This is a genomic window from Terribacillus jepli, assembly GCF_047228925.1.
Classification (GTDB): Bacteria; Bacillota; Bacilli; order Bacillales; family Amphibacillaceae; genus Terribacillus.
Window position 1 is genome coordinate 1 of record NZ_JBFEGH010000001.1, and the last position, 115,343, is coordinate 115,343.

Annotated in this window: 105 protein-coding genes, 3 tRNA genes, 1 rRNA gene, 1 other RNA gene, 1 pseudogene and 2 other annotated features (1 of these 113 running past the window's edge); of the genes and pseudogenes, 58 read left to right on the plus strand and 53 right to left on the minus strand. The window is 45.5% G+C overall.

Annotated features, from left to right (window positions below; genetic code table 11):
- The 8 genes from AB1K91_RS00005 to tadA all read right to left on the minus strand — a co-directional run.
- Positions 1 to 62, minus strand: a 16S ribosomal RNA gene (locus AB1K91_RS00005); the annotation flags it as partial.
- A 236-nt stretch (positions 63 to 298) separates the two neighbouring features.
- Positions 299 to 559 (minus strand): pro-sigmaK processing inhibitor BofA family protein, encoded by a 261-nt coding sequence (locus AB1K91_RS00010; RefSeq protein WP_413087296.1) that lies wholly within the window; start codon positions 557 to 559, stop codon positions 299 to 301.
- Between the two features lie 74 nt (positions 560 to 633).
- The gene (locus AB1K91_RS00015) at positions 634 to 849 is read right to left on the minus strand and encodes a YaaL family protein (protein WP_413087297.1); all 216 of its coding nucleotides are present in this window, start codon (positions 847 to 849) and stop codon (positions 634 to 636) included.
- A 13-nt stretch (positions 850 to 862) separates the two neighbouring features.
- Complete coding sequence (gene recR, locus AB1K91_RS00020) at positions 863 to 1,459, minus strand: recombination mediator RecR (protein ID WP_413087298.1); 597 nt, start codon at positions 1,457 to 1,459, stop codon at positions 863 to 865.
- 15 nt (positions 1,460 to 1,474) lie between these two features.
- Positions 1,475 to 1,792 (minus strand): YbaB/EbfC family nucleoid-associated protein, encoded by a 318-nt coding sequence (locus AB1K91_RS00025; RefSeq protein WP_095222150.1) that lies wholly within the window; start codon positions 1,790 to 1,792, stop codon positions 1,475 to 1,477.
- Positions 1,793 to 1,816: 24 nt separating this feature from the next.
- Positions 1,817 to 3,493, minus strand: coding sequence for a DNA polymerase III subunit gamma/tau (gene dnaX, locus AB1K91_RS00030; protein WP_413087299.1), 1,677 nt, complete (start codon positions 3,491 to 3,493; stop codon positions 1,817 to 1,819).
- Positions 3,494 to 3,612: 119 nt separating this feature from the next.
- Positions 3,613 to 3,878, minus strand: an RNA gene (gene ffs, locus AB1K91_RS00035) — signal recognition particle sRNA large type.
- 68 nt (positions 3,879 to 3,946) lie between these two features.
- Complete coding sequence (tadA, locus tag AB1K91_RS00040) at positions 3,947 to 4,426, minus strand: tRNA adenosine(34) deaminase TadA (RefSeq protein WP_413087300.1); 480 nt, start codon at positions 4,424 to 4,426, stop codon at positions 3,947 to 3,949.
- 99 nt (positions 4,427 to 4,525) lie between these two features.
- Between tadA and AB1K91_RS00045 the strand changes: the two genes are divergently transcribed.
- Both AB1K91_RS00045 and AB1K91_RS00050 read left to right on the plus strand, forming a co-directional pair.
- The gene (locus AB1K91_RS00045) at positions 4,526 to 5,050 is read left to right on the plus strand and encodes a cysteine hydrolase family protein (protein ID WP_413087301.1); all 525 of its coding nucleotides are present in this window, start codon (positions 4,526 to 4,528) and stop codon (positions 5,048 to 5,050) included.
- A gap of 60 nt (positions 5,051 to 5,110) precedes the next feature.
- Complete coding sequence (locus tag AB1K91_RS00050; protein ID WP_413087302.1) at positions 5,111 to 6,397, plus strand: glycoside hydrolase family 18 protein; 1,287 nt, start codon at positions 5,111 to 5,113, stop codon at positions 6,395 to 6,397.
- A gap of 25 nt (positions 6,398 to 6,422) precedes the next feature.
- Here the strand turns inward: AB1K91_RS00050 and AB1K91_RS00055 are convergent, their stop codons facing one another.
- From AB1K91_RS00055 to aldA, 4 genes are all read right to left on the minus strand, one after another.
- On the minus strand, positions 6,423 to 7,142 hold the full coding sequence (locus tag AB1K91_RS00055; protein WP_413087303.1) for a DUF3891 family protein: 720 nt from the start codon (positions 7,140 to 7,142) through the stop codon (positions 6,423 to 6,425).
- A 55-nt stretch (positions 7,143 to 7,197) separates the two neighbouring features.
- A complete protein-coding gene (locus AB1K91_RS00060) occupies positions 7,198 to 7,710 on the minus strand; it encodes a type 1 glutamine amidotransferase domain-containing protein (protein ID WP_413087304.1) in 513 nt (170 codons plus the stop codon).
- Positions 7,711 to 7,777: 67 nt separating this feature from the next.
- Positions 7,778 to 9,481: an acetate--CoA ligase gene (gene acsA / locus AB1K91_RS00065; protein ID WP_413087305.1), complete on the minus strand. Its 1,704-nt coding sequence runs from the start codon at positions 9,479 to 9,481 to the stop codon at positions 7,778 to 7,780.
- A gap of 172 nt (positions 9,482 to 9,653) precedes the next feature.
- Positions 9,654 to 11,096, minus strand: coding sequence for an aldehyde dehydrogenase (gene aldA, locus AB1K91_RS00070; RefSeq protein ID WP_413087306.1), 1,443 nt, complete (start codon positions 11,094 to 11,096; stop codon positions 9,654 to 9,656).
- A 242-nt stretch (positions 11,097 to 11,338) separates the two neighbouring features.
- Here aldA and AB1K91_RS00075 point away from each other — a divergent pair, with 242 nt between their 5' ends.
- The gene (locus tag AB1K91_RS00075; protein ID WP_413087307.1) at positions 11,339 to 11,530 is read left to right on the plus strand and encodes a CsbD family protein; all 192 of its coding nucleotides are present in this window, start codon (positions 11,339 to 11,341) and stop codon (positions 11,528 to 11,530) included.
- A 163-nt stretch (positions 11,531 to 11,693) separates the two neighbouring features.
- On the opposite strand, the gene AB1K91_RS00080 is transcribed toward AB1K91_RS00075, so the two are convergent.
- On the minus strand, positions 11,694 to 12,449 hold the full coding sequence (locus AB1K91_RS00080) for an N-acetylmuramoyl-L-alanine amidase (protein WP_413087308.1): 756 nt from the start codon (positions 12,447 to 12,449) through the stop codon (positions 11,694 to 11,696).
- A 194-nt stretch (positions 12,450 to 12,643) separates the two neighbouring features.
- Here AB1K91_RS00080 and AB1K91_RS00085 point away from each other — a divergent pair, with 194 nt between their 5' ends.
- From AB1K91_RS00085 to AB1K91_RS00095, 3 genes are read left to right on the plus strand one after another with little or no spacing between them, the layout of a single operon-like run.
- Entirely contained in the window at positions 12,644 to 14,122 is a 1,479-nt protein-coding gene (locus tag AB1K91_RS00085; protein ID WP_413087309.1) for a spore germination protein, read from the plus strand.
- A 15-nt stretch (positions 14,123 to 14,137) separates the two neighbouring features.
- Positions 14,138 to 15,226: a GerAB/ArcD/ProY family transporter gene (locus AB1K91_RS00090; protein ID WP_413087310.1), complete on the plus strand. Its 1,089-nt coding sequence runs from the start codon at positions 14,138 to 14,140 to the stop codon at positions 15,224 to 15,226.
- On the plus strand, positions 15,223 to 16,467 hold the full coding sequence (locus AB1K91_RS00095) for a Ger(x)C family spore germination protein (RefSeq protein ID WP_413087311.1): 1,245 nt from the start codon (positions 15,223 to 15,225) through the stop codon (positions 16,465 to 16,467). Before AB1K91_RS00090 ends, AB1K91_RS00095 begins: the two co-directional genes overlap by 4 nt.
- 207 nt (positions 16,468 to 16,674) lie before the next feature.
- On the opposite strand, the gene AB1K91_RS00100 is transcribed toward AB1K91_RS00095, so the two are convergent.
- A tRNA-Arg gene (locus tag AB1K91_RS00100) sits at positions 16,675 to 16,747 on the minus strand.
- A gap of 151 nt (positions 16,748 to 16,898) precedes the next feature.
- Here AB1K91_RS00100 and AB1K91_RS00105 point away from each other — a divergent pair.
- Both AB1K91_RS00105 and AB1K91_RS00110 read left to right on the plus strand, forming a co-directional pair.
- Entirely contained in the window at positions 16,899 to 17,540 is a 642-nt protein-coding gene (locus tag AB1K91_RS00105) for a deoxynucleoside kinase (protein WP_413087312.1), read from the plus strand.
- Positions 17,537 to 18,220: a deoxynucleoside kinase gene (locus AB1K91_RS00110; protein ID WP_413087313.1), complete on the plus strand. Its 684-nt coding sequence runs from the start codon at positions 17,537 to 17,539 to the stop codon at positions 18,218 to 18,220. Before AB1K91_RS00105 ends, AB1K91_RS00110 begins: the two co-directional genes overlap by 4 nt.
- Before the next feature lie 26 nt (positions 18,221 to 18,246).
- Here AB1K91_RS00110 and proC (AB1K91_RS00115) read toward each other — a convergent pair whose 3' ends face one another.
- The 10 genes from proC (AB1K91_RS00115) to guaB all read right to left on the minus strand — a co-directional run bounded on the left by proC (AB1K91_RS00115) (position 18,247) and on the right by guaB (position 28,827).
- Complete coding sequence (gene proC / locus AB1K91_RS00115; protein WP_413087314.1) at positions 18,247 to 19,068, minus strand: pyrroline-5-carboxylate reductase; 822 nt, start codon at positions 19,066 to 19,068, stop codon at positions 18,247 to 18,249.
- A 145-nt stretch (positions 19,069 to 19,213) separates the two neighbouring features.
- A tRNA-Ser gene (locus tag AB1K91_RS00120) sits at positions 19,214 to 19,306 on the minus strand.
- A 58-nt stretch (positions 19,307 to 19,364) separates the two neighbouring features.
- A tRNA-Ser gene (locus AB1K91_RS00125) sits at positions 19,365 to 19,460 on the minus strand.
- Positions 19,461 to 19,520: 60 nt separating this feature from the next.
- Complete coding sequence (gene serS, locus AB1K91_RS00130) at positions 19,521 to 20,795, minus strand: serine--tRNA ligase (RefSeq protein ID WP_413087315.1); 1,275 nt, start codon at positions 20,793 to 20,795, stop codon at positions 19,521 to 19,523.
- Between the two features lie 48 nt (positions 20,796 to 20,843).
- Positions 20,844 to 21,045, minus strand: a binding site (T-box leader).
- Between the two features lie 261 nt (positions 21,046 to 21,306).
- Complete coding sequence (locus AB1K91_RS00135) at positions 21,307 to 22,635, minus strand: serine hydrolase (protein ID WP_413087316.1); 1,329 nt, start codon at positions 22,633 to 22,635, stop codon at positions 21,307 to 21,309.
- A 107-nt stretch (positions 22,636 to 22,742) separates the two neighbouring features.
- Positions 22,743 to 23,423, minus strand: a complete 681-nt coding sequence (locus AB1K91_RS00140) for a uracil-DNA glycosylase (RefSeq protein ID WP_413087317.1) — start codon at positions 23,421 to 23,423, stop codon at positions 22,743 to 22,745.
- An 87-nt stretch (positions 23,424 to 23,510) separates the two neighbouring features.
- Complete coding sequence (locus AB1K91_RS00145; RefSeq protein ID WP_413087318.1) at positions 23,511 to 25,607, minus strand: TRAP transporter permease; 2,097 nt, start codon at positions 25,605 to 25,607, stop codon at positions 23,511 to 23,513.
- Positions 25,604 to 26,116, minus strand: a complete 513-nt coding sequence (locus AB1K91_RS00150; protein ID WP_413087319.1) for a DUF1850 domain-containing protein — start codon at positions 26,114 to 26,116, stop codon at positions 25,604 to 25,606. The genes AB1K91_RS00145 and AB1K91_RS00150 overlap by 4 nt, the downstream gene beginning before the upstream one ends.
- Positions 26,117 to 26,183: 67 nt before the next feature.
- The gene (locus AB1K91_RS00155; RefSeq protein WP_413087320.1) at positions 26,184 to 27,188 is read right to left on the minus strand and encodes a TAXI family TRAP transporter solute-binding subunit; all 1,005 of its coding nucleotides are present in this window, start codon (positions 27,186 to 27,188) and stop codon (positions 26,184 to 26,186) included.
- 163 nt (positions 27,189 to 27,351) lie between these two features.
- Positions 27,352 to 28,827 carry an IMP dehydrogenase gene (gene guaB / locus AB1K91_RS00160; protein ID WP_413087321.1) on the minus strand — a complete coding sequence of 492 codons (1,476 nt, stop codon included), beginning with the start codon at positions 28,825 to 28,827 and terminating at the stop codon, positions 27,352 to 27,354.
- A gap of 135 nt (positions 28,828 to 28,962) precedes the next feature.
- On the opposite strand from guaB, the gene AB1K91_RS00165 reads away from it, so the two are divergent.
- Positions 28,963 to 29,919: a YaaC family protein gene (locus tag AB1K91_RS00165; RefSeq protein ID WP_413087322.1), complete on the plus strand. Its 957-nt coding sequence runs from the start codon at positions 28,963 to 28,965 to the stop codon at positions 29,917 to 29,919.
- A gap of 10 nt (positions 29,920 to 29,929) precedes the next feature.
- On the opposite strand, the gene AB1K91_RS00170 is transcribed toward AB1K91_RS00165, so the two are convergent.
- The 8 genes from AB1K91_RS00170 to dnaA all read right to left on the minus strand — a co-directional run bounded on the left by AB1K91_RS00170 (position 29,930) and on the right by dnaA (position 40,040).
- A complete protein-coding gene (locus AB1K91_RS00170) occupies positions 29,930 to 31,003 on the minus strand; it encodes an HD-GYP domain-containing protein (RefSeq protein ID WP_413087323.1) in 1,074 nt (357 codons plus the stop codon).
- A 74-nt stretch (positions 31,004 to 31,077) separates the two neighbouring features.
- The gene (gyrA, locus tag AB1K91_RS00175; RefSeq protein ID WP_413087324.1) at positions 31,078 to 33,594 is read right to left on the minus strand and encodes a DNA gyrase subunit A; all 2,517 of its coding nucleotides are present in this window, start codon (positions 33,592 to 33,594) and stop codon (positions 31,078 to 31,080) included.
- A gap of 39 nt (positions 33,595 to 33,633) precedes the next feature.
- Complete coding sequence (gyrB, locus tag AB1K91_RS00180) at positions 33,634 to 35,562, minus strand: DNA topoisomerase (ATP-hydrolyzing) subunit B (RefSeq protein ID WP_413087325.1); 1,929 nt, start codon at positions 35,560 to 35,562, stop codon at positions 33,634 to 33,636.
- An 18-nt stretch (positions 35,563 to 35,580) separates the two neighbouring features.
- Positions 35,581 to 35,826, minus strand: coding sequence for an extracellular matrix regulator RemB (gene remB / locus AB1K91_RS00185; RefSeq protein ID WP_413087326.1), 246 nt, complete (start codon positions 35,824 to 35,826; stop codon positions 35,581 to 35,583).
- The gene (gene recF / locus AB1K91_RS00190; protein ID WP_413087327.1) at positions 35,826 to 36,950 is read right to left on the minus strand and encodes a DNA replication/repair protein RecF; all 1,125 of its coding nucleotides are present in this window, start codon (positions 36,948 to 36,950) and stop codon (positions 35,826 to 35,828) included. Before recF ends, remB begins: the two co-directional genes overlap by 1 nt.
- A 31-nt stretch (positions 36,951 to 36,981) precedes the next feature.
- Positions 36,982 to 37,203, minus strand: a complete 222-nt coding sequence (gene yaaA / locus AB1K91_RS00195; RefSeq protein ID WP_413087328.1) for a S4 domain-containing protein YaaA — start codon at positions 37,201 to 37,203, stop codon at positions 36,982 to 36,984.
- Between the two features lie 157 nt (positions 37,204 to 37,360).
- Positions 37,361 to 38,503, minus strand: coding sequence for a DNA polymerase III subunit beta (dnaN, locus tag AB1K91_RS00200; protein WP_413087329.1), 1,143 nt, complete (start codon positions 38,501 to 38,503; stop codon positions 37,361 to 37,363).
- A gap of 187 nt (positions 38,504 to 38,690) precedes the next feature.
- The gene (dnaA, locus tag AB1K91_RS00205) at positions 38,691 to 40,040 is read right to left on the minus strand and encodes a chromosomal replication initiator protein DnaA (protein ID WP_413087330.1); all 1,350 of its coding nucleotides are present in this window, start codon (positions 40,038 to 40,040) and stop codon (positions 38,691 to 38,693) included.
- Positions 40,041 to 40,647: 607 nt separating this feature from the next.
- Between dnaA and rpmH the strand changes: the two genes are divergently transcribed.
- From rpmH to AB1K91_RS00255, 10 genes are all read left to right on the plus strand, one after another.
- On the plus strand, positions 40,648 to 40,782 hold the full coding sequence (gene rpmH / locus AB1K91_RS00210) for a 50S ribosomal protein L34 (RefSeq protein ID WP_093726343.1): 135 nt from the start codon (positions 40,648 to 40,650) through the stop codon (positions 40,780 to 40,782).
- Between the two features lie 188 nt (positions 40,783 to 40,970).
- Complete coding sequence (gene rnpA, locus AB1K91_RS00215) at positions 40,971 to 41,342, plus strand: ribonuclease P protein component (RefSeq protein ID WP_413087331.1); 372 nt, start codon at positions 40,971 to 40,973, stop codon at positions 41,340 to 41,342.
- Positions 41,343 to 41,379: 37 nt separating this feature from the next.
- Entirely contained in the window at positions 41,380 to 42,156 is a 777-nt protein-coding gene (spoIIIJ, locus tag AB1K91_RS00220; RefSeq protein WP_413087766.1) for a YidC family membrane integrase SpoIIIJ, read from the plus strand.
- Positions 42,156 to 42,797: an RNA-binding cell elongation regulator Jag/EloR gene (gene jag, locus AB1K91_RS00225; RefSeq protein ID WP_413087332.1), complete on the plus strand. Its 642-nt coding sequence runs from the start codon at positions 42,156 to 42,158 to the stop codon at positions 42,795 to 42,797. The genes spoIIIJ and jag overlap by 1 nt, the downstream gene beginning before the upstream one ends.
- Positions 42,798 to 42,989: 192 nt before the next feature.
- Positions 42,990 to 44,366 carry a tRNA uridine-5-carboxymethylaminomethyl(34) synthesis GTPase MnmE gene (mnmE, locus tag AB1K91_RS00230; RefSeq protein WP_413087333.1) on the plus strand — a complete coding sequence of 459 codons (1,377 nt, stop codon included), beginning with the start codon at positions 42,990 to 42,992 and terminating at the stop codon, positions 44,364 to 44,366.
- A gap of 18 nt (positions 44,367 to 44,384) precedes the next feature.
- Complete coding sequence (mnmG, locus tag AB1K91_RS00235) at positions 44,385 to 46,271, plus strand: tRNA uridine-5-carboxymethylaminomethyl(34) synthesis enzyme MnmG (protein WP_413087334.1); 1,887 nt, start codon at positions 44,385 to 44,387, stop codon at positions 46,269 to 46,271.
- Positions 46,272 to 46,292: 21 nt separating this feature from the next.
- Positions 46,293 to 47,009 (plus strand): 16S rRNA (guanine(527)-N(7))-methyltransferase RsmG, encoded by a 717-nt coding sequence (gene rsmG, locus AB1K91_RS00240; RefSeq protein WP_413087335.1) that lies wholly within the window; start codon positions 46,293 to 46,295, stop codon positions 47,007 to 47,009.
- 219 nt (positions 47,010 to 47,228) lie between these two features.
- Positions 47,229 to 48,080, plus strand: a complete 852-nt coding sequence (gene noc, locus AB1K91_RS00245; protein WP_413087336.1) for a nucleoid occlusion protein — start codon at positions 47,229 to 47,231, stop codon at positions 48,078 to 48,080.
- Between the two features lie 146 nt (positions 48,081 to 48,226).
- Entirely contained in the window at positions 48,227 to 49,009 is a 783-nt protein-coding gene (locus tag AB1K91_RS00250; RefSeq protein ID WP_038562607.1) for a ParA family protein, read from the plus strand.
- Positions 48,981 to 49,820: a ParB/RepB/Spo0J family partition protein gene (locus AB1K91_RS00255; protein WP_413087337.1), complete on the plus strand. Its 840-nt coding sequence runs from the start codon at positions 48,981 to 48,983 to the stop codon at positions 49,818 to 49,820. The genes AB1K91_RS00250 and AB1K91_RS00255 overlap by 29 nt, the downstream gene beginning before the upstream one ends.
- A 57-nt stretch (positions 49,821 to 49,877) precedes the next feature.
- On the opposite strand, the gene yyaC is transcribed toward AB1K91_RS00255, so the two are convergent.
- On the minus strand, positions 49,878 to 50,471 hold the full coding sequence (gene yyaC, locus AB1K91_RS00260; protein WP_413087338.1) for a spore protease YyaC: 594 nt from the start codon (positions 50,469 to 50,471) through the stop codon (positions 49,878 to 49,880).
- A gap of 86 nt (positions 50,472 to 50,557) precedes the next feature.
- Between yyaC and AB1K91_RS00265 the strand changes: the two genes are divergently transcribed.
- The 8 genes from AB1K91_RS00265 (at position 50,558) to AB1K91_RS00300 (ending at position 57,041) form a co-directional block, all read left to right on the plus strand.
- Positions 50,558 to 51,577: a YkvI family membrane protein gene (locus AB1K91_RS00265; protein ID WP_413087339.1), complete on the plus strand. Its 1,020-nt coding sequence runs from the start codon at positions 50,558 to 50,560 to the stop codon at positions 51,575 to 51,577.
- A 50-nt stretch (positions 51,578 to 51,627) separates the two neighbouring features.
- Complete coding sequence (locus tag AB1K91_RS00270) at positions 51,628 to 52,548, plus strand: mechanosensitive ion channel family protein (protein WP_413087340.1); 921 nt, start codon at positions 51,628 to 51,630, stop codon at positions 52,546 to 52,548.
- Complete coding sequence (locus AB1K91_RS00275; protein ID WP_093726332.1) at positions 52,541 to 52,747, plus strand: DUF951 domain-containing protein; 207 nt, start codon at positions 52,541 to 52,543, stop codon at positions 52,745 to 52,747. The genes AB1K91_RS00270 and AB1K91_RS00275 overlap by 8 nt, the downstream gene beginning before the upstream one ends.
- A gap of 329 nt (positions 52,748 to 53,076) precedes the next feature.
- Entirely contained in the window at positions 53,077 to 54,177 is a 1,101-nt protein-coding gene (gene ychF, locus AB1K91_RS00280) for a redox-regulated ATPase YchF (protein ID WP_413087341.1), read from the plus strand.
- 154 nt (positions 54,178 to 54,331) lie between these two features.
- Complete coding sequence (gene rpsF, locus AB1K91_RS00285; RefSeq protein WP_366248355.1) at positions 54,332 to 54,622, plus strand: 30S ribosomal protein S6; 291 nt, start codon at positions 54,332 to 54,334, stop codon at positions 54,620 to 54,622.
- A gap of 12 nt (positions 54,623 to 54,634) precedes the next feature.
- Positions 54,635 to 55,132 (plus strand): single-stranded DNA-binding protein, encoded by a 498-nt coding sequence (ssb, locus tag AB1K91_RS00290; RefSeq protein WP_413087342.1) that lies wholly within the window; start codon positions 54,635 to 54,637, stop codon positions 55,130 to 55,132.
- Positions 55,133 to 55,152: 20 nt separating this feature from the next.
- A complete protein-coding gene (rpsR, locus tag AB1K91_RS00295; RefSeq protein WP_413087343.1) occupies positions 55,153 to 55,383 on the plus strand; it encodes a 30S ribosomal protein S18 in 231 nt (76 codons plus the stop codon).
- Between the two features lie 227 nt (positions 55,384 to 55,610).
- Positions 55,611 to 57,041 (plus strand): MDR family MFS transporter, encoded by a 1,431-nt coding sequence (locus AB1K91_RS00300; protein ID WP_413087344.1) that lies wholly within the window; start codon positions 55,611 to 55,613, stop codon positions 57,039 to 57,041.
- 27 nt (positions 57,042 to 57,068) lie between these two features.
- On the opposite strand, the gene AB1K91_RS00305 is transcribed toward AB1K91_RS00300, so the two are convergent.
- Positions 57,069 to 57,788: an NAD-dependent protein deacylase gene (locus tag AB1K91_RS00305; protein ID WP_413087345.1), complete on the minus strand. Its 720-nt coding sequence runs from the start codon at positions 57,786 to 57,788 to the stop codon at positions 57,069 to 57,071.
- A 164-nt stretch (positions 57,789 to 57,952) separates the two neighbouring features.
- Positions 57,953 to 58,186: a binding site (T-box leader), on the plus strand.
- A gap of 84 nt (positions 58,187 to 58,270) precedes the next feature.
- Here AB1K91_RS00305 and AB1K91_RS00310 point away from each other — a divergent pair.
- Both AB1K91_RS00310 and serA read left to right on the plus strand, forming a co-directional pair.
- Entirely contained in the window at positions 58,271 to 59,428 is a 1,158-nt protein-coding gene (locus tag AB1K91_RS00310; RefSeq protein ID WP_413087346.1) for a pyridoxal-phosphate-dependent aminotransferase family protein, read from the plus strand.
- A gap of 1 nt (position 59,429) precedes the next feature.
- The gene (gene serA, locus AB1K91_RS00315) at positions 59,430 to 61,013 is read left to right on the plus strand and encodes a phosphoglycerate dehydrogenase (RefSeq protein ID WP_413087347.1); all 1,584 of its coding nucleotides are present in this window, start codon (positions 59,430 to 59,432) and stop codon (positions 61,011 to 61,013) included.
- Positions 61,014 to 61,047: 34 nt separating this feature from the next.
- Here serA and AB1K91_RS00320 read toward each other — a convergent pair whose 3' ends face one another.
- Together AB1K91_RS00320 and AB1K91_RS00325 are read right to left on the minus strand one after the other, a co-directional pair.
- Positions 61,048 to 62,364: an APC family permease gene (locus tag AB1K91_RS00320; protein ID WP_413087348.1), complete on the minus strand. Its 1,317-nt coding sequence runs from the start codon at positions 62,362 to 62,364 to the stop codon at positions 61,048 to 61,050.
- A gap of 208 nt (positions 62,365 to 62,572) precedes the next feature.
- Entirely contained in the window at positions 62,573 to 63,388 is an 816-nt protein-coding gene (locus AB1K91_RS00325) for a histidinol-phosphatase (RefSeq protein ID WP_413087349.1), read from the minus strand.
- Positions 63,389 to 64,130: 742 nt separating this feature from the next.
- Between AB1K91_RS00325 and AB1K91_RS00330 the strand changes: the two genes are divergently transcribed.
- The 13 genes from AB1K91_RS00330 to AB1K91_RS00390 all read left to right on the plus strand — a co-directional run bounded on the left by AB1K91_RS00330 (position 64,131) and on the right by AB1K91_RS00390 (position 80,651).
- Complete coding sequence (locus tag AB1K91_RS00330; RefSeq protein ID WP_413087350.1) at positions 64,131 to 65,069, plus strand: YybS family protein; 939 nt, start codon at positions 64,131 to 64,133, stop codon at positions 65,067 to 65,069.
- Between the two features lie 36 nt (positions 65,070 to 65,105).
- Positions 65,106 to 67,076 carry a DHH family phosphoesterase gene (locus AB1K91_RS00335; protein ID WP_413087351.1) on the plus strand — a complete coding sequence of 657 codons (1,971 nt, stop codon included), beginning with the start codon at positions 65,106 to 65,108 and terminating at the stop codon, positions 67,074 to 67,076.
- Entirely contained in the window at positions 67,073 to 67,519 is a 447-nt protein-coding gene (rplI, locus tag AB1K91_RS00340; protein ID WP_413087352.1) for a 50S ribosomal protein L9, read from the plus strand. The genes AB1K91_RS00335 and rplI overlap by 4 nt, the downstream gene beginning before the upstream one ends.
- A 103-nt stretch (positions 67,520 to 67,622) precedes the next feature.
- Positions 67,623 to 68,987 carry a replicative DNA helicase gene (gene dnaB, locus AB1K91_RS00345; RefSeq protein ID WP_093726319.1) on the plus strand — a complete coding sequence of 455 codons (1,365 nt, stop codon included), beginning with the start codon at positions 67,623 to 67,625 and terminating at the stop codon, positions 68,985 to 68,987.
- A 152-nt stretch (positions 68,988 to 69,139) separates the two neighbouring features.
- Positions 69,140 to 70,429 (plus strand): adenylosuccinate synthase, encoded by a 1,290-nt coding sequence (locus AB1K91_RS00350; protein ID WP_413087353.1) that lies wholly within the window; start codon positions 69,140 to 69,142, stop codon positions 70,427 to 70,429.
- A gap of 179 nt (positions 70,430 to 70,608) precedes the next feature.
- Complete coding sequence (gene yycF, locus AB1K91_RS00355) at positions 70,609 to 71,313, plus strand: response regulator YycF (protein ID WP_093726317.1); 705 nt, start codon at positions 70,609 to 70,611, stop codon at positions 71,311 to 71,313.
- A 5-nt stretch (positions 71,314 to 71,318) separates the two neighbouring features.
- Positions 71,319 to 73,166 carry a cell wall metabolism sensor histidine kinase WalK gene (gene walK, locus AB1K91_RS00360; protein ID WP_413087354.1) on the plus strand — a complete coding sequence of 616 codons (1,848 nt, stop codon included), beginning with the start codon at positions 71,319 to 71,321 and terminating at the stop codon, positions 73,164 to 73,166.
- Positions 73,163 to 74,455 (plus strand): YycH family regulatory protein, encoded by a 1,293-nt coding sequence (locus tag AB1K91_RS00365; RefSeq protein WP_413087355.1) that lies wholly within the window; start codon positions 73,163 to 73,165, stop codon positions 74,453 to 74,455. The genes walK and AB1K91_RS00365 overlap by 4 nt, the downstream gene beginning before the upstream one ends.
- Complete coding sequence (locus tag AB1K91_RS00370; RefSeq protein ID WP_413087356.1) at positions 74,455 to 75,306, plus strand: two-component system regulatory protein YycI; 852 nt, start codon at positions 74,455 to 74,457, stop codon at positions 75,304 to 75,306. Before AB1K91_RS00365 ends, AB1K91_RS00370 begins: the two co-directional genes overlap by 1 nt.
- A 13-nt stretch (positions 75,307 to 75,319) precedes the next feature.
- Positions 75,320 to 76,117: an MBL fold metallo-hydrolase gene (locus AB1K91_RS00375; protein WP_413087357.1), complete on the plus strand. Its 798-nt coding sequence runs from the start codon at positions 75,320 to 75,322 to the stop codon at positions 76,115 to 76,117.
- A gap of 56 nt (positions 76,118 to 76,173) precedes the next feature.
- Entirely contained in the window at positions 76,174 to 77,379 is a 1,206-nt protein-coding gene (locus AB1K91_RS00380) for a S1C family serine protease (RefSeq protein WP_413087358.1), read from the plus strand.
- Positions 77,380 to 77,747: 368 nt separating this feature from the next.
- Positions 77,748 to 80,072, plus strand: coding sequence for a YhgE/Pip family protein (locus AB1K91_RS00385; protein WP_413087359.1), 2,325 nt, complete (start codon positions 77,748 to 77,750; stop codon positions 80,070 to 80,072).
- Between the two features lie 21 nt (positions 80,073 to 80,093).
- The gene (locus AB1K91_RS00390) at positions 80,094 to 80,651 is read left to right on the plus strand and encodes a TetR/AcrR family transcriptional regulator (protein WP_413087360.1); all 558 of its coding nucleotides are present in this window, start codon (positions 80,094 to 80,096) and stop codon (positions 80,649 to 80,651) included.
- A gap of 148 nt (positions 80,652 to 80,799) precedes the next feature.
- On the opposite strand, the gene AB1K91_RS00395 is transcribed toward AB1K91_RS00390, so the two are convergent.
- Positions 80,800 to 80,949 carry a PAS domain-containing protein gene (locus AB1K91_RS00395; RefSeq protein WP_413087361.1) on the minus strand — a complete coding sequence of 50 codons (150 nt, stop codon included), beginning with the start codon at positions 80,947 to 80,949 and terminating at the stop codon, positions 80,800 to 80,802.
- Between the two features lie 211 nt (positions 80,950 to 81,160).
- Here AB1K91_RS00395 and manA point away from each other — a divergent pair, with 211 nt between their 5' ends.
- The 3 genes from manA to AB1K91_RS00410 all read left to right on the plus strand — a co-directional run bounded on the left by manA (position 81,161) and on the right by AB1K91_RS00410 (position 84,644).
- Positions 81,161 to 82,114 (plus strand): mannose-6-phosphate isomerase, class I, encoded by a 954-nt coding sequence (gene manA / locus AB1K91_RS00400; protein ID WP_413087362.1) that lies wholly within the window; start codon positions 81,161 to 81,163, stop codon positions 82,112 to 82,114.
- A gap of 131 nt (positions 82,115 to 82,245) precedes the next feature.
- Complete coding sequence (locus tag AB1K91_RS00405; protein WP_489686325.1) at positions 82,246 to 84,270, plus strand: penicillin-binding transpeptidase domain-containing protein; 2,025 nt, start codon at positions 82,246 to 82,248, stop codon at positions 84,268 to 84,270.
- Positions 84,271 to 84,377: 107 nt separating this feature from the next.
- Entirely contained in the window at positions 84,378 to 84,644 is a 267-nt protein-coding gene (locus AB1K91_RS00410) for a DUF4190 domain-containing protein (RefSeq protein ID WP_413087363.1), read from the plus strand.
- Between the two features lie 15 nt (positions 84,645 to 84,659).
- On the opposite strand, the gene AB1K91_RS00415 is transcribed toward AB1K91_RS00410, so the two are convergent.
- Both AB1K91_RS00415 and AB1K91_RS00420 read right to left on the minus strand, forming a co-directional pair.
- Positions 84,660 to 86,144, minus strand: a complete 1,485-nt coding sequence (locus AB1K91_RS00415) for an amino acid permease (RefSeq protein ID WP_413087768.1) — start codon at positions 86,142 to 86,144, stop codon at positions 84,660 to 84,662.
- 292 nt (positions 86,145 to 86,436) lie between these two features.
- Entirely contained in the window at positions 86,437 to 87,846 is a 1,410-nt protein-coding gene (locus AB1K91_RS00420) for an amidase family protein (RefSeq protein ID WP_413087364.1), read from the minus strand.
- 146 nt (positions 87,847 to 87,992) lie between these two features.
- Here AB1K91_RS00420 and AB1K91_RS00425 point away from each other — a divergent pair, with 146 nt between their 5' ends.
- Positions 87,993 to 88,433, plus strand: coding sequence for a hypothetical protein (locus AB1K91_RS00425; protein WP_413087365.1), 441 nt, complete (start codon positions 87,993 to 87,995; stop codon positions 88,431 to 88,433).
- Positions 88,420 to 89,781, plus strand: coding sequence for an amino acid permease (locus AB1K91_RS00430; RefSeq protein ID WP_413087366.1), 1,362 nt, complete (start codon positions 88,420 to 88,422; stop codon positions 89,779 to 89,781). The genes AB1K91_RS00425 and AB1K91_RS00430 overlap by 14 nt, the downstream gene beginning before the upstream one ends.
- Before the next feature lie 36 nt (positions 89,782 to 89,817).
- Here AB1K91_RS00430 and AB1K91_RS00435 read toward each other — a convergent pair whose 3' ends face one another.
- Together AB1K91_RS00435 and AB1K91_RS00440 are read right to left on the minus strand one after the other, a co-directional pair.
- The gene (locus AB1K91_RS00435; RefSeq protein ID WP_413087367.1) at positions 89,818 to 90,495 is read right to left on the minus strand and encodes an ABC transporter ATP-binding protein; all 678 of its coding nucleotides are present in this window, start codon (positions 90,493 to 90,495) and stop codon (positions 89,818 to 89,820) included.
- Positions 90,496 to 90,510: 15 nt separating this feature from the next.
- Positions 90,511 to 91,989 carry an ABC transporter permease gene (locus AB1K91_RS00440; RefSeq protein ID WP_413087368.1) on the minus strand — a complete coding sequence of 493 codons (1,479 nt, stop codon included), beginning with the start codon at positions 91,987 to 91,989 and terminating at the stop codon, positions 90,511 to 90,513.
- A 204-nt stretch (positions 91,990 to 92,193) separates the two neighbouring features.
- On the opposite strand from AB1K91_RS00440, the gene AB1K91_RS00445 reads away from it, so the two are divergent.
- On the plus strand, positions 92,194 to 92,871 hold the full coding sequence (locus AB1K91_RS00445) for a response regulator transcription factor (protein WP_413087369.1): 678 nt from the start codon (positions 92,194 to 92,196) through the stop codon (positions 92,869 to 92,871).
- A 14-nt stretch (positions 92,872 to 92,885) separates the two neighbouring features.
- Complete coding sequence (locus AB1K91_RS00450; protein ID WP_413087370.1) at positions 92,886 to 94,298, plus strand: sensor histidine kinase; 1,413 nt, start codon at positions 92,886 to 92,888, stop codon at positions 94,296 to 94,298.
- A 22-nt stretch (positions 94,299 to 94,320) separates the two neighbouring features.
- On the opposite strand, the gene AB1K91_RS00455 is transcribed toward AB1K91_RS00450, so the two are convergent.
- From AB1K91_RS00455 to AB1K91_RS00465, 3 genes are all read right to left on the minus strand, one after another.
- Positions 94,321 to 96,744, minus strand: a complete 2,424-nt coding sequence (locus AB1K91_RS00455; protein WP_413087770.1) for an immune inhibitor A domain-containing protein — start codon at positions 96,742 to 96,744, stop codon at positions 94,321 to 94,323.
- 466 nt (positions 96,745 to 97,210) lie between these two features.
- Positions 97,211 to 97,672, minus strand: coding sequence for an 8-oxo-dGTP diphosphatase (locus tag AB1K91_RS00460; RefSeq protein WP_413087371.1), 462 nt, complete (start codon positions 97,670 to 97,672; stop codon positions 97,211 to 97,213).
- Position 97,673: 1 nt separating this feature from the next.
- Positions 97,674 to 98,033, minus strand: a complete 360-nt coding sequence (locus AB1K91_RS00465) for a Lin0512 family protein (protein WP_413087372.1) — start codon at positions 98,031 to 98,033, stop codon at positions 97,674 to 97,676.
- A 112-nt stretch (positions 98,034 to 98,145) separates the two neighbouring features.
- On the opposite strand from AB1K91_RS00465, the gene AB1K91_RS00470 reads away from it, so the two are divergent.
- Complete coding sequence (locus tag AB1K91_RS00470; protein WP_413087373.1) at positions 98,146 to 98,598, plus strand: NUDIX hydrolase; 453 nt, start codon at positions 98,146 to 98,148, stop codon at positions 98,596 to 98,598.
- A 40-nt stretch (positions 98,599 to 98,638) separates the two neighbouring features.
- Here AB1K91_RS00470 and AB1K91_RS00475 read toward each other — a convergent pair whose 3' ends face one another.
- The 3 genes from AB1K91_RS00475 to AB1K91_RS00485 all read right to left on the minus strand — a co-directional run bounded on the left by AB1K91_RS00475 (position 98,639) and on the right by AB1K91_RS00485 (position 100,276).
- Complete coding sequence (locus tag AB1K91_RS00475; RefSeq protein WP_413087374.1) at positions 98,639 to 98,809, minus strand: hypothetical protein; 171 nt, start codon at positions 98,807 to 98,809, stop codon at positions 98,639 to 98,641.
- A 114-nt stretch (positions 98,810 to 98,923) separates the two neighbouring features.
- Positions 98,924 to 99,202 carry a hypothetical protein gene (locus AB1K91_RS00480; protein ID WP_413087375.1) on the minus strand — a complete coding sequence of 93 codons (279 nt, stop codon included), beginning with the start codon at positions 99,200 to 99,202 and terminating at the stop codon, positions 98,924 to 98,926.
- Positions 99,203 to 99,262: 60 nt separating this feature from the next.
- Positions 99,263 to 100,276: a LacI family DNA-binding transcriptional regulator gene (locus tag AB1K91_RS00485; protein WP_413087376.1), complete on the minus strand. Its 1,014-nt coding sequence runs from the start codon at positions 100,274 to 100,276 to the stop codon at positions 99,263 to 99,265.
- A gap of 179 nt (positions 100,277 to 100,455) precedes the next feature.
- On the opposite strand from AB1K91_RS00485, the gene AB1K91_RS00490 reads away from it, so the two are divergent.
- Positions 100,456 to 101,781 carry a 6-phospho-beta-glucosidase gene (locus AB1K91_RS00490; RefSeq protein ID WP_413087377.1) on the plus strand — a complete coding sequence of 442 codons (1,326 nt, stop codon included), beginning with the start codon at positions 100,456 to 100,458 and terminating at the stop codon, positions 101,779 to 101,781.
- A gap of 46 nt (positions 101,782 to 101,827) precedes the next feature.
- On the opposite strand, the gene AB1K91_RS00495 is transcribed toward AB1K91_RS00490, so the two are convergent.
- Positions 101,828 to 102,808: a LacI family DNA-binding transcriptional regulator gene (locus AB1K91_RS00495; protein WP_413087378.1), complete on the minus strand. Its 981-nt coding sequence runs from the start codon at positions 102,806 to 102,808 to the stop codon at positions 101,828 to 101,830.
- Between the two features lie 109 nt (positions 102,809 to 102,917).
- Here AB1K91_RS00495 and AB1K91_RS00500 point away from each other — a divergent pair, with 109 nt between their 5' ends.
- Positions 102,918 to 103,745 carry an HAD-IIB family hydrolase gene (locus AB1K91_RS00500; RefSeq protein ID WP_413087379.1) on the plus strand — a complete coding sequence of 276 codons (828 nt, stop codon included), beginning with the start codon at positions 102,918 to 102,920 and terminating at the stop codon, positions 103,743 to 103,745.
- A 138-nt stretch (positions 103,746 to 103,883) separates the two neighbouring features.
- Here the strand turns inward: AB1K91_RS00500 and AB1K91_RS00505 are convergent, their stop codons facing one another.
- On the minus strand, positions 103,884 to 104,057 hold the full coding sequence (locus tag AB1K91_RS00505; RefSeq protein ID WP_413087380.1) for a hypothetical protein: 174 nt from the start codon (positions 104,055 to 104,057) through the stop codon (positions 103,884 to 103,886).
- Between the two features lie 178 nt (positions 104,058 to 104,235).
- Between AB1K91_RS00505 and AB1K91_RS00510 the strand changes: the two genes are divergently transcribed.
- Positions 104,236 to 105,492: a DNA polymerase IV gene (locus AB1K91_RS00510; protein WP_413087381.1), complete on the plus strand. Its 1,257-nt coding sequence runs from the start codon at positions 104,236 to 104,238 to the stop codon at positions 105,490 to 105,492.
- A 1-nt stretch (position 105,493) separates the two neighbouring features.
- On the opposite strand, the gene AB1K91_RS00515 is transcribed toward AB1K91_RS00510, so the two are convergent.
- The 4 genes from AB1K91_RS00515 to AB1K91_RS00530 all read right to left on the minus strand — a co-directional run bounded on the left by AB1K91_RS00515 (position 105,494) and on the right by AB1K91_RS00530 (position 109,995).
- Entirely contained in the window at positions 105,494 to 106,813 is a 1,320-nt protein-coding gene (locus AB1K91_RS00515) for an MATE family efflux transporter (RefSeq protein WP_413087382.1), read from the minus strand.
- Between the two features lie 61 nt (positions 106,814 to 106,874).
- Positions 106,875 to 108,026 (minus strand): FtsW/RodA/SpoVE family cell cycle protein, encoded by a 1,152-nt coding sequence (locus AB1K91_RS00520; protein WP_413087383.1) that lies wholly within the window; start codon positions 108,024 to 108,026, stop codon positions 106,875 to 106,877.
- Positions 108,027 to 108,123: 97 nt separating this feature from the next.
- Positions 108,124 to 108,600, minus strand: coding sequence for a FixH family protein (locus tag AB1K91_RS00525; protein ID WP_413087384.1), 477 nt, complete (start codon positions 108,598 to 108,600; stop codon positions 108,124 to 108,126).
- Between the two features lie 15 nt (positions 108,601 to 108,615).
- Positions 108,616 to 109,995 (minus strand): PepSY-associated TM helix domain-containing protein, encoded by a 1,380-nt coding sequence (locus AB1K91_RS00530; protein ID WP_413087385.1) that lies wholly within the window; start codon positions 109,993 to 109,995, stop codon positions 108,616 to 108,618.
- A gap of 289 nt (positions 109,996 to 110,284) precedes the next feature.
- Here AB1K91_RS00530 and proC (AB1K91_RS00535) point away from each other — a divergent pair.
- The 5 genes and pseudogenes from proC (AB1K91_RS00535) to AB1K91_RS00555 all read left to right on the plus strand — a co-directional run.
- Positions 110,285 to 111,133 (plus strand): annotated as a pseudogene (proC, locus tag AB1K91_RS00535) (pyrroline-5-carboxylate reductase); the annotation flags it as partial.
- 45 nt (positions 111,134 to 111,178) lie between these two features.
- Positions 111,179 to 112,282 carry a glutamate 5-kinase gene (gene proB / locus AB1K91_RS00540; RefSeq protein WP_413087772.1) on the plus strand — a complete coding sequence of 368 codons (1,104 nt, stop codon included), beginning with the start codon at positions 111,179 to 111,181 and terminating at the stop codon, positions 112,280 to 112,282.
- A 16-nt stretch (positions 112,283 to 112,298) separates the two neighbouring features.
- Positions 112,299 to 113,561 (plus strand): glutamate-5-semialdehyde dehydrogenase, encoded by a 1,263-nt coding sequence (locus tag AB1K91_RS00545; protein WP_413087386.1) that lies wholly within the window; start codon positions 112,299 to 112,301, stop codon positions 113,559 to 113,561.
- A gap of 102 nt (positions 113,562 to 113,663) precedes the next feature.
- Positions 113,664 to 114,701, plus strand: a complete 1,038-nt coding sequence (locus AB1K91_RS00550) for a PTS sugar transporter subunit IIC (RefSeq protein ID WP_413087387.1) — start codon at positions 113,664 to 113,666, stop codon at positions 114,699 to 114,701.
- A gap of 168 nt (positions 114,702 to 114,869) precedes the next feature.
- Positions 114,870 to 115,343, plus strand: the 5' end (the start) of a protein-coding gene (locus AB1K91_RS00555; RefSeq protein WP_413087388.1) for an iron-hydroxamate ABC transporter substrate-binding protein. It continues 474 nt past the right edge of the window; only the first 474 of its 948 coding nucleotides appear in the window; the start codon lies at positions 114,870 to 114,872; its stop codon lies off the right edge, out of view.

Sequence of the window (115,343 nt, forward strand, 5' to 3'; positions counted from 1 at the left end):
ACTTGCATGTATTAGGCACGCCGCCAGCGTTCGTCCTGAGCCAAGATCAAACTCTCCATGAAAGTGTTGATGCTTTGTGCTCGTTAGAGCTGACGTTGATCTTAATGATCATATCGTTTAGTTCGTAATTGGTTGTTTTGTTCAGTTTTCAAAGATCAATTTCGTTTCATCGCTCATTTGGCGACTAGAACATCATATCATGTTTTGACTTGCGTTGTCAACATGTTTTTTTGTTTCATCAGCTCCGTTCCGAAGCGACTTGAATAATTTATCACGTTTATGGGCATAATGCAAGTCTTTATAATAAAAAATATTGAATTGCAGCTAGGGATGCTAAGCCCGGGAGTCCTAATATACCTACCAACACCGCCGTTGATGCGTTTATCGGGATGTGGAGTCCGGCAAGCGCACCTACTACATTGAATAAAAATAATAGAAAGACAGCTAATATCACTCTAATCGAACCTTTAAGTATTAAGCTGAACAGCTTTCCAGACGTTCCTGAAATGAGTAGGACCACCACAGCTGCCAACAGTACTCCGATGATTGCATAAGACATAATTCATCTCTCCTTTAACTTGTCCTGCTTTTCTACATTATGAATACGGACAAGAAAAAAGAACACGCATTGCGTCAAGTACGCAATGCGTTCAAATTACGGTGTCTAGCTTCACGAAGCATGAACAGATATTTGGCTTGCGCCACTTTTAAATCATACTGCCCCATTTCACTGGCATCGACACTTCTCTCTATTATGGATCGGATGCTCATCCAATCATTTTTCATTTTGAATATACCTTCTAACAACTCTTTGTCCACGTCGGATCTCTTCAATCTTCTGCCAGCCATTATCTCACCTGCTTTACAGTTCTCTTCTGCCTTCCATCGCCTTGGAAAGGGTGACTTCATCTGCATATTCCAGATCTCCACCCATTGGCAGGCCGTGTGCAATCCTAGTTGTTCGTATACCAGATGGTTTGACTAGCTTGGATATATACATTGCCGTCGCTTCGCCTTCTATGTTGGGATTCGTAGCTAGGATCAATTCCTTCACTTCCTCATCCTTGAGACGGTTTAATAACGATGGGACGTTAATATCCTCGGGCCCGATGCCATCCATAGGAGAAATGGCACCATGCAGTACATGATACTTCCCATTGAATTCCCGCATCTTCTCCATGGCAATGACATCTTTTGGATCCTGCACGACACAAATGAGAGAGCCATCTCTTGATTCATCCTGACAAATACTACAAGGATCCTGATCGGTGATATGACCGCAGATACTGCAGTGGGTCAATTCACGTTTGGCATTCACTAAAGCCTTCGCAAAATCCATGACGTCATCTTCCTTCATACTAAGCACATGAAACGCAAGACGTACGGCAGTCTTTGGTCCGATTCCAGGCAATTTAGTAAAACTGTCGATCAGCTTCGAAATCGGTTCGGGATAATACATCTATTCAGTTTCCTCCTAGAACATTCCTCCAGGTAACCCTTTGGTGAACTGCCCCATTGTTTGGTTGGATTTTTCATCAACTTGCTTCAACACTTCATTGGTAGCAGAGATAATCAGATCCTGAAGCATTTCTACGTCATCCGGATCTACTACTTCTTCCTGGATCACTACATCGGTGATTTCCTTTTTACCATTGGCGACTACCTTTACAGCACCGCCGCCTGCAGTTGCTTCGAAAGTCATTTCGAATAGCTCTTCCTGAGCCTGCATCATTTTCTTCTGCATTTTCTGCATTTGTTTCATCATATTGTTCATATTCCCACCACCACGCATGGAAAATCCCTCCTTGATTGATTGTCATTCTTTTATTTCGAGTAAGTCATCTCCGACCAGCTTCCTAGCCTCCGAAATAATCGGGTCTTCCTCCTGCTTTGTATCCTCATCTGAATCCTGCTGCTTTTGATTCTTCAGAAAATCTTCCCGCAGTTCTGTCCAATTTGCCTCCGGAATCGGAATCACCGTAACTTGGTGCCCGATCCGTTCTGCTAATAATGATTCTATCGTGTCTTTATGTTCCAAGGCAAGCGAACAGTGGATCTCATATTTGAAGCCGATGATAAGTGCATTCTGCGAAGCTGCTCTTGGCTTGCTGTTAAGGATCGTAGCGTGAGCAGGGGCACTTTGCCGCTTCAAGGCATCCATGAAGCTTGCCCAGTGCTCAGCCACAAGCTTCAGCTCATCCTTCGTTGCATCCGACAATACTTGGCGTATGCGCTCAAACGGAATACGATAACTGTTTTTGCTTCCTGTCCTTGCTGGACGTTTAGGCTGTTCAGCAGGGGCTGCAGCAGCTTGCGGCTGCTGTTTCAATTGCTTCAATTCCTGTTCCAGCTGAGAAATTTTGCGCGTAAGCTGCTGTACAGCCTCGGCCTCAATGCTAGCTGTAGGAGCACTTTGGTCGGCAATGTGCAGAATCGCTATCTCTACGAATACTTTCGGACTATTTGCCCATTTGATTTCCTGCTGACAGCGATTAAGCTCTACAATCGCTTCCTGGATCCAATCCCCGTCAACTTCCTCTGCCAGCTGCTTGAAATTATCGTCTACCAGTACGCGTTCAAGGATGTTCTCCATACCAGGGGCACTTTGGAACATAAGTAAATCCCGTAAGTAATAAATAAGATCAAAAACGAATCTTCCCGGGTCCTTCCCATCCTGAATCAGCATATCAACTTGTTCCAGGGCGGTTTGGACATTTTGTCTTGCACATGCCCGGATGACCTCTGTCAGTCGGTCCTGTGATACAGCACCGGTAACAGCAAGCACATCAGCAAGTTCCACGACATCTTCACTATAGGATATTGCCTGATCGAGCAAACTGAGAGCATCCCGCATTCCGCCTTCTGCCGCGAGTGCAACAGATTCCACTGCATCATCGGATACTGTGATTTGTTCCTTCTCCAATATCTCTTGCATCCTGTTTACCATCGCCTGCTGGTTGATGCGTTTGAAATCGAAACGCTGACATCGGGAAATGATCGTCAGCGGAATCTTATGAGGCTCTGTTGTAGCCAAGATGAAGACCACATGTTTCGGCGGCTCCTCCAATGTTTTGAGAAGTGCATTGAACGCCCCGATCGAGAGCATATGCACTTCATCGATGATGTACACTTTATATTTAACCGCACTTGGAGCATATTTCACTTTGTCCCGGATGTCCCGTATCTGTTCGACACCGTTATTGGATGCTGCATCAATTTCGATCACATCCGCAATCGAACCATCCTGGATACCTCTGCAAGCAGCACACTCGTTGCATGCTTCCTCTACCGGTGCATGTTCACAGTTGATGGTCTTTGCAAAAATCTTCGCCGCACTTGTCTTCCCGGTACCACGCGGACCGGAAAACAAGTAGGCATGCGAAAATTTATCCTGCATGATCGCATTCTTCAAAGTCCGGATGATTGGCTCCTGGCCTACGACATCAGCAAATGTCCTCGGTCTCCAGACACGGTATAACGCTTGATAACTCATCACGCCGCGCTCCTTTTTTCATTCTTCCTTCATTATAACGGAATTAAGTTATGGATACTACATGTATAAAAAGAGCCCTTACCAAATGGCAAGGACTCTGATTGTTTATTGGTTAAGCGCCGTGCACCCACCGTCGATAATACAGATCTAAGCGTTACATAAGTTCATGGCTCGACCCAGGCTTCCCCGCGGCACACAGGAGAGACTGCTTACTGCTGCTTCCTTCCGGACCTGACAGGGTTCACAGGTTCCTGTTGCGCAGGACCCGGGTGTCAACACCAATTCCTTATGGCAGACCTTAAAGCCGCATTACCTCGGGTGGGAATTCGGCCTCGCTACAGCGGATTGCGAGTACAGGGCACCGCTACCTCCCCGCTTAGCACGGCTAAGTTGTGAATAAAGTTAGGCGCTTCGATAGCGCACTTTATAGTATAGCTTGTTTATGAAAAAAAATCAATCCCGGCTGTTTTTTTCAGATTTCCGCTTGCGCAACTCCCGGAAGAACGACGTCAGCAGCCCGCCGCATTCTTCCTGCAACACACCGCCTGTCACTTCTGTTTGGTGATTGAACCGATTGTCTTCCAGTAAATTATATAAAGAGCCTGCACAGCCTGCTTTTGGATCATAAGCACCGAATATGACGCGGCGGATACGTGATTGGATGATGGCTCCTGCACACATCGGGCATGGCTCGAGTGTCACATACAGATCGCAATCTTCCAGCCGCCAGCTGCCGATTTTTTCATTGGCAGCTTGGATGGCATGCATTTCGGCATGAGAATGTGCCTGCTGGGTCGTCTCTCTGAGATTGAATCCAGAAGCGATGATTTCCCCGTCCTTCACGATTATCGCCCCGATTGGTACTTCCCCGAGATGCTCGGCACGTTTTGCTTCTTTTATCGCTTGCTCCATCCAATAAGCATCAGTCGTCATAGTTATCTCCCACATTTCTATCCAAAGGTTTCAAATTACGTAAAGTTGATAATGTATAAGTATAAGAAGCTTCCTACTACGAAGTAAAGGGGAATTATCATGAGTGACCATAAAGCTGTCTTGTTTATAGATGTGTTCAACAATTTTGATTTCCCCGGCGGTGATAAGCTGCTGGTGAATGCAAAGGCGATCCTCCCTAACTGGGAGAAGCTACGGCAGAATGCAAAAGAGAATGACTGGCCAGTCATCTTCGTGAATGATCACTATGGCATTTGGCAGGATAACTTCAAAAAGATTGCGGATTATTGCAGGAATGAAGCCAATAAAGAGATCATCGACTCGATGATGCCCAATGAAGACGATTATTTTCTTTTGAAACCAAAGCACTCTGCATTCTTCCAGACATCGCTCCCATCTTTATTGAAAGAGCTTGATTGCAATCACGTCATTCTGGCAGGTGTCGCCGGCAATATCTGCATCATTTTCTCAGCCAATGATGCCCATATGCGTGAATTTAAGCTTGATGTGCCGAGAAACTGTGTTGCATCCAATACAAAAGAACAAAATGATGATGCACTGCGTGTCATTGAAACAACTCTAAATGCAAACATAGATCAAATTTGACATACGACGCCTCCCCTGGGCATAGCTTTTCTACAGAGGCTTTTAAAAGGAGGAGTCGTTTTGCAAATATACACAGTGCAGGCTGGTGATACATTGGCCGGCATCGCAAGCCGTTATGGTACAACAAGTCAGGAATTGATTACCGCAAACGAATTGGAAGCTCCTAATGATCTTGTCGTTGGTCAAGCGATGGTGATCCCAATCATCGGCTCATTCTATTATGTCCAAGCAGGTGACAGTCTTTACGCCATTGCCGGCAGAAATGATTTATCAGTTGCAGAGCTTGCCCGTATCAATAATATCTCACCATCAGCACTCTTGCAGCCAGGGCAGCGTCTTTATTTGCCCGCCAAACCAAAGAGGCAGATTGAGTCAAATGCCTACATCGAGCCAACAGGAAATACTGTATCTCAGACTTTGGAGAATGCAGCAAGACAACGCGCCCCTTATCTCACTTATCTGATGCCATTCAGCTATCGAGTAGATCGAGAAGGAAACCTCACTGCCCCGCCATTAAATGAATTTGCCACCATAGCACAAAATAACAACACTACCTTAAGCTTAGCTATCTCAACAATTGAAAATGGGGAATTCAGTGCTGAGCTGGGAGCCCGTATTGTCACTGTCACTTCAGTCCAGGATCGCTTGTTTACAAATATCATCAATACGGCCAGGGATGTTGGCTTCCGTGAAGTGCACTTTGATATTGAATTCCTGCCTGCGGAAAATCGGGAAGACTATAATAATTTTCTCAGGCGGGCCGTTGCCAGACTTCGACCTGAGGGACTACGCGTTTCGACAGCAGTGGCCCCCAAGACGAGCGCGACACAGCAAGGGCAATGGTATGAAGCACATGATTATGCTGCGCATGGAGAAATTGTCGATTTCGTCATTTTGATGACTTATGAATGGGGATATAGCGGCGGACCGCCACTCGCGGTTTCTCCTTTACCGAATGTACGGGATGTAGTGGAATATGCGCTAACTGAAATGCCCGCCGACAAGATCGTGATGGGACAAAATTTATATGGCTATGATTGGACACTTCCTTATGAACCCGGAGGAGACTATGCCAAAGCCGTCAGTCCGCAGCGGGCCATTGCCATCGCCCGCGAAAATAATGCTGCGATTCAATACGACACAACAGCACAAGCGCCCTTTTTCAACTATACCGATGCAGATGGTGCGCAACATGAGGTATGGTTCGAGGATGCCCGTTCCATCCAGGCAAAATTCGACTTGATCAAGGAGTTGAACTTACGCGGCATCGCTTATTGGAAGCTTGGCCTGTCCTTTCCTCAAAACTGGCTATTGCTTACCGATAACTTCATTATCAGGAAATTGTAAAGAGCAGTATCAAAACTGCTCTTTTTTATGTCACCTTTATCCAGAGTTTCTCTTTCTTGTAACCATTTCCTTCCACTATGATTTGCGGAATGACGATCCGCACAGGGAATTCAAGCGGAGACGGCATCAGCCTGACCTCGTCGGTTGATACCCATTCCCCCGTGATCTTATCAGCAAAAGAGAATCGTTCCTTGAATCCATCCCGGAACCAGTTCACTTCACTTTGTTTCGCCACTCCTGGCTTATTCATACACAAGTAAAGGGAAACATCATCACAAAAGGATAGGAACTTCTGATCGATATCCAATGTTGCTTGTTCAGCTGACGAGAGAGTCTGTCTGTCAGCTTGCTGCAAACCTTCTTCTCGATCCAGGAATGCTTTAATCCGTTCATCATCTGTATCATCCGAAAAAAAGGAGCAGTAATGCCTGCTGCATAAAATAGCTGCATACCGGGATTGTTCACGCACTTCCATGACGCCTTGCTGATACGCACGAAGCTTATCCGTCAAAGGATAATCAACAAAACTGTAATACCCGTCTCCATTAGGTCTTTTTTTTGGTACCTCATCTAATGGAATCCAAGCCCTATCATGCTGTTCGATTGCCATGATTGCCTCTGGACGCAGAATCGGTGATTCGGGGTCATCCTTTCGCCAATGCCTGGCTATTTCCCCGGAAATAGTCGCATGTGCATGCTGTGGTATCAACACCAGCTTCCCTTCCCCGCTTTCTCGAACGATCATATTCTCCCTCCTATGAAAAACTCCCGGCATTTTTGCCGGGAGTCATTATCCGCTCTTATTTCAATAACTTCAAAGATTCGTCGATGAATGCCGGAATATCATCCGGCTGTCTGCTTGTAACCAGCTGATTCTGACAAACGACAACTTCCTTGTCTTCCACAGTTGCCCCGGCATATTCCATATCCACCTGAATGGATTTATAGCCTGTCGCTTTGCGACCTTCAAGTGTCTTAGCAGTTATCAGCAGCTGCGGGCCATGACAGATTGCCAATACCGGCTTTTTCTCCTCCATAAAGTGCTTCGCAAAATTCACAAACCGATCATCCGCACGAAGATTATCAGGTGAGCCACCTCCCGGAATGAAGAGGGCATCAAAATCTTCTGGTTTGACGTCATCGATACCTTTATCGATGGAAACCGTCGCTTCCCCTTGCTTACCTTTCGCACTTTTACCTGCTTCAAACTCGATCGTTGTCACTTCATGCCCAGCTTCCTGGAACGCCTTTGCTGGATCGGTGTATTCGACATCTTCAAAAGAATCGGTAATCACAGTAGCAATTTTAGCCATTGTCCAACACTCCTTTTTAAAAGTATCACACAATGTATGATTCCACGTGAGCTGTCGATTAAACCTGTTATTCCTCCAACGTGGATGTATCTCCAAGCGGCAGACCCAATTCTTTCGCCCGCAATAGTCGGCGCATGATCTTGCCACTTCTTGTCTTCGGAATGGAGGTGACGATTTCGATTTCCCTTGGAGCAGCGTGGGCACTCAGCCCTTTTTTGATGAACAATCGTAGTTCTTCACGCAGCTCCATGGAGTCTTTATGTCCCTTATCCAAAGTGATGAAGGCTTTGATGATTTCCCCGCGTTCTTCGTCCGGCTTCCCGATCACGGCAGCCTCCGTGACTGCCGGATGCTCGATCAACTTGCTCTCCACTTCAAAAGGACCAACCAATTTTCCGGATGTATTGATGACATCATCCAAACGCCCTTCAAACCAGAAATAACCCTCTTCATCCACTTTGGCACTGTCACCTGATACATACCAGCCATTGATGAAATAGCTATCGAATTTTTCCTGATTGCCCCAGATAGTTTTCATCATCGATGGCCAGCCAGCTTTCACTGCCAGATTACCGCTTGTATGCGGCGGCAGTACATTCCCTGCATCATCGATGATGGCAGCTTCTACTCCTGGAATCGGTTTTCCCATCGCACCCGGTTTGATCGGAAGCGTTGGATGATTGACGATGAGCATGGCACCTGTTTCTGTCATCCACCATGTATCATGGATGCGTTTGCCGTACACTTCTTCCGCCCAATAAATGATTTCCGGGTTGAGAGGTTCCCCGACACTGAGGACATGACGAAGCGAGGACATATCATGTGAACGGGCAACCTCATCACCTGCTGCCGCCAGCTTACGCAATGCAGTCGGAGCTGTATACCAAACTGTCACTTTATGTTTTTCGATGATCTTATACCAAGCCTCAGGCGTGAAACGTCCGCCGGCAATGACATTCGTTGCCCCATTCAGCCACGGAGCAAAGATGCCATAACTCGTTCCCGTCACCCAGCCGGGATCTGCCGTACACCAGTACACATCGTCCTCCTGTAAATCAAGAATCCATTTGCCAGTAGCATAATGCTGGATCATCGCCCGATGTGCATGATAGACACCTTTTGGCTTACCGGTTGAGCCAGAGGTATAATGCAGCAGCATGCCATCTTCTTTATCCAACCAAACGGGCTCGAATTCAGTCGATGCCTTATCCATCAATTCAGTGTAGTCATGCAGTCCCTCCGATGATTCACAGCCGAGCACAATGACTGCTTCCAAATCCGGGAGTTCGGCTCTGTTCACACGTGGCAGCAGTTCGGCAGTGGTAATCAAAACACTGGCTCCGCTGTCTTTCAGCCGATCTTCTACCGCCTGTTCCATGAAAGCCTCAAACAAAGGACCAGCTACAGCCCCATTTTTGAGAATGCCAAAAAAACTTGCGTAAAAATCAGGACAGCGCGGCATGAATAGGAAAACACGATCACCTTTTGTTACACCAAGGGCTTTCAGCATATTAGCTGCCTGGTTGCTGCGTTCTTTCATTTGTTTGAACGTCCACTTCTCTTCTGTTTCTCCATCCTGATAAATCAAGGCAAGCTGATCTGCTTTTGCTGGATTTTCTGCATGTCGATCGACAGCTTCGTAAGCAGCATTCAATTTGCCTGTGTTAAACCAGGAGAAATCCCGCTCCATTTGACTCCACTCAAACGACTGACGTAGTGCTTCAAAATCCGATACATTGTGCTTTCCAGCGAGAGGTGCTAACATTTTCATGATTCGACATCCTTCCCTATATTTTTGTAAGCGTTTACAATAAACACGAATAAAAAAGCCTCTGTCTGCATCAGCAAAGCAAGTAGGTTATTTCCATTGTACCTTGTTTTCCTTACCAAACAAAGTAAAAACATAAAATTAAGCACCCGCTCCTACCACGGGTGCCCCTAAGTTATCTCTTATATTGCAAATACACAGCCTGAGTGATGAGGAAGTCCTCGATACCATGCTTGCCATCGGTACCACCGAGACCCGATTTACGGATTCCAGCATGATACCCTTGAACGGCTTCCATATTTTCGCGATTTACATATGTTTCACCGAACTTGAGCTCGTTGATCACTTTCATCGCTTCATGGATATCCTCTGTGTAAACAGAAGAAGAAAGACCATAATCCGTATCGTTACCCATTTCAATTGCTTCTTCCAGGTCGGTAAATGTTACGATTGGGACAACAGGTCCGAAAATTTCATTCTTGATGATATCGGAGTCATGCTGAACATTTGTCAGGATAGTCGGCTCATAAAAATAGCCGTTGTCTGCTTCTGCTCTTTTACCCCCAATGATACAATCGGCACCTTCCTCTTTTGCAGCAGCCACCATCTCCTCCACCGTTTCCAGTCGACTTTGACTCACAAGCGGTCCCATTTCTACATCACGATTCTTGACGGGATTACCGTATGATACTCCTTCGAATGCTGTTTTTAGTTTTTCCGTGAATTCTTCCGCGACACTTTCATGCACATAGACGCGCTCTGCGTTCGTGCACGTCTGGCCGTTGTTCAGCAGACGGGAAGCTTTGATCTGCTCCACTGCCAAATCCAAATCTGCATTTGCCGTCACGATGGCAGGTGCTTTACCGCCAAGCTCAAGATTGACCTTGGTGATATTCTGTGCTGCGGCTTCCATTACCTTCGTTCCCGCTGTCACACTACCGGTGATCGAGATCATGTCCACTTTCGGATGAGAAGCGAGCTGATTCCCCAATGCGGATCCGGTCCCTGTCACATACTGGTACACGCCGTCTGGCACGATACCCAATTCATCCACCATTTTCGTAAATTCATAAGCTGTATTCGGCGTTTGCTGACTTGGTTTCAGTACAAGTGTACAGCCTGCTGTCAGAGCTTGGGCAACCTTACGTGCCAGAATGAACACCGGGAAGTTCCATGGCACGATACCAGCTACAACCCCGATTGGCTTCTTGTAAATGAGGATATTTTCATTCTGTCGATCACTCGGCACGATATCGCCTTCGATCCGGCGAGCCCATTCGGAAGTGTAGCGGAAGAAATCGATCGCCATATCCACTTCGCCATTAGCAAGCTCGTAGTTCTTCCCTTGTTCCTGCTGCAGCAATGAAACAAAAGTGTCCTTCCGTTTTTCCAGCTCATCTCCTAGCTGGCGTACAATTTTTGCCCGTTCGATCGCCGGTATCTGCTCCCACTCCTTCTGAGCCAAAGCAGCTCCTTTCACAGCTTGATCCACTTCCTCTTCCGTTGCTTTAGGGATCTTCGAAATGATCTCTTCTGTAGCCGGGTTAAAAATATCAATCGTCTCTCCTGACTCAGAGGCAACAAAACGTCCATTGATATAAAGTTCATGTGTCTCCACTTTCATCCTCCTCTTTTTATTCCTAGTGGTTGTTTTCCACCATATGGGAGGGTACAAACGCAAAAAGGTCCACTCTATGAAAGAGCAGACCTTTTCTTACACTTAGCAGATTAGTGGTATGGGGGATACCTGATAATACTATACCCTCCCTAACAGATTCTAAACTCCTAACTATGAAAAAGTTTATGATTTTTCTAAGCGGGAAGAGATTTATATACATTTCAAAAAGGAGTGGATTACAAATGGCTGAAAACAAACAAAGTCTAGGCGATAAAGTAAAAGGTGCGGTATCAAAAGTAAAAGGAGAAGCAAAAGACCAAATCGGGAATGCTAAGAACGATAAAGGAATGCAGGCAGACGGCAAAAAAGACAAAGCAAAAGGAAGCCTGCAGGATACAGCAGGTAAACTGAAGGAGAATTCTGACCATCGATAAGAAAGTGACCGTCCTGCCTTCAGATAAACTGACAGGTTGCCAAGGGAACTTGGGAAAGTCAGAAGAGTGCCCTTTTTCGGCAATTTTCGTGCTACACTTATCTCATTAGATTTCCCCTAAATTTCTAACGCAAAATGGCTGCCATCAGGCAGCCATTTTTGTGTTACACGATTTCTACATATTGCGGGTTCGCTGTTATATAATTCCCGCTCTTCAGTCTGTACATTGTCGATCCATTGACGGTAAGTGTCTCCACCACGGTGAATACTTCTCCTTGACTCACCGTACCAGCACGCGCATTCCAATCCGGCGCATCATAATAGTACAAGGAAGCGACTTTCACTCGAATCAAGAACGTGGAACCCGAACCTGATTTCTTCCGCAGACCTAGTGCTCTCTCCAGGCCATTCACATGTCCTCTTGCTACGTTCTGAATCCATGCATTGGATTTCATCTTCGCAGCATCAGCACTATTGTCGATAAAACCATTTTCCGTCAACACAGCAGGCATTGCTGTTTCCCGAAGCACATGAAAATTCGCCTTTTTCCTGCCGCGGTCAGACATTCCATTCAGCTTCATCACTTCCTCATGAATCCGCGCACGCATTACCCCCGTTGCAGAGCTGTCTGATAGTGTCGTATAAATATAGTCCTCATAACCGGTTCCTCCGCCAGCATTGACGTGAATGCTGAGGAAGAAATCGGCGCCCCAAGCATTGGCATCATTCGTACGCTGGCTAAGCGACGGGAATGTGTCCCCTGTTCGTGACATGCGAACTTCGGCATTCTCGTATTCCAGCTGCAGGATATTCCGGATCGATGTGCCGATTGCCAAAACCACATTCTTCTCCTGGATTCCGTTTGCTACCGCTCCTGGATCTGATCCTCCATGTCCTGGATCTACATAAATTTTCACCATTCGACCATCTCCCTTTCTTTTTTTGACTGCCATGTGGTACCTTATGCAGCCTTGTACTAGATAAAAGCGGTTGATGTCACAATTTCACAACCCATTCTGTATCTATTATCGAAAGATAGGTACCAATCGTGTTATCCGTTCATAAAAAAAAATCGATTAGACACACTAAAAAAACGAAGGTGAGGTGATCGGTGATGTTTCCTTGGCAGAAAAAGAAGACAGAAGCAGTGGAAAAGCGAAAAAACACAAAAATATCGAGAAGCATAAAAAATAATGTCACTTATCTTGAAGAACAATTTTTATATGGCATAAATTACGACTTCAATTCCAGAGAACTGCGAGGATCGACCGGAAAATACCATATTTTTTACTATTCCACCATAGTAGATACGAAACAACTGGATGAACATATCGTGACACCTTTGCTTAAGACAAAAAAAGACCATCCAATATCCCGCATAGTCACAGTAGGCAATATAAGTTCTGTGACAAACATGGGAGAAGTAGAAAAAGGCTTGAATGCAGGCAGTGTCATCATTTTTAAAGATGGGTTGAGCGAAGGATTTGAAGTGAAAATCGATGACTTCAAACATCGCGCCGTGGAAAAACCGGACAATGAAAAGACTGTAAAAGGTCCGAAAGAATCGTTCACTGAATCTTTACCGACAAATGTATCCATTTTCCGGAAGCAGATACCTTCCAAAGACTTAATCGTCGAAAATATCAGTGTTGGTACAAGACCTGCTATGGCTGTCTCATTGATTTATGCACGCGATTTAGTTAACGATGAGGTATTAGCTAATGTCAAACAACGGATCAAAGATATTACCGTCGATAATATCCGAAATATCGAAATCCTGGAACAATTCATCGAGGAAAGACCGACATCCTTGTTTCCTACGTTGCTGTATACAGAACGGCCGGATAACGCAGCAAACTATATTACTGAAGGCTATATTGCCATCCTTATGGATAACTCATCATCCTGTCTTATCGCCCCTGCCACCATCTGGTCATTTTTCCATTCACCGGAAGATCGATATTTAAGATGGGCTTTTGGGAATTACAGCAGATTAATAAGAGCTGGTGCATATTTTATCACTTTATTTGTTTCTGCTACTTATGTTGCAATAACAAATTATCATAGTCAGCTCATCCCGATCGACTTGCTTCTAGCTATTGCATCCAGCAGGGAACGAGTTCCGATGCCCATTGTCTTCGAAATCCTCTTGATGGAAATCGCGTTCGAGTTGATTCGGGAAGCAGGGGTTAGGATTCCCTCACCGCTTGGGCCGACTATCGGAATTGTCGGGGCTTTGATTCTCGGACAGGCAGCAGTCGAGGCAAACATTGTAAGCCCTATAGTCGTTATCATCGTTGCTTTAAGCGGCTTATCCTCATTCACCGCTGCAAACTATAGTATCAACCACACTTTACGAATTTCCAGATTCCTCTTTATAGTCGCAGCTAGTATATATGGACTGCTCAGCCTGCTGGGAGCAATTCTACTTTGGGTAGCCTATGTAGTATCCATTAATTCGTTTGGTGTGAGTTATTACGCACCTGCTACTCCAACAAACAAATCAGCACGGGATACATTCTTCCGCATGATAATGAAAAAGGAAAAGTGGAGACCTGGATTCCTGGATCCAAAAGACTGGGATAAATATTGAAGGGAGGTTATCGATATGGAACTCAATAAAAAACCATTACGCATCCGTGAGCTAGTTGCAATGATCTTTATGTTAGTCGGTTTGAAAGGTGGCGATACAACACCCGCCCTTTTTGCAGATAAAGCTCAGAATGCTATATGGATTGTTCCGATAATCTCTTTTCTCTTTCTATTAGGTCCGTTTTTGGTTCTCATGTATTTACTGAAGAAATATGAAAAATATAATCTTGTGGAGCTGATTTTCCACTTGATCGGCAAGAAAGCTGGCACCCTGCTCGCATTACTGATTTTCATAAGCGGATTCGTCGCTATGTTTACAGACATGCGCAATGTCATGGAAGAAATCAACTACTTATACTTTCCGAATTCGCCAACGCTTGTCCTGTATGTCCTCTTCCTCGGCATTTGCATACTTGTTGCTCTTAAAGGATTTGAGACGATTGGCAGTCTGGCTTGGGCACTCACTCCCGTCATAGTCGTGACCATCATCGCTGTCCTTGCAGTGGATCTGAAAGATGCCGTATTATCACGGGTATTTCCTATTTTTGGCGGCGGAGTCAACACGGTACTAATCGAAGGCATCTCCAAGTCAAGTGCCTTTTTGGAGTTATTCCTGATTACGATAGCCTACCAGGCTTTCCATCAAACAAAATATTTTCGAGGCGGTATCTATTTGGGAAGCAGTCTTTCTTTTATTCTGATTGTTTCCTTCTATGTCATATATGCAATAATGTTCGATTATAACTCCATCAACAACATTGCTTTTCTTTATCAGGAATCGACAGAAATTGTTACACTTGGTCACTTTTTCACAAACATCAGCACTCTTTTCATGGTCGGCTGGATGTTCTCCAACTTCTTGCGTTTTATCATTTTCCTGTATTTGCTGTGCTGGATCTTCGGGGCAATCTTTGAAATCAAACGCTTCGAAGGACTGCTGCTGCCATTAGGATTCATAGCCATGATCATTTCCCTTATTCCACCTAGTTTTGTAGTCAATGAATTGATTTTGAGGGAAATGACATTGCAAATGGTGACGCCTCTCTTCTTCCTCTTTCCTTTTTTGTTATGGGGAGCGTCCTATTGGAAAGGTAGAAAAGCATGAAAAAGCTTGTCCTTATTCTGCTGCTTGTACAAATGGTTGGCCTTTTAAGTGGCTGCTTTGACCGTAAAGAATTGGAAGAGCAGGCCTATGTCATCAGTATCGGCGTCGATAAAACTGAAGAGGAAGGCATATTCAGATTCACATTCGAAATAGCGAATCCAGAAGTAGGAAGCACTTTTTCAGGACCGGCGACACCAGAACCTGTCGAGGAAATCATAAGCGTATTAGGGACTGATTTTCTTTCAGCCACAAGTGCAGCCAATGCATCCGTCGCGAAAGAAATTACATTGGATCAAGTACGTGTAGTCATCGTTTCACAAAAACTTGCCAGGTCAAATCAATTCATCCACCTGATGCAAACTGCACCAAGTACAGTCGATTTAAAACTTAACGCACAGCTGGTTGTCAGTAAGGAAAAGGCGGAGGAATTCATAAGGAATAACAAGCCCAAAATGGAATCCCGCCCGCACAAATATTATCAGTACATGCTCGATCGAGCTAAAGAAACAGGCGTCATACCAGATGCTCCACTAGTTCGTTTTTTTCAAATCACGGAAGGAGATGCGGATCTTTTCATCGCACCATTTGCCACAACGAAAAGAGATCCATCGGATGAGTATGGAGGGGAAGATCATTATAAAGCTGGAGAGGTACCACTGAAGGGGGGTAACTTCACGCAGTTCATGGGATCTGCAGTATTCAGGGAAGGAAAGATGATTGATATTATATCCGGGGAAGAAACACGCTACGCCTTGATGTTTGATACAACGTTGCCCCAGCAAGATATAATAGCAACTTATACAGATCCCCTTAGGCCCGAATTCGATGTAGCTGGCCGAATTCAATTAGATAAAGTGAAAGTGAAAATAGACTATAAACCGAACAGTAAAACCAATATCGATGTGTATGTAAATGCGCATATGAATATCTTTGCAGTACCGAGCACAGAGAGTTATATGATTGATTCACGAAAAAGAAAGATTTTGCGTGATTCCCTGCAAAATCAGATGGAAGAAAGAGCAAATAAATTTATAAGAAAAACACAGGATGAATATAAACTGGAGCCATTCTACTGGTCCTTGCATATCAGGAAAAAGTTCCTGACGATTAAGGAATATGAGAAAGCAGACTGGTCGAATAAAATCTATCCGAATGCCAATATTAGGCTCCATCTATCAGTAAAAAGCCTGGAATTCGGTAAGATCCTGCGGGAATCTGATTTAAGAAGGGTACGAGATTGATGCAGTTCTTTTTTATGGGGCTCATGGTGATTTTCATCACTATCTATACTGGGTTGTTTTGCTACACTATTTATAAATCAAATAATAAGAAAGGGACAGCAGCTGTCATCTGCGTGATCCTGATTGTGATCATCAGTCCCTTTTTTCTCTATAAGTTCTAAAAAAGCCACAGCCTTCCCGGGCTGTGGCTTTGTTTACATATACGGACGGCCCCGGCAAGATTCGAACTTGCGACACACGGTTTAGGAAACCGATGCTCTATCCCCTGAGCTACGGAGCCACGACAAATTATATTATACCCCAATCATCGAAGCTTGCAAAGTCTGTCGCTTTTTCCACTGATTTCTTCCTTCACCTTGTCGAAGCAAGCACCCTTCTATGGTAAACTATATTTATTTGCCATACAACGTTTTGAGTTTGGAGGATACATCATGCACGAGCTGCCATTTATTGCAGTGGAAGGCCCAATCGGTGTCGGAAAGACATCATTGGCTAAAAGAATCGCGGATCATTTTCAGTATGAATTGCTGAAAGAAATCGTGGAAGAAAATCCGTTTCTCGGTAAATTCTACGAGAACATCGAAGAATGGAGCTTCCAGCTGGAAATGTTCTTTTTGACAAATCGATACAAACAGCTGAATGACATTCGCAAAGACTATCTTTCCCAGAATCGGCCGGTGGTTGCAGACTATCATATCGCTAAAAATATGATCTTTGCCCAACGTACACTAGCTGCATCGGAGTTTGATAAATACAGCAAGATCTTCTCTATTTTGACAGAAGATATCGCGTTACCTAACATGGTTATCTACTTGGATGCCAATCTGGAGACGCTGCTGGCACGGATTGAAAAGCGTGCACGGGAAGCAGAACAAAATATCCAGCCCGATTACTTGAAACAATTAACCTCTGATTACCGGGCATTCATGGATCGATTCGAAAAAGAGAACCCGCATATACCTGTCCTTCGTTTAAATGGGGATAAATTGGATTTCGTGAAGAACGAACAGGATTGGAATTATATCTGTGACAGGATCTCCTCTCACTTGGATAAAGGAGTAACATCATCATGAACCTTAGAGAGAAATATCAAATTCCCGCAGATAGCGTCATCACTATCGCAGGTACAGTCGGCGTTGGAAAATCGACTATGACACAGGCCTTGTCTGAGGCACTGAATTTCCGTACAAGCTTTGAGAAAGTGGACGGAAATCCTTACTTGGACAAATATTATGCTGATTTTGAACGCTGGAGTTTTCATCTCCAAGTTTACTTCCTGGCAGAACGCTTCAAAGAACAAAAAAGGATCTTCGAATATGGCGGCGGCTTCATCCAAGACCGTTCCATCTATGAAGATACTGGCATCTTTGCCAGAATGGCGTATGAAGAAGGAAATATGTCCAAGGTAGATTATGAAACATACCGTTCCCTCTTTGATGCCATGGTCATGACGCCATACTTCCCGCATCCTGATCTACTGATCTACTTGGAAGGGTCCTTCGATCATATCATCAGCCGGATCAAACAGCGTGGCCGGGAAATGGAACAGCAAACGCCAATCAGCTATTGGGAAGAGATGTTCAGCCGCTATGAAAAATGGATCAATGATTTCAATGCTTGTCCGGTATTGCGAGTCAATATAGCAGACTATGATCTCTATAATCCGAATACATCCATCGAACCGATTCTAGAAAAGGTCGGCCATTTCATTCAGCACTCCCGCAAATGGACATCACGCCAGCCTTCTAAATAAAAAATCCGCCAGCAATGGCGGATTTTTTATTTTGTAAAAGCTTGTCCCATTTCCTTGGAACGGGCAGCAGCAGCTTGTACACAAGCTTGAATGGCTGCTTTCACGCCTTGCTCATCCAATACACCGATTCCCGCTGCTGTCGTACCACCTGCACTGGTGATATTCGCACGCAACTGAGCTGGAGTGAGGTCGGATTGCTCGAGCATCTTTGCCGCACCTTTGAATGTCTGTATCAGCAGCTGTTTGCCAATTGATTCATCCAAGCCGACCTGGGTACTCGCTTCCTCCAACGCCTCCATCATGTAATAAAGATAGGCTGGGCCACTGCCGGAGATGGCAGTAACAGCATCCATCTCATCTTCCTCCACTTGGACCGCTGTCCCCACAGTTTCAAACAGACTGATCACAGCTTGCATATCATGGCTATCTGCGTGAACTCCTGCGGCTACAGCCGTTGCAGCTTCCAAAATCGTGGCAGACGTGTTTGGCATCACCCGAACTACAGGCTGCCCCTCTGGCAGATATTTTTCCAGAAACGAAGTGTGAATCCCAGCCAGTACGGATACTACAATTTGTCCCGGCTTAAGTTTCGCTTCTTTCAAATATAGCATGGCGGCTTCCACATCTTTCGGCTTCATTGATAAAATAATGACGTCTGCATCTTTCAGGAGATCTGTACGATTCCTTGTAACTGACACCCCATATCCAGTATGCAGTTCCTGCAATCGTCCTTCATTAGCGTGATTTGTCAGCCAGATAGCTTCCGCCGGCAGCTGCTCCGCTGCGATTAATCCTTTTACGAGCGCTTCTGCCATTGCACCAGCGCCTATAAATGCAATTTTCTTCATAAGTGCCTCCGTTCCACGTGAAACAAGTTTGGTGTATTATCTGACGCTTCCGTAAAGAAGTCAATATATAAAAAAAATATATAAAAAAAATCGTTACGAGAAACGTAACGATTTTATATCTCCAATTTTATGCGTTAATAAAAAATGGCGGAGGAAGAGGGATTCGAACCCCCGCGAGCCGTTAAGCCCCTGTCGGTTTTCAAGACCGATCCCTTCAGCCAAACTTGGGTATTCCTCCGTAAGACAAAGAATAATATACCATATTGAAATGCCGTATGTCAATAAAATATAAAAAATGGCGGAGGAGGGGGGATTTGAACCCCCGCGAGCCTTAAACAGGCCCCTGTCGGTTTTCGAGACCGATCCCTTCAGCCGGACTTGGGTACCCCTCCATGCTTTTGTCTCCAAAAGCTATCTCACCATATTTTCATCATTCCTGTCAAGGTCTGCGCTTAGCGAATCTCTGTCTTGCCACCCATATAAGGTACTAGCACTTCCGGAATTTTCACAGAACCGTCTGCTTGCTGGTAGTTTTCCAAGATGGCAGCAACTGTCCGTCCCAAGGCCAAACCGGAACCATTCAACGTATGGACGAACTCAGGCTTGCTCTTGTCATCGCGTTTGAAACGGATACCAGCACGACGCGCTTGGAAGTCCTCAAAATTGGATACAGAAGAAATCTCGCGATACGTACCGCTGCTAGGCAGCCAAACTTCAAGATCATATTTCTTCGCAGCTGTGAAGCCAAGGTCACCTGTACACATGCTCATGACACGGTATGGCAGACCCAATAGCTGCAATACTTTTTCAGCATGTCCTGTGATTTCCTCAAGCACTTGATAAGAATCTTCCGGTTTGACGAACTGTACAAGCTCTACTTTGTTGAACTGATGCTGACGGATCAAACCGCGTGTATCACGGCCGGCAGAACCAGCTTCAGAACGGAAGGAAGCACTGAATGCAGCAAATTTCTGCGGCAGCTGATCACCTTTGAGGATTTCTTCACGATAGTAGTTTGTTACCGGAACTTCCGCTGTCGGTACAAGGAAGTAATCCCAGCCGTCCAACTTGAAGGCATCTTCTTCGAATTTTGGCAGCTGACCAGTACCAGTCATGCTCGTTCTGTTCACCATATATGGCGGTAGCATTTCCTGATAACCATGCTCATCGGCATGAAGATCCATCATGAAGTTAATCAAAGCACGCTCCAAGCGGGCTCCTAAGCCTTTATAGAATACAAAACGGCTTCCTGTCACTTTTGCAGCGCGTTCAAAGTCCAGAATCTCCAAATCAGCTGCAAGGTCCCAGTGCGCTTTTTCTTCGAAGTCCTTCTGCTGCACTTCTCCCCATTTGCGTGCTTCCACGTTATCGTCCTCAGATTCGCCCACAGGGACGCTCTCATGCGGAATATTCGGGATGGAGAGCAATAGCGTTTCCAGCTCGCTTTCAACGGCTCTAAGCTCCTCATCGTACGCTTTGATTTGATCGCCTACTTCGCGCATCTCTTTGATTTGGGCATCGGCATCCTGCTTTTCTTTTTTTAGAACAGCTATCTGTTTTGATACCTCATTACGTTTCGCCTTCAATTCTTCGGTATCATTGATAAGCTTACGGCGACGTTCATCCAAATCCCCGAATTTATCAAGGTCAGTCAGATCTTCACCGCGATTTGTGAGTTTCTGTTTTACTTCTTCAAAGTTTGAACGTAGATATTTCATATCCAGCATATGTCTTCCTCCTTTTTTCTTGAACAAAAAAACATCCCATCCCTATAGAAAAGGGACGAGATGTTTCACCCGCGATACCACCCTGGTTGAAGATAAAGATATCTTCCGGCTCGGCAAGATAACGGTTTGTACCGGGTATGTCTCCATACCATTCCAGGATGGATTCACTCACAGCCCTGCATCGATTCCCACCAGCCATCGACTCTCTATAAGCATGCTGTCAGTTACTAGTTCCTATCATCACGTTGTTGTTATTCTTCCTACAGAATAGCTAATTCCAGTTAATTATGCAAGTATGATATGCAATTCCAACTTTAGGGTTTACTTATCAGCATGAAAATATGCAAAAAAGCGGAAAAGACTATGGTCTTTTCCGCTTTTCTTTTTTGTCTAGCTGCAAAGAACAGAAACTGCGGTATAGGCGATAAATCCCTGCACGAGGATAAGCACCTCACTCCGGGCTTTCTTACCTATCCTTTCGTTTCTAAACGTTCTTTTCCGCTTTTCTTAATTAAAACCAGCCTTTTACTGTGTCTGCTACGCTGGTGAAGATGCCGGCGAAGAAGTCACCGATTGCTCCCAGGGAGAGCATGAACCAGTTGGACTTTTCTACATCCTCGGATGCCACGACATCGACAGTGTAAGAGCCGCCATTGATATTGCCTTGGTCATCTCCATCATAGACAAGTGTTGCAGTTCCGACTTTGTCACCCTTCTTCACTGGTGCAACCAATTCGCCATCTGCATTGAGCTTGTCCTCGTCGACTTTGTATTCCAAATGGTATTTATCTTCTTCACCATTCTTCACAGAAGTGGTAACTGCATCTTTCGTCGAGATGGCTACACTATCTTCTTTCCCTTTTGCTACTGGGACGGAAGCATGGTCTTTGATTTCTGTTCCGGCTTTGTATAGTTCAGTCTGTTTGAACTGATTGAAACCATAATCGAGCAGCTTCGCTGTTTCCTGGAAACGTGCCTCTTCACTATCAGACTTCATGATTACGGTAATATAGCGCTGACCATCACGCTCAGCCGTACCTGTGAAGCAGTAGCCTGCTACGTCTGTATGACCTGTTTTCAGTCCATCCATGCCTTCATAGCCGTATGCCTTCAAATAGCCAGGCATATCTGGAAGCATCCAGTTCCAGTTCGTGATTGTCTTGCCGTCGAAATCCGTTTGTGTAACGCTGGAAACCTCAAGTGCTTCCGGATGATCTTTGATCAAGTTGTAAGCAAGGATACCAGTCGATTTTGCTGTCATCAGGTTTTCGTCATTCACGTTCGTGCCCTTCGGTCGGTCATCCCCCAAGTCGGAGTTGGAAAGACCAGAAGCATTGACGAATTTATAATCCTTCATGCCTATTTCTTCTGCTTTTTCATTCATCATTTTGACGAATTCCGTTTCACTGCCGCCTACCAGCTCGGCGAGTACAATCGTTGCAGCGTTATCAGAATTGATGGCCATCGCATTATAAAGATCGCGAACCGTATAATCCTTGTTCTGTGTGAGTCCTGTACCCGAGAAATCCGTGTTCGAAGAAATGCTGTACGCATAATCACTTACTTGTGTTGTCGTGTCCCAGGAAATGGTTCCTGCTGCGATTGCATCCAAGATAAGATATTCCGACATCATCTTGGTCATACTTGCTGGAGGTAAAGTGAGATCTGCCTGCTTCGCATATAATATTTCGCCAGAGTTGGCGTCTATTAGAATTGCGGATTCCGCTTTAATATCCAAGCCTTCCGCAGCTTGTGTGTCTAGTGGCTTTGCTAGAAAAGTGTTAAACGTAATCAGCATCGCGAGCAAACCGATCATCGATGCTTTCAAAAGATGTTTCAAAGTCTTCCTACCTCCACAAAAAATAGAATCGATACTGTGCATCCCCGCTATTTTACCACAGACGATAGCTAGAGGGGAACGTACTTTATACCGATTCTATATTTTGTTCACAGGTCTGGAATACACCAGTCAATCAGCTTCAATCCATTATTTTCTAATATCTCATTCGTCTTGGAAAATGGCTTGCTACCAAAAAATCCGCGCCTTGCAGATAATGGACTTGGATGGACCGATGTCAGCGTATAATGCTTCTTCATATCAATCAGCTTCTGCTTCTCCTGGGCATGTTTTCCCCAAAGGATGAATACAACAGGATCCCGCTTCTCATTCAATGATTCAATCACGCGATCCGTGAAATGCTCCCAGCCCTTTCCTCGGTGGGAAGCTGCTTGATGTGCTTCTACCGTCAAAGCAGTATTCAAAAGCAGCACACCTTGTTCTGCCCACTTTTTCAGATAGCCATGGGATGGGATCGGGCAGCCGATATCATCCGCCAGTTCCTTGTAAATATTGACGAGTGATCGCGGTATTGCAACCTCCGGCTGCACCGAGAAGCTGAGACCATGCGCCTGATTCGGTCCATGATAAGGATCCTGTCCCAAGATGACTACTTTTGTATTTGCAAATGACGTCACTTGCAACGCTTCATAAATATGGTTCATATCCGGATAGATTGTCCGCTCTTGATATGCTGCCTTCAAAAAGCTTCGCAGTTCCTTGTAATAGTCTTTTTCAAATTCATCCTGCAGGATTTCCTGCCAGTCATTATCAAAAAGTTGTTTTGCCATACCAATCCACCTCCAGGTCATTGTATCAGACCTATACCCGTTATGAATAAAGAAAAAAAGCTGCCCTGATATAGGACAGCTTTCACATCAGCTTGCAACCGGCTGATTCATTTCAGAACGTTTATACATATATTGGGCAGCAATCAGCGCTGCGAAAACAACAAGACCAGCTATACTGATCCAAACTCCTGGATAAATCAAAGCTAGACCCGCAGCGATTGCAACGAGGCGTTCAGGCCAATAAAGTTTGCGGAACCAGTAACCGATCATGCCTGCTCCAATGACGATCATCCCAAGGAAGGCAGTGAGGAATATCCAAGCCACTTCCAAATAATTAGACGTGCCCACTAAAAGCAGTTCCGGCGCAAAAACAAACATGTATGGAATGATGAAGGCCGCTATGGCCAGCTTTGTAGATATAACTCCGGTAGCAATCGGTTTTCCGCCAGACATGCCGGCAGCTGCAAAAGCAGCCAATGCAACGGGCGGTGTAATATCAGCCATGATACCAAAGTAGAAAACAAACATATGCGCTGGCAAATCGTTTACGCCTAGTAGAATGATTGCCGGTGCTGCTATCGTCGACGTGATGATATAGTTGGCTGTCGTCGGCGCACCCATTCCAAGAATCAAGGAAGCTATCATCGTAAAGAACAGCGTCAGCAATAGCTGTTCATTCGCCAGGCCGACCAAACTGTTGGCAAGGCTTAGACCAAGTCCTGTTTTTGTTACGACTGCAACGATGATACCAGCTGCAGCTGTTGCTGCTATTACGCTCAGGGCAGATCTGGCACCATCGACCAGTGCTTCGATCGTCTCCATGAAGTTACGGTCAAAGAAATAGCTGACAACGACAGTTGCAAGTGCTGCTATGATTAAGCCATTCTCGATGGACATTCCGCCGGTTACAGCGCCATAGATCAAATAAGCAGCCAGTACGACTACAAATACGATCGGATACAGATGACGGTAAACTTCCTTTCTGATCAAGGCAACAAGTACACATGTGACGATTCCATATAAGGCTGCACGCATAATACTGAGCCCGGAACTTAGATAGAAAATCATCGCCAGGATAGGCAGCAGCAAATAAAGCTTACTGAGTACTTCCTTTTTATTCGGAAGCTCTTCTTTTTTGAGTCCTCTCAAACCAGTACGCTTTGCCTCAAAGTGCGTCATGATCCAAATGCCGGCAAAGTAAAGAATTGCCGGGATGATTGCTGCTTTGGCAATCGTCCAGTAGCTCACACCAATGAATTCGACCATCAAGAAGGCAGCTGCACCCATGACAGGCGGCATGATTTGGCCTCCCGTGGAAGAAGATGCTTCTACAGCACCTGCGAAGTTCTTGGAATAGCCAAGTCTTTTCATCATTGGAATGGTAAAGGATCCTGATGTAACCACATTTGCCACCGAACTTCCACTGACCGTTCCTTGCAGTGCACTTGAGAAAATGGCAACCTTAGCCGGGCCTCCGATTCTCCTCCCGGCAACAAGTAAAGCAAGATCATTGAAATATTGCCCAACTCCCGTCTTCACAAGGAATGCACCAAATAAAAGGAAGAGGAAAATATAGGTTGCCGAAACACCGATCGGCGTACCGAGCATGCCCTCTGTCGTGAAGAATAGCGAGTTTACAAGTGTATCGATGTCCACTCCAGGATGGACGATGAAATCAGGCAGCTGCCTGCCCCAGTAAGCATATGCCATGAAAAGAATGGCGATGATGACAATAGGTAGTCCAACAGTTCGTCTGGTTGCTTCCAGGACGAGCAGGACTGCTAGCGCACCAGTAGCGAAATCCAATGTCGTCATTTGTCCGCCTTGGGCAATGATGTTGTCATACATGACCGGCCAATAAGCACCGACATAAAACCCCAGGGCAGCTAAGATATAATCGTACCAGGCAATTCGTTTATCCTTGCTCTTTCGCCTTGCCGGAAATAATAAATAAATCAGGACAAGCCCAAATCCCAAGTGGACAGATCGATGTATCTGCGTTGGTACATTTCCATATGTAGCCGTATAAAGCTGGTAAATCGAGAATGCAAGTAACAGAAAAAAAACGACTGCACCCATGATGCCTGCAAGTTTCCTGAAATTCGATTCGCTATCATATTTCTCGATCAGCTGCTGTTGTTCTTGTTCCGATAATATGTCATTGTTCATCGCTTTATCGTTCATTCAAGCCGTTCTCCCTTCCATAGGTTCCATAGACTTGTGTATTCTGCTTGGATTCTGATGGAGACACCTGGTCCGATATTTTCCTGTAAAGAATAGCTATGTCCCTGATAGACCAGCTGGTGATTCGCCACCACTTCTCCTATTGTCAGGTTAAGCGCCTCCTGATAGCCTTTCATATTCCGTATATAATACTTTCCATCTTTCATTTCGAATGTCTCTCCTGGGTTGGCATCTGCTGGCATGCCAACGGCAGTATCCTCATAGACAAGCTGATACGGATATAATCTCGTCCGCTTGATTGTATACTCTTCTGTAACATCGGAACGATGAATCGAATGGGTATATCGGATACTCACATGCGCTTCATCCTCGACAGGCAAATAAGCAAGAAGCTGATCACTCTGCAGATCATTACAGGCGATTATATGCCTAAAGGGTACAAATATGTACAAAACAAGCAGTACCATGGTCATCAGACTGATCAGAAGAAGAATGATACGAATTCGCATAACCCACACACCTGCTTTTTGCAAAAAAACACCGGTAAAGAAGCTACCGGCGTTTTTTAGTATTCAATCAGGAAGAAGGCAGTTCCACTCCTGCTTCCTCCAAATAGCGCTTAGCACCTGGGTGAAATGGAATGCTTACACCATCAGCAGCTGTTTCTGCTTTGATGAACTCTGCCTTTTGATGGCCGATATCTCCTGTATTTTCATACAATGCCTTTGTCATGTTATAAACAAGTTCCTCATCCATGCCTGCTGTCGTGACAAGCATTGCATTTACAGAAACCGTTTCAACAGGCTCCTCCAAGCTGTATGTTCCAGCTTCAATCGTGTAAGGCGCGTAATAAGGCTTCTCTTCGATCAATTGACTCACTTTATCTTCATCCAGTCCGACAATCGTAACCGGAGTCGTAGCCGATAGACTCTCTACCGCTCCTGTCGGTGTACCAGCTGTAATGAATGCAGCATCGATCGTACCATCCTGCATACCAGCTGTCGATTCACCGAAATCCAGATTCTGCGCCTCGATATCATCCACAGTCAAACCGTAGATACCGAGGATATCTTCCGCACTTGCATTCGTTCCCGAACCAGGTGCACCGATTGAAACAGTCTTCCCTTTCAGATCTTCCACGGATTGAATGCCACTGTCTTCCGTAGCGACAATCTGGATCGTTTCCGGATACAAGGAACCAATGGCCTGTATATTATCTATTGCTTTGCCATCGAACATCAGCGTTCCTTCTGAGGCATAGGCAGCAATATCAGTCTGACTGAATGCAACAATATCGTCGTTGCCTTCACTCAACTTATTCATATTTTCAACAGATGCACCAGTCGATGTAGCTGTTGCTTTTACATCATCAACATTGGAATTAAGAATTTCTGCAATACTTCCTCCCAGCGGGTAATATGTACCCTCCGTTCCGCCAGTGAGCAGCGTGATGAACTGCTGTCCCCCATCGTCACCACCGGAATCCCCTGAACTGCCGGCTGTCCCCCCTCCGCAAGCACTAAGTATGAGTGCCAATAACGTCATAAGGATTACCGCAGAAAGTGATTTTTTCATCTTCATACATTCATCTCCCCCTTAAGCTATATCAATTCTCCATAACGGTAGCAAATCCTTCTTGTTATTACAATATTATTTCTATTGAAAAAAATCTGTTAATTTGTTAGATTATGTACTATAAAAAAGAAACGACGCCGATTTTGGCGTCGTCTCGAGTATGTTTGAATTAGTTGATGGAATAGTTCGGTGCTTCTTTTGTAACTTGGACATCATGCGGATGGCTTTCACGCAATCCTGCACCAGTCATCCGGATGAACTGTGTATTCTCACGGAAGTAAGCAAGGTCAGGGGCGCCACAGTAGCCCATGCTTGCACGCAAACCGCCAAGCAGCTGATGCACTGTATCAGAAAGGGCGCCTTTGTATGCGACACGGCCTTCGATGCCTTCTGGTACCAATTTTTTCGCTTCTTCTGTTTCACCTTGGAAGTAGCGGTCTTTGGAGCCGGACTTCATCGCACCGACAGAACCCATTCCGCGATACACTTTATATTGACGGCCTTGGAAGATTTCCGTTTCCCCAGGGCTTTCCGTCGTGCCTGCAAACATACTTCCGAGCATGACAGCATGTCCGCCTGCAGCAATCGCTTTGGCAATATCGCCAGAGTACTTGATTCCGCCATCAGCAATGATGGAGACACCATGCTTGTCAGCTTCGACTGCACAATCATTAACAGCAGTGATTTGCGGTACACCGACACCAGCTACGACACGCGTTGTACAGATGGATCCTGGTCCGATACCGACTTTGACTACATCGGCACCAGCCTCGATCAAAGCACGAGTACCTTCTGCAGTTGCTACATTACCTGCGATCAAATCAACCTCTGGGAATTTCTCCTTGATTGCTTTCACCTGCTCCAAAACGCCTTTTGAATGACCGTGAGCAGTATCCACAACAAGTACGTCAACACCAGCTTCGACCAATTTGCTGATACGCGTCATTGCATCACCAGTAACCCCCACAGCAGCCCCGACTAATAGGCGGCCATGTTTATCTTTGGCAGAATTAGGGAATTCAATCACTTTCTCGATATCTTTGATCGTGATCAGACCCTTCAGTACACCATTTCCATCGACAAGCGGAAGCTTTTCGATCTTATGCTTTTGAAGGATTTTCTCAGCTTCATCCAACGTAGTGCCAACAGGTGCTGTCACCAAGTCTTCCTTCGTCATGACATCGGAGATCGCGATGGAGTAATCCTGTACGAAACGAAGATCGCGATTTGTCAGGATACCGATCAACTTCTGCTCTTCTCTGTTGTTCACGATTGGCACTCCTGAAATGCGGAATTTGCCCATCAAATGCTCTGCATCGAATACTTGGTTTTCCGGGCATAAGAAGAATGGGTCCGTGATAACGCCGCTTTCCGAACGTTTGACGCGATCCACCTGCTCAGCTTGCTCTTCGATGGACATGTTTTTGTGGATGATACCAAGACCACCCTGTCTAGCCATGGCAATCGCCATGCTTGCCTCTGTTACTGTGTCCATCCCTGCACTGATCAATGGAATGTTCAAAGTGATATTTTTCGTCAATTTTGTTTGGAACTTCACATCACGTGGCAGCACTTCTGATTTTGCCGGTACAAGCAAGACATCATCAAAAGTCAAACCCTCTTTTGTAAACTTGTCTTCCCGCATGTGTATCCTCCTTTTATCATGAAATGTTTATATATGGTTAAAATACTGCTATTAAAACCTATTTCTACTTACAATACGCCAAGATGCGCGGTTTTTCAACTATATGAGCACGTAAAAATCACTGGAGGATTCTGTATGCATGATGAAAACGTATCCACCTTCTTTTCTTATCTCGAAGCAGAGGATGCAGCCCTTTCCTTTTTGCAAAACAGCTACCAATATCTTGATATTCCAGATGCAGAAACACGGAGCTATCAGAACATATCCGCTTTCCTTGCCTATCTGGAACACGGCAAGTCCTATTATTCCTATGGAAAAAAAGCCCCGTTATTGATGAAACCTGTCTTATTATTTTACGGAATGACCCATTTTATGAAAGCAAGTTTGCTCCTGACGCGCCCTGCTTATCCGGAGTCCACAGCAGATTTGGCACATGGACTCTCAACCAGGAAACGAAAGAAACGTGACTATCAGTTCAGCTTGGATGAGGTTATGCTGCAGCAGCGTGGCTTATTCCCGTATTTCTCCCGCTATGTGTGCAGACGGGCGTTCCCGACTGTCAAAAAGGTATCCATGGGAGATATGCTGCGGCTCATTCCCGAACTGCAGGATCTCCTTTCCTTACAGCAGGAAAAACAGAGCCTGATCGAAGCAAGCTGTGAGAAAGATACTATCATACTGCCGGATCGCATACTCGACGAATTCCAATATACCAAACGTCGCTTTTTGGAGTTCCTGCAATCATACTCCTACCAGGTAACAGGGCATGCCCAGCTTGCCATTCAGCTGCCAGATACCCTCTGGCAATCAGCTGGGCCGCTTTTTTTCAATCCGATAAGCCAGCAATACTATTTTGTCCAGCAAAGCCATTGGAGCGGCTTTCATGAGTGTATGGCCCATTATGCACTTTCTTACAACTTAAGCATGATATGCCGCTATGAGGCGGAATGGTGGACGGATTTACTGCATATCAATCGACGCAATGAGTATCCGCTCATTATGCGTTTTCTGGAAGTCACTGCGGATAAATTCCCTATATTGATAGGATCGTATATGCTCAAGCATTTTCAAGATATTAAAAAAGCACGCTAGTCAGCGTGCTTCAAATGATTTCTTTGATGCGTATATGCGGCATATCTTTCAAAGCTTTGACTAGCCCCGTCTTTTGTTCGCGAACCATTGGCCTTGTCGGATGATTGTTATCCGTAAAGACGACCTCTGCCATCTCCCCGGAGGATAACCTCACCTTTGTATTTTGCTGGGCATCCACAAATGCCTGGACAAAATACTGGGTCATTGCCGGATCGAAACGTTTGAATTGTTCTTCCAGGATGATATCGACCGCTTCATACGGCGATACAGCAGCTTGATAAGGGCGATCGGAAATCAGAGCGTGATATGTATCGCATATGGAAAGGAGACTGGCAAATGGATGTATCTTCTCCTTCGGCAATCGCAGCGGATAACCAGCTCCGTCTGCTCGTTCATGGTGCTGGAGGATGGCAAGCTTCGCTTTGGCAGAAAGGATGGACGCCTGCTCAACCATTCGATAAGACAAAGTGGGATGCTTTTGTACATCGATCATGTCCATGTCATTAAGTCGATGTTTCTGGGTATGGTACGGCTGTTTTAGTTTGGACATACCGCAATCAGCCAGGAATGCAGCCAGGCCGATTTGCTTTATGTCAGCTTCAGGGAAACTCGCTCTTTGCAATACAGCCGCCACAAGAACAGCTGTGCCTACTGCATGCTCTGGCAGGTAATCAGTCTGCCTCCGGTATGCAGGCAGATTGAAAACATTGCCTTCCCATTCGCTGACCTGCTCCAGGACAGGAAGAATTTGCTGTCGATGCAGCGGGACATCTAGAGCACTGCTGTACTTCCACATATTTACGTTATTTTGATAGCCTTTAACAGCTTTTTCATAGGCAGCAAGGAAATGTACTTCTGTTACCGTTTGTGGATTGCTTACAACAGGCCCATTCTCAGGAGTAAACGCATTGCCATCAGACAAATGACTGGCAACCGTCACTTCCTTCACGAGCAGCTTTTGCAAATAGAAAATATCCTTATCAGTCAGTATTTTCTTACTTTTTATGAGTGGCGTGCCGCTTTTGCCCATTACATCGGCTGTTACGATACAGCCAGCGACGAGTTGGTTGGCTGAGACGATCATATTCCGCATCCTTTCATCCAAAAAGTTATGTAAAAAAAGCATTCCCACCACTATGGGAGCGGGAATGCTTTTTATCAAACTTGTTCCGGATCGTCTGTCTCTGTTTCCACTGGTTCTTCCAGCATTTCACCAGAAACAGCTTCGATTTCTTCTTCTTGTTCTTTATCAATCCGGGCAACAGTAGCTACTGCTTCATTTTCCTGAATACGAATCAGGATGACACCTTGTGTATTCCGACCGGTGACTGAAATACTGGAAACAGGCATCCGAATCAACACACCGGAAACGGTGATGATCATAATATCTTCTTCACCAGTAACTGGTTTAGCTGCAACTATCTGACCAGTTTTATCTGTGATTTTAGATGTTAGGATCCCTTTACCGCCTCGATTCGTAATGCGATATTCCGATTCAGGTGTCCGTTTTCCGAAGCCCTTTTCGGTAACATTGAGGATATCCACGCCTTCATCGATGATATCCATCGATACAACGGAATCATCATCCCCACGCAAGGTTATCCCTTTGACACCGGCAGCTGTACGGCCCATTGGTCGAATTTGCTCCTCTGGGAAGCGGATCAGATAACCATTCTTCGTCGCGATCATGATATGTTTATGACCATCCGTCATCCGAACGGAAATCAACTCGTCATCCTCACGCAAGTTCAATGCGATAAGACCGCCCCTGCGGATATTGGCGAATTGGGAGAGCGTCGTCCGTTTGGATATACCTTGTTTTGTCGTGAACACCAAGAACCAATCATCAGCAAATTCCTTCACTGGAATCAAAGCATTGATCCATTCGCCTTTCTCGATTTCCAGCATATTGATGATCGGAATTCCTTTTGCAGTGCGGCTGAATTCAGGTACTTCATACCCTTTGGCACGATAAACTTTCCCTTTGTTCGTGAAGAACAGAATCGTATCATGCGTGCTGGTGGAGATAAGATGCTCAACGAAGTCATCTTCATTTGTCCCCATGCCTTGGATACCTCGGCCACCGCGTCCTTGACTGCGGTAAGTGGAGGAAGGCAGACGTTTGATGTATCCTTGGTGTGTCAATGTGATGACGACATTTTCTTCCGGGATGAGTGCCTCATCCTCAATGAAGTCGGTACCGCCGATAACGATTTCGGTACGGCGTTCATCACCGAAGCGTTCCTTGATTTCAGTCAATTCCTCACGAATGATTTCAAGTACTTTCTCTTCATCAGCAAGAATTGCTTTTAGCTCGGCGATAAGCTTAACCAGCTCTTGGTACTCATCTTCGATTTTGTTACGCTCCAAGCCAGTCAAGCGCTGCAGTCGCATATCAAGAATTGCTTGTGCCTGCTTGTCAGAAAGCTCGAAACGTTCCATCAAAGCATCACGGGCAATATCCGTTGTTTGGGAACCACGGATCAGGCTGATGATCTCATCCAGATTATCAAGTGCAATCCTCAATCCTTCCAGGATATGCGCTCTGGCTTCCGCTTTGCGTAAATCGAATTCCGTTCTGCGGCGGATGACGACTTGCTGATGGTCCAAATAATGTTTCAGTGTCTGTTTCAAGTTAAGGATCTGCGGTTTATCATCCACAAGGGCAAGAATATTAATCCCGAAAGATGTCTGCAGAGCTGTATGCTTGTACAAATTATTCAGGATGACATTCGGGTTCGCATCCCGACGAACTTCGATCACGACACGCATACCGTTACGGTCGGATTCATCCCGCAAATCTGTAATTCCCTCGATACGCTTATCACGGACAAGCTCGGCAATCTTCTCGACAAGTCGTGCTTTGTTCACTTGATAAGGAAGTTCCTTCACGAGGATGGTTGACTTGCCATTGTCATGCTCGATGATTTCTGTCTTTGCACGAATCGTAATCGATCCGCGGCCTGTTTCATAAGCCTTGCGGATACCGCTTCGGCCCAGGATCTGAGCTGCAGTAGGGAAGTCCGGTCCGAAGATATAATCATCCATCAATTCCTCGATCGTGATATCCGGATTTTTACTAAGGGCCAAAACCGCGTCAATTGTTTCGTTCAGGTTATGCGGCGGAATATTTGTCGCCATACCGACCGCAATACCGGAAGCGCCATTCACGAGCAGGTTCGGGAAACGGGCTGGCAATACGAGCGGCTGCTTCTCGGAGCCATCATAGTTATCGCCATAATCGATTGTATCCTTGTTGATATCGCGCAGCAGTTCCATGGAAATCTTGGACATACGTGCTTCTGTATATCGCATTGCTGCCGCTGAGTCGCCGTCCACAGAACCAAAGTTCCCGTGGCCGTCCACGAGCATATAGCGATAACTGAAATCCTGCGCCATACGAACCATCGCTTCATACACAGCGGAATCTCCGTGCGGATGGTACTTACCGATTACTTCCCCGACGATACGGGCCGATTTCTTATATGCCTTATCAGCATGCATCCCCAGATCATGCAATGCATAAAGGATTCTGCGATGAACCGGCTTCAAGCCGTCTCGCGCATCTGGCAAGGCACGCGCTACGATAACGCTCATTGCATAGTCAAGGAAGGACGTACGCATTTCCTGACTTATATCTCTTTCTTGCACACTTGGACGTAATTCATCCGCCATGCGAAAACCTCCTGTCAAATTGCCGGAACCAATCTATGGTCAAATATCTAAATTCTGCACGTTCTGTGCATTTTCTTGTATGAAATTTCGTCTCGGCTCGACTTTATCACCCATCAGGACATCAAAAATTTGGTCTGCATCGATCGCATCAGCCAAGCTTACTTGAAGCAATGTCCGATTCTCAGGATCCATAGTCGTTTCCCAAAGCTGTGCTGCATTCATTTCCCCAAGACCTTTATAACGCTGGAGTCCTGGTTTTGGTACTTTAGGAATCTCACTCATCACACGCTCTAGTTCCCGATCATTATAAGCGTAATAAGCTGATTTCCCTTGCTGTACTTTGTAGAGTGGTGGCTGTGCAATATACACAAAACCATTCTCGATCAATGGACGCATGTAACGATAGAAGAACGTCAGCAGCAATGTCCGGATGTGGGCACCATCAACATCCGCATCCGTCATGATGACCAGCTTATGGTAGCGTGCCTTGGAAATGTCGAAGTCCTCTCCGATCCCCGTTCCAAGGGCTGTGATCATGGCTCGGATTTCGTTATTGGCCAAAATCTTGTCCAATCTCGCTTTTTCCACGTTGATGATCTTTCCGCGTAAAGGCAAGATGGCTTGGAAATGCCGGTCGCGTCCCTGTTTCGCTGAACCACCGGCAGAGTCTCCCTCTACGACGTACAATTCACTAATGGAAGCATCCTTGGAAGAACAGTCAGCCAGTTTACCCGGCAAGCTGCTCACTTCGAGTGCACCCTTACGTCGTGTCAGCTCGCGCGCACGTTTAGCCGCGATCCGGGCCCGGGATGCCATCAGCCCTTTTTCAACAACGATCCGGGCTGTATCTGGATTTTCGAATAAGAATTTGGAAAATAGCTCTGTAAATGCCGCATCCGTTACTTGACGGGCTTCACTATTACCGAGTTTTGTTTTCGTCTGCCCTTCGAACTGCGGATCCGGATGCTTGATGGATATGATAGCAGTCAAACCTTCCCGTACATCATCGCCGGAGAGGTTCGGATCGTTTTCTTTGAACATATTGTTCTTGCGGGCATAGTCGTTGATCACACGTGTCAGGCCGGATTTGAAACCAGCTTCATGCGTTCCGCCTTCATACGTGTGGATATTATTTGCAAAAGAGTAGATACTGCTTGTGTACCCGTCATTGTATTGCAAAGCGATTTCTACAGTGATTTCAGAGTCTGTATTCTCTGCATAAAACGGTTCGTGCAATACTTCCTTGGAGCGGTTGAGATGCTCCACATAAGAACGGATACCGCCCTCGTAATGGAAGGTGATGCGCTCTGGGTTTTCTTCACGCTTATCTTCAAGGCTGATTGCCAATCCTTTGTTCAGGAAGGCAAGCTCCCGGATTCGGACAAGCAAAGTCTCTTTGTTATATGCAGTCGTTTCCGTGAAAATCTCCGGATCCGGCTTGAAATGTGTGATCGTACCCGTTCTGTCGGATTCACCAGTAATTTTGAGATCTCCTTGCGGAACACCGCGCTCAAAGCTCTGTTCATGGATCTTGCCATCACGGTGGACTGTTACATCCAGATGTGTGGACAAAGCGTTCACGACTGATGCACCTACTCCGTGCAAACCACCGGATACCTTATAGCCTCCGCCGCCGAACTTACCGCCAGCGTGCAGGACGGTCATGATGACCTCGACTGCCGGTCGGCCGGTCTTCTCATGGGTACCTACGGGGATACCGCGTCCATTATCTTCCACAGTGATGCTGTTATCTTCTTCGATGATCACTTTGATATGGTCACAATACCCTGCAAGTGCCTCATCGATACTATTATCAACAATCTCCCATACAAGGTGGTGCAGACCGCGTTCACTTGTAGACCCGATATACATTCCAGGACGTTTACGAACTGCTTCCAGCCCTTCAAGTACCTGTATCTGATCTGCATCATACAACTGTTCTTCAGGCATTTTATCTTCCATTGCCATTTCAATCACCTGCATTCTTTATAGGTTATCTTCTTCTATCATTCTCGGAACCGATGTATCTGCCCTTTTCTTCAATGTTTGCACTGATAACGGACTTGAATAGATCAGATCAGTGGTGACAATGATAGATTTAGCCGATGCATCTTCCGCTTCATCGTTTTCTGCCAGAGTGGGATCGACTGTTTTAGCCGCTTGTCCATATTCCAGGATAGCCACAACCTCTTCAGCCCTGACGATATTATTCCAACCGATCGAAATGAACATCAGACTCCTCCTGATTCACTCACAAGCTTCCCTGATTTTATCGTGAACAGTTCTGCCTGTTTCAATGTTTCATGCTGTATTCCTGATACATTCGTCGTCGAGACAAAGGTCTGGACTTTTCCTTGTATCGTCTCGAGCAAGTGGGACTGTCTGCTGTCATCGAGTTCACTCAAGACATCATCCAGCAAAAGAATCGGATAGTCTCCGACTTCACTGAAGATCAACTCGATCTCGGCAAGCTTCAGCGACAAAGCCGTCGTACGCTGCTGCCCCTGTGAACCGAAAGCCTGAACATCTTTCCCATTCACGTAAAAAGACAGGTCATCGCGATGGGGGCCTGCTAGTGTTGTCCCTCTTTCCACTTCACGCGTCCGTAATTCAGAGAATTTCTCCTCATAAGCTATTCTCAGCGTTTCCCTATCGGATTCTTCTGATACGTGCAGATTGGAAAGATATTCTATATCAAGTGTCTCCAGTCCCGTCGTGATTCCCTTATGGATGGGCTGTGCCCATTTACGGAGCAATCCGAGGAAGAGGAAACGTTTCTCTAAAATGATGGCAGCATGCTCGATCAGCTGCTCCGTCAGCACGTCAAGCATGGTCGGATCAGCTTGGCGCCGCTGGAGAAGCTTCAGCAAATGATTCCGCTGCTTCAATACTTTTTGATATTGTCCAAGATGGTGGATGTAGACTGGCTGAATCTGGCCGATCTCCATATCAATAAAACGCCTGCGAATCTGCGGACTGCCTTTCACCAAGTTCAGATCCTCAGGAGCGAACATGACGACATTGAGCGCCCCGATATAATCACTTAGGCGTTTTTGTTCCAAATGATTCAGTTTTGCTTTCTTCCCCTTGGACGATAAAACGATTTCGAGCGGAAATCGCTGTTTCCGCTTCAGGATGTTCCCTTCTATTTTAGCATAATCTTGGTCCCATTGGATAAGTTCTTTATCTTTGGGTGTCCGATGCGATTTGGAAAAGGCAAGCACGTAGATGGCCTCCATCAAATTCGTCTTGCCCTGTGCATTTTCCCCGATGATCACGTTCACTTTATCGTCGAATTGCAGCTGCAGCTTATCGTAATTCCGATAATGCGTAAGCGTTAGCTCTTGGATATGCATGCTCAGGTCCTTTCTGTATCCGGCAAGCTAGCTATGCCTTTTTGACAACGAATGCCTCGGATGTCGCCGGCAGTTCGACACGATCATCCGGATAAATCTTTCTGCCGCGTCTGTTTTCTACCTCGCCATTTACCAGCACCGGGTAATCTGCCAGATACAGTTTGACCATTCCGCCGCTTTCGACAGCATTCACTAACTTCAGAAATTTCCCAAGCTGGATGTATTCCGTGTTGATTAGAATTTCTTCGTTCATTTCCGCTCTCCTTACTTTATATTGCCTTCTTATTAGTTTACTAAAGTATCCACAACTTTGAAAGTTAAATTCATTATGCCCCGCAGGCCAAGCCTTCATGTTGCACACAGAAAAAAGCACCGCCGTCAGGCAGTGCCTTTATCCACATGTGCATAACTCAGTATGTCCGAACTGGCGTGATCAACTGCAGCAAGTCCTCATCGTCGGTAGGACGGATAAGGAATGGACGCATGGCACCTGTGAATTCTATTTTCACTTGTTCACTTTCGATGACCTTGAGTGCATCCATCATATATTTCGCACTGAAACTGATGCGTAATTCTTCTCCCGAGATTTCCTGAACAGTCACTTCTTCCACAACGCGTCCAACCTCAGGGGAGTTAGAACTGATTTCCAGCTGACCGGAATCCTGGGTTATTAGTTTCACGACATTATTTCTGTTTTCCTTCGCCAAAAGGGAAGCCCGATCGATGGAACGAAGCAATTCTTTCGTGTCGATTCGAAGCGATGTCTTGCTTTCTGTTGGAATTAAACGGGATGTATCCGGATAGTTTCCTTCCAGCAGACGGGATAGGAAATATAAATGCTTCGTACGGAACAAGATTTGATTGTTGGTGATCCGGATTTCGACAGGATCCTGATTTTCATCAAGGATTTTGTTCAATTCCGTTAAACTTTTCCCTGGAATGACAACATTTTGGAATCCCAATGCAGCTTCATTTGTCGAAACAGGGATCTGACGGGATGCCAAACGATGACTGTCTGTCGCAACAAAATGCAGCTGGTCATCCTGGACACGAACATTCACACCAGTAAGCAAAGGGCGGGTTTCCTGCGTCGATACAGCAAAAACCGTTTCTTTGATGACATTTTTCAACAAATCAGCTGGAAGTTCAAAGCTATCTTCACTGTGAAGCTTTGGCAACTGTGGATATTCATCAGCATCCTGACCATTTAATTTGAATTCCGCACTACCGGAACGAATGGTTACGTTCAATTGTGCGTCAGATTCGATTTCCACCGCATTCATCGGAACTTTGCGGACGATTTCGGGAAAATATTTCGCTTGCAATACGATACTTCCTGGTTCGATCTGTTCTACATAGACAATGCCGTCTTCTTCTTTTGGTATGAAAGATTCAATGGAAATATCGGAATCACTTCCTGTCAGCGTAATTCCATCTTCTTTTGCTTCAATTTTCATTCCTGTCAAAATCGGTATAGCTGTTCTGGATGAGATTGCTTTGACAACATCCTGAATACTTGCTAAGAGCCGGTCACGTTGTATGACAAATTTCATGATAATTGCGTTCCTCCTATGGGGGTTCTTCTTATTAATTATTATTTATAAAAATACAGTAGCAGTAATAGGGCTTGTGATTATGTGGATAAGTATGAAAAAGCCCAGTAATGACAACAAAAATACCCTGTGGATAATTTGTGAATAAAAAAAGCATTTATGCACGATTATCAACAGGGTCCAATCGTCAGAAAGATTTGAGTCTCTCTTTTATCTCATCGATATCACGCTGCAATTCTTCATCCTGACTTAACAGTTTGGAGATTTTCTCATGTGCATGGATAACGGTTGTATGGTCTCTGCCGCCGAATTCCTCACCAATTTTCGGTAAAGAGAAATCAGTCAGTTCCCTGGAGAGGAACATGGCGATTTGACGAGGGAAAGCAATTGCCTTCGTTCGTTTCTTCGCACTGAATTCTTCCAAGCGGACATTGTAGCGCTCACCGACTTGCTCCTGGATTGCATGAATCGTAATCACCTTCGGCTTCGAGCTAGGAATGATATTTTTGAGTGCATCTGCTGCTAGGGAAGCGTCAATATCCGAGTTGATAAGTGATGAATAAGCAACTACACGTATAAGGGCACCTTCCAGCTCTCGGATATTGGTATCTATTTGATTGGCAATGTACAGCATGACCTCGTTCGGTATATCCAAACCTTCCGCCTTCGCTTTTTTACGGAGGATGGCTATCCGTGTTTCCAGATCCGGAGGAGTGATATCGGTGATCAATCCCCACTCAAAACGGGAGCGCAGCCGATCTTCCAGTGTCGGTATTTCTTTGGGCGGGCGGTCACTGGATATGATGATTTGCTTATTTTCTTCGTGCAGCGCATTGAATGTATGGAAGAATTCCTCTTGCGTTTGTTCTTTTCCGGCTAGGAACTGAATATCATCTATGAGCAGGACGTCGATATTACGGTATTTTGCCCGAAATTCCGCAGTTTTGTTATCCCTGATAGCATTGATGAATTCGTTGGTGAACTTCTCGGAAGATAAGTAAACTACCTTTGCATTTGGATTGTGATCCGATACATAATGGCCGATTCCATGCATCAAGTGGGTTTTACCAAGCCCAACGCCTCCATAGATGAATAACGGGTTATATGCTTTGGCAGGTGCTTCTGCAACAGCTAGGGAAGCAGCATGCGCAAATCGGTTACCCGAGCCGATCACGAATGTATCAAACGTGTATTTGCTATTCAGCATGCTTTTTGGTGATTCAATCAGCGTATCATTCGCAGCCGGTTTTTGAGGCTTCGGCTGGCGGATGACTTCTTCTTCTTGCTGAAATTCCGGAATGATGAACTTTGTCTGCAGCCGATTGCCGGTTACTTCGTAAAGTGTATCCCCGATCAAGGAGGAGTAGCTACTTTCGAGCCAATCCCTGGCGAATTCGTTGGGTGCTTTGATTATTAATGTATCTTCTTCGAGTGCATAAGCTTGGGTATTTTTCAGCCAAGTATCGAAGCTCGGCTTACTGATACGTTTTTCGATTGCTTGTAAGGTTGTTTTCCATAAATCTTGAATGTTGTCCAACAGGCATCCCCCTTTCTGAAAAAAATGAAAGAAGCAGTCACTTTCAATTAAGGAACTGCATCATGGTAGGTATTAAAAGGCCTTTTCGGGACATGCGAAAAAAAATTAGGCATGCAAAAAGGCCGTGCACATAATTATATGGATGTGGATAATGAATCCGCATAATATAGGTGATGGAACGACTTTTTCAGTTGTCCACTCATCTGTTGATAACTGCATCTACAAGTCTGTGAATAGATGTCCACAGCTTATCCACAATCTGTGGATAATGGAGTTTTGCAACAGGTTTATCCAATTAGTAAAACACAGATATGATAACAGAATAATCCTAGTCTTGCAATGCTCAATCGACACTTATCCACAAATGCCGGCGTTTGTAGACAAAAAATATCCACAGCGTGCAATTATGTGTGTAAGTTGTCGAAAACCTGTGTGGAAAAAGTTATGCACAGGTTTACTAGATTAACATGGGTTGTGGATAAAAGGAAGATACTATATAGAAAAATGATAGGTTGACATGTCTGCTCACTTTTACGTATAATGTTCAAGACTGTCTATGACCTTTCGCTATATTTTTTTATATATCCTCGAGGGAGGTGTTTTATATATGAAACGTACATTCCAACCTAATAACCGTAAAAGAAAAAAAGTACACGGCTTCCGTGAGCGTATGAGCACTAAAAACGGACGTAAAGTTCTAGCTCGTCGTCGTCGTAAAGGAAGAAAAGTATTGTCTGCATAAGGCCACTTACGTATGTAGTGGTCTTTTTGACTTTATATACTGATCTGTGGAACAGACGCAGCTTGATAGCTGTGCTTTTACAAAGAGTGGAGAAGGAGAATAAACTAAAAGCTTAAATGCCGCGTTTATTCTCCTTCTTTCAAATTGAATACTATTCTCGCAAATAGGCATGCTCGAGGGGACCCTCCATGAAGAAAGAATATCGAATCAAAAAGAATGAAGCATTTCAGGAAGTGTTCCAAAAGGGGAGCTCTTTTGCTAACCGCCAGCTCGTTCTATATTATAAGAAGCAGGAAACAGCGGATGCGCATTTCCGCATCGGGCTGTCCGTCAGCAAGAAACTTGGAAACGCTGTTATGCGGAATAAGATAAAGCGCTATTTGAGACAAGCTTTCCATGAACTGGATGAGCAGGTTGTCAAAGGATATGATTTTATCGTCATCGCCAGGCAGCCGGCCAAGGACATGGCTTATCAGGAACTGAAAAAGAGCTTGATCCACGTGCTTTGGAAATCACATCTGCTGAAACAGCCAAATAGAAAAAATAAAGAGAAGCAATAGGGAAAGTTTTATGCAAGGAAGTTAAGGAGGAAACATGGTGCGTAAAAAAGGTTTATTAGTATTGGCACTCGTGCTGCTCGTCGCTGCCTTGGCAGGCTGTGCGCCGAATACCGATCCAATCACTTCTGAAAGTACCGGGTTTTGGAATCAATATTTCATTTACCCGCTATCTTGGCTGATCACGTATTTTGCTAACTTGACAGGAGAAAACTTCGGTCTTGGGATCATCATCGTTACAGTGATCATCCGTTTGATTTTGCTGCCATTGAACATCAAGCAGCTGAGAAGTTCAAAAGCAATGCAGGAAGTTCAGCCTGAATTAAAAGCATTGCAGCAAAAATACAGCTCCAAAGATGCGAACACGCAGCAAAAGCTGCAACAGGAAACAATGCAGCTCTTCCAGCGTCATGGTGTAAACCCGCTGGCAGGATGTCTGCCGATCATCGTGCAGATGCCGATTTTGCTGGCATTCTATCAGGCGATCAGCCGTACGGAAGCCATCAAGGAGCATAACTTCCTTTGGGTACAGCTTGGAAACCCGGATCCATATTTCATCTTGCCTCTCGTAGCAGGTTTGGCAACATTCCTGCAGCAAAAGCTGATGATGGCAGGAAACCAGACAATGGCTGCGAATCCGCAGATGACAATGATGCTTTACATCATGCCAGTCATGATTACTGTATTCGCACTATTCCTCCCATCTGCTTTGGCATTGTACTGGGTAGTCGGTAACATCTTCATGGTGGCACAGACATTGCTCATCAATAAGCCGATGATGGCGAAGAACAAAGCTCAAGCAGACAGCAAGAAATAATGAAGCAGCTGACTGCTCGTGGTAAAACCGTAGAAGAAGCGATTCAATCGGCGTTACAGCAGTTGCGCGTTTCGAAGGAAGAAGTCGAAGTAGCTGTCATCGATGAAGGAAGCAAAGGTTTTCTCAATCTGTTCGGTGCCAAACCGGCAGTTGTCAGAGTTGAAGTAAAGCAGACAGACAATGTACAAGCAGCAAAAGAGTATTTGGAAAGTGTCATCCGCCACTTGCATCCTGGTGCAAAGGTGGAGATCAGCTCAGTTAAGAAAAAGCATATGATGTTTGCGATTAGCGGGGATAATCTCGGCATGTTGATTGGAAAAAGAGGACAGACGTTAAATGCGCTGGAAGTGCTTGTCGAACAATTTCTTCATCAGCTAAAAGCATATCACTTCACCGTTACCGTCGATGCGGAAGGATATCGGTCAAGAAGACGGGAAACGCTTGAGATGCTAGCTGTCCAAGCAGCCAGCAAGGCATTGGCGCTGCATAAGGCTATTCCTCTGGATCCAATGCCGGCTAGCGAACGGAAAATCATTCATGCAGCAGTTCAGAAACAAAAGGGTGTTGAAACGGATTCGAAAGGGAAGGAACCGAATCGTTTTATCGTCATCCAACCAGTAAAGGAAAAGTCTTGGCAATGATGCCAAGACTTTTTTTATACCTTCTATTCACATGTGGATAACTGCTCTCTATCAGCAAGTGCTAATTTTTAATGTGGATATCTTTCTTTTTGATCGCCAGCGTGCTATTCTTATAAGTTAGTGAGTACAAACTTAATCATAGCGATATGCTGTGGATAAATAGATAAGAAAAGCTAGAAAGAGGTGAAGCAGATGCAGAATGACACAATAGCAGCGATATCGACTCCTGTCGGGGAAGGTGCTATTGCCATTGTCCGGCTAAGTGGTGCAGAAGCAGTTGCCATTGCAGCCAAGCTATTTGGTGGAAAGAAGCTGACTGATGTGCCAAGTCACACGATGCATTACGGAAAGTTGATTGATCCGGCAACTGGCGAAGTTGCAGAAGAAGTGATGGTATCGGTTATGAAGGCGCCGAAAACATTCACTCGTGAAGATGTTGTCGAAATCAACTGTCACGGCGGTCTTGTTTCCGTCAACCGCGTGTTGGAGCTTGCGTTGCAGGAAGGTGCACGGCTGGCAGAGCCGGGTGAATTCACCAAGCGGGCATTCCTTAATGGCCGGATTGATTTGTCACAGGCAGAGGCTGTCATGGATCTTATTCGTGCGAAGACAGATCGAGCGATGAATGTTGCCCTTAAGCAGATGGATGGCAGACTATCCCGTTTGATCCAAAAGCTCCGCCAGGAATTATTGGAAACGGTAGCGCATGTCGAGGTGAATATCGATTATCCAGAGTACGATGATGTGGAAGAGATGTCCCACAACATGATGATCGAAAAAACGCAATATGTGTATGAAGAGATTGAAAAGCTGCTTGAGATGGCTAAGCAAGGAAAGATATTGCGGGAAGGTTTGGCCACAGCCATCATCGGCCGTCCCAACGTCGGAAAATCATCCTTGATGAACGCGCTTGTGCATGAGAATAAGGCGATTGTTACGGAAATAGCAGGTACGACACGAGATGTCATCGAAGAATACGTCAATGTGCGTGGAGTACCTTTGAAACTGGTCGATACAGCTGGAATCCGTGAAACAGAGGATATCGTGGAGCGAATTGGTGTAGAGCGTTCCCGTCAGGTCTTGAAGCAAAGTGATCTCATTTTGCTTGTGCTGAACTACGGAGAAGCATTATCTGATGAGGATCGGCAATTATTTGAAGCTGTTGCTGGACTGGATGTCATCGTCATTGTCAATAAAACGGATCTTTCCCAGCAAATTGATTTGGAAGAAGTCCGCAAGCTGGCAGGTGATCGTCCAGTGATCACGACAGCATTGATCGAAGAAAAAGGAATCGACGAATTGGAGCTTGCCATCAAAGATACCTTCTTTGCAGGGGAAATCGATGGCGGCGATTTAAGTTATATATCAAATGTACGGCATATCCAGCTTTTGAAACAAGCACTATCTTCGCTTCGGGAAGCGATGAGTGGTATCGAAATGCAAATGCCGATGGATATCGTCCAGATAGATGTGACAAGAACATGGGAATTGCTCGGTGAAATCATCGGGGATACCGTGCATGAAAGCTTGATTGATCAACTGTTTTCACAGTTTTGCTTAGGAAAATAAAAAAAGGAGAGAATGAACATGACATACGATGCTGGGCATTATGATGTCATCGTCATAGGTGCAGGACATGCTGGCTGTGAAGCTGGTGTGGCGGCAGCAAAAATGGGCGCCAATACGCTGATGCTGTCCATGAACCTTGACATGACAGGATTCATGCCATGTAATCCATCTGTCGGCGGCCCTGCAAAAGGTGTCGTAGTGCGCGAAATCGATGCGCTCGGCGGTGTGATGGGTAAAGTAATCGATAAAACGTATATCCAAATGCGTATGCTCAACACAGGTAAAGGTCCTGCTGTTCGTGCATTGCGGGCACAAGCGGATAAACCGCTGTATATCACTGAAATGAAAAAAACATTGGAAAGCCAAGAAAATCTGACGCTGCGTCAAGGTATGGTTGACCGTCTTATCATCGAAGATGGCGTCTGCAAGGGTGTCATCACAGAAACGAAAGCAGCTTACTATGCCAAGACTGTCGTCATCACTACTGGAACATTCATGCGCGGGCGTGTCATCATCGGGGATATTTCCTACGAGAGCGGTCCGAACAACCAGCGTGCATCTGTTACGTTGTCAGAGCATCTTGAAGAACTAGGTTTGGAAATGGTCCGTTTCAAGACTGGTACACCGCCGCGTGTAAACAGCCGTTCCATCGATTATTCCAAAACAGAAATTCAGCCGGGAGATGAAGAACCGCTTGCGTTCTCTTATGAAACGACCGAATTCATCACGGATCAGATCCCGTGCTGGCTGACGTACACGAATGAATTCACACACAATATCATCAATGAAAACCTAGGCCTATCCGCTATGTATTCCGGAATGATCAAAGGAACAGGACCACGCTATTGCCCATCCATCGAGGATAAAGTCGTACGTTTCAACGATAAACCGCGCCACCAGATCTTCTTGGAACCTGAAGGACGCAACACGGAGGAAGTATATGTCCAAGGACTATCCACTTCCTTGCCGGAATATGTCCAAAAAGAAATGCTGCAAACAATCCCTGGTTTGGAAAAAGCGGAAATCATGCGTGCCGGCTATGCCATCGAGTATGATGCCATGGTTCCGACACAACTATGGCCGACTTTGGAAACGAAAAAGATCCCTGGTCTTTACACAGCGGGCCAAATCAATGGAACATCCGGCTATGAAGAAGCATCCGGCCAAGGAATCATGGCTGGTATCAATGCCGCCGCCAAAGCACTTGGCAAAGATCCGGTTATTCTGGACCGTTCCCAAGCCTACATCGGTGTCATGATCGATGATTTGGTGACCAAAGGAACAAATGAACCTTATCGCCTGCTGACATCACGTGCGGAGTACCGTTTATTGCTCCGTCATGATAATGCGGATATGCGTCTGACCGAGATCGGATATGAAATCGGGATGATCGGCGACGAACGTTACGCTCGCTTCCAAGAGAAAAAACGCCTGATCGAAGAAGAGCGGAAACGATTGGAAGGAATCATCATCAAAACAGAACCGCATGTGCTGGAACTAATGGACGAAGTGGGATCTGTCATGAAAGAAGCACAGCGAGCATCTGACCTATTGAAACGTCCTGAAATCAAATACAGTTTGATCGAAAAAATAGTTCCTGCAGACAAAGACCTGCCTGCCGATGTAAAAGAACAAGTTGAAATCCAGACGAAGTATGAAGGGTATATCACGAAATCCATGCAGCAAGTAGAGCGTATGAAACGCATGGAAGATAAGAAGATACCGGATACCATCAATTATGACGATGTCAGCGGTCTTGCAACGGAAGCCCGTGAAAAATTGAAGAAAGTACGTCCGCTATCTGTCGGCCAGGCTTCCCGGATTTCAGGCGTAAACCCTGCTGATGTTTCCATCCTGCTCGTATATATCGAACAAGGTGGTCACGTGAAAGCAGCGAATCAATAATCTGTCGAAAAGAGGTACAGAATGAACCAAGCAGATTTTCTACAACAATTGGATCAGCAAGGCATCACGATATCGGAAAAGCAGCAAAAACAGCTGGAGGATTATTTCCATCTGTTGGTCGAATGGAATGAAAAGATGAATTTGACAGCTATCACAGACAAGGAGGAAGTGTACTTAAAGCACTTCTATGACTCGATTTCCGCGGCTTTTTTCTACAATTTCAAAGGAGATGAAAGCATCTGTGATGTCGGGGCGGGAGCAGGATTTCCATCCATTCCGCTAAAAATCGTCTTTCCGGGACTGAAGGTGACGATTGTCGACTCGCTGAAAAAAAGAATCACCTTTCTTAATGAGCTTGCATCGAAGCTTGGCTTGTCAGATGTCGCTTTTTATCATGACCGAGCAGAGAATTTCGGAAAAAATGATGCTTTTCGTGAATCATTCGATTTGGTCACGGCAAGGGCTGTAGCACGTATGTCGGTACTGTCAGAGCTTTGTCTGCCGCTTTGCCGGACGAAAGGTCATTTTATCGCCATGAAAGGACCTAGCCTGGAAACCGAACTACGTGAAGCGGAACCGGCGATTGAGGTACTGGGGGGCGAATTGGTGGAGAGCTATACATTCGATCTGCCAGAAGAAGGCGGCGAGCGAAATATCGCCATCATTGCCAAACGTCGCAAGACACCGAAGAAGTACCCGCGTAAAGCAGGGGTTCCCAATCGTGAACCAATTGTTTAAACAACAGAAAATTAGTGGATGAAGTGCCACACAAGCTTACCATTCTCACCCAATCTATGATAAAATAGTAGATAAGGAACTGGCTCGGCTTATGTTAAGCGCAGCAGCTTCTACAGTAGAACTGCTGCGCCTTTTTATACATGTTTCACGTGAAACATTTACTATTCCTTATGTACCTGCTTGCTAGATTAGGATTGTAAAAAAAGGTGGTGTCTGAGGATGTTACACCCATTCAGCCGCATATTTGGGCTAGGTGATAAATCGGATTCAGCAGAAACGGAAAACGATGCGCATCAGGACGAAGTAGTAAACCTTCGGGTTCAGGATATTGTCCCGAACCAATACCAACCAAGAACCGTTTTCCAAGAAGAAAAAATCAAAGAACTGGCTCAGACGATCCGCACGCATGGCATCATCCAGCCAATCGTTGTCCGGAAAAATACTGAAGGCAGCTATGAATTGATTGCAGGTGAGCGTCGCTGGCGTGCAGTCCAGACTTTGGAATGGGAAACAGTGCCTGCCATCATTCGTGACATGTCGGATACAGAGACTGCTTCTGTAGCACTGATAGAAAATCTGCAGCGGGAAGAGCTGACGGTTATCGAAGAAGCACTCGCATACGAGCGCTTGTTGGAGCTGCACTCTTTGACTCAGGAAGCATTGGCGCAGCGTCTGGGCAAAAGCCAATCTACCATTGCCAATAAGATGCGGTTATTAAAGCTGCCGGAATCTGTGCAGCAAGCTTTATTGGAAAAGAAAATTACAGAGCGGCACGCTCGTGCGCTGATTGTGTTAAAAGATGCAGAAAAACAAGAGTTGATTTTGCAGGAAATCATCGATAAAGAATTGAATGTAAAAGAAACAGAGGCACGCATCGCCCGTATCATGAATGCTCAACCGAAAAAGAAACGTCCGAAGCTAAAGGGTGTCAACAAGGATATGCGCATTGCAATGAACACGATTCGCCAATCACTATCCATGGTTACCGACACAGGCATCAACTTAGAAACAGAAGAAGAAGATTTGGACGATTATTATCAAATTACAATTAAAATCCCGAAAAAGTCATGAATAAGCTCCTGTAGTATCCCCATCTTTCAACAAGATGGGTTTTTATATAGGAAAAGGGAGCTAACTTTTCGAAATCTTGAATTTATCCGTCGGACTCTCTGAAAAAATGATAGAATAAATGTATTGAGTTTGAGGTAGGTGACACCATGGGCAAAGTAATCGCAATCGCAAATCAAAAGGGCGGGGTGGGAAAGACAACCTCCAGCGTCAATTTGAGTGCTTGCCTGGCTTTTTTAGGAAATAAAGTGTTGCTTGTAGACATTGACCCGCAAGGAAATGCTACAAGCGGTGTTGGTGTGAACAAAGCAGATGTCGAAAATTGTGTATACAACGTCCTAGTTGAGGATATGGAGGCCGAAAAAGTCCTTGTATCAACTGCTGTTGATAATTTGGACGTCATTCCGGCTACCATTCAGCTTGCAGGAGCCGAGATCGAGCTGGTACCGACGATCTCAAGAGAAGTCCGTCTGAAGAAGGCGATTGATAGTGTGAAAGACAATTATGATTATGTCATCATCGATTGTCCGCCTTCCTTAGGATTGCTGACTTTGAATTCGCTGACAGCGGCAGATACTGTCCTCATCCCGGTGCAATGTGAATACTATGCGTTAGAAGGACTGAGTCAGCTATTAAATACCATTCGCCTTGTCCAGAAGCATTTGAACAAGCATTTGATGATTGAAGGCGTATTATTGACAATGCTGGATGCTCGTACAAATCTTGGTATCCAAGTCATTGAAGAAGTGAAGAAATATTTCCAGGATAAAGTGTATCAGTCAATCATTCCAAGAAATGTGCGGCTGGGAGAAGCACCGAGTTATGGTCAGCCGATCATTATTTATGATCCGAAGTCGCGTGGTGCAGAAGTTTATTTAGACTTAGCAAAGGAAGTGATGGCGCATGGCCAAAGGGTTGGGGAAAGGTCTTAATGCTTTCTTTCCGGAATTGGAAATGAAGGAAGAAGATCAGATTCAGGAAATTGCAATCAAAGAATGCCGAGCGAATCCATATCAACCGCGTAAAGTCTTCTCTGCTGATGCCATTGAGGAATTGAAGCAGTCCATCCAGGAATATGGTATCCTGCAGCCACTCATTGTCCGCAAAAGCATCAAAGGTTATGAGATAGTAGCAGGAGAAAGAAGATTCCGTGCCGCAAAAGCAGCGGGTCTGAAAAAAGTGCCTGTCATCGTCAAAACACTGGATGATGAAAAGATGATGGAACTTGCTTTGTTAGAAAACTTGCAAAGGGAAGATCTCACGCCGATCGAAGAAGCACAGGCTTATTCCAATCTGATGAAAGAATTGGATATTACACAAGAAATCTTATCAAGACGATTAGGGAAGAGTCGGTCGCACATAGCAAATCTTATTCGTCTATTGACCCTCCCGACTGAAATAAGTGACCTTATTAACCAAGGAAAACTTTCCATGGGGCATGGACGTGCTTTGTTAGGTTTGAAAGATAAAAAGAAAATACAGCCGCTAGTTGAAAAAATACAGAATGAGGCCCTGAATGTCCGGCAGGTGGAGCAGCTCATCATCAAGATGAACAAAAATCTGCCGGAACCGGAAAGGAAGAAACCTGTAAAGGATATTTTCCTTGTCCAGACTGAGTCACAGTTGCGGAACCAATTTGGAACGGACGTAACCATTCATCGCGGCAAACGAAAAGGGAAGATTGAAATTCAGTTCTTCTCCGATGAAGATTTAGAACGCATCTTAAATGTGTTAAATAAATAAAGCCAATAGGAGCTCGTGCTTCTTTTGGCTTTTTTTGTTTGTTTCACGTGAAACATATCAATTTTCGGCGGCAGTTGTGTCGGGTGATAGAAGTGGTACTTGTTTACGATCTATGGCAAGTAAAAGTGCACTTATCTTGTACGCAAGCTGCATGACAAGGTGCAATCGCGTGTTTTGCAGTACAAAATACTCCATATCCCCACTAGCATTAACGATACCGGTTATTTGGGCATCACCTACGGCAGGAAGGTTCTTTTTCAATGCCGCCCCCGGTCGTAGAGGTGTAGGGGACACAATGATGGAACCTATGGAAGTTGTTCTGCCTAAGCAAGCGTCAATGGCTATTATATAAGCATTTGGATGCTTCTCCATGATCATTTGCAGTCGTTCCACCAGATTGACGGCATGGACGGGAGATTCCAGTGTTCCATAGACTTGGAGCCTATTCAATGGTTTTTCTGTCAGGAATGAACCAATGATTGGGCCCAATGCATCTCCAGTCGAACGATCCGTACCGATACAAAGAACGACAATCTCCCGGTCATCAGGAATCCATGAGCTGATTGTTTCATAAGCTTTACTCATAAGAAGGGGGTCTTGGTAGTCACAGCGGAACTCCTTTTTTTTCGTAAATATTCTCTTCAGGCTCATAGCTTATCCTCCATACACATATTGGTAATAGTATATAGCTTTTCTACTTTTTCTATACGTGTTCATATGAAATTGGAGGGACTGTGATGTGGGTTGCTGGGATGAAATGGATGTTTTTGATATTGGCGACATTAATAGGAGCTGGATATGCGTCAGGAAGAGAGATCTGGCAATTTTTTGGCTATGAAAGTGGACTGGCTATCATTATTTTCACTGTATTATTTTCTATATGCAGCTATGTTATCCTGCATATCAGTTTTACCGAGAAGAGTGCGCATTACTTTCCGGTGTTGGAGAGGCTTGTTGGCAGAAGATTGGCGGCCCTCTATGATGTGCTGATCGTTTTCTATTTGTTTACAGTGACAGTTGTCATGATTGCTGCTGGAGGTGCCACTGGCATGATGTATCATATTCCCAACTGGCTCGGCATCCTGTTCATATCGCTTATGATTGTCCTGATCTTCATATCAAATGTTGAAGGCGTCGTTTCGATGAATAGTTATATCCTGCCTATTTTAGTCGGCGGTCTCGTCATCGTGCTTTTAGTTTATACAAGAGATGAACAGATTGATTTGTTCCTGGATTGGCGGAAACAAGCGAATTGGCAGGCTGCATTTCCATTCACTGCATTGAATATCCTTCCCGTCGTTGCCGTCATTGGAGCAATTGGCAAACAAATGAAAGGGAAGGGGGAGTTATGGATTGCAAGTATCGGAAGCGGACTCATCATTGGTGCACTGACGTATTTATACAATAATGACCTTATGCATATAAGTCATGCAATCCCAAACTACGATATTCCGCTGTTCTACATTCTGAAGAATTATCCCTCTATCGTTTTAATCGGAATCAGTATCGTATTATGGCTCGCCATCTATACGTCGGCTGTTTCCGGAGTGCTGGGCATCGTCTCAAGATTCCAAACAAAGTGGAGGGGGCCGCTGTGGCTGCAAGCTGCTGTTCTTATTACGCTTATGCTGCCACTTACACAGCTTGGATTTACAGACTTGATAGCTTTGATGTACCCGCTTTTTGGCTTTGCTAATCTCTATATTCTTTCGGCAATCCTCGTATATCCATTACTAAATCGTTACAAAATGAAATAGAAATTTGATAATATATAAAGAAAACAAACGGACGAGGAGATTTAGAAATCATGAATGTAGAGGAGCAGTGGACCAGTATTTACGACTATTTGTCGAGCGCGGAGCTTTGGACCACAATTGGCTTGGCAGTCTTGAAGATCGTCATGATCATTATATTGTCCATGGTTGTTGTGCGTGTAGCCAATAATATTGTGGAGAGAACTTTCAATAATTCTTTTAGGGAAAAGGCAAAAATAAAATCTCCGATAGTGTCTGAGCGACGAGAGAATACATTGAAAAAACTGATTCAAAATATAATTACTTATGTAGTATATTTCACTGCTGTTGTAATGGTATTATCTCAGCTTGGATTGAATATCGGAGCGTTGATTGCAAGTGCAGGTATTGCTGGCTTAGCGATCGGTTTCGGTGCTCAGAACTTAGTCAAGGATATTATCAGCGGTTTCTTTATCATTTTTGAGAACCAATTCTCCGTAGGTGATAATATCCAGACCGCTGGCGTCAGGGGCGACGTGGAAGAGATTGGCTTGCGGACATGTAAGATTCGGAGCTGGACAGGCGAATTGCATATCATCCCGAATGGAAACATCACACAAGTGACCAACTTCTCCGTGCATAATAGTTTAGGGGTATTGGATATCAATGTTCCTTACGAGGCCGATTTGCAACTGGCTGAAGAAGTCATCATGCAGGTGTTAGTGGAGATGCCAGCTGAATACCCGGAAATTCAATCAACACCCCAGTTGTTGGGAGTTGAGACGTTATCTACTTCGCATATTGTTTTACGTGCTATTATCGAAACATTGCCGATGGAACATTTTGGCGTAGCGAGGGAAGCAAGGAACCGCATTAAAACAAAACTGCTGGAACGAAATATCAGTATTCCAGCTCCTAGATTGGTCATGTATAATAAACAGGAAGCAGAAGAACTCATGCAGGAAAGTGCCATAAGGGGGAGTGCTCGTGAGTGACAAAGTCTATCAGCTCAATGATGTGGTGCAAATGAAAAAGGCCCATCCATGTGGTGAAAATCGCTGGAAAATCATCCGGTTGGGAATGGATATCCGGATTAAATGTGAAGGCTGTGGTCATAGCGTACTCATTCCTCGAAAAAAATTCGAGACAAAAATGAAAAAAGTGTTAGAGCACGCAGAAGAACCGACAAATTAATAGTGTTTCACGTGAAACATAGAAGCTTGGCTGATGTTGTCATCGGACAGGCTTTTTTTGTCCAATAAAAAACAAGTTTTACTACTATCAACAAGTATATAAAAGACCGAAATCCTTACATAATTTTGCTGTTTCATACAGAATAGTGTACTCTAGAAGTACGTATGTTTACTTGGACAAAGTAAGGGCAAACTGGCATGCTTAGCGTAAGTCAGTTACCGGTGCTGCCCCATCTTCCCTGCCCTTGGGCGGAGTGTTCAGTAAGCAGATCTATTTTGGTTCGCTGTTCGATGAAAAGCGGCCAGGACACTTAAGGAGTGGAAGATTACATGGCTTTAACAGCAGGTATTGTCGGATTACCGAACGTCGGTAAATCCACATTGTTCAACGCGATTACACAGGCGGGGGCGGAATCTGCCAACTATCCGTTCTGTACGATCGATCCGAATGTCGGCATTGTAGAAGTCCCGGATTCACGTTTAAATAAATTGACTGAACTGGTCAAACCGAAGAAAACCATCCCAACAGCGTTCGAATTCACGGATATCGCAGGTATCGTGAAAGGTGCGAGTAAGGGAGAGGGGCTTGGCAACCAGTTCCTATCACACATCCGACAAGTAGACGCAATCGTTCACGTTGTTCGCTGCTTCGATGATGAAAATATCACGCATGTCTCCGGTAAAGTCGATCCTATCGATGATATCGAAACAATCAATCTAGAACTGATTTTTGCAGATCTTGATTCTGTTAATAAACGTCTGCAGCGTGTAGAAAAGCTTGCACGCCAAAAAGACAAAGAAGCTGTCGCAGAACAAGAAGTACTATCCAAGATCAAGGATGCACTGGAGAATGAACAGCCTGCTCGTGCGCTGGAATTCACGGATGAACAGCAGAAGATTGTGAAAGGCTTGCATCTTTTGACAAGCAAACCAGTTTTGTATGCTGCCAATGTAAGTGAAGAAGAAGTAGCGGATACGTCTGCCAATGAAAATCTTGCAAAAGTCCGGGAGTTTGCGGCAAACGAAGGTGCGCAGGTAATTGTGGTCTGTGCGAAGATCGAGTCAGAAATTGCTGAGCTTGAAGGAGAGGAAAAAGAAATGTTCCTCGAAGAGTTGGGCATTCCAGAGTCCGGCTTGGATCAGCTGATCAAGGCTTCTTACAGTTTGCTTGGTTTGGCTACTTATTTCACAGCTGGAGAGCAGGAAGTGCGGGCTTGGACCTTCAAAAAGGGAATCAAAGCGCCTCAAGCTGCAGGTATCATTCATACTGATTTTGAGAAAGGATTCATCCGGGCAGAAACCGTATCCTATGATGACCTTGTGGATGCAGGTTCCATGGGTGTTGCAAAAGAACGCGGCAAGGTCCGTTTGGAAGGTAAAGAGTATTTGGTGCAAGACGGAGATGTCATGCATTTCCGCTTTAACGTGTAAGGTCGGATCCTCATCTTGCTAATATGCATAATAAACTTGCTTAACGGCAGATAATTTGCTATAATTCATCATTGTGAGTAATTACGTTTTTACAGATTACTCCTTGCTCTTATGAAAGATAAGAGCCGTTAAGTCCAAAAGGAGGTGCAAACGGATGAGAGAATACGAAATCATGTACATCGTCCGCCCAGATATCGAGGAAGAAGCTAAAACAGCTCTAGTTGAGCGTTTCAACGGAATCCTAACTGATAACGGTGCGGAAATCGTGAAAGTTGACGAGAAAGGCAAGAAACGTCTTGCTTATGAAATCAACGACTATCGTGATGGCTACTATTACGTCATTAATCTAAACGGCGAAGAAGCCGCTATTAATGAATTCGACCGTCAAGCGAAGTTCTCTGATGATATCATTCGTCAGATGGCTATTCGTCTAGACGAGAAATAAGGAGGGGTTCTGATGTTAAATCGTGTCGTACTTGTCGGCAGATTAACCAAGGATCCGGACCTGCGTTACACACCAAATGGAGTGGCAGTTGCCAACTTTACCTTAGCAGTAAACCGTCCTTTCTCTAATCAGTCAGGCGAACGTGAGGCAGATTTCATTAACTGTGTTGTATGGAGACGTCCGGCTGAAAATCTGGCGAACTTCATGAGCAAAGGAAGTCTGGTTGGCGTCGATGGCCGTGTCCAAACGAGAAGCTTTGATAATCAAGAGGGCAATCGTGTATACGTAACGGAAATCGTTGCGGACAGCGTGCAGTTCCTTGAGTCTAAAGGCAGCTCTCAAGGAGGCGGACAAGGTTCTTCTGGATACCAAAATCAGAACTCGAACTTCAACAACAACAATAATAACTTCAATAGCAACAACAATAACTATAATCGAAATAACGACCAAGATCCTTTCCGTGATAAAGGGGAACCGATCGATATTTCCGATGATGATCTACCATTTTAATTTAAGGGAGGCAATCTGACATGGCAGCACGTCGTGGTCGCGCGAAGCGCAGAAAAGTATGTTATTTCACAGCAAATGGCATCACTTACATCGATTACAAAGACGTTGATTTGCTAAGACGTTTCATCTCCGAGCGTGGAAAAATTCTTCCTCGCCGTGTGACTGGAACTTCTGCAAAATACCAACGTAAATTGACAGTTGCAATTAAACGAGCTCGTCAAATGGCTCTATTGCCATACGTGAGCGAGTAATGCAAGGAGAGCACCATCCTTATGGATGGTGCTTTTTTGATATATCTCAACAGTTGCAAATTGCACGGAAAGTCCCTGTAACAGGGGCTTATTTTTTTTGTTAGTTTTCAGAATTTAGTTAATTTGATCATATGCCCGGATTATGAACAAGATGCTTGAATCTGATTTCAAAACTTCTATAATGGAAAAAGTTGATTATGAATCTATCAGAAGAAAGGAGCATCTACATGGCTGCTACTACACAAACAATCGATAAACATGTGCAAGTGGAAAACCGGATTCCGTTGATTATTGTCTTGATGGTGGGGAATTTCATTGCACTGATAAACGAAACTGTTATGAATGTCGCTTTGCCCAATATAGAAGAAACCCTTGGAATCCAAACGACAACTGCACATTGGCTTTCTACAGGATATATGCTGACGATTGGTATTCTCATTCCGATCAGTGCATATTTGATGCAGCGTTTCACGACTCGCCAGTTGCTGCTTACTGCGTTATCGTTTTTCTTTGTTGGAACGCTGATTGCCGGTATTGCTCCTAACTTTGCCATATTATTGCTCGGACGTGTGGTTCAAGCTTCTGGTTCGGGGATCATCATTCCGCTAGTGACGACAGTGATCATCACGATCACTCCGCTGGCCAAGCGTGGTTCGATGCTTGGGTTGCTGATGGTTGTGATTTTGTTTGCACCAGCGATCGGTCCTGTATTTTCGGGGCTTGTTGTGGAACAGGCTTCTTGGCGTTATGTATTTCTTAGTGTGCTGCCGCTGACGCTTGCGCTGCTTGGATTTGCTGCATATTATGTTCGCAATGTACTGGAGACGAAGCGTACGAAAATCGATATACTGTCTGTTGTTTTGGCGGTGATCGGTTTTGGTTCGATTGTGATTGGTTTCAGCAGTGCTGGTGCAGAAGGATGGACCAGTCCGCTTGTGCTAGGTGCATTATTGATCGGTCTGGTTGCTATTGCGTATTTTGCTTACCGCCAATTCAACTTGGGGACGCCGATGCTTGATTTGCGACCATATAAGAATAAGAACTTCCTGATGGCGATTTTGGTGACAATCACAGTCATGATGTGCTTTTTCGCTGCGATGATTCTTTTGCCTATATTCATGCAGGATGCTTTGGGAATCAGTGCCTTTGATTCCGGAATCGTACTATTCCCTGGCGGTATCATGATTGCTGTGATGGCATTGCTCACAGGCAGGCTGTCTGATCGGTTCGGGCCGAAACCATTTGCCATCACAGGAACAGTCCTGTTAGTGGGTATGATCGCTTTGATGACGACTATCTCGACTGATACGTCCATGCTGCAGTTTACTTTGCTGTACGTTGGCTTTACCTTTGCGATTGGATTGATTCTGACTCCAATGACGACATTAGGTCTCAATCAGCTGACAGAGGAGCTTTATTCTCATGGGAGTGCTTCTTTGAACGCTTTCAATCAAATATCCGGGGCAATCGGTCCGGCGCTTTTCATCACCTTGATGAGCAGCGGGAGCCAAGCTGTATCCGCCCAGGGTGCAAGTCATGCTATGACAGCCGGTGTGCAGTTTGCTTTCACTATTGCGGGTGTCTTCGCGATAGCTGCAGTCGTATTCGTCTTGCTTGTCAAACAAACCAAACCTGCTCACCATTATCAATATGAATAAGAAATAGCGAGTTCCCGAGGGAGCTCGCTATTTTTGCAGCTGCTGTATGGCTTTGGATAGATCATCATGTATGACGACATCAAAGAGCTCATCCATGACCGTTGGTTCTCGATTGATCAAAATAGATGGCTTGCCGAGTGAATTGGCATACTCAGGGAGTAGGTTGAATGGACTGACGAGCAGGGAAGTTCCTAGTACGAGTACCAGCTCACTTTGCTGTATTGCCTTTTCTGCACTGTCATGTTCTGTGATGGGATCGCCAAACAAGACGACGCCAGGTTTCAACACATGACCGCATTTTTCACAAATAGGAGTGTCTGTTTCCAATAGAAAAGGTAAGTCATAGGATCTGCTGCAGTTTGGACAAGTTGCACTATTCAACGTTCCGTGGTATTCGATGACACGTTCATTGCCTGCGAGTGTATGGAGGCCGTCGACATTCTGCGTGATGACAGTGATTTGTTTTCCATGCACTTCTAAATATCTGAGATAGCGATGTACGTGGTTCGGACCATAATCTTTAAGCAGTTTTACTCGGAAAATATCTTTGTATTTCTGCCAGAAATCTACGGGATCTTTATGAAAATAGTGATTGGAGATATAGTATTCCCGGGCTTCATCAGCGGTCCAAAGGCCAGTGGTGGAGCGGAAATCAGGAATACCGCTGGCAGTGGATACACCGGCTCCGGTCAGGACCGCCACCGATGAGGCATCTGTGATCATTTTAGCTGCTGTTTCAAATTGCATGTTTCGTACCTCCAGCTAATTTTTTATTTTTCCAGTATAGCAAAAAAGTCCGTGATAAGCAGATTACATCAAAATCCGAACAATCCGATTTGGTAAAATTATTAGAAAATGTATTGACAATAGCTGTGTGTCTGCTATGATAAATAAAAAAATTGAACCAAAACATAACTATGTTGATGAAGATCATACCTTTGTTCGTGATTATCCAAGAGAGCTAGTGGCTGGTGCGAACTAGCATAATCCATCAAAGGGCAGCACTTCTGAATAGGCAGACTGAATCTAGTAGGTTTGTCCGGCATATGCCCGTTACGCATAGCTTCAACGAAGGCTGTCATGTGCAAGCAGACAGTGAAAAAGGGTGGCACCGCGTGAGTAGATCCAAGCTTTTCGCCCCTTACTTATCAGGTAAGGGGGCGGAAGGCTTTTCTTATGGGCTCTTTTACCTGTGAAGATATCTTACAATCCAAGGAGGAAAAGAAATTATGTTACCAGATCAGCTTTTACTACGTATTCCAGGACCATCACCGATTCCGCCAAGTGTACAGCGCGCAATGAGCCAGCCGATGATCGGCCATCGCGGTGCGGAGACGACTGCTTTGCTGCAGCGTATCAAGCCAAAATTGAAGCCCGTATTCGGTACAGAACTGGATGTATTGCTTGTGACTGGCAGCGGAACAGCTGGACTGGAAGCAGCAGTCGCCAATACTTCTAAGCCGGGAGATGAAGTGCTGATTATAGTTGTGGGTGCTTTTGGCGATCGGTTTGTGAAGATAGCCCAGGCATATCAGCTTGGAGTCCATCGCTTGGATGTGACATGGGGAGAAGCAGCAAATCCGGAAGATATCAGAGAATATTTAAAGGAACATCCGGAAATCAGCTCGGTTTTTGTCACATATTGTGAAACGTCCACAGGAGTGCTGAACCCAATCAAGGAAATCGCGGAAGCTGTTCATGAAGTTTCAGAGGCTTTGGTCATCGTGGATGGCGTATCCTGTGTAGCAGGTGCCGAGACGGAATTTGATGAATGGGGTATCGATATTCTGGTGACAGGCACACAGAAAGCATTCATGCTTCCAGGCGGAATGTTTTTCGCTGTAGTAAGTGACCGGGCTTGGCGAGTGATTGAAGCTAATCCGCAGCCGCGATTTTACTTGGATTTGACGAAGTATCGTGATGGGCTGGAAAAAGACAGCACACCTTTTACGCCGGCCTTATCCATTTTGTTCGGACTGGAGCAAGTGCTGGCATTGCTTGAGGAAGAAGGACTGGAGCAGGTGTATAAAAGACATCGGCTGATGCGGGACATGACACGGGCTGCTTTCAGGGCATTGGATGTACCGCTGCTTGTAGAAGATGCTTATGCATCTCCGACAGTTACGGCAATCAAACCTTCAGATTTTGATGCCGAACTGCTCCGCAAGCAAGTGAAGCAGGACTTCAACTTGGCATTTGCAGGTGGTCAGCAGCATATGAAGGGTGAAATTTTCCGGATCGGTCATATGGGATATTGCTCTCCGGCAGATGTGCTGCAGATAATCGGGGCAGTTGAAATCGGCCTTGTGAAAATTGGCAAGCAAATAACATTGGGTGCAGGAACGGCAGCAGCACAGCAAATCTACTTGGAACAAGGGGCGAAATGACATGACATACCGCGTATTGATCAGTGATCCGTTGAGTGAAGAAGGCATGGCACCATTGACACAAGCAAATGACTTTGACGTTACAGTGGAGACCGGGATGAATGAAGCACAACTCATCCAGAAGATCGGTGACTATCATGCAATGCTAGTCCGCAGCCAGACAACCGTCACACGGGCAATCATGGAAGCTGCACCGAATCTCAAGGTGATCGGACGTGCTGGTGTCGGCGTGGATAATATCGATTTGGAAGCAGCAACAGAGCTTGGAATCGTCGTTGTCAACGCCCCGGATGGTAATACAAACTCAGCTGCTGAACATACCGTGGCGATGATGATGTCGCTTGCCCGCAACATTCCGCAGGCATTCCTTGCATTGAAGGAAGAACGCTGGGAACGCAAGCAGCATATCGGTGTGGAATTGAAAGGCAAGACACTTGGTATCGTCGGCATGGGCCGGATCGGGGCGGAAGTAGCTTATCGGGCCAAGGGGCAGCGTATGGATGTGATTGCATATGATCCGTTCCTGACCAGGGATCGAGCAGACAAGATGGGAATCGGCTATGGGACATTGGAGGAGGTTTTTGCTGCAAGTGACTTCTTGACGGTCCATACACCATTGCTGAAAGAGACAAAGCATATGATTTCCACGGAGGCGTTTGCTCAGATGAAGGATGGCGTACAGATCCTGAACTGTGCCCGAGGCGGAATCATCGATGAAGATGCGCTGTATGATGCGATCGTCAGCGGAAAAGTAGCTGGGGCAGCATTGGATGTTTTCGAGGAGGAACCGGCTGTTCATCATAAGTTGCTGGAGCTGCCGCAAGTGATTGCCACACCGCATTTGGGTGCAAGCACAGTGGAAGCGCAGGAAAACGTCGCAATCGATGTCAGCAAAGATGTGATGCAGATTCTCAAGGGCGGTCAGGCTATCCATCCAGTCAACTTTTCCTCGATTTCCCCGGAAGTCATGCGGAAAATCCAGCCGTACTTTGAACTTGCGGAAAAACTTGGAGCCTTCCTGGCCAGGACAATGCCGGATGCTATTGAAGAAGTGACAGTTTATTATGCGGGTGACCTGGCAGACCAAGAGGTGGCTCCGCTGACGCGGAACACAGTAAAAGGCTTGCTGCAGCGTTATTTAGGGAATGTGAATGAAGTCAATGCGACGCACCTTGCCAAAAAACGAGGTATTACGATCAATGAACAAAAGACTTCCACGACACGAGGCTTCACCAGCTTGGTTACAGTGGAAGCTAAATCGGCTACCGTGACGCATCAGGTAGCAGGTACACTCGTTAATGGACTAGGGGCCCGTATTGTAAAAGTGGATGACTATTATGTCGATGTGACACCTGCTGGCCATATGCTGCTTGTACGGCATAAGGATCAGCCAGGAGCTATCGGCCGAGTCGGGACCTTGCTGGCGAAATATGCGGTGAATATTGCGACGATGCAGGTAGGACGCTCGAATGAAGGCGGCCATGCGATCATGATGCTCACCGTCGATAAAGAGACGCAGGCAGATGAAGTCGAAGGTTTGAAACAGCTGGATGATATCTTTGATGTAATAGCCATCACGATATAAAAAAAGAAGCGAGCAGATCTTGTCTGCTCGCTTTTTAACGCTTACTGGCTTTCAACATGTAGAATATCGGAAGGCCGATGACTGCTATTCCGATCGAAAAGAGGCAGCTTAGGAAGTCTGTGAACAGCGTACTGATCAAGACAAACAAGGAGCCTGCAATGGCAGCAATCGGGATGAACGGGTAAAGCGGCACACTGTAGGCACGTTCTTTCCCTTTGTTTCGTTTTCGCAAGATGAAAACAGCATAGAAAGCCAGGACATAGAACATGTAAATCGTGAAAATACTCATTTCCGACAGCTTATCAGGGTTGCTGACAAGCATGAAGATGACAGAAAGCACAAGCTGGAGCAAGACCGCTGCCCAAGGTGTATGCAAGGTAGGATGCACCTTTTTCAGCAGGTTGGAAAAAGGCAGCTGACCTCGCTCAGCCATGGCGAATGGAATACGCGGGAACGTCAGGATTTTACCATTGAGACAGCCGAAGATGCTGACAATGATACCTAGGCTGACGACGATCTCGCCGGCATCACCGAGGACAAGCTTGGCAGCCGTGCTGGCAGCATTCGTATTCAAGCTGACGATTTCTGCCGCTGGCAGAATATAAAGCATCGCTGCGTTAATAAGCAGATAACAAGCTGTAACGATCAAAATACCGCCAATCATCGCTTTAGGCAACGTCTTTTCTGGATTCTTCATTTCACCGCCCATGGAGGCAAGCATGATCCAGCCGTCATAAGCGAACAATGTTGCCAGTATGGCTGCACCAAAATTCATATCGGAAATTGCTTCTGGTACGGCACTGAAAAAGTCTGCATCACCTTTCCAGAAGCCAAATACCACAATTAAAATAATCGGGAGCAGTTTGCCGATCGTCGTAACGAGCTGTACCGCTCCGCCAAATTTCGTTCCGAGAATATTGACGATACATAGGAACACGACACTTGCGATACCGATTGCAGCTGTCCATTTTGGATCCCAGCCGAATAAATTGACTAAAAGGGTGCCGAAGTAAAGTCCCAGAGCGCCGATGATGGCAGGTCCATAAAGAATCGTTTGAACCCAGCCGCAAAGGAACCCCCACAGCTCACCGTATGTTTCCTCCAAATAAGCATACAATCCGCCCGTCTTCGGAATCTGCACACCGACTTCCGCGATGGTCAGACCGCCAGCAAGCGTCAGCAATCCCCCGATCAGCCAGGCGAGCATGGCAATTTCAGAGCTGCCAGCATGGCTCAGTACAGGTCCTGGTTTCATAAACACGCCAGAGCCAATTATCGTTCCGACTACAATGGATAATCCTAGAAAAATTCCGATTTCTTTCTTTAATGCTGTGTTCTCCGGTTGATTCATGATGTCACTCCTTCTTCTGACGCAGCATACTGCATTCCTTTAGTGTAGTGATGGATATATGTAGTCCATTATAGGAAATGTGCCTGCAAATAGAAACTAGAAAAAGTATTCTGACTTGTAAGGGTTTTATGCATAAAGAAAGGAGCTTGCATCAATTTGCAGCTCCTGTTGATAATGTTTCCGCCTTGGCGGATGATTATTCATTTGTTCAGCCTAAAGGCATTGCTTTTCGCTGCCGTTTGTCGAATGTCTGGATTTCGGTATAGCCGACGCGTTTAGCGAGTTCGATTGCTTGGTCATATGCATAACCTACATGCTTGGGAGCATGCGCGTCCGAGTTGATTACGATGCCGACACCGGCATCATAGCATTTTTGCAGCAGAACCGGATCCGGATATATTTCGCCAACAGGTTTGCGCAAACCGGCTGTGCTGATCTCGATACATGTATCATTTTCAGCTAGCGCCTTTACAACACGATCGTATTCTCCTTCGATAAAGTCTTGATCATCCGGTTTATAACCGAAAATCTTGATCAAATCGATATGGCCGACAAAGCTGAATAGCTTGGACTCCGCAAGCGTGATGATTTGATCATAATAATCACGATAAGCTTGCTTCAGGTCTCGCTTTTCATATTCGTCTTTGAAAATATCAAGGTCGATTCCCCAATCCCGAATCCAATGGACAGACCCAATGACATAATCAAAAGGGTGCTGATCCAGGAATTCCGCCATTTCTGCTTCTTTGCCTGGTGTATAGTCCATCTCGATGCCCATTTTGACAGGAAGACCTGCTTGCTTGATCTCTTCAAAGAAAGCGAGATAATCCTCAAAATATAGGGTCCGGCGGTTTTCCACCCATGGATTTGATAGAATTTTATTTGTTTCCTGGAAAAAGTAAGCATGCTCGGATATGCCGAATTCCTCTATACCTTTTTCTTTGGCCGCTTTAAGGTATTCGCGGATATAATCCAAAGTGAACGAGCCTGTTTCTGCCATATGTACATGATAATCTGTCAACAAAACGTCCCACTCCCAATAATTAAGTTAAAAATATTTTGACATATTATGCGGGATGTTCCAAGAGGGATTTCTTCGTAAACATCCATATGCAGCAAATAAAAAAGCTCCGCCTGTACAGGAAGAGCTTGCCTGGAATATGGAATTAGAAGATAGAGTGCAAGTAGCCGCCGATACTACTGATTAATAGAGTTGCTGCAAGAATAGCATTGAAATGACTATTTTTCATGGTGTTCCGTTCCTTTCTTTAGGTTGAATTGTTTTATATTTACCCGTTTTTGTTTGTTTATAACCTGTTCTGATCTTGACTTAATCATAGCATGCAGAAATCTTGTACTTCTTCTAGTTTCGGTAGAAAAAATGTGTAAAAAGTGTGGAATAGAAAAACCGGCAGCATGCTTATCGCGATGCCGCCGATCTTAACGTTCGTCTCATTAGTGGCTAATGAGGTGTAAAGTATGTAGTGCCAACCTGTTGTAAGGTTGTCTCACTATTATAAAGGGTCATTCCGGAAAAATAAACAACAAATTAAGATCTTCACAAGCAAAACAATAAGACAGTTCTCTCTATGGCGAAACATTTGTTTGAATACTTGCTTTCAGGTATAATCGTGGGGTAGTAATTTTTAGGATGAAATGGCTTTTGATACGTTTTCGTCCATACAAACGAACGATAAGCACAGCCTAAGCAGCTGTGCTTTTTCTACAATCGCAAGATTACATATTTAAATGGGGTGTCACGATTCATGAATAATGCTCGAAAAATGACGGAAGGAGCTATGCTTGGGGGGATTTATCTCGTACTGCTGCTTATGGCAATATTTGTACCAGTGATCAACTTATTGGCAATGCTTGCTATGCCAATTCCGATCATCCTCTATTGGATCCGACATGGTTTTAAGTCTGGGATCTATTTTTCTGTAGCCATCCTGCTTTTTTCCTTCATCGGAACATTTGCTGGGTTTTTACTCACGACTTCAATCGTGATTGGGGCAGCAGCAACTGGTTACACCCTTCACCAAAAGCAATCCACGTATGAAGCTTTATTGAAGGGAGCTATGGGATACGCGCTTGGGTTCACGATATTCCTGGCCGGGACACAATTTGTATCGGGAATCAACATCATCGAGTTGATCCAAGACAGCTATCATAATACAATCCAGACAGTCCAATCCGAAATGGATACTCTCGGGGTGACGGTAACGGAAGAGCAGTGGGAGCAGTTTGATGCCACCTTCGATTATGTATTGGTGCTGATTCCGACAATGATCGCCGTATCCTCCTTGCTGTATGGTTTCATCTCTCAATGGCTGGCTCATCAAATCCATAATCGTCAGAGCAAACAAAGGATCCTTTATCCACCATTCCGCCGGTTCAACTTGCCGGTCATCGTATTGTTCATCTACTTTATCGGTTCATTCGCCCGCTGGTTTGAGATGGATCAGAACGGCTGGCTTTATCCGATTGTCACGAATGTCGCGGAGCTTGCCGGCATCCTGCTGGTCCTGCAGGGATTTTCATTCTTTTTCTATTTTGCCTATCAGCGCAAACTGCCGAAGGTGCTGCCGATTCTTGCGGTCGTGATCTCAGTCCTTTTCGGGCCGATACTGCTGTATCTTGTGCGTATTTTGGGTATAATTGATATAGGATTCAGGCTGCGGGAACGGATGGGCAGCAAGAAATAGCATGGTCGCGGAATTTAGGTTTAGGAGCTGACATATATGCCAGAGATATTTAAAAAACCAGCATTGAGTAAGCATTTGATCGTGACATATATACTTGCTGTCATCCTGCTAATTTGTGTGTGGTTTTATGAATGGAAGCTTGGGCTGCCGCTGACAGTGCTCCTGGCGCTGTCTTTCTTCTACAGCATACTGACGGAACAGCGAATGCAGGACCAGACGGAGGAGTATATCTCCACGATGTCCCACCGTGTGAAGAAAGTCGGCGAGGAAGCGCTCTTGGAGATGCCGATCGGCATTGTGCTGTACAGCGAGAATTATCAGATTGAATGGACGACGCCTTATATGAACAGGTTTGCGGAGGATACACTTGTGGGTGCCCCGCTGGATGAATTATCCAATGCGCTGTTACCAGCAATCAAGGACGAAAAAAACGAGGTTTGGATTACGCTTGATGATTATGATTTCCTGACAGTGATCAAAAAGGAAGAACGGCTGCTGTATTTATTCGACCGGACAAAGCAGCTGGAGATCCAAAACTTATATAATGAAGAACAGACGGTTCTAGCTATCATTTTCCTCGATAACTATGAAGAAATGACGCAAAATCTTGATGATACGGCGAAAAGTCAAATCAACTCCCGGGTGACCGCGCAATTGAATGAATGGTCGCGTCAGAAAGGCCTTTATTTGAAGCGGACATCACAGGAGAGATTCCTTGCAGTTCTCAATCAGCGTATTTTGAAGGAGCTGGAAAGGACGAAATTCGAAATCCTGGATGAAATCCGCGGGTTGATAACGGATCAGAATATACCGATCACGTTAAGTATTGGAATTGGGTCCGGCGGACAGACATTGCCGGAACTCGGTGAACTTGCACAATCAAGCCTGGATTTGGCGCTGGGCCGGGGCGGAGATCAGGTGGCCATCAAAGGAGAAGCCGGCAAGGTGCGTTTCTACGGCGGAAAGACGAATCCGATGGAGAAACGGACCAGGGTGCGGGCGCGAGTCATTTCCCATGCGCTGAAGGAATTGGTCAAGCAAAGTGAACAAGTGCTCATCATGGGGCATAAGGCGCCGGATATGGATTCGATCGGAGCTGCTATCGGTATCTTGAAAATTGCAGAAGCAAATGATATCGTCGGGCATATCGTCTTGGATAAACAAGATATCCATATAGGTGTTTCCAAGCTGATGTCTGCTATCCAAGAGGATGAAGAGCTTTGGGAACAATTTATCAGTCCGGAAGAAGCGCTTGATCGGGTGACAAAGAATACCCTTGTGGTCGTCGTCGATACGCATAAGCCGATGCTGGTGGCAGAGGAGAGACTGCTGAGCAAGACGGAGCATGTCGTTGTCATCGATCACCACCGCCGGGCAGAGGAATTCATCGAGAAGCCGACGCTTGTTTACATGGAGCCATATGCTTCCTCAACAGCGGAGCTTGTAACCGAACTATTGGACTATCAGCCTAAAAAGCTGCGATTATCCACCTTGGAAGCAAGTGCGCTGCTTGCAGGTATCATTGTTGATACGAAAAGCTTTACTCTTCGTACCGGTTCCCGTACTTTCGACGCAGCATCGTATTTGCGTTCCAAAGGCGCTGACACCGTACTCGTGCAGCGCTTCATGAAAGAGGATCTGGATACGTACGTAAAACGGGCACACCTGATTGAACATACGGATATCTACCGGGAAGGCATTGCGATCTCTGCAGCAGAAAAGGGACAGGTATTCGGGCCGGTCGTCATCGCACAGGCAGCAGATACATTGCTGACGATGGATGGTGTGAGTGCAAGTTTTGTCATTTCCGAGCGGGAAGACGGCCGCATAGGAATCAGTGCCAGGTCACTCGGTCAAGTCAATGTCCAAGTGATCATGGAGAAAATGAATGGCGGCGGGCATTTGACAAATGCCGCTACCCAGATTGCCGATACAACCGTACAGGCGGCCAAGGTCGATCTGAAGCGGATCATCGATGATTATGTTGAAGGGAGAAATGAAGAATGAAAGTCATCTTTACAGAAGACGTCAAAGGCAAAGGAAAAAAAGGACAAGTAAAAGACGTGCCGGATGGCTATGCACGTAATTACTTGCTTAAAAATAACTTGGCAGTGCCTGCAACAAAAGGCAATGTGAAAGTACAGGAAGCAAAAGAAAACAAACAGCACCAGCTGGAACTTCAGGAAGTGGAAGATGCGAAAAACCTGCGTGAAACACTTGCTGGTCTGACTGTGGAAGTAAAAGCGAAATCTGGTGAAGGCGGCCGTTTATTCGGATCCATCACAAGCAAACAGATTGCCGATGAATTGAAGAAATCACATAATATCAAGATCGATAAGCGGAAAATCGAGTTGAATGAACCGATCCGTGCCCTGGGCTACCGCGACTTGGAAGTGAAGCTGCATCCGGAAGTAACCGGCAAAGTGAAGGTGCATATCAGCGAGCAATAATTATTTTCCAACAAAATACTAGCATTTTTCCATCCCCCTTTTGACACAAAAGGGGGATATTTCGGTACAATGGTAGCAGTATGCCAGAAATGGGGGAATCATGATGGAAGAAGTCTGGAATGATCGGACCCCTCCACATAATATAGAAGCAGAGCAAGCTGTGATTGGTGCCATCTTTCTGGAACCAGAAGCATTATCGAGAGCGTCGGAACAAGTTGTAGCTGACGATTTCTATCGTGCAAGCCACCAGCGTATCTTTGATGCGATGATGCGCCTATCCGATAGAGGGGAACCAGTGGACCTTGTAACGGTCACAACAGCACTTGCCAATGCAAAACTGTTGGAGGAGGTCGGCGGTGTTTCGTATTTAAGCGATCTTGCCAATGCCGTTCCGACAGCAGCAAATATAGAGTACTACAGCAAAATCGTAGCGGAAAAGGCGCTGCTGCGCAGGCTGATCCGTTCTGCTACAGATATTGTCACCTCAAGCTTCGCTAAAGAGGATGCTGTCGAGGATGTGCTTAATGAAGCAGAAAAGTCGATTATGGAAGTTTCCGGACGAAAGAATTCCGGTGCTTTTCAGAACATCAAGGATGTTTTGATCGACGTTTACGATAATATTGAGAAATTGCACCATCAGAATGCGACAGTCACAGGTGTCCCAACCGGATACCGGGATCTGGATAAGATGACGTCCGGTTTCCAGCGGAATGACTTGATCATCATCGCAGCGCGTCCATCAGTAGGGAAGACGGCCTTTGCATTGAACATTGCACAGAACGTAAGTATACACGCAGGTGAAAATGTCGCGATCTTCAGTTTGGAGATGGGGGCAGAACAGCTTGTCTCACGTATGCTTTGTGCAGAAGGGAATATCGATGCGCAGCGATTGCGTACAGGAAGTCTCCAAGCAGAAGACTGGGGCAAGCTCACAATGGCAATGGGGAGTTTGTCCAATGCTGGTATTTACATTGATGATACGCCTGGTATCCGTGTCAGTGATATTCGTTCCAAGTGCCGCCGTTTGAAGCAGGAAGGCGGACTTGGTATGATTTTGATCGACTACTTGCAGCTCATCATGGGATCAAGCTCCGGAAAAGGAGAAAACCGTCAGCAGGAAGTGTCGGAGATCTCCCGTTCCTTGAAGGCTTTGGCACGTGAGCTGGAAGTTCCGGTCATCGCCCTATCGCAGCTCTCCCGTGGGGTTGAGCAGCGGCAAGACAAACGACCGATGATGTCCGACTTGCGTGAATCGGGAAGTATCGAGCAGGACGCCGATATCGTCGGCTTCCTGTACCGTGATGATTATTACGACAAAGAGTCGGAGAAGCAGAATATCATCGAGATCATTCTCGCTAAGCAGCGTAACGGTCCGGTTGGAACGGTGGAGCTTGCCTTTGTGAAGGAATATAATAAATTCGTAGATTTGGATCATAGATATTCGGAAAGTGATGTTCCACCGGCATGATAACAGCACCCTATCAATCGATAGGGTGTTTTTTAACGAACGAATTTAAAGTGTTTTTATTAATTGTTCGGTTGTATCATTGACATGTGTTTTGGGGATTGATAAACTTTAGAAGTGTTAAAAATAGTTTATTTGGCGGAGGTGCCACACAGATGTCCTCAGTAGTTGTAGTAGGAACCCAATGGGGAGATGAAGGGAAAGGGAAGATTACTGACTTCCTTTCACAAAATGCCGAAGTTGTTGCTCGTTACCAAGGCGGGAACAATGCTGGCCACACAATTAAATTCGATAATGTCACATATAAGCTTCACTTGATTCCATCCGGTATCTTTTTCCCGGAAAAGAAATGCGTATTGGGCAATGGTATGGTAATCGATCCAAAAGCATTGATCAAAGAATTGGAATATTTGCACGAACGCAATGTCAGTACAGATAATCTAGTCATTTCCAACCGTGCACATGTCATTCTTCCGTATCATCTGAAATTGGATGAGCTTCAGGAAGAAGCAAAAGGCGCTAATAAAATCGGTACGACGAAAAAAGGCATCGGACCTGCATATATGGATAAAGCAGCTCGCATGGGTATCCGTATTGCGGATCTATTGGACAAAGATGCTTTCCGTGAAAAACTGGAGCAGAACTTGGAAGAAAAGAACCGTCTGTTCGAGAAAGTTTATGAAAGCAAAGCCTTCACCGTAGAAGAAATCCTTGATGAGTACTTTGAATATGGACAGCAAATTGCGAAGTATGTAACAGATACATCCGTTGAGCTGAACAATGCGTTGGATCAAGGTCGCCGCGTACTGTTCGAAGGTGCACAAGGCGTCATGCTTGATATCGACCAAGGTACGTATCCATTCGTCACAAGCTCCAACCCGATTGCCGGTGGTGTTACGATCGGTTCCGGTGTCGGTCCGACGAAAATCAACCACGTTGTTGGTGTTTCCAAAGCGTACACAACTCGTGTTGGCGATGGTCCATTCCCGACTGAATTGCATGATGAAATCGGCGATCAGATACGCGAAGTTGGCCGTGAATACGGTACGACCACTGGTCGTCCGCGCCGTGTCGGCTGGTTCGACAGCGTTGTTGTGCGTCATGCGCAGCGCGTGAGTGGTATTACAGATCTTTCCTTGAACTCGATTGATGTATTGACAGGAATCGAAACGCTGAAAATCTGTGTTGCTTACCGTTATAAAGGTGAAATCATGGAGCATTTCCCGGCAAGCCTGAAAGAACTTGCTCAATGTGAACCAGTTTATGAAGAGATGCCAGGCTGGACAGAAGACATCACTGGTGTCCGCAACTTGAGTGAACTGCCAGCGAATGCACGCCACTATATCGAGCGTATTTCCCAGCTGACAGGCATTCCGCTAAGCATCTTCTCTGTCGGACCGGATCGTACTCAGACAAATGAAGTAAGAAGCGTATACAGTCAATAAGTTAAAAATCGTCCATGCGGACGATTTTTTTCTTTTTCCTTCCAAGAAATGTCGGATTGCCCCCTTCCAAAGACATTTGACCGAAATTGCTGTAAAATAGAAAGGGTATGCAAATACTGAACTAGTAATATAAAGATAATACAATTCAGATAAAAAACACTAGAAAGCGTGGGAATACGATGAACCATAAGATCTTAGTGGTGGACGACGAAAAACCAATCGCTGATATATTGAAATTCAACTTGGAGAAAGAAGGATACGAGGTGATCTGTGCCTATGATGGTGATGAAGCTGTCGAGTTGGTACAGCAGGAGAACCCGGATTTGATCCTTTTAGACATCATGCTGCCGAACAAAGACGGCAATGAAGTATGCCGTGAAGTACGGAAGACGCATAATATGCCAATCATCATGCTGACTGCGAAGGATGCGGAAATCGATAAGGTCCTTGGTCTTGAGCTCGGTGCTGATGACTACGTGACAAAGCCTTTCAGCAACCGGGAAGTGATTGCCCGTGTTAAAGCGAATTTACGCAGACAAGCGCAGATTCCAGAGGAAGACAACAAAGAGAACAAGGATATCGAAATCGGCAAACTCGTCATCCACCCAGAAGCATATACAGTGACCAATGATGGTGTACAGGTGGAACTGACACATCGTGAATTCGAATTGCTTCACTACCTTGCCCGTCACAGCGGACAAGTCATGACGCGTGAACATCTGCTGGAGACAGTTTGGGGATATGACTATTTCGGTGATGTACGTACAGTTGACGTAACCGTGCGCCGTCTCCGCGAGAAAATCGAGGACAATCCGAGCAGTCCGCTCTGGATCATCACACGAAGGGGTGTAGGATATTATCTTCGCAGCCCTGAACAGGAGTAATATCTATGAATAAGATAGGCTTTTTCCGTTCTGTGAGCCTAAAACTGGTTGTCGTTTACATTTTACTGCTGATCATCGCTCTTTTGCTGATCGGCGTCTTTTTTACCAACAGCTTGGAAAACCAGCTGATTCAAAATACAAGAGAGTCTCTTGATTCCAATATGCAGTGGCTGGAACAATCCTTAGCTCAGGAATTTGAGGAGGATCGCTCCCCAACTGATCCTACATTGGAAGAAGACATCGCAGATTTACTGAAAAATTACTCGGAAGGTAATACAACGAAGATCCAGGTTATCGATACGCAGCGTCAGCTTGTAGGTACAAATGAGTTAAGTGATAACGATACCGTAGGTGCACGGATAACGGATAATAATATAGTCCAGGCAATTACGAATAATGGATTTCCGGATCAGAGTAAGCTTAATATCGTCATAGATGCAGATAGCGGAGATAGAACCCTGAAATCATATTACAACATCGAAGGAACAGATAGTAATGGCGATAACGAACTGCTTGGCCTGATCTATGTTCGTACATCGATTGAACCTGTATATAGTCAACTGAAGAGCACAAATCTCACCTTTTTGCGTGCTACATTCATTGCCCTCATTTTCGCTGCCATCCTTGGAATTCTCATTGCCCGGGCAATAACCAAGCCAATCAAGGAAATGCAAAAGCAAGCCCGTATCATGGCAACTGGGGATTTCTCCAAGCGAGTGAATGTTTATGGTGAGGACGAAATAGGACAGCTTGCCCGTACTTTCAATCATATGAATGATGAACTCCGGCAAGCGCATATGCGGACAGAAGGTGAGCGTCGCAAGCTCAGTTCCGTACTCTCCCACATGTCAGATGGTGTCATCGCAACCGACAGGAATGGTGCCATTACATTGATGAATGCTCCGGCAGAAAGTCTGATCGGACGAAGTGCTGACGAAGTACGCGGCCAATTCCTGATCGAAGTATTGAACTTGAATGAAAAGATAGTCGATATAACGGAAATACAGGAAACAGGATCGATCATCATTGATATGAGTGATGATGACCAATATTTGCTGCTTCGCTGCAATTTCTCCATCGTACAGGATGAATATGAGCAAATCAGCGGGTTCATCACGGTGATCAGTGACGTTACCGAACAAGAGCAGATTGAACAGGAGCGGCGGGAGTTTGTCTCCAATGTGTCGCATGAGCTCCGGACCCCTTTGACAACGATGCGGAGTTATTTAGAGGCGCTGACGGATGGAGCGTGGAAGAATGAATCGATCGCCCCGCAGTTCCTGGATGTCACACAGCAGGAAACGGACCGGATGATTCGCCTCGTCAATGATCTGCTCCAGCTCTCCCGTATGGATAGCAGCAATTATACGATGGAATGGGAACGGCTCAATTTCGTCGATTTCTTCCATCATGTGATCGACCGCTTTGAAATGAACAAGCGGGAGGATATTGCATTTGAACGCTATCTGCCAAAAGAGGAAGCGTTCATCTCGATTGATAAAGATAAGATCATGCAAGTGTTGGATAATATCATCAGTAATGCCATCAAGTATTCACCGGATGGCGGAACGATCCGTTTCCGTCTTCGAAAAGATAGTCAAAAGCTATTGATCAGCATCTCTGATGAGGGGATGGGTATTGCTTATGAAAAACTGGACAAGATATTCGAACGATTCTATCGGACGGATAAAGCCCGTACCAGGAAGCTAGGCGGTACAGGTCTGGGTCTGGCAATAGCTAAGGATCTTGTCGAAGCACATCACGGAGTAATTTGGGCCGAAAGCAAAGAAGGTAGAGGCACGACCGTGCTCTTCACTATTCCGCTTAACCGGAAAAGGGGTGAGGTGCGTTGAAATTAGAGACATTCAATACGATTTTGTTAGTCATTCTTGTAGCGATGAGTCTGATTTTGACAGCCTATGTATGGACTTTTCAGCCAAATAGCCTGAAATCGGAAGGAATCGGCACCGAGGAAGCGAAGACGCTAGGCGGGGTGGAGAAGCAGCTTGCGGATGTAGTCCGTCCGACACATATTTATGTGCATAATGGTGACAATCACTTTGTTTTTAAATCCAAGGAAGAAGAACAGGTTTTCACGGATGGACTGGCGGACTGGACGCTTACAAATACCAAACCGGGTAGTCTGGACGAATTGCCAAAGACAAGCGTAGAGCTCGTTTATCCAGTGACGATAGCTTATTCCCAGCTGAATGCTTTATTCCAAGTGGAAGGGGCAGAAAACGTGACAAGCAGGCTGGGTAATGGCGGTTTTACTAAATTATATTTGGAGCCAAATGAGGATAATACGACAGATTTGATCTTTGTTAATGATCGGCAGGAGGATCCATTACAAAATGTCGTAACAGCGACAGTAACGAATAATATTCAAAATACGATCCTAGCCGAAGACAGCCTTACTGCAGCCGTTCCTTTATCTGAGACTGGTACAAATGACTTGAACCAGATTTTCCTGCCGGAAGAGATTGTCGTGAAAGACAGTAATGTCCGCGGAGAGACAATTTCCAGGAATGCATTTGCTGAAATCTATATGGATAATAATTACACCATTCAAGGAACAGATCAATACACCGATAGCAATCTATTGGAGATGATCAAGTTCAGTAATAATGGACAATTTGCTTCCTATCAATATAGTTCAACCTCTCCTGGCGCCGGTACGACGAGCAGGGCTGATCAGATGCAGGCTGCAATCAATACAATCAATACCCATAAAGGATGGACAGATGATTATAATTTGTATGCAGTGAGTGGGGAAAGCAATTTCACTTTCCAATTTCGGATGATGAACGATGGTTATCCGGTATTCCAGACGAATGGGTTATCGTTAATAACCATCCGGATGCAGAGCACGCTTCCCGAACCAGTCAGCTATGAGCGGACGCTGCTTGATATTGGAGTTTCCGGGGGGTCCCGTGACTATATGCTAACGGTCCAGCAAGTGAAGGATTGGATGGAAAAGAACAAATACAATCCGCGTGATATACAGGATGTAGTCATCGGCTATCGTTTGGATGATAATGATTCGGACATTTACAAATATCATCTGAAACCTAGTTGGTATGTGAAATATGAAGGAGAATGGAATGAGGTCAAGGACAGTGATACAGGGGGAGAGAGCTGATGCAATGGAATAAAATTAAGCTCATGTTCATCCTTGCCTTCCTTGTTTTGAACATTTACCTTATCTTCCAGCTGTTCCCGCAGGAAGAAACGGAACAGCTTGTATTGGAGACAGAAAGTCAAGATAAGGTTCTATCCAGTGTGACAGGTTATAAAGAGCTCTCTGATGAGGAAACAGAAACCAATCAGCAATATGAAGCAAAAAAGCTGCATTTTACGGATAAGGATTTGGAGAAGATTCCACAGGACGAAGAAATGGACTTCGATATCAGCTCAGGGGATCAGCTGGTTGCAACATTCAAGGAACCGAAGGAATTGCCGGTCGAGATTTCGGCAGATGATGATCAAGAACAGATAACAGAAGAACTAAGTGGATTTGCCGAGGATTATGTTTTGAACGGGAAAGATTACACCTATTGGGGCAGACAAGGCAATAAACTGCTATTCTTCCAAAAGACAAGTGAGGGACAAACCTATTTCAGTCCGGATAGTCTGCTGCTTGTCACCCTCAATAGTGATTACAAAGTAACCGAGTATACACAAACGTATATTGAGGATTTCAAGAAGAGTGAAAATCAAGAGAATCTGAAACATTATTCAGAGAAGGAAGCCGTCAAAGCATTGCAGAGTAAACAGCTGATTGAAATCAATGACAAGATTGAAGTGGAAAAGGGCTTTTACCCGACTATCGAGCTTTCTTCAAAGCTTAATTTTGCCCCTGCTTACAAAATCACAGTAAATGGAACGAAGCATTATTTTTACATGTTGCTTCCGGACTATCCATATACGAATGCACCGACTGAGTCAGTATTTCTAAGCAGCTTAGAACCAGAGACAGAAGAAACACAATAAGAGGTGAAACAGCATGACGTTAAGCTTTAGCGTACTTGCTTCCGGCAGTTCCGGGAATGCGTTCTTTATCGGAACGGAAAAAGAGCGCATCCTGGTCGATGCTGGTTTGACAGGCAAGGAGCTGCAGCGTTTATTGGAGGAGGCAGGAATCGATCCGGCAACACTGACGAAAATCCTGGTCACACATGAGCATAGTGACCATATAAAAGGATTAGGTGTGGCAGCAAGGAAATTCGATTTGCCGATTTACGCTAACGAGAAGACATGGAAAGCGATGGAGAACAGCATCGGGAAGATACCTTTGGATCATAAATTCGTCTTCGACATGGAAGAGACGAAAACGTTTGGAGATCTGGATGTGCAGTCATTTGGCGTATCCCATGATGCGGTGGAGCCGATGTTCTATGCTTTTCATCATGATGGTAAAAAAGTAGCGTTAGTGACGGATACTGGTTATGTATCGGATCGAGTGAAGAAAATCGTCGAGAAGGCAGATGCCTACATTTTTGAAGCAAACCATGATGTAGGTATGCTGCAGATGGGCAGCTATCCATGGAATGTCAAGCGGAGGATACTGGGTGATCTTGGTCACGTATCCAATGAAGACAGCGCGCTTGCTCTGACAGATTTGATTGATAACAATACGAAGCGCATCTATCTGGCACACTTGAGCCGCGATAATAACATGAAGGATCTCGCACGGCTTGCCGTCGGGAATATCTTGCAGGAGCGAGGCTTCGATTTAAATAAGCACATCGAATTGCATGATACAGATCCAAAAACACCGACACCGCTTTTCCAAGTAGTTTAATTTTCTGATATCGTGGAAAGATAGCTATATCGAAAAGAATTGGAACGGAGGCTAACATGGACTATTTTGATGACCAACACAGGGAACCGGAAAAACCGAAGCGACGCGCAAGCTGGCTGCTGCCAGCTATATTGGGCGGGATCATCGGCGCCGGTATCGTATTGCTTGTCGCTTATGGGCTTGATCGGGACAGTCTGATGCCGAACGACCAATCGCAGCAAGGAGAGGCTGCGCAGCTCGCAGCGGATTCAGATCAAAATCCCAATCTACAGAATGTTAGTGTCGATGTGCAATCCGGCATTACCGAAATCGTGGATGAAACCGCACCGGCTGTTGTAGGGGTAGTGAATTTGCAGCAAGGTGATGCACTTTTCTCACAGGAAGAGAGTACTGCGGGAAGCGGATCTGGTGTCATATATAAAAAAGAAGGCGACAAGGCCTATGTAGTGACGAATCACCATGTCGTCGAAGGTGCAACAGATGTCGATGTCATCTTGCATAATGGCGTGGAAGTTTCCGCGAATCTGCTTGGAAGTGATGTTTTTACCGATTTAGCAGTTTTGGAAATGGATGCTTCCCGAGTTGAACAGGCAATTGAAATCGGGACCTCTTCTTCCGTCAAAACCGGGGAGCCCGTCATTGCCATTGGAGATCCATTGGGATTTTCAGGATCGGTTACACAAGGCATCATCAGTGGTGTAAACCGTACGGTGCCACAGGATCTAAACGGGGATGGCCGAGCTGATTGGCAAGCAGATGTCATGCAGACGGATGCTGCTATCAATCCAGGTAACAGCGGCGGTGCCCTCATCAATATGGCGGGGCAGCTGATCGGGATCAACTCGATGAAAATAGCTGAATCATCTGTTGAAGGAATCGGCTTTGCCATTCCGGTTGACAGCGCTGTCCCTGTAATGGAACAACTTGAACGGAATGGGCAAGTCGAGCGTCCATACTTAGGAGTGGAAGCATACTCATTAAATGAAATTCCAGCATCTGAGCGGACGGAACACCTAGGCTTGCCGGACGGTATTGAAAATGGGGTTTACATTTGGAGCATCGAAGCGCTATCCCCAGCAGCAAGTGCCGGATTACAGGAGCTGGATGTCATTACGGAGCTGGATGGTCAATCGATTGAAGATATGACATCATTACGCAAGCATCTCTACGAAGATAAACAAATCGGTGATAAGATGAAAGTGACGTATTATCGAGACGGGGAAAAGAATGAAACTACTGTAACTTTAAGCTCACAGCAATAAGGCAGCCTCATATAGGCTGCTTTTTTAGTTATGCACAACCTGTGGATGTGTATGAGGATAACATACTCTATTTTGTAGGGAACAAATATTCTTATTACTAAATAAAGAATCACTTTTGTGTATATGTGTATAAGTTTGTGGATAATTTGTTCATAGCGTGTGGAATGCTGTGCATAAAAGGGTTATGCACAAGTTATTCACAATAATGGTGGATAAATTATGAAAGCGACAACATGGAAAAGAAGCAGCCTATCCATTGTAGGAATAGGCTTTTTCTGTTATTATTGTTTAGCGGATTGACCAAAAGACGATTTCGGTCAATTGGTCTATGTGGACAACTTGGTAATTGACACTTAGGAGGAAAAGTTATGAACATGTTGAAGAAGGAATGGCTTCACATATGGAAAGACCGGAAAATGCTTCTGGCCATATGCGGTATATTGGTTGTTCCTTTGCTTTATAGTGCTATTTTTCTGGCGGCTAACTGGAATCCGTATAATAATACGGATAATTTACCTGTTGCTGTCGTGAATCTTGATAAAGGATCAACTTTTGAAGGCAAGGAACTTCATGTCGGAAGCGATTTTGTGGATAACTTGAAAGACAATGATAAATTTGACTGGCAGTTCGTCGATGAGTCAAAGGCAATGGATGGTCTGAAATCAGAGGATTATTATATGGTAGTCAAGATTCCAGAGGACTTTTCGGCAAATGCAGCTACTTTACTGGATGATGATCCGAAACAAATGAATATCGAATACTATTCCAATCCAGGTAAAAACTATCCAGCTTCCAAGATTACGGATAGTGCGATGCAGCAGCTGGATAAAGAAGTTGCAGAGCAGGTAACAGAGGAATATGCCCATTCCGTATTTGCCAGTCTTTCCGATGTGGCAGATGGACTGAAAAAAGCTAGTGATGGCTCCAAGGAACTTGCGGATGGTTCAAACGAGGTTAATGAGGGAGCTAAAAACTTAAGCAAGAACTTGGCGAGCCTGTCGACTAGCACAGCAACTTACACAGAGAAGGTTGGCGAAGCAGATCAAGGCATGAATGAGTTGGATACAGGTATTCAGAGTTTAGCTTCCAAATATCCAGACCTTGACCAAGGAATTACAAAAATCAATGATGGCCTTCAGACATTGAATGGAAGTAGCAGTGATCTGGAAAGCGGATCTGATCAATTGGTATCGGCCACCGATCAGATATCAAGTGGATTGCAGCAACTGCAGCAGGCTACCGATCAATTAGCAGGCAGTTTTCCGGAATTGAATAATGGTATTGCAGCGGCGAATGAAAAAGCACAAACTGTCAAAGACAAACTGGATGCAGCGCAGTCTCAATTGACGGCTTTGGGAGATTTGGCACAGCAACTGCAGGAGTCGAAGCAGCAGATTGAGCAACAGCAAGCAGCTCGGATCAAGCAGCTGGAAGATATCGTGACCAATGATGACCTCTCTTCTGAGCAAAAGCAGGAGGAACTGCAAAAGCAGATTCAGGAGCTGGAGGATGCAGTTCCTGATGTTGATGTACAGCTTCCGGATATTGATCCAGAAGCAATCACACAGCAGCTGACTGAAGTGACAACACAGCTTGACCAGATCGATAAGCTTGCGCAAGGTGCACAGCAGACACAGACAGCGTTGAACGGATTAAATGAAGCAGCTGGCAAGCTGGCGGATGGTGCATCTTCTATCCAGTCAGGCCAGACAGAATTGAATAATGGGATTCATTCGTATACGGATGGAGTCAGTCAGTTGGCAAATGGGTCCCCTGCGCTAGTTTCAGGTTCCCAGACGGTAATTGATGGATTGGGACAGCTTCAATCAGGCAGCAGCAAGCTCACAGCAGGTCTGGATCAATTGAATGCCAATGGTCCGCAATTAGCCGATGGGGCGCAGCAGCTGACGGATGGTTCACAAACCCTGTCCGATGGCACACAGAGTGTGACGGATGGAAGTAACGAATTGCATGATGAGTTGGCTAAAGGTGCCGAAGACGCAAACATCAGCACAAGCGATAAAACAGATAATATGTTTGCCAGTCCTACAGATGTGAAGGATGAAAAATTGAGTACTGTGCATACCTATGGGGAAGGACTTGCGCCATACATCCTTTCCATCGGTTTATTTGTTGGAGCGCTGGTATTCACGAATATCTTCCCGCTTCGCGACCCTGCAAGTGAACCGACATCGGGCTTTGCATGGTTCCTGAGCAAGTTCAGTATTGTCTTGTTTGTCAGTGTGCTCCAATCTTTGTTTGCAGTAATTATGCTTGTCCATATTATGCATGTGCAAGTGCATAGTGAATGGCGTTTGCTCCTATTCGCAATCCTATTCAGTTTAACTAGCTTCCTGCTGATTCAGTTTCTGACAGTTGCATTGGATAATGTAGGGCGCTTCCTGGGAATTATTGCGTTGCTATTCCAAATCGGTGCAGGTGCAGGGACTTATCCAGTGGCGTTACTTCCGGAATTCTTCCAAGTCATTCATAAGTTCGTCCCGATGACATATGCAATCAGCGGATTCCGGGAGATCATTTCCATCGGCGATGACTGGGGTTACCTCTGGCAGCAAGCTGGTTACTTGAGTATCTTTTCTGTGCTATTCTTAGCATTGACAATTCTTGTCTATATATTGCAGACTCGTAAATTCAAAAAAGATGATGAAGATGAGGCTGTTGTTTCCACGTAAAAGAAAAAGGGGTAGAGAACAATGATAGTAGATAAAAAAGAACGCATTATCGAGGCAGCGGCTATGTCATTTAGTCAATTCGGTTTCAAAGCGACAACAATGGCTTCTGTTGCCAAAATAGCCAAAGTAGCAAAGGGTACGATATATACGTTCTTTGACAGCAAAGAGTCATTGTTCTCGACTATCCTGGAACGGACAATGAAACAGCTGCGACTAGCAGCCGATGCAGCAATACAGGAGGAAGCGGCGTTTCATGAGAATATCCAGGCGATGCTCGATGCAATCCTGGGGTTCCGCGAAAGCCATCAGCTGCTGATCAAACTGAGTCAGGAAGCAAAGGAATTGGGCACAGTGGAAGTATTGGAGATTCTTACCCAAGTAGAGCGATTGATCCTTGATTACATCAAGACGGTCATCGTGAAAGAAAGGGCAAGAGGCGCAGTAACAAATCATGATCCCGAGCTTCTTGCGTTTCTTGTATATAAAACATATATTGCGCTCATTTCCGACTGGGAACGCCAGCATGAACCACTTCCGAAAGAAACGATAACGGAAATCATCAGAACACAAATCCATTAAGAAACCCGCTGCGTGATAGCAGCGGGTTTTTCAATGCTTCGCCTGGATTGATTCCAAAGCTTGCAGGACATTCGCTTTCCGTCTTTCCGATAGTTAAGCAATTCGACAATGATGGATTTTTCTTGATCGATTGCCTTCGGTACTTCACCTACATCTTTTTTTGACGTTTCTCTCCTTGCAGGAACCGGCAATTCTGACCGATAATTCCTTTAGTTTTGTAGCCTGTGATTTGCTCAACTGCTTTATTCGTGTAGATGACAGGGGTTATCTGGCAATGAGGGATCGGTGATGACGACACCGGCGCCTACCTAATCAATGACTTCACGAAAGAAGTCATCCTTCCTGTATAAAACGTCATTCTATGTAACTTCCTCTTTTGACGTTCTATTCCATAGGCTCTTGCATATTCATCCAACTTGTAAAAACAGACAATAATTATATGGTCAGCTTCAGGGAACTATTGGTAAAATACTAGTGGAATAAAGTGTTTGAAAGTGAGGAGAATCTTTATGTATAAACAGGAGCCCATCTTTTTGGAGCCTGCTCTGCAGGAACGTATCTGGGGAGGGACGAAACTGGCAGATGTATTCGGTTATCATTTGCCTTCCAATCAAACTGGCGAGGCATGGGTCATTTCTGCCCACCCGAACGGTCCGAGCAAAATCCGAAATGGTGAACTAGCTGGGAAAACATTGCTGGATGCATGGCAGGACCATAGGGAATTATTCGGGAAACATGAAAATGAGGACTATCCATTGCTTGTAAAGATCCTTGATGCTAAGACTGATTTGTCCGTGCAAGTGCATCCAGGTGATGACTATGCTCAAGAAGTGGAGAAAGAGCCGTATGGAAAAACGGAATGCTGGTATGTAGTGGATGCAGAGCCCGGAGCAGAAATTGTTTTCGGTCATCATGCACAAACAAAAGAACAACTAGAAGAGATGATAGACGAAGGAGAGTGGCATCAGCTGCTGCGACGGGTTCCGGTGAAGAAAGGTGATTTCGTTTATGTTCCGAGTGGTGCTATCCACGCGATCGGAGCTGGTATCGTCATCTTGGAAACACAGCAAAGCTCTGATATCACTTACCGCGTATATGACTATGACCGTAAAGATGATCAAGGGAATGAACGTGAGCTGCATTTGGATGCTGCAAAGGCAGTGTCGACTGTTCCACATGAAACAATCGAAACAAGGGAAGCTCCTATGAAGCTTGGGGCAAAAACAGAGCAGAAACTTGTCGAAAGCGAGTATTTCACCGTTTATCATTGGCAAATAGCAGGAGAAGCTGAATTAGAAACACCAGGATCATTCCTTCAAGTAAGCATCATTGAAGGAAGCGGTGAGATCGTACTTGAAGATCAGTCGTACCAACTTAATAAAGGTGATCATTTCGTGCTTCCGGTTCACATCAAGAAATTCACATTGAAAGGTCAGCTTGAAGCGATAGTTTCCCATGTATAAGAACGAGATGACATGTACTTTTTCGATAGCTTTCGTCTATTTCCTGGGAAATACTTGGTGAAACACTGCAAAGTTTTTCCTTCCCTATGCTATAATTGGTCCACAGTTCAAAGAGACAGGAAAGGTGAGCTATGAAACGATTAGCAGCAATGTTGTTTGTGGTTGGTATGGTATTCCTGCTTTCCGCTTGTTCGGATGATCAGTCAGCGAAGGATGGACTTGATCAATTTGTCGACAATTGGAATGCCCAGGATTTTGATAAAATGTACGATCAGCTGACCGAAGAATCGCAAAAAGAAATTTCCAAGGAGGATTTCACTAAACGGTATAAAGATATCTATGATCAGACTGGAGTATCTGATTTGAAGGTCACTGTAGGCGATGTGTCTGAGGACGATGAAAAATCAGATGCGGATACCCAGCAGCTGCCTTTGTCTGTCAGCATGCAGACAGTTGCCGGAAAAGTGGAATTTGATAAGGAAGCAGAGCTTGTCAAAGTCGATGGGGAAGACGGTGCGACTTGGAAGGTCAAATGGGATCCTTCCTACATCTTTGCCCAGCTAAATGACAACGAAAGTGTCCGTATAACATCAGTGGAGCCCGAACGCGGACGGATATTGGATACGAATGGGAAAGAACTGGCATTCAATGCAACTGTTCCGTCCGTCGGAATCGTTCCGGGTCAATTGGAATCAGACGGAAAGAGCCGGGATGAGACACTTGATCAAGTGGCAGAGACACTAGGGATTGAACGGGAAGAAATTGACGGCCTGCTGGAGCAGAGCTGGGTGACGGATGAAGTGGATGTCCCGATAAAAACATTGCGCCCTGATCAGCGTGACTTGGCTGATGAGGTCGGTCAACTTCCTGGTGTCCAAATCACGGACACTAGTTCAAGATTCTATCCACATGGAGAAGCTGCAGCACATTTGACTGGTTATGTGAAGAAGGTAGACGCAGAGTTCCTTGAGGAGGATGACAATGCTTCCAATTATGATGCTGACTCCTATGTTGGCTCGACAGGGTTGGAATCTGTCTATGAGGATCAGCTTCGAGGTACTATCGGTTGGAAGATCTATACGGTTTCCGAAACTAGCGATGAACAAGAAGTGATCGCCGAGACCGAGGTGCAGAATGGAGAAGATGTCGAGACGACAATCGATATCAACATGCAAGAGAAGATTTATAATCAGCTGAAGGACGATAGCGGAGCATCCGTAGCCCTCGATCCGAAATCAGGAGCTACTTTGGCATTGGTAAGTGTGCCATCCTATGATCCGAATAATTTCATTTTCGGCTGGGATGATGAGGAATATGAAAAACTATCCAATGATGAAAACAGTCCGTTCTCAGCTAAATTCAATAAAGCATATGCCCCGGGTTCCACCATCAAGCCGCTTACAGCTGCTATCGGATTGGAAAATGGCGTCATTACTCCAGATGAGAAGAAGCATATCGAAGGGCTCAAATGGGACAATGATGGCAAGTTCGGTAATTACAGTGTGACACGTGTTTCAGACCGCTTATCGGATGTCGACTTGAAGGATGCGTTGATTACATCTGATAACATTTACTTTGCGATGACTGCTGTGGATACAGGAGCGGAAAACTTCGAAAAAGGCCTGAAATCTTTCGGCTTTGATGAGGAGTTGGATTATGAGTTCCCGACATCGGCATCGTCCATTTCAAATGATGGCTTGGACAATGAGACGCTCCTCGCTGATTCCGGCTATGGCCAAGGGCAGGTGCTTATGTCTCCACTGCATTTGGCAGCAGCGTATACACCTTTCGTCAACGATGGTAACCTGATTAAGCCGACTTTGCTTAAGTCAAAAGCTGAAGAGCCGGTCGTATGGCATGAGGGTGTCTTGCCTAAAGAAGGTGCCGATGCGATTACTGAAGGGCTTCGCGGAGTTGTAGAAGACGAACGCGGATCGGCACATAATCCTGTAGTGGATGGTCTGACACTTGCAGGTAAAACTGGTACTGCGGAATTGAAGCAAAGCCAGGATGATGAGAATGGTACCGAAAATGGCTGGTTTGTTGCTTATGATTATGATAATCAAGATTTGCTGATCAGCATGATGGTAGAAGGCGTTCAAGATAAGGGCGGCAGCCATTATACCGTTGAAAAAGTAAAAAATGTATTCGAATGAGGCAAAGCGTGCGGAATTCCGTGCGCTTTTCCAAATTTAGAAAAATAATCCATAATGGCAAGAGATCGGATATATGGAACGGAAAATGGTAGGAAGGAGATCAAGATATGGAAGAAAAACGATATTCGCCATCCGGCACGTTGGCACTTGGCATTGTGACGATGTTTGTCCCAGTGATCGGAATCATATCAGGTATTCTGGCAATCATATTTGCAAATAAGAGTCTCAAAATAACAGAGGACACAGAAGCAATAAAGGCATTGTATCTCGGCGGAAGGGTATGTGCGATAATTGGATTGTGCTACCAGGGATTGATTACGATTTATATCATTTTTATATTCATCATAGCCTTATCGCCATTGTTTTATTATTAAAAAACAGCCTCGGAATCAGTCCGGGGCTGTTTCATGTTCAGGAGTTGTCAAATCGACATCCTCCAATTTATGCACTTTTGTTTTATATTTCACCTTATAGATAATCCGGCAGAGCAGGAAAATCGGGATGCCGATATAGGAAGCAACAAAACTGCCGATATCAAAGCCGTCTTCTGTAAAGGATGATACACTCTGCCCGACTACCACAATGATGCTCAATATAAGCGCGAACAATGGGGCGAAGGGGTAGAATTTCGCCGTGTATGGCAAATCCTTGATATCATAGCCCTGCGCTACATACGCTTTGCGGAAACGATAATGACTGATAGCAATTCCGATCCAAATGATGAATCCAGTCATACCGGCCACGTTCAACAGCCATGTGTAGACGATACCATTACCAAAGAAGGATGTGAGAAAGGCCGCACAGCCAACTGCTGCAGTACCGATCAAAGCATTGACAGGTACACCATTTTTATTCAATTTGCCAAGGAAGCGTGGGGCTTTTCCTTCTTTCGCCAGATTCCACAGCATTCTGGTGCTCGCATACATACCAGAGTTCCCAGCAGATAAGACTGCAGTCAGGATGACAGCATTCATCACAGATGCTGCAAAAGCGATACCGGCTTTTTCGAAGACAAGCGTGAATGGGCTCAGCTGTACATCTTCGCTTGCCAAGCTCTCTGTTGTATACGGAATGAGCATCCCGATGACGAAGATAGCCAGGATATAGAATAGCAGAATACGCCAGAAAACAGATCGAATCGCTTTTGGTATCGATATTTTCGGATTATCAGCTTCCCCGGCTGCAGCGCCAAGCAATTCCGTCCCTTGAAAGGAGAAACCGGCTGCCATGAATACGCCGATCAAAGCAAGAAAACCGCCGTTGAATGGAGCATCTTTTACGGTAAAGTTCGAAAAGCCAGGCGATTCCCCGCCTAAAATCCCGACTATCATCAATAGACCAACAATGATGAATATAATGACTGTAATGACCTTGATTAAGGCAAACCAATATTCAGATTCGCCGAAGCCTTTGACAGATATATAATTCAATAAGAACATGATGATCAAGCTGATTGCGCTCCAGATCCAGGATGGTGTATTCGGGAACCAGAAGTCCATGATCAATGTCACGGCAACCAACTCAGCTGCAATCGTCGACGCCCAGCTGAACCAATAGTTCCACCCAAGTGCAAAGCCAAGTGATTCATCAACAAATTTTGTTGCGTAAGTACTGAAGCTGCCGGATACAGGCATGAAGGCGGCCATCTCAGCCAGACTGGTCATCACGAAGAAGACCATGCAGCCGATGAGGGCATAAGCGAGCAGCGCTCCGCCAGGACCAGCTTGACTGATTGCACCGCCACTGGCAAGGAATAGACCGGTCCCGATGGTGCCTCCGAGGGAGATCATCCCTAAATGACGGGCTTTGAGCTTTCTTTGCAAGCCTGGAGCTGTGTTGTTTTGTTTGTTGCCCAATTCTTTCACCTCGTCTATAGTATGGCATGTTGTCGTGAACTTAACTAAAAAAGCCGTATCGGATATTCTTGCTCTATCCGAACGGCTTTTTTATACAACAGCATCATTCTAGAATAAATAAGATATCACAGCAGGAATATCCATTCCGTGCTCGTTCAAGCAGCTTTTCACCTGTTAACTAAGCAGAAGCTGCATGTCATTTTCATTGATCAATGATTGCCTATGCAAATCAATGAGTTCTTATGCAATTGAAAAACATCCCTAACTTTACTATACAAGGCGGGATATTTCAACTGTATTCTAGAATGGATTATTTTGGAGCTTTACGGTGCTTGGTGGCGCACTCGTAGCCATAGCCGATTTCTATTAAGGTAGATTCCTCAAAAGCACCAGCTGTAAACGTGATTCCGAATGGTTCGCCAGCCTCTGTGTATCCAGCCGGTACTGTAATCGAAGGGTATCCGGCCTTGGCTGCGATGTCGCATCCATAATAGCTAGGGAAAATGATCGCATCAAGTTCTGCATCTGACAAGACAGGATCCAGACCTTCCGTGCGGGATTCTCGTATGTCAGCTAAGCGATCCTGCAGATATTCTGCTTGTTTAAGCGTTCCATCTGTCTTTTCGGCAGCTTCAAGAATATCTTGACCGTGCACGAGTGCAGCCTCTGTGTTAATCCGGTTCCATTCCATTATCTCTTTCAAAGTATGAGCCGGAAGATGAGGTGATACGTTTCGCAAGTATCGGTTCACACCATGCTTGAATTCATGATACAGCACGCTTGATTCCCTGGTGATTTTCGGAACTTGCACATCGATAAGCTCTGCGCCTTGAGCCCGCAGTACTTTAAAGGCTTTTTCCATAAGCTCGCGTTTTTCAGGAGCCAGGCTATCCAAAGTGTGTCTATCTATACCAAGGCGCTTACCATGCAATCCTTCTTTTCGGAGTGATGCTGTATAATCCGGGAGAGCTGGAGCTGATAGCGTGGCAGGATCGGCTTCATCCGTGCCGGCAATCACTTGAAGCAGGATGGCCGCATCAGCTACAGATCTCGTCATTGGCCCTGCAGTATCCTGACTATGAGCAATCGGAATGATGCCGCTGCGGGATACAAGTCCCACAGTTGGCTTGATACCGACCAACGAATTGCTGCTGGAAGGGCTGAGGATAGAACCGCTTGTTTCTGTTCCGATACCTGCTGTGGCCAAATTATCGGCAATGGCAGCACCTGTTCCAGAGCTGGAGCCGCCAACATCGAAACTGCCATACGGATTTCGTACTTGACCGCCGCGGGCGCTGAAACCATTTGGCATTGGTTCTGACATGAAGTTGGCCCACTCTGTCATATTGGCCTTGCCCAGAATGATGGCACCAGCTTTACGCAGCTTTCCAACGATGAAGGCATCCTGTTTCGCGTAATTATCAGCAAGTACGAGGGTTCCAGCGCTTGTATGCATGCCATCTGCGGTATCTATGTTGTCTTTGACCAAAAGAGGAATACCATGAAGCGGTCCGCGTAGCTTTTCTGCTTTTCTTTCCCTATCCATTTGTTCAGCAAGGAATAATGCATCTGGATTAATCTCCAGGACACTGTTTGTACCGTCTTTGTTTGCTATACGCCCGAGATAAGCTTGAACTAGGTCAAAAGATGAAAGCTTGCCTGATGCTAGTTCAAACTGCAAGGATGAGATAGTTACTTCTTCCAACGGAAAATTATTCATAGACTGGATTCTCCCTCTTAAAATGTGCATGATAAAAAATCTTCTAAATTTGGACAAGTCAGACATTCTCATTGTACTAAATTTTGGGAGGCTTTGATTACTCAGGGACATATAAATATACAAAAGCAGATCGTAAGGATATTAAGTTGATAACAGCTGAGGTTTTGCAGAAGAATAGGATCATTCAATCTAACGTTGGTCACACTAGGAGTGCATCTTCGGATAAACGTGGCGCTGCACGGGATAAAAGGCTATTTTTGCAGCAAGACAGGGATGATCTGTTATCGAATCACTTTTATCAGTTATTTTGGATTTATGTGATTCATTACGTATTGAACCTTTTCATACAACTGGCTATTCATTTTCGATTTTACGGTTTATCTTTGTGTTCATTTGATATAGCATATGGAATAACCCATGCGCTTTCGGGCGTTGTGGTATTAATTTTACTATTATCTTTTCATTGCCCTGCTTCTGGATATTGTTGCTTTATACAGATTATTGCTTTCGGTCAGGAAAGAATGGAAGCAGACGAGAACAAGGAAAGAGTAATAGTTGGCAAGGGGCATAGACATGGCAAGAAATGATCGATCATCAAGTGAGTTACACAAAGGTTTAAAAAACCGCCATGTACAGATGATTGCGCTTGGCGGAGCAATAGGAACAGGTTTGTTCTATGGTTCTGCATCCTCAATCGGATTGGCGGGACCGGCAATCGCGCTTGCATATCTGATTGGCGGTATTATGATTTTCTTCATTATGCGGGCGCTCGGTGAGCTGTCTGTAGATACACCGAATTCTGGTTCTATCAGTTATTACGCCTATCGGAATCTAGGTGATTTTTTTGGATTCTTCTCAGGCTGGAATTATTGGTTCAATTATGTGGCAGTAAGCATGGCAGAACTGACGGTTGTCGGTATCTATGTCCAGTATTGGTTCCCGGGCATTCCGACTTGGGTGACAGCTTTCGGCTTCCTGATCTTGATTACATGCATCAATTTATTAAGTGTCAAACTGTATGGTGAGTTCGAGTTCTACTTTGCTATCATCAAAGTTGTCGCAATTATTGGGATGATTATCCTCGGCTTGCTTATCGTTTTCACTGGTATTGGAAATAATGGCGTTCCGACTGGCTTCTCCAATCTGTTTGATGAGGGGGGCTTCATGCCGAATGGTCCGACAGGTGTGGTCTTGTCACTAGTACTTGTCATGTTCAGTTTTGGCGGAGTTGAATTGATCGGTATTACAGCTGGTGAGGTAGATACACCGAAGAAGACGATACCAAAGGCAATCAATCAAGTTGTCTACCGGATATTGATATTCTACGTTGGTGCGCTGCTTGTCATCATGTCCGTCTTCCCATGGAATCAGATCGACGGTCAAAGCAGTCCTTTCGTGCAAATATTTGATGGCGTCGGTATTCCGGCTGCTGCAGGTATATTGAATGTTGTCGTCCTAACTGCCGCGGTTTCTGCGCATAACAGCAGTCTTTACAGTAATGGACGAATGCTGCATTCCTTGGCCAAGCAAGGGAATGCACCGAAATTCTTGGGCAAAGTCGGCAAACGGACAGGTGCTCCGGTGGCAGCGATTCTTGTATCCTCAGGAGTGGCAGCGATAGCTGTAATCGTAAACTTCCTGTTTCCCGAAAAAGTGTTCAGCTATCTGATGGCTATTGCAACGATTGCGGTTGTCATCAACTGGGCTATGATTGTTATTATTCATTTAGCATTCCGGAAACGTATCGGGAAAGAAGCAGCAAGTAAACTCTCTTTCAGACTACCACTTTATCCGATATCCAATTATCTGGTCATGTTATTCTTAATCGCTATAGTCGTCATTATGGCCTTCATTCCGGATTATCGTCTGGCACTGTTCATCTTGCCGGTATGGGTGATCATCATCTGTGTAGGTTATAAACTGAAACGGAAATGAAAAAAATGCGTATCCCATCAAGGATACGCATTTTTTTTAGACATGCTGCAGCATACGGAAGCTGCCGTTGGATAGCTGTATGTTTACATCTGATTGGGCTGCGATCTGGGGGTCATGAGTGACCATGATCACGCACTTGTTCTCTTGGTGGGCAAGATCGGTAAAGAGTTTCACGATTTCTTTGGATGTCTTGTCATCCAGGTTACCGGTCGGCTCATCCGCCACAATCAAATCAGTGTCGCAGCAGAAAGCCCGGGTGATGGCCACACGCTGCTGCTGCCCGCCGCTGAGTGTGAGGACACGCTGCTTGGCATGCTCCTCGGAGATACCGACTTTAGCCAGCATCTTTAAGATGTAGTCTTCCTGGTTTTCCGCTTTTTTACCTGTGATTGCCATGGCTGATGCAATGTTTTGATAGGCTGTCATATAAGGAATCAAGTTATATGATTGGAAGATGATGGAGACATAATCATGACGGAATTTGCCAAGCCCCATTTTACGAATTGATTTCCCGTCATATTCGATGTCACCTTCCTTCGGCTTGTCCAGCCCCCCTGCCAAAGACAGGAAGGTGGTTTTGCCCGATCCGGATGTACCGGTGATCGTATAGAATATATTTTTATGAAAATCGATATTCACATTTTGAAATAATGCATTTTCTTTATCCGTGTACCAATAGCCAACGTTTTTGAATGCCAATAATGGTGCCGTCATATATACCCCTGCTTTCTATTCTTGTTTCGTTAAAATATTTTTCGGCTGTAATCGTAAGATCGAAATCGATGGGATGAGTGCTGCAATGATCGCCACTGCCAATCCGATACCGCCTAGTATCAAGATATTTTCCCATGTCACGTTGATATTCAGACTGCTGATTGCTTCACTTGGCTGGCTGAATGCATCAGAGACAGCTTGTCCCGGGCCGCCTCCCATCGGACCGCCACCGCCGCCAGGTCCTTGCTGCATGGATGTGGATGCCGTTTCGGCAGAAGCAGTTGTTTGCTGATCCAATAGCTGATTTCCTAGTACGTTCGCGATCGGATTTCCGAAAAGGGAAGACAATCCGACTGCAACAATGGCAATTACAACGATTTCTGTAATGAACTGTCCTGCGAGCTTCCATTTCTTCTCTCCGATTGCCATCAGAACACCCATTTCATATTTACGTTCACGGATGGAGAGCATAACGATCAATGCGAGAATGATTGCACCGGCAATCGTCACAAGATAGACGATGTTCTTCGCAAAGGAAGCAACGTTTTCGATTGGTCCTACCATTTGCTGATAAAGGTCATCATTTGCGTCGAGTTCATACACGTCTAAATCGACGTCCGTTTTCTTAGCCGCGGCAAGGAATGCTTCGATGTTTTCGGCATCGTCCATTTGGTATGTGACGGACTCAACCGTATCCGTGTAGTCTTCGCCTTTAAGCGTATTAGCTGCTGTATACGGAACGTAAATCGTGTTATATGGATTCAGGAAGGAGAAGTTCATGGCTTGGTCGCTTCCCGCAGAACTTGTTTCGTAAATACCGACGATTTCTAGTTCTTGTGTTGTATCTTCATCATTGGATGAGCTGATTGTGATGGTATCACCGACAGCCAGGTCATTTTCCTCTGCGAGTGTCTGTTCGATGACAGCCACGTTGCTGCCAGCGTCTGATTCTTCGATACCGCGGCCATCCACGATTTCTGCTTCGCCATCACTGAAGCTTTCCGCTTCATCACTAGTCAGCGTGCCGTTTACAGTAAGGTCAGCTTGCACCATGCCGCCCCGGCCTTGATCACCGCCAGGAGCCTCCGCATTTTCTGATTCACTACTGTCATCAGTGGATGTGCTGCTTTCGATGATGTCGAAGTCCTCCGCATTGGCAGAAGCAGAAACGGTATAGTTGTAACTCTTCACATGTTCTAAAGCTGCGATAGACTCTGCATCATCCAGACTGATCGGTGTACTGGTGAACTGTGGCGGACCATCTGATTCGCTTTGCTCACTTTGCTGCTTCTCCATGGCAGCTTCCCGGTCGACTTGGAGCGTGACAGATCCTCCCAGTTCCTGTCTTGCCAATTCACTGGATGCTTTGGCTGCTGATTGAATCGTAAGCCCTGATAGGACGAATACACATATGACGGTGAAGATCACCAATTGTAATAAGGTCTTTCCTTTTTTAGCTTTCATACTCCAGAAAGCACGTTTCAAGAAATTCATCTTGCCATCTCCTTTACTTTTTCGGGGCATGCTATAATGCTTCTGAGCCACACCCGCTTTGGCTAATTGCTAGTATGGAGCCATGTGCTGAAGTGCACTTGAAAGCTAGCTGAAGATTTGCTGAAAGTGAAGAAATCAGGAATCTTCAGCTGGTTTTCAGGTAAATATTCCATAATAAAGAAAAATGAAAGAATGGATGACAGAATGGAAAATATCAAAGTATTGATCGTCGATGATGAACAGACTATTACGCAGTTCTTGATGCTAGGATTACAGAACGAAGGTTATATCGTCGAGACTGCTTCAGACGGCATGCAAGGAATCGCCAAAGCAGAGCAATTTGAGCCTCATATTGTCATATTGGATGTGATGATGCCGGGGATGGATGGTTTTGAGGTGTGCCGGATGCTGAAAAAGAAAGGGCGGAAGCTATCAATCATTATGCTGACTGCACGGGATCAAGTGGATGATCGTATCAGAGGTCTGAATGATGGGGCGGATGATTACCTCGTCAAACCGTTTAGTTTTGAAGAACTTCTGGCTAGAATGCAAGCGCGGATCCGAAATCAATTTCCGGAACTGGGCGAATCGCTGCAAGCTGGTCCAATACGGATCGATGATCGCCGCAAAGAAATTTACTTGGAGGAAGAGTTGCTGCAGCTTTCCCCGACAGAGTATGAGCTGCTCAAATACCTTGTGATGAATCAAGGGATTGTGCTAAGCAAGGCATTGATACTCGATAAAGTTTGGGGATATGGATTCAATGGGGAGGAGAATATCGTCGAAGTGTATATTCGCTCCTTGCGGGAAAAACTCCACGATAAAGACAGGCACCTCATCCGTACGATCAGGGGGGCAGGCTATCGCCTGGACGTCAAATGAAGCGATTAAGCCGGTTGAGACCGAGAACCTTAAATAAACAGATTGTGTCATTATCTTGTTTCATTTTAGCTATCATCCTTGTTGTTGTCGGTATCCTGCAATATTTTCTGATGAAGGATTTCCTATACCAGAATGAAGCAGATGCCATGCAATCCCAGCTGCATTCGCTGCCGCCGGCACTGCTTGAACAAGATGATGATATGCATCAGCCATTCCTGTTCGATCGCTCCCTGGCCAGAATCGATACATCGGGAAACTACACGGACTTATCAGAAGAAAATGGATTAGCCAGTCCCCGTTTGGATCTGGAGGAGCTGCGAAGTCACATAAATGGCAGAGAGGACAAATCAGCCCAATACGCTGTGACAGAGGATGAAGACGGCAAGGAGCAGCTTGTTGTCATTGTTGCTGATAGACGGTTCGGGGAGATAAATGGTTATTTGCAGGCCGGCACCGAAACAGCAGCGATCAATGATGTCATCAAAGGGCAGCTGCAGGTATTTTTCCTCCTGGCTATTGCGGCATTGATTGCTGGAATCCTGCTCTACACACGGGTGATCAAAAAAGCACTTGATCCGCTGCACAGAATCATCCGGAAAGTAGAGCGAACCAGTGCTGAGAATTTGTCCGAGCGTATGGAAGAAGAGACAAAGCAGATAGAAATCAAACGTCTGACAGATGCTTTCAATCAAATGGTGGAAAGGATCGATACCTCTTTCCAGTCGGAACGTGAAGCCAAAGAGCAAATGCAGCAGTTCATTGCAGACGCCTCGCATGAACTGCGGACCCCGCTCACCTCCATCCATGGATTTCTGGAGGTATTACTGAGAGGGGCAGCGGATAAACCGGAACAGCTTTATCCGGCGCTTGAGAGCATGCTCAAGGAATCGACCCGCATTAAGAAGCTGGTCGAGGATCTGCTCTTGTTAACAAAGCTGGATCAGGCCGAGGATATCAGACTGGAGCAAATGGAAGTGAGTGCTGTTTTGGAGGAAATGAAGCCGCATTTCAATATGCTCGCCGGCAGCAGGAAAGTACGGTTTTCGGTGGAAGAACACCTGGTGGTGGCAGCTGATAAAGACAAATTGAAGCAAGTGCTGCTGAATCTGTTTTATAATGCAGTGCAGCATACAGATCCCGAACATGGAGAAATAGAGCTAAGTCTTGTCAGTACAGATCAATCAGCCGAAATAGCTGTCAAAGATAACGGAACTGGTATACCAAAGACGCATTTACCATATGTATTTGACCGCTTCTACCGCAGTGACAGCTCGCGTACACGCAAGCAAGGCGGTGCCGGACTAGGCCTTTCCATCAGCCATTCGATCGTCAAAGCGCACCACGGTGCGATAGAAGTGAATAGTGAGGAAGGAAAAGGTACTGTATTCCGGGTGCTGATACCAAAAAGAGAAGGAACCCTTAAATGATGATGGGTTCCTTCTCTTTTTATCAGTCTTCGCGGGAGATTTCAATTTTACCAACTGAACCATCTTTGCTGTCGGCTTTGACTTCGAACTCAATTCCGTATTCCGGAACTTTGCGCCCGGCATCTGGAAGTGCTTTGTTCAAGTAATTGTTATCATCCTCGAATTCATCATAGTTCTTCGTATGGTTATCTTTCAGTGTCAGGCCATTCGTTGCTCGGTAATCGAGGAACATCTTCTCGGACTTGTCTTTGCTGAAAGCGGCGTCGTGGATTTGGTAACGCGTGGATGCAACTGATTTATCGCTCCAATACAGCGCCTTCTGATCAGCATCGACTACGCCGAGGAAGCCTTCGCCTGGATGCGTACCGGTCCAGTTATCATCAAAGGAGTTATCGACGTACCAAACGAGAAGACCGGTGTTGTAACTCATCAAGCTGTCACCACGGCGGATACGGTCTAGGCCGATGTCGACACCATTATGTGTGCGCCATTCGAGCAAGTAGTAGTGCTCGGATAGGGAAACACCTTTATCCTGTGCGAATCCACCCAGCTCAAATGCACTGTCGCTTTCAGCATCGTCGGTAAGAACAGAGCTGCCATCAGCTGTCACTTGGATATCATCCACATAGAATCCGGCATTCGACACTGCAACGTCTGTCCAGTAGTTCAAGGACAGCTCGATTTCCTGGCCGGCATAGGCACTCAAATCGAAGGTAGCATCCACCCAGTCATCGGATGTACCAGTGATACCATCACCTGGGTTTTGTTCGTTCGGGTTATCCGTTGTCGTGATGGAACCAGGAATGGTTTCTCCATTCACCTTGACAGAAGCATAGTCCCAATCCTGTTCGATGTCATACCATGTTTTGAATGTCAGTTCGGCTGAAGAGGCATCAGTCAGATCCAAGGTTGCTGTCATGCTGTTATCAAGGTCATTTCCTTTACCGCCAAAGTAAGCGTATGTGCCGCTGGCAGGGTTGGTGACTTCCGTTTCCTTATCCGGCAGGTTTACACGAATCACATCGTTATTCGTACCTTTTGTCACGGCTTCATCCAACAGCAATTCGACACCGTCGTCATCCAAATCTTCCGCCTCGATTGTCGTTCCGCTCAGCCAATTGCCGCCATGGGCATTTTGCAAATACTCTTTTGCATAGGCACTGAAACCAGACGGTTCTGTTCCAGGTACATCACCAGCCCAGCTTCCGCTTGCCATGATGGACCAATAAGCTACTGCTTCTCCTTGGCCGGTGTAGTTTGTATCATATTCATCCGGCAAGCCTAGATCATGGCCGTATTCATGTGCGAATACCCCCATGGCCCCGTCTTCCGGTTCGATTGTGTAGTCATAAGCGGCAAGCTGTCCGTCAAAACGGTCACTTGTGGAGCTTCCCCCAGGTACTGCAACGAGTCCGCCAAGATTCCATCGATGAGACCAAATGGCATCGGCACCGAGGCTTCCACCGCCAGCTTCTTCTCCGACTCCGGCATGGATGACCATCAAGTGATCGATGATACCATCCGGTTCATTGTAGACACCATCACCGTCATAGTCATCACGATCCCACTGATCGTATTCGCTCAAGTCGATATTCGGGTCTTCTCCAGCTTTGGTCAGAGCTTCATACACCAATTCCCTCGCTGCAGCATCACTGCCGTCCGGAGCAGGATCATTGGCGCCATAGTAAGCGGCTGGGTGGTCTGCTGTATACCATCCGGCAATCTCGCCATCAACGGTATAGCTTCCGCCGGACTGCTCCTCATAGTACTGCTTCATGGAAGTGAATTCTTGACCATCCGGGCCAGTATAGCCATCCTCACCGAAAATCATATTCTGGTAGTGATCATGTGTGTAATCCTCATACCACATGTCGGTTTCTTCCGGTGTGATCGAGCTGTTTTGGTAATCAGGGAAGTCGATCGCAAGGACAAGTACTTTATCTTCGCGTACTTCGCCTTCATACTTCTCTTCCTTCACATTATCGACCTTTTTGTCCTTTTTCTTATCTTTTCCTTTACCTTTGCCTTTTTTCAATGCTTCTTGCTTCTGGGATTTGTTTGCTGCATTGTCGGCATTGCTGTTAGGTTTGTCGGTGTCACTTACGACTTTCTCATCAATTGCAGCTTCTTCCAACTCTTCTGGCAGAGGTTGTTTAGCAGCTTCTGCACTTTTTTCTTCCCGTTCCTTGAGATAAGCATTCAATGCTTCCTGAGCTTCCGCTTCGGTAGCATCTTGACTGATTTTTCCTTCTTCCTTGAGTAATTCAATCAATTTATCTTCGTTGGCGATTGCGCTATCGAAAGGTGCACCGCCTTGTGAGGCTTTCGGTGAGTACGTCACGGCTGATGCTTTCTCAGTGGACGCTTCAGCTTGGGCTTCCTGCGCTGGCGCAAATGATAATGTAAAAGTGCTGAATCCGATAACGGCTGCCATCGCAGAAGCCATCCATTTATTCTTCTTCAAGCAAGTCACTCTCCCTGTGCTAATAGTTTAAATAGTCGGAAAACAAATAGCGTATGTAGGTAAAGTTTTCCTTAAAGGGTAGTATAGCGACTAGACTGCTAGATTTACAATGGTACTTTGGGAGGAAGAAGATTAATTATCCCTTGAAATGGTGCGGTTTTTGGGAGATGTGTTCACACAATCCGACAAGTTCAGCTTGGAAGTTGGGAAACTGCAGCAGGGAAAATAGTGCAGAATTATGGGAAATTGTAAAAGGGTGTAGGAAGTTGGGAAAGTAAGGACTGAACGTGAAATAATGGATTATTACAAAAATAAGTGAATATACCTATCTATTAAACTAGATTTAAAGCAATTCCATCACATGAATTATAATTTTATATCGGAATAGATAAAGAGGTACCTTCATTGCCATTTATAATACAAAAGGAAGCCGACAGCTTCCTTCTGTTCATGTACGCAGGATTTCTTCTTCATAATCAGAGGCTTCCGACTCGTTATGCAGATAGAGTTCGAATGTCCCTCTTTGGAAGAATAACGGAAAGACAGTTCGGACGACATCTTGCATGGGCAGTCCCATTGCTTCCGTCTTATTGAACCAGGAGGGATTGCCTTCTCTTGAATCGGTCAAAAGCGTGCCGGAGAAAGAGTTTGTTACATAATAGAATATCAAATAACGGACATTCCGCTCATCATTCACGTAATGCTGGACACCTTTATACTCGAGATCCCAGACGTCCAGTCCTGTTTCTTCCTTCACTTCCCGGATGGCGCTTGCAGTGAGACTTTCCGGGAAATCGACCTTTCCGCCTGGCGGGATGAAGCCACTGAAGTCATCGTGCTGGCGGTTCAGCAGAAGCACTTGATCTTCCTTATGCACCATCACCATATTATAGATTTTATGCTCGATCATCTCAGTAGCCTGTCTCGACAGATGCATTCACGATATACATCATATCGTTCTTATCATTTTTCTCCTCCAAATAGATGGCGCTGGATGTCAGCATTCCCCCATCGATCACTTCTACCGTCACAGTACCGTATGGAATCCTTGCCCTCACCTGCTCGACATCCAATTTGTCCTTGTCTGCAGGAACGGCCAAGCGGACATTCACTTTCATATTGTGCAAGTCATTTTCCGGCAGGACGCTTGCGATGCCTGGCATGGAATTTGTGTGAATAGCATTGACTACTGCACGTACCGCTGCTTTTGTGACGTCCTGACCGTGGACATCGACACCGAAGCCGGTTTGGATGAACATGATTTTTTCCATATGATCACTCCTAGTTCGTTCTGATATATTTACTGTATCATACTAGGATAAAAGAATTCTATCAGCCGTATGGAAAATTTGGTAAACTGGTTGAAAGAAAGGGGATATGCCCGTGGGTTATGTAGAGAATCTTCGTAAATATGTCGGCCATCAGCCTGTCATCTTGGTGGGAGCATTATGTCTGCTTCTGGATGAAAAACAGCATATCCTGTTACAGAAGCGAATCCATCCGCCTGAAACATGGGGTTTGCCTGGTGGCCTGATGGAATTGGGGGAATCAGCTGAACAAACCGCTGCCAGGGAAGTCCTTGAGGAAACAGGTCTGACGGTTGAGGATCTGCAGCTGGTTGATGTTTATTCCGGTAAAGATAATTTCGCCGTTGCTGCCAATGGTGATGAATTTTACAATGTGACGATCGTGTATCGGACGGATCGTTTTAAGGGAGAGCTGATGCGCGATGAAGCAGAATCTATGCAGTTGGCCTTTTTCCCGCTTGATGGACTGCCGGAAAAGATGGTCGGGAGTCACCGCCGTTTTATAAAAGACTTCAGTGAAAAGGAGTAGCTTGGCAGCTATTCCTTTTCTGTCTCTTGTGTTCAGTACGTTATCCATCTGATCCGGTTGCGTCAGGAACTTCAAGTGAACCGGATGTGCTGCCTTCTCTTAAAGTAATGTCTTGTAAAGCGGCGTAAGAGATGTCATTCGGTTCTGTGGTGTCGATTACAACATCCGTGTCGATCTCAAGCTTTGGGGTAGGTTCCCTTTTCAGACTCACCGCTGCCTACTCCTTGGACTGGATTGGCAGGCAGTAAAAAGATAGGGATTTGGAAAGATCGCTTGGAAAACAGCTCCTTTAAGTGGTTATGAAGTCATTTCCGGTAGCAACAGCTCAAGGCATCGAGGCAACCGTATAATCAATCAGAACAGAAACGACTGCGAGCAGTATACTCAGTATGGTGGCTAAGCCTAATAGCCGATCACTGTTACCAATGCTGTTCCCACTCTGCCGCAATCGTAAAATGAAGATAGCTGCACCGAGTGCCACCGAACTTCCCCAAATTGTACACCCCGTTTTGGTGGAAAGTTGTTCCCACGCAATCAACCAGATAATGAATATACCTAGTTGGATGGCACAAATCGTAAAATTGATAGCCTTTCTTAGCGTCATCGTATTCATTCCTCCATGCCACTATCCTAGCACGCGGAACGATTATACATATAGAACTTTTTAATGCCCCCTTCCTATCTGCACTGGTTTCACACCTCGGGCAGTGGATTGGCGTTCAGTCAGGGAGAAGGAAAGGTCGGCTGCTGTATAAGGTGTTGCGGTCAGCTCCGCATACATGCGGCGAAATGCCTCTGCTCCCATCTGTTTAAGGGGATTGCGTACATGTGTCAGCTCCATCAGTCCGGCAATATCACTTTGGTCGGATTCAAAGCCGACTAATCCCAGTTCATCGGGAATGCTGATTCCTTTTGTTCGTGCTTGGGCTGCCATGCCAGCTGCAACATAATCGCTGGCATGGATTACCGCATCGGGCATTTCTTTACCAGTCAACAGTTTCTGCAAAGCTTTGCGTCCGTCATCGACTGTGAACGTCTCATCCAGGATCCAATCGGGATGGACGGGCAGCCTATGCTTTTGCAAAATATCCTCGAATGCCTTCTTTCGTTCCAGACTGTTTCTGCTTTCTGCTCTTCCTATTGTGCAGGCAATACGGGTATAGCCTTTTTCTATCAAATGCTCGAGGCCGAGCTGGAACCCTTCATAATGATTCATATAAATGGATTGGATTTTGGGATGCTGCAGCGGTTCGCACGTCATGATCGGGCCGTACTTCGTATAGGCAGCAACTTTTTTCCAGCCTATTCCGCAGCGCAGGACTATAAGCCCGTCAAGTTTCTTTTGACGCAGCATTTCCAGTGCCTGTAGTTCCTGATCCGGTTTCTCATTTGTTTGATACAGCAGGGTTTGATACTGGCAGGAGGTGCCAGCTTCGGCAATACCTTGGACGATTTGCATGAAATAGTGACTGATGGAAGGCGAAACGACGCCGATTGTATTCGTCCTGCCTTTTTTCAGCTGCACGGCATTGCTGTTCTGGATATAGTCCAGCTCATCAATGATTTGCTGAACCTTTCGCCGAGTATCTTCATGGACATGAGGATGTTGATTGAGGACACGTGAAACAGTGCTGCGGGAAACGCCAGCCATCTGTGCAATCTGCTTGATATTGCTCATGTACATCACCTCTTTGGAAATCGCTTTCTTACCTTTATTTTAGCGGAATTTGAACGTTTTGTAAGCTTTGGACGACCTGTTTACAAATTCCTTACGATTTTGTGCTTGACCTGGGATGCATTCCAGCAATTAAGCTATGGTTGTAGATCTAAAACGTAACCATATAGGAGGCTTTTATCATGGGAAAATTGAAGATCGTAACAATCGGCGGCGGGTCAAGCTACACACCGGAAATCGTGGAAGGGTTCATCAAACGCTATGATGAATTGCCAATTACAGAGCTTTGGCTCGTGGATGTGGAAGCAGGGAAAGAAAAGCTTGAAATCGTAGGGAATATGGCAAAACGCATGGTCGAAAAAGCTGGCTTGCCGATCGATGTGCATTTGACATTGAATCGCCGGGAAGCCTTGAAGGATGCAGATTTCGTTACGACACAATTCCGTGTCGGCCTTTTGGATGCACGGGCGAAGGACGAACGGATTCCATTGAAATATAACGTCATCGGACAGGAAACAAACGGACCAGGTGGTCTATTCAAAGGTTTGCGGACAATCCCGGTCATCTTGGATATCTGTAAAGACATGGAGGAGCTTTGCCCGAATGCATGGCTCGTCAACTTCACGAACCCAGCTGGTATGGTAACGGAAGCTGTGCTTCGTTATTCCAATATCAAAAATGTCGTCGGTTTGTGTAATGTGCCGATCAAAATGAAGATGGAAATAGCAGAGCTGCTCGGTGCTGATGCGGACCGTGTACATGTGGACTTTGCAGGATTGAATCATATGGTATTTGGCCTGAACGTCTATTTGGACGGTGAAAACGTGACAGAGACAGTCTTGGATAAAATGACAAGCGATGATAACGAAATGACGATGGAAAACATCAAGTTCTTCAGCTGGGAACCTGGTTTCATCAAAGGCTTGAAGGCCATTCCTTGTCCTTATCATCGTTATTATTACCAGACTTCCAAAATGCTTGAAGCTGAGCTTGAATCAGCAGATGCGGAAGGTACACGCGCTGAGGTCGTTCAAGGCGTAGAGCGTGATTTGTTCGAGCTTTACAAGGATCCTAATCTGGCACATAAACCAGAGCAGCTTTCCAAACGCGGCGGTGCATACTACAGCGATGCTGCCTGCAGCCTGATCAACTCCATCTACAATGACAAACGCGATATCCAGACAGTGAACACAATCAATAACGGGGCTATCCAAAGCATCCCGAACGATTCTGCCATCGAAATCAACTGTGTCATTACAAAAGAAGGTCCAAAACCGATCGGAATCGGCGATCTGCCAGTTCCAGTACGAGGTCTCGTACAGCAAATCAAATCATTCGAACGTGTCGGTGCAGAAGCGGCTGTAACAGGTGATTATAATACCGCTTTGCTAGCGATGACAATCAACCCGCTTGTACCTTCGGATGAAATCGCGAAAAATTTGGTCGATGACCTGTTGGAAGCGCATAAAGAGCATTTGCCGCAGTTTTTCAATAAAGTAAAAGCCTAATAAGAAGACCCGCGACGCACAAAAGTGAGCGTAACGCGGGTCTTTCTTATGTGGAATGCCTCTGTACAATATATCCCTTCCATAGTAAACGTTTGGTCGCATATGTATTACCATTTAGCTGCAAGTCTAATTGCGCAGCAGTTTCTTCTGCCATAGCAGCAACTTCATTATCATAAGTGGTCAGCGGTGGATCGGTAATCCGGGAAATAGGATGGTTATCAAACCCGGTGACTGCGCACTTTTCGGGTACAGAAATTTGATGCAGCTTGGCAGCATGCAAAATACCTGCCGCAACGAAATCACTCCCGGCAAAAATACCATCTATCAGCGATTGGTTATTGCGAAATAACTCGGTTCCTAAACGAATACCATCCTCAATCGTCACCATTGCTTCTATGCGTTTTGCGCCTTCTGCTAAATTTTTCTCAGCTAATGCTTTTAGAAAACCTTTATACCTAGCTTCTTGGGATGGAGAAATTTGGTCGAGGCAGAATAAAAGACGTTTCTTGCCTGTTTGCAGCATATGCATGGTCAATTTGTAGGCGGCACTCTCTTCGTCCAGGCTGCATACAGTCGTATCAATTTCATATTTCTCATTGCAAATAAGTATGGGACCATTTTCTAGGCAATGGGCCAAAATGGAAGCTTCCAGTGCTGATGACGTTAGGATTATACCATCCAACTCACGCTGTTTTAGCTTAGCGAATACATCCAATTCGCGCTTTTTATCACCGAATGTTTGAAAGATAACGGGTTTCCATCCTTTTGCTGCACAGGCATTCGATAATGATTGGACGAGTGATGCGAAATAAGGGTGATCGACTTGGGGTGTGATTATGCCTACGGCAGAGGTCTTGCGCTTACGAAATTGAACAGCCAGATTGTTTGGGGTGAATCCGGTTTCCTCGATAGCAGAAAGGACCTTCTGCCGCTTTTGTTCAGACACATAAGGATGCCCGTTCAATACGCGGGAGACAGTACTTTTGGAAACGCCGCATTGCCTTGCGATATCGTTGATGGTACGCATTCAACCAGCTCCTAGGACTTTAAATGTAGCTATATCATAGCATATCTGTTTTTCTTGTTGACTTGGGAACGTTCCCATCTTTTATGGTAGCCAAGGAGGTGATTGAATAATGTATACAAAAAGATGCTTTGCCAGTACCGATAGCACCAAGGCGCTTATTTGTTTTGATTTTGATGAAACTTATTTTCCTCATGCGTGCGAGGATGGGCAGTTGAAGGATTTGCATGCTATGGAACTCTATCTCAATCGAATTGCCAGGCAGCATCATGTGAAGATAGCTTGGGTCACTGGAAGTGATTGTGCAGCCCTGGCTGATAAAATGGAACGTGCGCATCTGACTTATATGCCCCACTTCATTGCAGCTAATCTGGGAACGGAACTGTACCAGATAACAGCCGATGGAGAACTCAAGGAGATATACGATTGGAGACGACTTTTACCTATTCAAGAAGAATTCAATCAACTCGTGGATGGACTGATTCATCAGCTTTCCCTGGATGGGACAGCGTTACAACCACAGACATCGCATGGGCAGAGTGCGTACAAAAAGAACTTCTATTACTTTCCCGATGGGGATGATATGACTGGTGTAATGGGTAGATTAAGACGTGCAGCTGCTGCAGCTAAGATAGGATTGAATGTGAATGCGTGCAATCCGCGGGCAGGGGATCCGAACGGGGCATATGATGTTGATTTCATTCCACTGAGAACCGGAAAACGGGCTGCTGTTCAGTTCTTAGCAAATTACTGCAAGGTGGAACCTGCCCAGATCTATGCTTTTGGAGATAGTGGGAATGACCTCGAAATGCTGCAATATGCGGGACATGGGTTCCTTGTTGCCAATGCAACAGAGGAGGCAAAACAGAAGCATAGTCAGATGTGCAGAACCCCTTATGCAGCTGGTATTCAATCAACACTGAAGCATTTCTTTTCTTAATGAGGGCTAATATAATTTAAAGATTTGCCTTAAAAGCAATTGGGAGTCATTTAGTCATCCGGAAAACTGATACTATGCGGCGTCCTAAAAGTTGCGTGTTACTTTAACTTTTAGGACGCAGTTCATTACTAAAGGAAGTTAATGTGATGCTTGCTCGTTTTGTTCTCGTTTTCCAGCATATATTGCACACAATTGACTGATTAGTATGGCTAGATAAAGCCAGTTCATGTGTCTATCCAGAATGAGATCATATATAATTTCTGCTGCTGCTAAGATTCCTATTACATAATGAAAAATCAACCATTTTCTCATATTGAACACCTCTTAATTTCCTTTACATAACTACAATACCAAATAATAGGGGTGTAATCAGGTGTTCTAGGTAATCTTTTTCGTTTTTCCTCTCCATCCAAAAATTACAGCTACTATAACACCTGGAAATCGGGTAATCTAATACGAGAACATTAGTTCCCCTTTGGAGGTGGAGAAATTGGATTACAGCGGATTTCAGCAGCATGAGGTATTGTGTGTGGATATGCGGAGCTTCTATGCAAGTGTGGAATGCGTCAAACGCGACCTTGATCCGATGACGACATTGCTTGCGGTGGTCGGGGATACGAAGCGGCCGGGCAGTATTGTGCTTGCTGCCAGCCCTGCGTTGAAGAAGAAGCATGGCATCAGCAATGTAAGCCGGTATTTCGAATTGCCGGAAGATCCGGAAATCGTGATTGCCGAAGCGCATATGAAGGATTATCTGGAGGTTTCGGTGGCAATCACCGAGCTTGTGCATGAGTATGTCCCGATGGAAGCAATTCATGTCTATTCGGTCGATGAATTTTGGGTGACGCTCGATGGTACCGAAAAACTGCATGGAACTGCGGAAGAGACAGCAGTCAAGCTGCAGGCGGATATCTTGGAGCAATTCGGGGTCACAGCAGCGATTGGAATCGGGGATAATAAGTTCCTTGCCAAGGTCGTGATGGATATCCATGCCAAGAAACAAGCTTCAGGGATTGCTGTTTGCCGCTATCAGGATGTCCCGCGTTTATTATGGCCCGTTCCGATACAGGATATTTGGGGAATCGGACGCCGCATGCAGCGGAACTTGAACCGAATGGGCATTGTCACACTCGGACATTTGGCGCATGCTTCTTTGGAACATCTCAAGAAACGATATGGAGTGATGGGGGAGCAATTGTATTGGCATGCGTGGGGAATCGATGAGAGCGAGGTGCTCGGGGATTTCGTCAAGCAGGAGCAGAAGAGCTATGGTCATGGCATCACCTTGCTGCGAAATTACCGAGGCGAAGAGATTCCGACCATCATCCTGGAGCTCTGTGAGGAAGCCTGCAGACGGGCAAGGCGGGATAAGAAGGAAGGCAATACAGTCCACTTGTCAATCGGGTATGCGAGTCAGCATGGTGGTGGATTCAGCCGCTCCCGTTCATTCACCAGCCCCTCGAATCTGACGACGGATATGTATAAGCTCTGTCTGGAATTATTTCATGAGCATTACCAAAAAGGCCGCGAAATCAGACGGGTGTCTGTTTCCCTGACCAATTTATACAATGAAGAAGCGACACAGCTCAGCTTATTTGAGGACAAAAGCAAGCAAAAGGATTTGAGCCGGGCGATGGATGAGATCCGTGCACGCTTCGGGACTACTGCGATACTGCGTGCCAGCAGCTATACAGCTGCCGGGATGACGATCGAACGCAGTACGAAAATCGGAGGCCACCAGGCCTGATTCAGGCTGCTGCCGTCTGCTGGAACAGCCGGCGCAGCTTTGGTACATACATGATGAGGAAGACGGAACGTCCAAGGCTAAACAGCAGGAAAGCAATCCACAGACCATGGTTGCCAAGCGGCTGCAGCGCATAAAGTGCTGCTAAATAGAGCCCAACAGCAAGAATCATGGAATTGCGAACAAAGCGTACCTCCGTCGCACCTGTAAACACGCCGTAATAGACGAGCCCCAGACTAGCCACAATTGGAAACAACACAAGCCAGTTGGCATAGGAGGCGGTCAGTTCAATGATATGCTGCTGATCGGAGAACAACGGGTAAATCCACTTCTGCCCAATAAGGAACAGAAGCGCTAGTGCCGCCGCGATACCAAGTCCCCATTGAAGAGATAGACGCAGCGACTGCGAGAAAAGTTTTTCATTGCGTTCCCCAAGCGCACGGCCAGCGACAATACTGGATGCATTGGCGAATCCATCAAAGAAATATGCCATCATATAGTGAATTTGAATCAAAATCGCATTGGCTGCCAGCACATCTTCCCCGAACTCAGCTCCTTTTGCCGTAAACAGGTTAAAGACCACAAGCAGGCATATCGTTCGAATGAACAGATCACGATTTACCTTCATCATGTGCCACAAAGGCTTGGGATCCACTGCACGCCGCAAAGCATGAACAAATGGATGCTGCCAGATGCTGCCGGCATATTTATGCAATAGCAAGATACCGAATACGCAGGAGAAAATCTCGGCAATCAGTGTAGAAGCTCCAACGCCTGCCACTCCCCAATCCCACACATGGACAGACAGAATGCAAAGGATGATATTGAGCATATTCGTGCTGATTTGGAGGACAAGCGTCGCTTTGATATAAGACATGCCAATCAGCCAGCCGAGGATGACATAGTTGGCAAGCGCGAATGGTGCACCCCAAATCCGGATGGAAAAATAAGTTGAAGCACTGCTATTAACTGCCTCACTCGCTCCAAGGAAGGAGAGGGAATAGTGCAGAATCGGCTGCTGGATGAGAACGAATAGCAAACCAACAATAAAGGCGACCAAAAAAGGCCGCAGCAATGCCATGACATGTTCTTCTGTATCCAGGCTTGCAGATGCCTGGGCAGCGAACCCGGAGGTGCTGACCCGCAGGAATCCAAACAGCCAATACATCGTGTTGAATATGACAGTACCGATGGCGACCCCGCCAATATACGAGGCATCGGAAAGCTGCCCGACGACCGCCGTATCGACAACGCCGAGCAACGGTGTCGTGATTGTCGATAATGTCAGTGGAAGGGCCAGTGCCAAATAGTTTTTATGCTGCATACGCTCACCTTAATAGTAGTAATTACGAATAATATAACGCATATGCTAGCAGAAGTAAACGCTATTTGCTTCCAAACATAAACGATATCGTATTCACACGCATATTAAGAATCAACCCAAGCGAAGCCAGCGTAATGACAAGCGCACTCCCTCCGTAGCTGATAAGCGGCAAACCTAGCCCCGTAACAGGCATCAATCCGATACTCATACCGACGTTTTGGAAAATCTGGAATGTGAGGAATCCAGCAATTCCTGCACCGACCAAGGAACCGAAGGAATCATGATAACGCTGGGAGATCATGATGATCTTATAGATCAGAATAAAGTAAAGCATCAGCACAATGCTGGTCCCGGCAAAACCGAAGACGCCGCCAATGACAGCAAAAATCAAATCTGAATAGGCATAAGGTACATGAGGGAGATGGTCATAGCCACTCACATTACCGGAACCAATCGCCATGATGGACTGGTTCAGCTGGTAACCGGAAATAGTATACTTTTCCGGCTGAAGCCAGCCATAAAAACGGCTTGCCTGGTAGCTTGGCAGCATGCCGAGTATCCGATCAAGGAAGAAGTCAGTTGCAAAGAAGTATGTAATCGTCAATGCAATGACGATCGTTAATGGAATGGAGAAGATGAGCAGGATCGTTTTGATCCGGACGCGGGAGACAAGCAGCATCGCACCGTAAATAGCAAGATAGACCATCGCGTTACCGAAATCCGGAAATTGCATGACGACAGCTACAGGAATCAAGGTGACTATCGTCAATTTTCCGATAAGCCACATTTCCTCTTTGAGAGAGGGAGATGCATCTGTCCCTTTACTGATTACTTGTGCCAGATATAATATCAACCCTATTTTCATCGATTCGGCAGGCTGGAATGAAAAACCGCCGATGGAATACCAGCCGTATGCATTGTTGATCTCCTTGGATATGCTGGCTGGTGCAATCAGGATGCCGACCAATAACAACAGGAAAAACAGATAAACAAAGAGCGATAGGCGCTTCAATATATCCATATCAAGAAAATAGGAGACGATAAAACAGCCTCCCAATCCGATCACATACCAGACGATTTGCTGGATGACAAAGTATTCCCCCTGCAGCAGCTGTACTTGATATAAGCTGACTAAGCTTACCAATCCGAGCAGTACAACGAGGGAAAAATAGACATAATCTACTTTCTCTATATATGTTCGAAGCCTATGCATAAGCATCACCATTTCCTTAAAAAGTGGAATACCATTCTATCGTAACAGAAATTTCCAATTTAAAAAGCCGTATTCCGGAAGAAATACGGCTTTTCTATTAATGATGATGGTGAGTACCACTATCGTTTTGTTTCTTTTGTTCTTGCTCTTGTAGAATTTTTTCTTTCTCTTCCTCTGTCAATTCTCCGACACGAATTTGCTTCGTCGGCATCAAATGGATGTTATCCACTTTTACATCTGCTTTTATAAAATAAACACCATCCGATGGGAAGTTATATTCAAGATGATATGATCCGTCTGCATCAAGCGACGCTGGAATTTCTTCTGCATCTGTTTTATTTTCATCTTTCCAGACAAGGAAATTGACGGATGCTTCCTGTTCGAGTGCTTGTCCATCTTGAGTCAGCTTTACATCGATTTGCGGAGCAGAATCAGCTTCGATGGATGCAGGAGCTTCAATGTTCACATTCACTTCTTCCCGTTTGGCATAATGATCAGCCGCTTCGGGATCCGCCGAGCATGCAGCAAGGAAGAAGAACGTCAGTAACAATGGTGATAATTTAATGAGTCGCATCTGTTTTCCCCTTTCTTATGCATTGAAGAACCTCTTCAGTGCGGGTACACGCGGAATGACAAACCGGTCAAACAACCACACGAATATAATCGAAATTCCGACAAGCGGGAAGATGATACCAAGGATGATGATAAGTACAATAACACCCTTCATGACTTTGTCGGAAGGTGCTTTCGGCGAGCCTAGCTTGCCTTCTGGTTTCCTGGAGAGCCATAAGATGAAGCCGCTCACAGCAATGCCGACAATTCCGATACAGACGAGGAGACCAATAATCTGATTCCAGATTCCGAATTCCGTGCCTTTATGGATGGTAATGCCGTAAGCGATGACTTTACCGAGCGTATGATAATTATCATAGCGGTAATCCGCCAAGACCGCGCCAGTGTATTGATCGATATGCATCGTCACTTCATCACGGGCATGCGGCGGGAAAGCAGATAAAGTGAACACGCCATCCTGTGTTTGCGGAATCATGATAGTATATCCCGGCTTTACACCTTCCTCTTCCGCTATCGACACAACATCGTCTACAGAAAGCTGTGTGTATTGCTGATTTGTCGAAACTGGAACTGGCAGATTCTCAGCTGACCAAGGCACATCTGCGATTTCCTTTGTTTTCACATCAGAAGCAGGAGCATCCCCAACCCACACGGAAGGGGGATAGCCGACACCTGCATTTGTAGTAAGTGTCTGGAAATTGTTTCCCCATAGCCCTGACCAAGGAAGGCCTGTCAAAATAAGAAAGAGCAGACCTAATGAAATCCAGAATGCAGGAACCACGTGCAAGTCACGTGCCCGCAGCTTTTTCCCTTTATTCAGGCGAGGAATAAGGACCCCGCGGATTTTCGATTTTCCTTTCATCTTCGGCCAGCCTAGGTAGACACCAGTAATGATCAAGATCAGCGCCCAGCAAGCAGCCCACTCGACAATACGATCCCCGACAGTTCCCATCAGCAACTCACCATGAATCTTTTCAAATACATTGACGAGTTTGAAGGAGTCTTCTAATTTACCGAGTATGACATTTTCATAAGGGTCAACGTAAACGGTATAAGCTTTCCCGTCTTCTGTAATACCTATCTCTGCTGAACGGTCCGGACTGTCACTTGGACGATATGACGTCACTGCTGCGTTCGGGTGCACAGCTTCCACTGTATTAATCTGCTCGGATGGAGTTGTGACAGTAGTTTGAGGAGTGACTTCATAATAGTCTTTGTAAAGGGCTGCCTCGATTTGAGGTTTAAACAGGTAAACACTGCCAGTGATAGCCAAAATAATGAGAAATGGCATGATGATAAGACCTGCATAGAAATGCCAGCGCCAGACAGACTGATAAAGCGACCGACGCTTCTGCTGCTTCTTCTTCGATACCGACGGCTCTTTTTGTGCCTCCATATAGGACAACTCCTTTTCTTCTATAGTAAAAGTAATAATGAGTAAAGTAGTACAAGCCTAAGCTTAGGGCAATTTTCATGCCCTTACAAGTAGGAAAATGGAGGATATTATGACCATTCCTTGAACGTGAAGGAGAATAATTTGTGAAGCGTTTACAATGCTTAGCTCATGAGGCTGAATCGTTGGTGGGACGGGCATTGGAGTCGTCACATTCCTTGACATAGGGTCCTATAGTGGTAGCATAGATAACTGTTAACAAGGAACGAAATATTCTAATAATAAGGAGCGATTAGGTATCTTAACTAACAAACGGATTATGTATGTGGGAGCAGGATCAATGGCAGAGGGAATGATCGCCGGAATGCAGGCTTCGGGCAGTCTCCAAAATGAGCGGATTTATGTGACGAACCGAACGAATGTGGAACGTCTGCAGGAGCTGCAGGAGCGCTATGGCATTACCTCAATTCCTCAGGAACAGGTGGATTGGCATGGTATGGATGTGATTATACTTGCGATGAAACCGAAGGACATGACCGCTGCATTGATCGATTTGCAAGAGAAGGTTCGGAGAGGACAGCTGATCATATCGGTAGCAGCAGGTATCCAGAATGAACAGATCGAGCATTATCTGCCAGACAACCAACCCGTTGTTCGTATCATGCCTAACACATCCAGTACCATTGGGGAGTCAGCTACTGCGATTGCACCAGGGAGGTATGTTTCCATTGAACAGCTCGCATTGGTCAAGGAGCTGGTCCGGACGTTTGGTGAAGCATTTGTCATCGAAGAAAATCAAATGGATGTCTTCACCGGTATGGCTGGAAGCGGACCTGCCTATTTTTATAAGCTGATGGAGCATTTCGAGGAAACCGGTGTTGCCGCGGGATTCGATCAGGAAACAGCAAGAAAGATCGGAACACAGACAATGCTTGGTGCGGCCAGAATGCTACTGGAAACGCAGGAAGAACCCGCCAGGCTGCGAAAGAAAGTAACTTCCCCGAATGGGACGACCGCAGCTGGTCTGGAAGCGCTGAACGAGGCGGGAGCAGGAGAAGCGATGACCAAAGCAATTCTATCAGCGGCAGAACGATCAAATGAAATCAGCGAGGAACTCAAAAAACAACTGCTGGCACGCTAATGTACGAAAGGGAAAAATAAAAAACTGGAGGATATCATCATTTCTATACAAGCAACAGAACCGAAACGGATAGTCGTCAAGATCGGAAGCAGTTCATTGACCAGCCTGCATGGAGAAATCAGCCGGAAGAAGCTGGAGAAGCTAGTGGAGCAGCTCGTGAAACTGAAAGACAATGGCTATGAGGTGCTGCTTGTATCATCTGGAGCTGTCGCGGCAGGTTATCGCAAGCTAGGTTTTCTGGAAAGACCGCAATCATTGCCGGAAAAACAAGCAGCTGCATCAATCGGCCAAGGCTTGTTGATGGAAGCTTACTCAGATTTGTTCTTGTCCCATGGCTACGTAGCCTCGCAGATTTTGATTACCCGAGGGGACTTCTCGGACGAAACCCGTTATAATAATGTTAGAAATACGTTAAATGTCTTAGTTGATCGTGGTATCATCCCGATCATAAATGAAAATGATACCGTAACAGTCGACAGACTGCGCTTTGGAGATAATGACACACTTTCAGCTAAGGTTGCCGGTTTGGTCGGCGCGGACTTTCTGGCGGTACTGTCCGATATTGATGGACTGTATACGGATAATCCAGTCAATAATCCGGAAGCAACACGCATTGAGCGTGTGCAAGCCATCACACCCGAAATCGAGGCAGCAGCAGGTGATGCAGGGAGTGCAGTCGGAACCGGTGGCATGAAGTCAAAGCTGGATGCATTCAAGATTGCATTGGCATCAGGTATCAAAGGTTTCCTTGGAGATGCGACGGAAGAAGATATCATTTATCGTTCGGTATTGGGCCAGGCAGGCGGCACGTATTTCGAAGCTGATCAAGATATGGATTACTTGAATCGCAAGAAACAGTGGATTGCCTTCAATTCTGGTCCCGAGGGCGAAATTATCATCAAGAGAACCAGCCAAGTGCCAGCTTCGATAGAGTTTGCCGATATCAGTTCGATCAAGGGAAATTTTAAAAAGGGCGATGTCGTTCGGATTCAGGACGAAACAGGAGCGCGAATCGGACTTGGCATCGTAAATCAAGCTGCGTCAGAGCTTTGGCAAGCATTGAGAGGCTCGGTACGAAATAGGAAAGAGTCCATCGTCGATCAGGAAGCATTTGTCTGTGAGCTGGAACACACTGTACCAATTCGATGACTGAAGGAGGAAAACCGTGAAGCAAATAAAAGAAGTAGTAACAGTCGAAGAGCAAGCCATTGCAGCGAAAGCAGGAGCTAAAAAGCTTGCACTTTTGACGACTGCGGATAAAAATGAGGCACTGCTTGCAGTGGCAGGGCATTTGGAGAAAGAATATGAAGCGATTCTCACAGCGAATGACAAGGATATGAAGGCTGGGGAAGAAAAAGGCTTTGAAGCAGCATTCCTTGACCGTTTGAAATTGACTCGTGGGCGTATTGAAGATTTGGCCAACGGACTGAAAGAAGTTGTTGAACTGGAGGATCCGACTGGACAGGTAGTCAGTGAATGGACATTGGAAAACGGTTTGCATGTCAGCCGTATCACAGTTGGGCTTGGGGTCATCGGCATGATTTATGAAGCTCGTCCGAATGTGACAGCAGATGCGACAGGTCTTGCGCTGAAGTCCGGTAACGCAATCGTCTTGAAAGGCGGATCATCGGCCATTCATACGAATACAGCAATCGTGGAGGTCATCAAGAAAGCACTCCAGGAGACGAAAGTACCTGCCGAGGCAGTTCAGCTCATCCAATCGACGGATCGGAAAGAGACGGCAAAGCTCTTTACGATGAAGGAGCATATTGATGTACTCATCCCCCGCGGCGGGTCCTCACTCATTCAAGCTGTCGTTGATTCTGCGACAGTACCTGTACTGGAAACGGGTGTGGGCAACTGTCATATGTACATTGATAAAACTGCAAAGGTCGATATGGCACTGGCAACTTTCCTGAATGCCAAAACGGATCGTCCGGCGGTATGCAATGCCCTGGAGACACTGATTGTCCATCGTGAATGGCTGGAAGCAAACAAAGATGCATTGGTACAGGCATTACGTGAAAATAGCATTCAGACACATGGCGATGAGACAGCTGTTGAAATGCTGCCTGACTGCACTCCTGCAGCTGAAGGGGACTGGACGGATGAATATCTTAGTCTGGATGTAGCGGTGCGTGTCGTCGATTCAGTGGAAGAAGCGATCGCCCACATCGACCGTTATGGAACAAAGCACTCGGAGGCTATCATTTCTGAAGATGATGAAGCAGTCGGCAAATTCATGAAAGCTGTCGATGCAGCAGCACTTTATCATAATGCATCAACACGATTCACCGATGGTCATGCCCTTGGATTCGGAGCTGAAATTGGTATTTCAACACAGAAACTTCATGCACGAGGTCCGATGGGACTGCCAGCATTGACCACTTATAAATATGTCATGAAAGGCAATGGCCAAACAAGATAAGAAAGACTCATCCATCCGGATGAGTTTTTTATTGGTCTGAATATATTGACAATTCATAATTGCTTATCTATAATCAAACGCTATATGAGAGGAGAGAAGCAGATGAAAGAATTTTTCAGCAAGCTGCTGAATGGCATGAGCATCGGCATCGTCGTTGCTTTGATTCCGAATGCACTGCTAGGTGAACTGCTGAAGCTTGAAATACCCCACGCGCCTGTTTTGCAAGCAGTGTATGACACAACAGTTTTCGTCATGAGCCTGCTGCCTGTGTTGATTGGTGTTATGGTAGGTATCTCATTCAAGCTGACACCCATACAGACAGCGAGTGTAGGCATAGCTGCCATGGTCGGAAGCGGAGCGATCCAGAAAACGGCGGATGGCCTTTTTGCTTTGCAAGGTATCGGTATTGTCATCAATACAGGCATAACAGCAGCATTGGCAGTATTATTCGTAAGATTCATCGGGGACAGATTGAAGGCATACAGCATCCTCCTGCTGCCGACTTTAAGTATACTTGTCCCTGGTATGATAGGTTTGATTTTATTACCTTACATAAAAGGCGGTACTGGACTTATAGGGGAAGGAATCGCAGGGATGACAACATGGCAGCCAATAATAATGGGAGCACTTCTTGCAGTTATTTTCTGTTTCATTATTTTGTCTCCCATATCCACTGTCGGTGTGGCGACGGTCATTTCCTTGGCTGGCATCGGATCTGGCGCGGCCAATCTTGGGATTGTGGCAGCGGGTGTCGGGTTGGCCATTGCCAGTTATAAAGCCAATTCACTTGGTACTGCTTTGGCACATGTTCTCGGTTCTCCAAAAATCCAAATGCGAAACTTCTTCATGAAGCCCCGTATTGCACTGCCCATGTTTTTGACAGCGGCAGTATTGGGGGCATTGGCAGGATTATTGAAGATCGAAGGAACGCCATATAGTGCAGGATTTGGATTGTCGGGATTTGTTGGACCGCTGAACTATATGCAGCTTGCCGATGGAGGATGGACAACTGCTAATATTACTATCATGGTAGCTGTTTTCTTTTTACTGCCTTTTGTTTTGAACGTGCTACTATTATATCTATTCACAAAAAAGTGGAACTGGATCAAGTCCAAAGATTATAAATTACATTTTGATTGAGGAGGGCTGCAGGATTCCCTGCAGCTTATTTATTTTTTTTATGGGGTTGGTGGCTATTTCTTATTGCATCTTTTTCCTATTTTGCTATAGTTGATTATGATAATCATTATCAATTAATCCCGATCTTTAGTCCTGATCAAGCTAAAGTACGAAAAGGAGAAGAGCAATATGAAGTGGAAAACAGTAACTGGTATTGGCATTGCAGCAGCCTTGAGCTTTTCTTTGGCTGCTTGCGGGAATGGGGAAGATACAGCATCTGGTGAATCTTCAGAGAAAAAGGAACAGCAGATTACATACTTAGATAAAGAATATACCTTGCCGGCAGAAAAGGGCACGATTGTAGCAGCAAGCCTTGAATCAATGGAGGATGCAGCTGTTTTAGGAGTTAAACCTGCTGGCGCACTATCTGTCGGTGGAGAAACGCCATCATATTTGAAGGATGAGTTGTCGGGTGTAGAACTAATTGGCGAGAAGATGCAGCCGAATTACGAAACGATCCTCTCTCTTGAACCGGACGTAATTTTAGGTTCCTCTAAATTCCCGGAAGATGTGAGCAAATCACTGAATGATATTGCTACAACAATTCCATACTCCCATGTTTCGGAAAACTGGGAAGCAAACTTGGAGCTTCTGGGCTCACTG

Excerpts from the sequence above, each read along its gene's own strand:
- rplI (WP_413087352.1), top strand. The coding sequence starts at position 67,073 with ATGAAAGTCATCTTTACAGAAGACGTCAAAGGCAAAGGAAAAAAAGGA.
- tadA (WP_413087300.1), bottom strand. The coding sequence starts at position 4,426 with ATGACGACTGATGCTTATTGGATGGAGCAAGCGATAAAAGAAGCAAAA.
- AB1K91_RS00095 (WP_413087311.1), top strand. The coding sequence starts at position 15,223 with ATGAAAAAGCTTGTCCTTATTCTGCTGCTTGTACAAATGGTTGGCCTT.
- AB1K91_RS00490 (WP_413087377.1), top strand. The coding sequence starts at position 100,456 with ATGGGAAAATTGAAGATCGTAACAATCGGCGGCGGGTCAAGCTACACA.
- AB1K91_RS00270 (WP_413087340.1), top strand. The coding sequence starts at position 51,628 with ATGAATGTAGAGGAGCAGTGGACCAGTATTTACGACTATTTGTCGAGC.
- AB1K91_RS00375 (WP_413087357.1), top strand. The coding sequence starts at position 75,320 with ATGACGTTAAGCTTTAGCGTACTTGCTTCCGGCAGTTCCGGGAATGCG.
- AB1K91_RS00370 (WP_413087356.1), top strand. The coding sequence starts at position 74,455 with ATGCAATGGAATAAAATTAAGCTCATGTTCATCCTTGCCTTCCTTGTT.
- AB1K91_RS00300 (WP_413087344.1), top strand. The coding sequence starts at position 55,611 with ATGGCTGCTACTACACAAACAATCGATAAACATGTGCAAGTGGAAAAC.
- AB1K91_RS00150 (WP_413087319.1), bottom strand. The coding sequence starts at position 26,116 with ATGCGAATTCGTATCATTCTTCTTCTGATCAGTCTGATGACCATGGTA.
- recF (WP_413087327.1), bottom strand. The coding sequence starts at position 36,950 with ATGCATATCCAAGAGCTAACGCTTACGCATTATCGGAATTACGATAAG.
- mnmE (WP_413087333.1), top strand. The coding sequence starts at position 42,990 with ATGCAGAATGACACAATAGCAGCGATATCGACTCCTGTCGGGGAAGGT.
- remB (WP_413087326.1), bottom strand. The coding sequence starts at position 35,826 with ATGTTCATTTCGATCGGTTGGAATAATATCGTCAGGGCTGAAGAGGTT.
- dnaN (WP_413087329.1), bottom strand. The coding sequence starts at position 38,503 with ATGAAATTTGTCATACAACGTGACCGGCTCTTAGCAAGTATTCAGGAT.
- AB1K91_RS00025 (WP_095222150.1), bottom strand. The coding sequence starts at position 1,792 with ATGCGTGGTGGTGGGAATATGAACAATATGATGAAACAAATGCAGAAA.
- dnaB (WP_093726319.1), top strand. The coding sequence starts at position 67,623 with ATGGAAGAAGTCTGGAATGATCGGACCCCTCCACATAATATAGAAGCA.
- guaB (WP_413087321.1), bottom strand. The coding sequence starts at position 28,827 with ATGCGGGAAGACAAGTTTACAAAAGAGGGTTTGACTTTTGATGATGTC.
- AB1K91_RS00480 (WP_413087375.1), bottom strand. The coding sequence starts at position 99,202 with ATGACGCTAAGAAAGGCTATCAATTTTACGATTTGTGCCATCCAACTA.
- AB1K91_RS00080 (WP_413087308.1), bottom strand. The coding sequence starts at position 12,449 with ATGGTGAAAATTTATGTAGATCCAGGACATGGAGGATCAGATCCAGGA.
- walK (WP_413087354.1), top strand. The coding sequence starts at position 71,319 with ATGAATAAGATAGGCTTTTTCCGTTCTGTGAGCCTAAAACTGGTTGTC.
- AB1K91_RS00165 (WP_413087322.1), top strand. The coding sequence starts at position 28,963 with ATGCATGATGAAAACGTATCCACCTTCTTTTCTTATCTCGAAGCAGAG.
- AB1K91_RS00075 (WP_413087307.1), top strand. The coding sequence starts at position 11,339 with ATGGCTGAAAACAAACAAAGTCTAGGCGATAAAGTAAAAGGTGCGGTA.
- AB1K91_RS00530 (WP_413087385.1), bottom strand. The coding sequence starts at position 109,995 with ATGGAGGCACAAAAAGAGCCGTCGGTATCGAAGAAGAAGCAGCAGAAG.
- ychF (WP_413087341.1), top strand. The coding sequence starts at position 53,077 with ATGGCTTTAACAGCAGGTATTGTCGGATTACCGAACGTCGGTAAATCC.
- AB1K91_RS00385 (WP_413087359.1), top strand. The coding sequence starts at position 77,748 with ATGAACATGTTGAAGAAGGAATGGCTTCACATATGGAAAGACCGGAAA.
- AB1K91_RS00145 (WP_413087318.1), bottom strand. The coding sequence starts at position 25,607 with ATGAACGATAAAGCGATGAACAATGACATATTATCGGAACAAGAACAA.
- AB1K91_RS00170 (WP_413087323.1), bottom strand. The coding sequence starts at position 31,003 with ATGATCGTCTCAGCCAACCAACTCGTCGCTGGCTGTATCGTAACAGCC.
- AB1K91_RS00515 (WP_413087382.1), bottom strand. The coding sequence starts at position 106,813 with ATGCAGCATAAAAACTATTTGGCACTGGCCCTTCCACTGACATTATCG.
- AB1K91_RS00055 (WP_413087303.1), bottom strand. The coding sequence starts at position 7,142 with ATGATCGTTCGAGAAAGCGGGGAAGGGAAGCTGGTGTTGATACCACAG.
- AB1K91_RS00485 (WP_413087376.1), bottom strand. The coding sequence starts at position 100,276 with ATGAGCAATATCAAGCAGATTGCACAGATGGCTGGCGTTTCCCGCAGC.
- gyrA (WP_413087324.1), bottom strand. The coding sequence starts at position 33,594 with ATGGCGGATGAATTACGTCCAAGTGTGCAAGAAAGAGATATAAGTCAG.
- AB1K91_RS00015 (WP_413087297.1), bottom strand. The coding sequence starts at position 849 with ATGGCTGGCAGAAGATTGAAGAGATCCGACGTGGACAAAGAGTTGTTA.
- manA (WP_413087362.1), top strand. The coding sequence starts at position 81,161 with ATGTATAAACAGGAGCCCATCTTTTTGGAGCCTGCTCTGCAGGAACGT.
- jag (WP_413087332.1), top strand. The coding sequence starts at position 42,156 with ATGAAGCAGCTGACTGCTCGTGGTAAAACCGTAGAAGAAGCGATTCAA.
- rpsR (WP_413087343.1), top strand. The coding sequence starts at position 55,153 with ATGGCAGCACGTCGTGGTCGCGCGAAGCGCAGAAAAGTATGTTATTTC.
- yaaA (WP_413087328.1), bottom strand. The coding sequence starts at position 37,203 with ATGAACGAAGAAATTCTAATCAACACGGAATACATCCAGCTTGGGAAA.
- AB1K91_RS00440 (WP_413087368.1), bottom strand. The coding sequence starts at position 91,989 with ATGAATTTCTTGAAACGTGCTTTCTGGAGTATGAAAGCTAAAAAAGGA.
- AB1K91_RS00405 (WP_489686325.1), top strand. The coding sequence starts at position 82,246 with ATGAAACGATTAGCAGCAATGTTGTTTGTGGTTGGTATGGTATTCCTG.
- AB1K91_RS00380 (WP_413087358.1), top strand. The coding sequence starts at position 76,174 with ATGGACTATTTTGATGACCAACACAGGGAACCGGAAAAACCGAAGCGA.
- AB1K91_RS00310 (WP_413087346.1), top strand. The coding sequence starts at position 58,271 with ATGTTACCAGATCAGCTTTTACTACGTATTCCAGGACCATCACCGATT.
- AB1K91_RS00110 (WP_413087313.1), top strand. The coding sequence starts at position 17,537 with ATGAACCTTAGAGAGAAATATCAAATTCCCGCAGATAGCGTCATCACT.
- AB1K91_RS00140 (WP_413087317.1), bottom strand. The coding sequence starts at position 23,423 with ATGGCAAAACAACTTTTTGATAATGACTGGCAGGAAATCCTGCAGGAT.
- serS (WP_413087315.1), bottom strand. The coding sequence starts at position 20,795 with ATGCTGGATATGAAATATCTACGTTCAAACTTTGAAGAAGTAAAACAG.
- AB1K91_RS00410 (WP_413087363.1), top strand. The coding sequence starts at position 84,378 with ATGGAAGAAAAACGATATTCGCCATCCGGCACGTTGGCACTTGGCATT.
- proC (WP_413087314.1), bottom strand. The coding sequence starts at position 19,068 with ATGAAGAAAATTGCATTTATAGGCGCTGGTGCAATGGCAGAAGCGCTC.
- AB1K91_RS00330 (WP_413087350.1), top strand. The coding sequence starts at position 64,131 with ATGAATAATGCTCGAAAAATGACGGAAGGAGCTATGCTTGGGGGGATT.
- rpsF (WP_366248355.1), top strand. The coding sequence starts at position 54,332 with ATGAGAGAATACGAAATCATGTACATCGTCCGCCCAGATATCGAGGAA.
- AB1K91_RS00320 (WP_413087348.1), bottom strand. The coding sequence starts at position 62,364 with ATGAATCAACCGGAGAACACAGCATTAAAGAAAGAAATCGGAATTTTT.
- AB1K91_RS00350 (WP_413087353.1), top strand. The coding sequence starts at position 69,140 with ATGTCCTCAGTAGTTGTAGTAGGAACCCAATGGGGAGATGAAGGGAAA.
- AB1K91_RS00550 (WP_413087387.1), top strand. The coding sequence starts at position 113,664 with ATGAAAGAATTTTTCAGCAAGCTGCTGAATGGCATGAGCATCGGCATC.
- rpmH (WP_093726343.1), top strand. The coding sequence starts at position 40,648 with ATGAAACGTACATTCCAACCTAATAACCGTAAAAGAAAAAAAGTACAC.
- acsA (WP_413087305.1), bottom strand. The coding sequence starts at position 9,481 with ATGAAAATGTTAGCACCTCTCGCTGGAAAGCACAATGTATCGGATTTT.
- rnpA (WP_413087331.1), top strand. The coding sequence starts at position 40,971 with ATGAAGAAAGAATATCGAATCAAAAAGAATGAAGCATTTCAGGAAGTG.
- AB1K91_RS00010 (WP_413087296.1), bottom strand. The coding sequence starts at position 559 with ATGTCTTATGCAATCATCGGAGTACTGTTGGCAGCTGTGGTGGTCCTA.
- AB1K91_RS00420 (WP_413087364.1), bottom strand. The coding sequence starts at position 87,846 with ATGAATAATTTTCCGTTGGAAGAAGTAACTATCTCATCCTTGCAGTTT.
- AB1K91_RS00250 (WP_038562607.1), top strand. The coding sequence starts at position 48,227 with ATGGGCAAAGTAATCGCAATCGCAAATCAAAAGGGCGGGGTGGGAAAG.
- AB1K91_RS00105 (WP_413087312.1), top strand. The coding sequence starts at position 16,899 with ATGCACGAGCTGCCATTTATTGCAGTGGAAGGCCCAATCGGTGTCGGA.
- AB1K91_RS00495 (WP_413087378.1), bottom strand. The coding sequence starts at position 102,808 with ATGCGTACCATCAACGATATCGCAAGGCAATGCGGCGTTTCCAAAAGT.
- mnmG (WP_413087334.1), top strand. The coding sequence starts at position 44,385 with ATGACATACGATGCTGGGCATTATGATGTCATCGTCATAGGTGCAGGA.
- AB1K91_RS00435 (WP_413087367.1), bottom strand. The coding sequence starts at position 90,495 with ATGACGGCACCATTATTGGCATTCAAAAACGTTGGCTATTGGTACACG.
- AB1K91_RS00465 (WP_413087372.1), bottom strand. The coding sequence starts at position 98,033 with ATGGAAAAAATCATGTTCATCCAAACCGGCTTCGGTGTCGATGTCCAC.
- AB1K91_RS00430 (WP_413087366.1), top strand. The coding sequence starts at position 88,420 with ATGGCAAGAAATGATCGATCATCAAGTGAGTTACACAAAGGTTTAAAA.
- AB1K91_RS00390 (WP_413087360.1), top strand. The coding sequence starts at position 80,094 with ATGATAGTAGATAAAAAAGAACGCATTATCGAGGCAGCGGCTATGTCA.
- AB1K91_RS00445 (WP_413087369.1), top strand. The coding sequence starts at position 92,194 with ATGGAAAATATCAAAGTATTGATCGTCGATGATGAACAGACTATTACG.
- yyaC (WP_413087338.1), bottom strand. The coding sequence starts at position 50,471 with ATGAGCCTGAAGAGAATATTTACGAAAAAAAAGGAGTTCCGCTGTGAC.
- AB1K91_RS00505 (WP_413087380.1), bottom strand. The coding sequence starts at position 104,057 with ATGAGAAAATGGTTGATTTTTCATTATGTAATAGGAATCTTAGCAGCA.
- AB1K91_RS00305 (WP_413087345.1), bottom strand. The coding sequence starts at position 57,788 with ATGCAATTTGAAACAGCAGCTAAAATGATCACAGATGCCTCATCGGTG.
- gyrB (WP_413087325.1), bottom strand. The coding sequence starts at position 35,562 with ATGGCAATGGAAGATAAAATGCCTGAAGAACAGTTGTATGATGCAGAT.
- AB1K91_RS00335 (WP_413087351.1), top strand. The coding sequence starts at position 65,106 with ATGCCAGAGATATTTAAAAAACCAGCATTGAGTAAGCATTTGATCGTG.
- AB1K91_RS00060 (WP_413087304.1), bottom strand. The coding sequence starts at position 7,710 with ATGGCTAAAATTGCTACTGTGATTACCGATTCTTTTGAAGATGTCGAA.
- noc (WP_413087336.1), top strand. The coding sequence starts at position 47,229 with ATGTTACACCCATTCAGCCGCATATTTGGGCTAGGTGATAAATCGGAT.
- serA (WP_413087347.1), top strand. The coding sequence starts at position 59,430 with ATGACATACCGCGTATTGATCAGTGATCCGTTGAGTGAAGAAGGCATG.
- AB1K91_RS00455 (WP_413087770.1), bottom strand. The coding sequence starts at position 96,744 with ATGGCTTCTGCGATGGCAGCCGTTATCGGATTCAGCACTTTTACATTA.
- AB1K91_RS00155 (WP_413087320.1), bottom strand. The coding sequence starts at position 27,188 with ATGAAGATGAAAAAATCACTTTCTGCGGTAATCCTTATGACGTTATTG.
- AB1K91_RS00525 (WP_413087384.1), bottom strand. The coding sequence starts at position 108,600 with ATGCGACTCATTAAATTATCACCATTGTTACTGACGTTCTTCTTCCTT.
- AB1K91_RS00085 (WP_413087309.1), top strand. The coding sequence starts at position 12,644 with ATGTTTCCTTGGCAGAAAAAGAAGACAGAAGCAGTGGAAAAGCGAAAA.
- AB1K91_RS00265 (WP_413087339.1), top strand. The coding sequence starts at position 50,558 with ATGTGGGTTGCTGGGATGAAATGGATGTTTTTGATATTGGCGACATTA.
- AB1K91_RS00045 (WP_413087301.1), top strand. The coding sequence starts at position 4,526 with ATGAGTGACCATAAAGCTGTCTTGTTTATAGATGTGTTCAACAATTTT.
- rsmG (WP_413087335.1), top strand. The coding sequence starts at position 46,293 with ATGAACCAAGCAGATTTTCTACAACAATTGGATCAGCAAGGCATCACG.
- yycF (WP_093726317.1), top strand. The coding sequence starts at position 70,609 with ATGAACCATAAGATCTTAGTGGTGGACGACGAAAAACCAATCGCTGAT.
- ssb (WP_413087342.1), top strand. The coding sequence starts at position 54,635 with ATGTTAAATCGTGTCGTACTTGTCGGCAGATTAACCAAGGATCCGGAC.
- AB1K91_RS00255 (WP_413087337.1), top strand. The coding sequence starts at position 48,981 with ATGGCCAAAGGGTTGGGGAAAGGTCTTAATGCTTTCTTTCCGGAATTG.
- AB1K91_RS00460 (WP_413087371.1), bottom strand. The coding sequence starts at position 97,672 with ATGATCGAGCATAAAATCTATAATATGGTGATGGTGCATAAGGAAGAT.
- dnaX (WP_413087299.1), bottom strand. The coding sequence starts at position 3,493 with ATGAGTTATCAAGCGTTATACCGTGTCTGGAGACCGAGGACATTTGCT.
- AB1K91_RS00520 (WP_413087383.1), bottom strand. The coding sequence starts at position 108,026 with ATGCATAGGCTTCGAACATATATAGAGAAAGTAGATTATGTCTATTTT.
- AB1K91_RS00090 (WP_413087310.1), top strand. The coding sequence starts at position 14,138 with ATGGAACTCAATAAAAAACCATTACGCATCCGTGAGCTAGTTGCAATG.
- recR (WP_413087298.1), bottom strand. The coding sequence starts at position 1,459 with ATGTATTATCCCGAACCGATTTCGAAGCTGATCGACAGTTTTACTAAA.
- AB1K91_RS00500 (WP_413087379.1), top strand. The coding sequence starts at position 102,918 with ATGTATACAAAAAGATGCTTTGCCAGTACCGATAGCACCAAGGCGCTT.